We start from the raw sequence: 115,343 nt of genomic DNA, 5'->3' as shown, positions 1-115,343 counted from the left end.
GCCGTGGCGGACGCCGCGGCGGCAGAGCCCGCGGTGACGGAAATTCCACTTGCGGGCTGCGCCGGAGCTGCCTCGACCTGCAGGTTGAAGAGGAATCCGACGGACTCTTCCTTCAATCCGTCGAGCATGCCGATGAACATGTCGTAACCCTCGCGCTGGTACTCGACCAGCGGATCGCGCTGGGCCATCGCGCGCAGACCGATTCCCTCCTTGAGGTAATCCATCTCGTAGAGATGCTCACGCCACTTACGGTCCAGGACCGAGAGGAAGACACGACGCTCGAGTTCACGCATACCGTTTTCGCCGGCGATCGCATCGATCTCGGCTTCGCGCTTCTTGTACGCCGCGTGGGCGTCTTCGAGCAAAGCGGTTCGCAGGTCGTCACGGCTCAGGTCACTGTTGATGCCTGCGCCGTCCTCCCCTGCCAACGTCTTGTGATCGATGCCGACCGGGTACAGCGTCTTCAGCGCCGTCCACAGCTGCTCGAGATCCCAGTCCTCGACGTATCCCTCAGCGGTGGCACCGTCGACGTAGGCGGTGACCACGTCAGTGATCATCTGCTCGACCTGGCCTTCCATGTCCTCACCCTCGAGGATCTGGCGGCGCTCCTTGTAGATGACCGTTCGCTGCTGGTTCATGACCTCGTCGTACTTGAGGACATTCTTGCGAATTTCGAAGTTCTGCTGCTCCACCTGGGTCTGAGCGCTCTTGATGGCCTTCGAGACCATTTTGGCTTCGATCGGGACGTCGTCGGGCAGGTTCAGGCGCGTCATGATCGACTCGAGTGCCGAACCGTTGAAGCGGCGCATGAGCTCGTCACCGAGCGAAAGGTAGAACCGCGATTCGCCGGGATCACCCTGACGTCCGGAACGACCACGCAACTGATTGTCGATTCGGCGCGATTCGTGACGCTCGGTGCCCAGGACGTACAGGCCGCCGGCATCGCGGACCTTTTCGGCGTCTGCCTTGACCTCAGCCTTGACCTCGTCCAGGACTGCGTCCCAGGCTGCCTCGTACTCGTCCGGCGTCGTGACCGGGTCGAGGCCCTTCTTGCGCAGCGCGATGTCCGCGATGATGTCCGGGTTACCACCGAGCACGACGTCGGTACCGCGGCCGGCCATGTTGGTCGCGACGGTGACCGCGCCGGAGCGACCGGCCTCGGCGATGATGGTCGCTTCCTTCTCGTGGAACTTGGCGTTGAGGACGTTGTGGGCAACGCCGCGCTTGGTGAACTGCTTGGACAGGTACTCCGAGCGCTCGACGCTGGTGGTACCGATCAGGACGGGCTGGCCGTTCTCGTGGCGCTCGACGACGTCGTCGACCACCGCGTCGAACTTGGCTTCCTCGGTCTTGTAGATGAGGTCACCGTTGTCGACTCGGACCATCGGACGGTTGGTCGGGATCGGGATCACACCGAGCGTGTATGTCTGGTGAAGCTCGGCAGCTTCCGTCTCGGCGGTACCCGTCATGCCCGACAACTTGTCGTACAGACGGAAGTAGTTCTGCAGGGTGATGGTGGCAAGGGTCTGGTTCTCCGCCTTGATCTCCACCTTCTCCTTGGCCTCGATCGCCTGGTGCATGCCCTCGTTGTAGCGGCGGCCGACCAGCACGCGGCCGGTGAACTCGTCGACGATGATGACCTCACCGTCGCGGACGATGTAGTCCTTGTCCTTGGTGTAGAGCTCCTTGGCCTTGATCGCGTTGTTCAAGTAGCTCACCAGCGGCGAATTCGCGGCTTCGTACAGGTTGTCGATACCGAGCTGGTCCTCGACCAGTTCGACGCCCGCCTCGTGCACACCGATGGTGCGCTTGCGGATGTCGACCTCGTAGTGAACGTCCTTCTTCAGCAGCGGCGCGATGCGCGCGAACTCGCTGTACCACTTGCTGGAGCCGTCGGCCGGGCCCGAGATGATGAGGGGGGTTCGGGCTTCGTCGATGAGGATCGAGTCGACCTCGTCCACGATGGCAAACGCATGGCCACGCTGGACCAGGTCGTCCAACGAATGCGTCATGTTGTCGCGCAGGTAGTCGAAGCCGAACTCGTTGTTGGTGCCGTACGTGATGTCGGCTGCGTAGGCGACGCGGCGCTCGGCCGGCGTCATGCCCGAGAGAATCACACTGGTCTCGAGGCCGAGGGCGCGGTGAACGCGGCCCATCCACTCGGAGTCACGCTTGGCGAGGTAGTCGTTGACCGTCACCACGTGGACGCCGTCACCCGCGATCGCGTTCAGGTATGCCGGAAGAACACAGGTCAGGGTCTTGCCCTCACCGGTCTTCATCTCGGCGACGTTGCCGAAGTGCAGGGCCGCGCCGCCCATGATCTGCACGTGGAAGTGCTTCTGGTCGATCACGCGCCACGACGCCTCGCGGGCAACCGAGAATGCCTCGGGCAGCAACTCGTCGAGAGTTTCCCCGGCGGCATAGCGCTCACGGAACTCGGTGGTCTTGGCTTTGAGTTGCTCGTCTGTCAGGCCTTCGACATCGGGCGACAGAGATTCCACATGCTCGGCGATGTGCTTGAGCCGCTTGACCATGCGACCTTCACCAACACGGAGCAGCTTCGATAGCGACAGCGACGGCACAGTCTTCTTCGTCCTCAATCTTCGGCGACAGGGGGTCACACACTGAAAATCCGGCCGGGGTCCGAAAACTCCGGCCGGATTCCATGGTAGGCGCTACCGGCGGCGAGCGAGCAAACCCACCACCGATTGGGTCATGTCAGGCGGATCAATCCGTAGTCGAAAGCGTGACGACGGTAGACGACGGACGGCTTGTCCGACTCCTTGTCATGGAAGAGAAAGAAGTCGTGTCCGACCAGTTCCATCTCGTAGAGAGCGTCGTCGATGGTCATCGGCTCGGCCGGGTGATCCTTCGTGCGGACCACGCGTCCCGGGCCGTCGTACTCGTCCGGCTCTTGACCGTTCAGCGAAATGTCCGGTGTGACTCCGAGTGAGTCTGCGTCGACGAGGGAGGCGGTTGCCTCCGCGACGGACACCGGTCGCTTGTCGCCGTAATGGACCTTCTTGCGGTCCTTGGTTCGACGGAGGCGACTCTCGAGCTTGTCGATCACCGATTCGAAGGCGGCGTAGAAGCTGTCTGCGGACGCTTCGGCTCGGGCCACCGGGCCTTTACCTCGAGCGGTGATCTCGACGCGCTGGCAACTCTTGGCCTGTCGTCGGTTGCGTTCATGTTGGAGTTCCACGTCGAAGTGGAATATGGAGGGGTCGAAGTGTTCGAGTCGCGCCAGCTTTTCCGAAACGTAGATTCGGAAGTGATCGGGGATCTCGACATTTCGTCCCTTGACTACGACGTCGGATCTCGGAGCTGCGGCATTCTCGGAACGCTCGATGGTGGCGTCCTCGATGAAAAACGAGGCTTGCGAAGGGGTCGTCACTCGTACCTCCCAATTACGGCCCCGCCCCACGGTGGGCGGCGGCAAATTCTGCAAGTACCGAGAGGGGATCCGCCCGGCACCAGTATCGAAGTACCACCTCCTACCAGTATTTTCGGGTGTGCCGCCGACGCTAGTACGTAACGCGCGCGAGTGCCACTGTTCCAACGAAATTCATCTAAGCCCCTGCAAGGACAAGCACGAGAGTTGTCCGAATCCCACTGAGCGAGAGGGCCCGAACCGACTCTGCCGCAGTCGCTCCCGTGGTGAGGACGTCGTCGAGCAGGACGATGTCACTGTCCCCGGCAATCGAAGAGATCGCAGTGGTGTCGAGAGACACATGACCGTTCACGTTGGTCACCCGGTCGGCCGCGGACAGTCCCACCGAGTCACGTACACCTCGCGTCATCCGGAGAATCGGACAGACACGTACCGGACGACCCGCGACAGAACCAATTTCCCGCTTTCCGCGCATACTTTCGGCTATCCGGCGAACCGGATCACCCCCGCGAGATCGCGCCGCTCGGGCGCGCGTGGGAGCCGGCACCAGCACGATCGGCGGACGACCCCCGCTGCCGAGCTCGCCCCACCGTTCCAGAGTGGCCAACGCGTCGGCCACAGCGATCCCCAGAGGCATCGCGAGGTCCCGACGACCCCGTTCCTTCATCTCGATCACACTGCGTCGCCTGGGGCCGTCGTAGCGGCCGAGTGCCCAGACGGGCACGCCCGGATCCACGCGCGGACTCAGTTGAAGCGGATGATCGCGCAGCAGTTCCGCGCACTCACCGCACCACAGAGTCCCCGAGCGGCCACACCCACCACACTCGCGTGGCAACAGCAGGTCGAGCAGACCGGCACCGAATTTCTTGTCCCCCATGGCCGAATCATGAACCTGAGCACCGACATGCATCAGAGCGCAGACATTCACCAGAGCGCAGAGACGTCAGCCAGGCAGAACCGGAATCGCCTTCTGTCCGGTCAGCACGGTCACCTCACGCCAGCGGCGATCCCCGGCGGGGTCGTTGTTGTTCAGTTGGAACACCGCACGCGCGTCGGCGACGTACTCGGTGGTCGGCGATGCATCCACGGAGGTGACGGGAGCGGTCAGGTTTCCACTCGGCAGCGCGTCCATTCGTGAGCCGTCGATCGCGACCTGGACGACCGGTATGTCGGCTCCACTGCGCGCGATTACGATGGTGTCGCTGTTGCTCCAGTCGAGTGAGAGCGCGGTACTGCCCAAGCCGGACGCCACTGCGCGTGGACTCGTCAGGGCGTAGACCCCGCTGGCGGTGCGCACGACCACAGCCAGGTAGACCTTGCCGTCGATGATCATCGCCGCTCGCACGCCGTCCCGCGACAGACGCAGTTCCGAGATCGTCGAACCGACCGACGTCAGGGCCCCGACGTCGACGTTGGTGACCGACACCCGGCCGGTGCCTGGTTCACGGACGACCCGAACGACGGTATTGCCGTTCACAGCCGTCCAGACCGCGTTGTTGTCCAGCTCCCACGAAGGCCTGGTGATGGCGCTGCCTTCGAGTACCGGAACGGACCCTTCGCCGTATGTCCCGAGCGACAAGTCGAATCTTGTGCCGGGATCCGGCCGAGCGGTGTCCGCGACGGCTGCCACCAACTTGCCGTCCCGTGAGAGAGCAGCCGCCGTGAGGTTGCCCGCATTGCCCGCGAAACCGGGCACCGGAGTCGCCTCTTGCTCGGTGACACTCACCAGTGAACCGTTGCGCAGTGCGTGCAGTCCGACGGTTGCACTCGTGGTGGCCAGTGGGTTGGTGGATGCGACGTCGGCGGTGGTCCAGCCGTCGGCATGAGCCGCGTCCAGCGGTTCGCCGTCGATCTCCAGAACGTAAGGCCCTGCCACATCGGCGTTGGCGAGCGTCCAAATGACCTGTGCTGCAAACAAACCGCGAGTAGCAGCATCCATCGGGTTGTCAAGGCGGAAGTTGATGCGCACACCACCGAGACCGACTCCGACCTGTCCCGGCTTACCGTCGGCCTTGGTGATCGGACCGATCACCGACACGCCATTGCCCAGTTCGTTTCGCACAGCCGGCGCCAGCGCTGCCTTCGGTCCGTCGATCATCAGACCGATCAGCTGAGCCGCCACCTGGTCCTGCCCGCCGGAGATCCAGCGAAGATCGGGGACGACCGTCTGGCTGGTGGGGTCGAGGAAGAACAACGACTTCCGCTGGTAAGCGCCGAGGAACTGCGGACGCTCCATGATCACGCCGGGAGGCAGATCACTGATCCGCCATTCGCCGTCGGTCAACGCCAGGGTCATCCTCGCTTCGAAGCTGCCCTCTTCGGGAACGTACAGTCCTCCCGGGTCGAGGCGACCGACCTTGTTCACACGAATCGTGTAGACGGCTTCGGTGCTGGTTCGAGAAACCGAGAGCACATCGACCTTGTCGACGATGACAGCACTTGCCGCGTCGTCCCAACGCGCCGAAGCGTCCTTGGTCAGGTACTGACGGGCTGCGGCGTGCCGGTTGGACGGATCGGTACTCGCCTTGACGAAGTCACGTACCAGCAGGTCCGGCTCTCGCCCCGAGGCCGGTGATTCGACGGAGGTTCCGGGCACAGCGGTTGCCAGAGTTCCGATTGCCTGCGGCGAGGAGGATTCCGGCAAACTCGCGCACGCGCCGGTCAGCAACAGCACGCTGAGCGTTGTTGCGAGAAGTGCCAGACGGCGGCGGGTTCCGATCATGATCGATCCCCACCGTTGGACTCGTTCCGCGAGTCCGATTCGCGCGGAGTCGGCAGGGACGACGTGACCTCGCCGACGGTATCGGCGACGATGTCGGCTTCGCTCGGCGTGCGGACGAACTTTGTGGTCGTCGGCTTGAGAGGCAGTGGGCTCGACACGACTTTCTTGCCACGGGTGCGCGAGAGCGTCAGCCGGAAGCAGGCGCCGACTCCCGGTTCGCCCCAGGCCTCGAGCTTGCCGTCGTGCAGATTCGCGTCTTCGACGCTGATCGCGAGGCCGAGTCCGGTGCCGCCACTGCGGCGCACGCGGGACGGGTCCGATCGCCAGAACCGGTTGAAGACCAACTTCTCCTCGCCCGGACGCAACCCGACGCCACTGTCGCGGACGATGAAGGCGAGGGCATTGTCGTCGGCGCGAAGGCGAAGCAGAATCGGCTTCCCCTCACCGTGGTCGATGGCGTTGGCCAGGAGATTTCGCAGGATGCGTTCGACGCGGCGCGGATCGACATCTGCCATGACCGGCTCGTCGGGCATGTCCACGATCAGTTCGGTGCCGGATTCGCGGGCGAGATGGCGAACCGTGGAAACGGCCGCTCGCGCACACATACGGACGTCGAGTTGTTCGGACGCAAGTTCCGCGACACCGGCGTCGTGGCGGGAGATCTCGAGGAGGTCCGCCAGAAGCCCTTCGAACCTGTCCAGTTCGGCGACAAGCAGTTCCGACGACCGACGCAGCATGGGGTCGAGGTTCTCGCTGCCGTCGTAGATCAGGTCGGCGGCCATCCGGACCGTGGTCAGTGGTGTGCGCAGTTCATGGCTGACATCGGAGGTGAAGCGTTTCTGGAGGCTGCCGAACTCCTCCAACTGGGTGATCTGCTTGGACAGACTCTCGGCCATCTCGTTGAAGGACATGGCCAGGCGCGCCATGTCGTCCTCGCCGCGGACCGGCATTCGTTCCTTGAGTCGGCCGTCTGCGAAACGCACTGCGATTCGCGAGGCCGATCGGATGGGAAGCACGACCTGTCTGGCAACCAACAGCGAAATCGCCGCCAAGAGCACCAGCAACACGGCTCCACCGATCAGCAGGGTGCTTCGAACAAGAGACAGACTTCGGTCTTCGCTGGCGAGCGGGAAGATCAGATACAGCTCGAGTCCCGATATCGACGACGCGGTGGGGCTACCGATGATCAGCGCGGGTCCGGAGTAACCGTTCGGGTTGGACACCGTCGCGAATTGGTAACTGATCTGGCCGCGTTTGACGAACTCGCGAAGGTTGTCGGGGATCTGATCGACCGGTCCCGAACTCGTCGGCTGGCGCGGCCCGTCCCCCGGCACGATGAGCACCGGGTCGAAGGTGCCGGCTGACCCGGAGGCCTGGCCCGAGGTCTGGTTTCGACGGCTCGTCAGTCCGGATGCAGCGCTTTCCAATTGAACGTTGAGCGCCGTCGAATCGTCGACGCCCGCGAGTTGGTCTTCGACGATGCCGCGGGCTCGGTCCATTTCCTCGGTCGCCGCGGTGATCTTCGTTTCCAACAGCCGATCGGTGATCTGGCTGGTCAGCACGACACCGAGAATGACGATGACGATCAAGGACAACGTCAAAGTCGAGACGACCACTCGCAATTGGAGCGAGCGTCGCCACGTGTGCGCGAGGGTGTTGCTCATCGAGTGACACCACCGCAGAAATGGCGTCAGCCGTCGGTTGAGACGACGACGCCACCTGGAAACTCCGCTCACGGCGGTCCGGCCTTGTAGCCGACCCCCCTGACCGTCAGAACCACTTCGGGATTCTCGGGATCAGTTTCTACCTTGGCGCGCAAACGCTGAACGTGCACGTTCACCAGGCGGGTGTCGGCGGCGTGGCGGTATCCCCACACCTGCTCGAGGAGGACTTCACGGGTGAACACCTGGCGCGGCTTGCGCGCCAATGCGACCAGCAGGTCGAATTCGAGTGGTGTGAGCGAGATCTGCTCGCTGCCGCGGCTGACCTTGTGTGCCGGAACGTCGATCACGATGTCGGCGATGCTCAGCAGCTCGGCCGGCTCCTCTTCCGTACGGCGCAGGCGAGCACGCACCCGCGCCACCAGCTCCTTCGGCTTGAACGGCTTCATGATGTAGTCGTCCGCACCGGATTCGAGGCCGAGCACGACGTCGACGGTGTCGGTCTTGGCCGTCAACATCACGATGGGCACGCCGGAATCCGCACGCAGAACCCGGCATACGTCGATCCCGTTCATTCCGGGAAGCATGAGATCGAGCAGGACGAGGTCGGGCCGGGTCTCACGCACTGCCGCGAGCGCCAGGGTTCCGTCGCCTACCACGTAGGGATCGAAACCCTCACCACGCAGCACGATCGTGAGCATCTCGGCGAGTGCCGTGTCGTCGTCGACAACCAGAATCCTTGGTTTCATATCCCTATCGTTGCATCTCGGAGCGATGAATCAGACCGTTACGAGGCCGTGCGGCGTGCCGCGTCTTTCCCTCTACTGTGCCGGAAAGTTCGAATCCCGGCCGCAAGGGTGACCGATCACGCGAAATCCGCGAGCCTGCGCGCCAGTTCGCCCGGGTCCGTCTCCGGCCCCACGATCCACCAGGGCGAGACCCAGTCCGTCGCTGCCAACTGCTTGTAGAGCTCACCGGTTCTGGCCTGCAGGCCGCCGTCGCGCTCGTAGGCGTCGAGCTGACGCGACGCGTCCTCGGCCTCACGCGAGCGGGCACGCTGCTCGGCCAGAGCTACCGGCACGTCGAGGTACAACTGCAGATCGGGAGCGGGAAGAGCGAGTCGACCCAACTCCAATTCACGGACCCAGGCGACCATCTCGCCGTCCACGCCCTGATGCGCGCGCGCCGCGTTGTAGGCGGCGTTGGACGCCACGTAGCGGTCGAGGAGAACAATGTCGTTGGCGGACAACAGGTCCGAGATCCGATCCGCCGCACCCGCGCGGTCCAGGGCGAACAGGACTGCCATCGCGTTCACGGATTCAGCCAGGTCTCCGTGCGATCCTTTGAGTGCCTCGGCAGCAAGATCTGCGTGGATCGACTTCCCGTACCGCGGAAAATCCAGAGTCGCGATCGACGTGCCGCCGCGGCGGAGTTCGCTCTCCACTTTGCCGATCAACGTTCGCTTTCCAGCGCCGTCGAGGCCTTCCAATGCCACCAGTGTTCCCACGGCGGACAAGCCTATCCCCCGGCCTGCTTGCGCAGACCGGGGGACGGCGGACGCTACATCCTCAGCGACGAATCACCGGGTCAGTAGCGGTAGTGCTCGGGCTTGTACGGGCCTTCGACGTCGACGCCGATGTACTCTGCCTGATCCTTCGTGAGCTTGGTCAGCGTGCCACCGAGTGCCTCGACGTGGATCTTGGCGACCTTCTCGTCGAGGTGCTTCGGGAGGCGGTAGACCTCGTTGTCGTACTCGTCCGGCTTCGTCCACAGTTCGATCTGCGCGATGACCTGGTTGGAGAAGCTGTTGCTCATCACGAACGACGGGTGGCCCGTCGCGTTGCCGAGGTTGAGCAGGCGGCCTTCGGACAGCACGATGATCGAGTGGCCGTCGGCGAACGTGAACTCGTCGACCTGCGGCTTGATGTTGATCCGCGTGACGTCGCCGGACTTCTCGAGGCCGGCCATGTCGATCTCGTTGTCGAAGTGACCGATGTTGCCCAGGATGGCCTGATGCTTCATGGCCTTCATGTGCTCGAACGTGATGATGTCCTTGTTACCGGTGGACGTGATCACGATGTCGGCCCAGCCGATGGCCTGCTCGACTGTCTTGACCTCGAAGCCGTCCATGAGCGCCTGCAGGGCGTTGATGGGGTCGACCTCGGTGACCGCGACGCGAGCGCCCTGGCCGCGAAGTGCCTCGGCACAACCCTTGCCGACGTCTCCGTAACCGCAGACCAGCGCAGCCTTGCCGCCGATCAGAACGTCGGTGCCGCGGTTGATGCCGTCGAGCAGCGAGTGGCGCGTGCCGTACTTGTTGTCGAACTTGCTCTTGGTGACCGAGTCGTTGACGTTGATAGCGGGGAACGTGAGTTCACCGGCAGCGGCAACCTGGTACAGGCGCAGAACGCCCGTGGTGGTCTCCTCGGTGACGCCCTGGACGGACTCGGCGATTGCCGTCCACTTGCCCTTGTCGGACTCGAGGGACTGACGCAGAAGTGCAAGGAAGACCTTGTACTCGTCGGAATCCTGGTCGTCGTCCGTCGGCGGGACGACGCCGGCCTTCTCGAACTGTGCGCCCTTGAGCACCAGCATGGTGGCGTCGCCGCCATCGTCGAGAATCATGTTGGCAGGCTCACCCGGCCAGGTCAGCATCTGCTCGGCTGCCCACCAGTACTCTTCGAGGGTTTCACCCTTCCAGGCGAAAACCGGAACGCCCTTGGGCTCTTCCGGGGTGCCGTGCGGACCGACGACGATGGCGGCGGCAGCGTGATCCTGCGTGGAGAAGATGTTGCATGAAGCCCAGCGGACCTCGGCGCCGAGCGCGGTCAGCGTCTCGATCAGCACCGCGGTCTGAATGGTCATGTGCAGCGAGCCGGAAACGCGAGCGCCCTTGAGCGGCAACACCTCTGCGTATTCGCGACGAAGCGCCATGAGGCCGGGCATCTCGTGCTCTGCCAGACGGATTTCCTTGCGACCGAACTCCGCGAGCGAAAGATCTGCAACTTTGAAGTCGATGCCGTTACGGCTCTCGGCCACGGGCGTTGTTGAAACTGAGGTCGTCATCTGCCTCTCCTGGTTGACGTGCATACTCTGCACAAGCCTATCGGTGTACCAGGCTATCGGTTAGACGCCCTCTCCCGCCCGCCCCTCTACTGCGCGGCCCTCGCGCGCCACGTCGATGAACGGCCCGAGCAGTATGCCCAGATCCTCCGCCACCGAAGCCTCGGACTCCGGCGGCATCGAAATGTAGCTCAGCCCGAGACGCGCAATCGCCCTGGCCAGAATTCCGGCGTCGGCGGGTGACGCCTGAATCCACCCTCGCTGGAAACTCTCCGCAAGCCGCGACGACGCGCGCTCGATGATGACCGCACTGTCGGTGGTGATCAGGCGAAGCAGGTCCGGCTTGGCCTCACCGGTGAGCAGAGAGATCACCAACGGGTCGGTTGCACTGGAGGCGAAAAACGATCCGAAACCCGCCGTCAATGCCTCGACTGCACGTCCGTCGTTCGCCACCATGGCCTCGTCCACCGCGTCGACGAAGCCGTCAGCAAGGCGAAGCGCGTACGCCTCGGCAAGCCCTTGCCTCGAGCCGAACTCGTTGTAGAGCGTCTGACGACTCACACCGGCATGCTTGGCCAGAACCGTCAGCGTCACCTCGGACCAGTCGCGCTCGGTCAACAACTCACGCATCGAATCGAGCACCGACGTACGCAGCAGCAGGCGCGACGCTTCTTTCTGCGGCAGACGAGTGGGCGTCGAAGTCATGGTGACGACACTACCGCCGCACCTAGGTCCGTTCGTCGCCGACGCATCTCACCGTCGTTCGACCTCAACCATGAAGAAGTCGCTCTTCGCCGCCCCGCAGTCCGGGCAACTCCAGTCTTCGGGAATGTCATCCCAGCGAGTGCCCGGTTCGATACCGTCCTCCGGCCAGCCGACTGCCTCGTCGTACTCGAAGCCGCATTGCGCGCACTGATACAGCTTGTAGTCGTTCATGATTCACTCCCCGCCGTTGCCGGCATCGGCTCGAAGTCCAGCTTTTCCCTCACGCCGCAGTCCGGACAGCACCAGTCGTCCGGCACGGCATCCCATGGCGTGCCCGCCGGAAACCCTTCTCGTGGTGCACCCTTCGATTCGTCGTAGACGTATTCACACACCGGGCATCGATAGCTGCTCATCACGCTGCTCCGTACCGAGCAAGGATGCGATCACGCTTGGACGGCTGAACGTTGACGCGGGTGATGTCGCCGCCGTAGTGCGCAAGGACTTTGGGATCCATCACTTTTCGCCACAGCGGTGGAACGTAGGCGAGGATGATCATGCTCGCGTACCCACTGGGCAGGTTGGGCGCACCGTCCATGCTTCGAAGCGTCTGATAACGACGCGTCGGGTTCGCGTGATGATCGCTGTGACGCTGGAGGTGATACAGGAAGATGTTGGTGCAGATGTGATCACTGTTCCAACTGTGCTCCGGTGCTGCACGCTCGTACCGCCCGCTGTCCAGACGACGACGCTTCAGTCCGTAATGTTCGAGGTAGTTGACGGTTTCGAGCAGACAGAATCCGAACACGGCCTGCAGCACCAGGAACGGCAGTACCGAGAGGCCGAAGACGGCGACGAGGACACCGAACAGTACGACGGACATCAACCACGAATGCAGGACGTCGTTGCGAATTGTCCACGGCTTCTTACCCAGTCGATCGAGTCTGGCCTTTTCCAAGGACCACGACGAGCGCAGAGATCCCCACACACTGCGCGGCAGGAAGGTCCAGAAGCTCTCACCGAAGCGAGACGACGCCGGATCCTCGGGCGTGGCGACGCGCACGTGGTGTCCACGATTGTGCTCGATGTAGAAGTGGCCGTAAAACGACTGCGCCAGAGTGATCTTCGACAACCAGCGTTCGAGATCGTCCTTCTTGTGACCGAGCTCGTGTGCGGTGTTGATCCCGATTCCTGCGACACAACCGATACTGATCGCCAGACCGATCTTGGAGATCAGCCCAAGTCCCCCGTCGATTCCGAGCCAGGACAGATCGGTCGCCGACCAGAGGTAGCAGGCCAGGACCAGGCTGACCAACTGGAACGGTATGTAGATGTAGGTGCAATACCGGTAGTACTTGTCGTTCTCGAGGCGCTCCATCACTTCGTCCGGCGGATTCTCGCCGTCCGGGCCGAAGAAGATGTCGAGGATCGGGAGCAGGATGTAGACGAGAAGCGGCCCGATCCACCACCACACCGGCGAGACCGCATTCCATCCGAGACTGTTGAACAACGCGACCAATCCGACGGCGATGAAGACCGCCGTCGGCGGCACGAGGCCGAGCAGCCAGAGGTATCTCTTCTTGTCACGCCACTGCTCGGGCGGGAGCGTCTGGCCGGATTGCGAGTCCACGTGCGTCGACACGGTCTACCTCCTCGATTCGGACCGACCCGAAAACTGTGAGTCAGTTCACTATGAGGTAGACAGTACTACTGATTTTGTACAAGTGATAGACAAATCATAAACTTTGTACATCTACTCGATTTCGCCGCGTTCACGCTTCCCGATCATCGAATGCTGCCTGCTGTAGGCAAAATAGATGACAACGCCGAGGGCCATCCAGACCACGAACCTCATCCAGGTCTCCACCGACAGGTTGAACATCAGCCACAGACACGCGAGGACGGCCAGAATCGGGACCAGCGGGACCAGCGGCACCCTGAATCCGCGAGGTAGGTCGGGACGCGTCCGACGGAGCACGAGAACCCCGATCGAGACGAGAACAAAAGCGAACAGTGTGCCGATGTTGACCATTTCCTCGAGGGTGCCGATCGGAAAAACGCCGGCGAGCACCGCGACCACGACGCCGACCAAGATCGTGATCCGCACAGGGGTTCCGTGCTTGCCGGTCGGTGCCAGGCGTCGTGGCATCAGACCGTCGCGTGCCATCGCGAAGAGCACCCTGGTCTGCCCGAGCATCAGCACCATCACCACTGTCGTGAGACCGGCCAAAGCGCCGAACGAGATGACGTTTTTCGCCCACGTGATGTCGTGGAAAGCGAATGCCGTTGCCAGGTTGGAGGTATCGCCCTCGAGCTCGGTGTATTTCACCATCCCCGTCAGCACCAGTGTCACCGCCACGTACAGAACCGTGACGATCAGGAGAGAACCCAGGATGCCGCGTGGCAGCGCCTTCTGCGGCTCCTTCGCCTCCTCCGCCGTCGTGGCGACGACGTCGAAGCCGATGAACGCGAAGAACACCAGACTGGCTGCCGCGAGCAATCCGTACCACCCGAACGTGCTGCCACCGGCCCCGGTCACGTACGAGAACAACGACTGGTGGATGCCCTCTCCCGTCGAGCCCGGCTCCGACGGCGGAATGTACGGCGAGTAGTTGTCGGTGTCGATGTAGAACAGACCGACGATGATCACCAGCAACACCACCGCGACCTTGATCGCCGTGATCACCAGTGACACCCTCGACGAGAGTTTTGTGCCGGTCGCGAGCAGGATCGTGATGACAGCGATCACCAGCACCGCACCCCAGTCGAAGGATATCGGCCCCAACTCGACGATCGGGCTGCGTGAGCCCATCACTTCGCCGAGGTACAGCGACCAGCCTTTGGCGACCACCGAAGACGCCAAGGCGAATTCGAGGATGAGATCCCAGCCGATGATCCAGGCGACGAATTCGCCGAACGTCGCGTACGAGAACGTGTACGCGCTACCGGCAACCGGGACCGTCGACGCGAATTCGGCGTAACACAGCGCTGCCAGTCCGCAGGCGATGGCGGCAATGACGAACGCGAGCGAGACCGACGGCCCGGCGACATTTCCCGCCGTCCGAGCCGTGAGTGTGAAGATGCCCGCACCGATGACGACTGCGACACCGAACACCGTGAGATCCCACGAGTTCAGTTCTTTCCGGAGTTTGGTTTCCGGCTCGTCGGTGTCCTTGATGGACTGCTCGATCGATTTGGTTCGAAACAGCTTCGACCGTCCAGATCCGGCCTGCTCGTCCTTGACAGCCATTGCCGCCTCCTTGCTGGGGACCAGCAGGTCCCACCATGGGCAAGTAGAGAGATGGCATCAGCCTAAGCCCGCAGGCGCAGCTTTGTTCAGGGTTTGTCGGGAGCCTGTAGATCTGTTTCAGGGCGATCTCCTGCGCTGAGACGATCCAGGTCCGGCTCGAGGTAGATCACCCGCGCCGCAGGCACTGCAGCGCGCACGCGAGACTCGGCCTCGTCGATCGCCGTCGCCACGTCCGAGATCGTCGATCCGATCGGCACCGCAACCTTGGCAGCAACAAGGATCTCCTCGGGACCGAGGTACTGCGTCTTGCAATGAATGACGCGTTCGATACGAGTTCCGTCGACCAGGGCGTTGAGGATCAGTTCGGTCTCCACCGCCGTTGCGCCCTCACCGATCAGCAGCGACTGCATTTCGATGATCAGAATGATCGCGATGATGCCGAGCAGGACACCGATGCACAGAGTTCCGATGCCGTCGAAGACCGGATTTCCGGTCACCATCGTGAGGCCGACGCCGCCGAGTGCAAGGACGAGACCGATCAATGCGCCGGTGTCCTCGAGCAGCACAACCGGGAGTTCCGGGCTACGAGAGGTTCGGATGAAGTTCCACCACGACGCATTTCCCTTGAGCGGTCGTGATTCCTTCGCTGCGGTCCGGAAGCTGTAGCCCTCCAGACAAATCGCTATGACAAGAATCGCGATTGCCACGAAAGCCGAATTGAGTTCTTCCGGATGTTGAATCTTGTGAATACCCTCGTAAATCGCGAACAGCGAACCGAGGGTGAAGAGCACCAGTGCAACGACGAACGAATAGAAGTATCGGTTGCGCCCGTAGCCGAACGGGTGCAGTTGATCCGCGTCACGTTCTGCCTTCTTCTGCCCCAGGAGCAGCAAACCCTGATTGGACGTGTCGGCCACCGAGTGCACCGATTCGGCGAGCATCGACGACGATCCGGTGATCAAGAATCCGGCGAACTTGGCTACGGCAATTCCGGCATTGGCTCCGAGGGCCGCCAGAATTGCCTTCTTGCCACCATGAGCCGACACAATGTCTCCTAGTTTCCGACTACGGCACTGAAAACCTGCGCAGTCGGGGTCCGTGTGCTCAGGTGTATCGCGGGCTCGTCGGCAGCGATCCACGCCGCTCGGCCTCGATCGAGGTCGAGAGTGTCAGTGCCGCACGTCGCAGTGACCGCGCCGTCGGTGCAGATCAGAATCCGCGGGCCTGAAGCGTCGACGACGATGTCCGTGGAATTCGCGTCGAACTCCAGACGCGTCAAACGAAATTCGGGCGCCGGCGTGACGTACTCGTATCTACCTGATCCTGACTGACCTGATCCAGATGACGGGGCCGGATCGAGCACTTCGATATCGGCCCCGACGAAGTCCAGAACCCTCAGCAATTCGGGCACGTCGACGTGCTTCGGTGTCAGCCCACCGCGCAGCACGTTGTCGGAGTTGGCCATGATCTCGACCGCGAGTCCATGGAGATACGCGTGGAGATTGCCGGCAGCGAGAAACAGTCCTTGGCCGGGCTCGAGGGTGACGCGGTTGAGCAGCAGTGCCGCCAGAACACCGGCGTCGCCGGGGTACGCCTCGCTCAATTCCAGCGCGGTGCGGATCTCGGTCACGAATTCGGCGTCGTGGTGTGCGACGTAGGTGATGCACCCGGCAAGTACGGCAGGGAGCAAGGTCCCGAGCACCGTAGACGGCAGCGTGATCCATGTCGTGAACAACGCCCGCAGTCCGTCGGAATCGGGTTGCCCTTCGAGCAGACCGATGTACGGCTCCAACTCGTCGACGGCCAGAGCGCGCAGCAGTTTGACAGTCCGCGTCGGCTCGCGGAATCCGGCAAGCGCTTCGAATCTGCTCAGTGCGACAACGAGTTCGGGCTTGTGGCTGCCGTCCTTGTAGTTGCGAATCGGCGATTCCATGGGAACGCCGAGTGCGTTCTCACGACGAAAACCCTCGTCGGCTTGAACGGCGCTGGGGTGCGCTTGAAGTGACAGCGGTTCTTCCGCCGCAAGCAGCTTGAGCAGGAATGGGAGTCGCTCACCGAATGCCTCGAGGTTCTCACGGCCGAGTTCGCGTTCGGGTTCGCGGTGCAGGACCTCGAGCAACGACTCGCTTCCGGATTCGGTGATCACGCGCGCCGGGTCACCCGGGTGCGCGCCCAACCACAATTCCGCTTCGGGATGATTCGACGGAGTCGAAAGACCGCGTAGTTCGGCAATTGCCGTTCGCGAGCCCCACGCGTAAGAACGAAGTGCACCTTCGAGTTCACGCACTTACTTCGCACCGCCCGTCAACTGCACGTACGCCGCGGCCATGTCTACTCGAGACGCCAACACGAATACCTGCTCCATCTCCGATATGACCACGTTGGTCTGGTCTTCGTCTGCCGCGACCACCAGGTCGGCGTCGGCCAGTGCGTCCATCCGGCGCCTCGCCTCCCCGCGCGTGGATTCGGTCGCGAAGACGAACGCCCGCGCCGGCGGGGTCGGCAGCGCGCCGTCGAGTTGCGGATCGTGAAAGAAGGGGTCGTGGAACACCGAATCACGTGAAGCTGCGTCCGGCGCGAACAGTGCCCGCGCCGAACGAATCACCTCGGACATCTCGGCGGCAGCGGCGTTCAGGCCGGAGCTCATCAGCGCAACGCTCGAGAACTCTGCGAGTGCTGTTGTCACGGAACCACTTCCACACAGAACGACTCGCCGGCCGCTCATCCTGGTGGCCAACGACTTGGCCGGGTTGTGGAATACCTCGTTGGCCGGTCCGTCCCGCAGCGCCTCCGCATCAACTGCGTCGGCGATTCGACCGAGCACCGCCGAACGGTCCTCGATCGATCCCTTGCCCTCGATTTCGGCGGCAACCGCGAGGAAGACGGCGAGGAACCGCGTCATCGTGTGCCGGGGCGAGGCGTAGAGCCGCGGTGGCAAGGGCATGGTGCGCCCGGCCGCCACGGCTCGCATGGGCCCCTCGTCGGGAACGGCGACAACAACCTCGGCGCCGCGGCGTACGGCACTGTCAACGGATTCGACGAGGCGTGGATCACCGGCATCGTCACCGGCGACGACGATCACGTCCAATGGCCCGGCCCACGACGGCGTCCGGTCGAGAACGAGGAGCGGGCAACCGACCGAATCTCCGACGAGAGCAAGCGCGATCCTGGCTCCGTGCCGGGCGCCACCCGCGCCGGCGATCAGTACGACGCTGCGCGGACGCAGACCGGCCAATCGGGAGATCACACCCTCACCGACGGCCGACGCGGTGGCCCGAATCTGTGCGCCGCCCATGGCTACAGACCGCAGTAGCCCTTCCGAATCGGCAGCTGACAAACCCTCGCTGTCGTCGAGGTCGAGAAGCGGCATCGGCGCTGTCATCTCACCGCACCCCCTTCTCCGTTAGCAGTTCCCGCACCATCCAGCATTCCAGCTCCACGCGGTCCGTGGTGGCAAAGCCCTCGTTCCCGAGGCCGTCGTTCCTGAGATAGTCCCCCAACTATCCCAGGGCTTCGGCTCACCGACAAACCGATCAGACTCGGATTCAAGCCCGGACGATCGCCAGAATTTCGTTCACCAATGCGTCGACATCGGCGGACGTGGGTGCTTCGACGTTGAGTCGCAGCAGTGGTTCGGTGTTGGACGCGCGCAAGTTGAACCAGGCATTTCCCTCGAGACTGACCGTGACACCGTCGAGGCGATCCACCGACTCGGTGCGGTCGGCAAATGCCGCCAGTACAGCGGCCGTACGATCTGCCGCGTCAGCCACGGTGGAGTTGATCTCGCCCGAGGCCGCGTAGCGGGTGTACTCCGCCATCAACTCGGAGAGCGGACGATCCTGCTCGCCCAGTGCGGCGAGTACGTGCAGCGCCGCGAGCATGCCGGAGTCGGCGCCCCAGAAGTCGCGGAAGTAGTAGTGAGCGGAGTGCTCGCCGCCGAACACCGCACCGGTCTCGGCCATCTCCTGCTTGATGAACGAGTGGCCGACTCGGGTACGAATAGCGACGCCGCCGAGTTCTTCGACCAGTTCGGGCACTGCCCGTGACGTGATCAGGTTGTGGATGATCGACGCGCCCGGTTCCTTCGCGAGTTCGCGCTTGGCGACAAGTGCCGTCACCGCGGACGGCGAGACCGGGTCGCCCTTCTCGTCTACGACGAAGCAACGGTCCGCGTCACCGTCGAATGCCAAGCCGATGTCCGCTCCGGTTTCGCGCACGTAGGCCTGCAGGTCGACGAGGTTGGCCGGATCGAGCGGATTGGCTTCGTGGTTGGGGAACGTGCCGTCGAGCTCGAAGTACAGCGGCAGGACGTCGAGGGGCATCGGCCCGAATACGGCCGGCGCGGTATGGCCGCCCATACCGTTGCCTGCATCGACTGCGACCTTCAGCGGGCGCAACGCAGCCAGGTCGACCAATCCGCGGAGGTAGCTCGCGTATTCCTCGAGGACGTCCTTGGTGCTGGCGGTGCCTGCCGGTCCGTCGTACGCGGGAACACCCGAGACGACCTCGGCGGAGATGACTGCGAGGCCGGTGTCCTGACCGACCGGCTTGGCGCCGGCCCGACACATCTTGATGCCGTTGTACTTGGCGGGATTGTGGCTCGCCGTGAACATCGCGCCCGGGCAGTTCAGCAAACCGGATGCAAAGTAGAGCTCGTCGGTCGACGCCAATCCGATGTAGACGACGTCGAGCCCTTGAGCAAGCACGCCGTCACCGAAAGCCGAAGACAGTGTGGGCGACGATGCGCGCATGTCGTAGCCGATCACAACCGTCGTGGCGGCGCCGGCCTCGTCGCGGACCAGGCGGGCGAACGACGCACCGACGTCGCGGACAAAATCTTCGTCGATCTGCTCACCGACCACACCGCGTACGTCGTACGCCTTGATGATTGCAGCAACCGACTCGGCTGTTCGCCCCACTGAAAACTCTCCTTGTGCATGCACCCTCACAGACGGGAACGTCCGGGCGCATGGCGTCCGGAGATTCGCAGTACTCGGGTGTGGAAGTACTCGGTCGAGCCTAGCGTCTACGGCGACGAATCTCGCGTCAGTTGGACGGGTCGGGCAGAACGCGTAGGTGTCCACGACGCCCTGTACGGGCAGTACTCGGAGCTGCGGGACGTATGTCCTCATCTGCATCGACGTTGGACTTGCTGCGATCTCCGAGACCGGCCTCACGTACAGCTTCAGCCAAAGCGGTCAGATCGTCTTCGTCGGGAGTACTCGACGCGAATCCGCCTTCGTGGCGGACGAGTTCCCACCCCTTGGGGGCGGTGATTCGAGAGCCGTGAGTGTCACACAAATCCCATGAATGGGGCTCGGCGACGGTTGCCAGCGGCCCGACAACCGCAGTGGAGTCCGAGTAGACATACGTAAGCGTCGCGACGGCGGGGTTCTTGCACCCGGGGCGGCAGCAGCGACGCAGAGATCTCACAGGTACGGAGCCTAGCCCTCCCCACGTCCGGAACCTACTCGGACACACCGAGCAGTTTCTCCTGTCGTAATCTGGCGCCATGCCACAAGCCCGCCGCCGACGCTCGGTCACCACTCGTTCCATCGAGCGACACGGCCGTGGCCTGCGCGGACCGCTACTTCCCCCGGAGGTGCCCGCCAGGCGTACCCGCGCGGAGAAGTTCGATCTCCTGGTGCTCGACGCCTTCTCTCCCGTCGACCTCGCATGGCACGACCGGCTGACGAAACTCGACATCGCAGTGGACGAAGTTCCGAAGATTCACGCGCACGATCCGGAGTCCGTCACATGGCCGCCGGAGGTCATCGCGGACGGCCCGGTTCCACTGTCACGACTGATTCCGGCCGGAATCGACCGTCACGGAAATACGACTCGCGCAAGAATTGTGCTGTTTCGCCGCCCATTGGAGCAGCGAGCGAAGGATCCGGAAGAACTCACGGATCTGGTGCACGACGTGTTGGTCCATCAAGTCGGCACGTATCTGGGCGTCGACCCACAGGTCATCGACCCCACGCTGCCCGACGAGGACTGATACTGCCCGACGAGGACTGACGCACTGTCAGACGAAAAAACTGATGTCACACGAAGAAGTAAATCCACACGAAGAACAAAACAGTCGTTGCTTGACCTGCAATTCCCCGTTGCAGGTCAGACTTTCGAAGACCGCCCGTCAGCCCCGACGCTGACAGAACCGATTCAGCAGCAGATCAGATGATCCCCCGCTTGAGTCGCCGACGCTCGCGCTCGGACAACCCTCCCCAGATTCCGAACCGTTCGTCGTTCGCGAGCGCGTACTCGAGGCACTCGTCACGAACTTCACAACCGAGGCAGATCCGTTTTGCTTCCCTCGTCGATCCTCCCTTTTCAGGAAAGAACGCTTCGGGATCGGTCTGCGCGCAGAGAGCACGCTCCTGCCACTGATCCTCGATGGTGTCGAACAATTCTTCGAAGCCGGTGACGAGACTCAGCACTGGCCGAGTACTCATACCGTCGAACTCACTGCTGCAGGCACCTTCTGCTGCGCCTGCTCGGGAATCGGTCTGCGGTTCGTCGCTTACTGTCATTGCGAGAGAACTGATCTCGACATTTTCATTGGGCATCGTTCCGCCTCCTCACCTGTAATAGCGCAGAATTTTCACTCCATCTTCAACCCCACCCCGTCGACCGTTCGAAACTGTGTTCGAAACCGGCCCCGCTGCAAGTGAACTCACAAGTAGCGGTTGGAATGACACATTTGAGATTACACACGTCCAGCGTGTCGCGGTCAAGCTAAACGAGATGAATCCATTAGTATTCCGGCCCTCAATTGACGGGACCTTCTGCCCGCCAGACACGACGACGCGCCGACCGCCTAGGCTCTGTTGTCGTGAACGTGACTGTATTGGTTGGCGGCGTCGGCGGGGCCCGTTTCCTTCAAGGTGTTCAAAACGCGCTCGGAATCGCCGGTGGTGAATCCCTCGAGAAATACGAAGGCCCACATCGCATCACGGCCGTCGTCAACGTCGGGGACGACGTGTGGATGCACGGTCTGCGCATCTGCCCCGATCTGGACACTTGTATGTACACACTCGGCGGCGGTATCGACACCGAACGCGGGTGGGGGCACGCCGGCGAAACCTGGAATGCGAAAGAAGAACTCGCCGCATACGGCGCGAAGCCGGACTGGTTCGGCCTCGGAGATCGCGATATCGCAACGCATTTGATTCGCAGCCAGATGCTCCGCACGGGATATCCGTTGTCCGCGATCACCGAAGCGTTGTGCAATCGCTGGAATCCCGGTGTCGCACTGCTTCCCGTGAGCGACGACCGCAGCGAAACACACGTCGTGATCACCGATCCGGAAGACGGTGAGCAGAAGGCGATTCATTTCCAGGAGTGGTGGGTACGCCATCGGGCACAGGTGGAAACGCACAGCTTCGCTCACGTCGGCGCCGAGCAGGCCAAGCCCGCGCCAGGGGTGGTCGAGGCGATCGACGGTGCCGACATCGTGCTGATCGCACCGTCCAATCCCGTCGTGAGCGTCGGCGCGATCCTCGCGGTGCCCGGCATTCGCGGTGCCCTGCGAACAACCGCGGCCAAGGTTGTCGGCCTCTCCCCCGTCATCGGCGGAAAACCGTTGCGCGGCATGGCTGACGAGTGCCTCGAGGTGATCGGGGTCGAGACGACTTCGGAGGCGATCGGTCGCCACTACGGAGCTCGTTCGATCAACGGTATTCTCGACGGCTGGCTCGTCGACGAAGGTGACACGGCCGACATCGACGGGGTGGACGTGCGAAGCATCCCACTTTTGATGACGTCCCCCGAAGAGACCGCGAAAATGGTTCGCACGGCTTTCGAGATCGCCGGAGTCGAACTGTGACCGAGCCCGGAACCGAAGCAAGCCGCGACAGAAATCACTCTCCCGGTGATCACTCCCCCGGCGCCGCAATCGAAGTCATTCCCGTGCTCGGGCTTCCCGAGTTCCGGCCCGGAGACGACTTGGCCACCGCTGTCGTCGACGCGACGCCGTGGCTCGAGAGCGGCGACGTCGTTGTCGTCACGAGCAAGGTGTTCTCCAAAGTCGAGGGTCGCATCGTTTCCTCACCGACCGATCCGGAAGAGCGCGACGCGGCACGACGCCTCCTGGTGGATCAGGAAGCCGTCCGCGTCGTGGCACGCAAGGGCCGCACTCTGATCACCGAGAACAAACTCGGAATCGTGCAGGCCGCATCGGGCATCGACGGCTCCAACGTCGACGGTGCCGAATTGGCGCTACTCCCCGTGGATCCGGATGCGAGCGCTGCGGGTCTGCGCGCCCGAATTCTCGAGAGCACGGGCAAGTCCGTCGCCGTCGTCGTCACCGACACGATGGGTCGTGCGTGGCGCAACGGGCAGACCGACGCCGCAATCGGTTCCTCCGGCATTCCGGTCCTGCACGGCTACCTCGGAGCACAGGACAGTCAGGGCAACGATCTGATCGTCACCGAGATCGCGATCGCGGACGAAATCGCCGCTGCGGGCGACTTGGTCAAGGGCAAGCTGGGCGGCGTTCCCGTCGCCGTCGTTCGTGGGCTTCGGTTCGAGGACGACGGTTCGAGTGGCCAGGATCTGATTCGCCGCGGCCCGGACGATCTGTTCTGGCTGGGCACCGAGGAAGCTACGGCGATGGGTCGCGGCCAGGCGCTGCTGTTGCGTCGATCGGTCCGACAGTTCGCAAGTGATCCCGTCGACGCGGAGATCATTCGCAGCTCGATCGCCGAGGCACTCACCGCTCCCGCACCGCACCACACGAGACCGGTTCGATTCGTGTGGCTACGCACGGAGTCGGTCCGCACGGCTCTTCTCGAGCAGATGCGCGAGAAGTGGGCCGCCGATCTTCGCGCCGACGGTCGCAGTGACGAATCCGTCGAGGCCCGGGTTGCCCGCGGAAACATCCTGTTCGACGCCCCCGAGGTCGTCATTCCCTTCTGCGTGCCCGATGGCGCACACAGTTATCCGGATGCCAGACGAACCGCGGCGGAGTCGACGATGTTCACGGTCGCCGCCGGCGCGGCAGTGCAGGGACTGCTGGTCTCGTTGGCCACCCGCGGCGTGGGAAGCTGCTGGATCGGATCGACGATCTTCGCCGCCGATCTCGTACGCGAACAACTCGATCTCCCGGCGGATTGGCAGCCACTCGGTGCCATCGCAATCGGGCACCCCCTCGAACCACTGACTCCGCGCTCTGTCTCCGCCCCCGGGGACGCGTTGGTGGAGCTGTAGGTCCCATGTCAGCCGAATCGCTGCACGCCTCCGCCAAGGGCGTCCTGGAGGGCTGGGAGACGTCCTCCGAAGCGGACGAATCATTGCGGCACACGATGCTCGCGTTCCTCGATTCGGCTCCGGACGGCTGCCTTCGTCGCCACGCACCGGGACACATCACCGCGTCGTCTCTCGTTCTCGACGAGAGTGGCTGCCACGTCTTGCTGACCCTGCATCCCAAGGTGGGCAGGTGGATTCAGCTCGGCGGCCACTGCGAGCCCGACGACGAGACGGTGGTAGTTGCGGCATTGCGGGAAGCTCGCGAGGAGTCCGGAATTCACGACGTTCGGATAGACGCGGACCTACTCTCCGCCCACACGCATCCGATCACGTGCTCACTCGGAGTACCGACTCGCCATCTCGATCTACGGTTTCTTGTTGTGGCGCCGAACAATTCACATATCGTCCGCAGCGCAGAGTCCACCGACCTCAGATGGTGGCCGGTGGACGCGCTCCCACCTACAGCGGAACGCGAGACCATCGACCACCTGGTCGCGCTCGCCCGTCAGCGCAAGAATCAGGACTGAATCGGAGAAAGCTGGGGCTGCTTGGCGCTCACGCCGTCGCCCGAAGATGTTCCCTTCACGCGCCGAGCTACCCACGGCACCAAGAACTCTCGCGCCCATTGACGATCCTCGCGACGAGTTTCGGCTTTCGTGAGAACCGGCGCAGGCCCGAGATCGGGCGGGGTCAATCCGTGTTCGACGCCGAGCACGTCGAGCACACGCGTCGCCATGTTCTCGTGCCCGGAGGGCGACATGTGGAGGCGATCCCAGTCCCACATCCGAAGGTCCTGATATTCGGAGAATCGCCAGAAGTCGACGAGGGTCGCGTCGTGGCGGTCCGCCACCTCGCGAACAAGCTCGTTGTAGATCGCCAGACGTCCGCGGAGCTTGCCGAAGAAGGCGGACCATCCGGTGTCGTACGCGGTGAACATCAGAACCCGAGCGCCGGATGCAGTGAGCTGACCGATTGCCGAATCGTAGCGGGCGACCATCGCATCGATGTCGATCTTCGGACGCATCATGTCGTTTCCGCCGGCGTAGATGGTCACCAGATCGGGCTTCAACGCCAGAGCGGGTTCCAACTGCTCGTCGATGATCGGTCCGAGTAGGCGACCACGAATCGCCAGGTTGGCGTAGCGGAAGTCGGGATTGTTCACCGCCAGCTGCTCGGCCACTCGGTCTGCCCACCCGCGCAGACCGTTGGGGAATCGTTCGTCGGCGTCGCCGACGCCCTCGGTGAACGAGTCACCGAGGGCAACGTAACGGCTCGGAAGAGAAGTCATACCCGCCAGTATTCCAGTAGGTCAGCTAACGATCACACATCTGTGCTGAAGCGCACGCCACCGTCCGGCAGCGTCACCCCCGGCCACACGCGTGCGCCTCGCAACAATTCACACCGCGCACCGATGTCCGCGCCGTCTCCGATGACAGCGTCGCGGACCAGCGCTCGGGGTCCGATACGGACGCCGAATCCGAGGATCGATCGTTCGACCACCGCCCCGGCTTCCACAACGGCGCCGTCGAAGAGAATTGCACCGTCGAGGCGAGCGCCTGCACCAACTTCTGCGCCTCGACCGACAACCGTGCCGCCGATCAGGACAGCGCCCGGCGCGATTCCGGCTCCGGGGTGAACCAGCGACTCGCCGCGCGGACCTTCGAGAGCCGGCGAAGGTGCGATACCTCGCACCAGGTCGGCGGAACCGCGAACGAAGTCCTCGGGGGTTCCCATGTCACGCCAGTACGACGAGTCGACGTGGCCGAACACCCGCTTGCCCTCGGCCAGGAGATTCGGGAACACCTCGCGCTCGACCGATACCGGTCGTCCTTCGGGGATCTGTTCGATGATCTCGCGTTTGAAGACGTAGCAGCCGGCGTTGATCTGATCCGTCGGCGGATCCTGGGTCTTCTCCAGGAATGCCGAGACTCGTCCGTCCTCGTCGGTCGGAACACAACCGAATGCTCGCGGGTCTCCCACACGAACCAGATGCAGGGTCACGTCGGCGTCCGTCTTCTCGTGGGTATCGAGAATGCCGTTCAGATCGGTGCCACCGAGCACGTCGCCGTTGAACACCATGACGTTGTCACCGCGCAACTTCGGCAGAACGTTGCGGATTCCGCCACCGGTGCCCAGCGGTTCGGTCTCGAAGACGTAGTCGATCTCGAGGCCCATCTTGGAGCCGTCGCCGAAGTAGTCCTCGAATACCTCTGCCTTGAAGGACGTTCCGAGCACGACGTGCTTGATTCCGGCTGCCTCGATGCGGGCGAGCAGGTGCGTCAGGAACGGCAGGCCGGCGGTCGGAAGCATCGGCTTGGGTGCCGACAGCGTCAGCGGACGCAGCCGAGTGCCTTTGCCGCCTACCAGGATTACGGCGTCGGTCGGATTCGGATCGGACATCATTTTCCCCCGTGGTTCGAAACTGATGGGTTGTCGGTCGAGTTGTCGGTGCGAGCGCGCTCGCGAACTGCAGAAGCTACGGCGATCTTGGATCGCACCGCGAGGCCACCGCGCAAGGCAAGTCGTAGCGGAGCCTGCCACCAGTGCGGATGGCGATCAGCCTGGAACTGGTACGCACTGCGATGATGGGCAGGCAACATCAGTTCCGGATGACGTCCTGCCGCATGGCCTTTGGCATGGGTGACGACGGCCGAGGGGACGAATACGTTGAGCCACCCGGCTTTTCCGAGGCGGTCACCGAAGTCCACGTCCTCCATGTACATGAAGTAACGAGAGTCGAAACCGGAGATGGTGTCGAAGGCGTCGCGTCGCACCAGCAGGCACGACCCGGAAAGCCACCCCACTGCACGCTCGGTGACGGCCTCGTTCTCCTGACGGTAACGAGCAGTCCACGGGTTCTTCGGCCATACGGTACCGAGCAACGCGTGCCCGACGCCCGAGGTGATGTCGGGCACCGTTCGCGCCGACGGATAGACACTGCCGTCCGGTTCGAGGACCTTCGGCCCCAGTGCACCGGCCCTTGGCCACCGATTTGCCGCAGCCACCAATTCGTCGAGTGAACCGGGTGCCCATTGGACGTCCGGGTTGGAAATCACGACGAATTCGATCGACGAATCGATCTCCGCTACGGCCCGATTTATCGCTCCCCCGTACCCGATGTTTCCGCCGGTTCGAAGCAGACGGACATGCTCGTACTTGGCATCGGCGGCCTCGGGGGCACCATCGGTCGACCCATTGTCGGCCATGATGACCTGGGGTTTTTCTGTCGTCGCCACAGCGAGCGTGCTCAAGAAATTCTCGAGATGCTCGCCTGGCGAGTAGGTCACCGTTACCACGGCCAGCTTGGGACTCACGCCGGTCAGCCTAGCCGTCCGCGGCCACTGTCCCGAACAATGCTCACGCCAGAGCGGCGTGCAGAGCCTCTCGCCACGGACGCAGCGGCGTCATTCCCGCGGTAACCCACGCGCGCTCGGACAAGACCGAATATGCCGGGCGCGGGGCAGGGCGTACGAACTCCGCACTACTGCACGGGCGCACCCGAGCAGGGTCTGCTCCGATCTCCTCGAAAACAGCTCGCGCCAACTCGTACCAACTTGCTTGCCCGCCGTTCGTCACGTGGAATGTCGACGCACCCGTGAAGTCCAGCAGCGCGAGTTCGACGATGCCGCCGGCCAGATCGACGCTGTACGTGGGTGACCCGATCTGGTCGTCCACGACGTTCACGAATTCGCGTTCGGCTTCGAGCCTTCTCATCGTGGCGACAAAATCCGTGCCGACACCGGAATACACCCACGCGGTGCGGACAACGGCCGCGTCAGCCCCCGACTCTCGAACAGCGATCTCGCCGTCCAGTTTGGTTCGGCCGTAGACCGTCGCGGGACCGGTCGGTGCATCGACGTCGTATGGCGAGCTTGCATCGCCCGGAAAGACGTAGTCGGTCGAAACGTGGATCAACCGCGAACCCACCCGCGCACAGGCTTGCGCGAGATTCCGCGGTCCGATCTCGTTGACCGCCCTCGCCGCCTCCTGGTCGGTCTCGGCAGCATCGACGGCCGTGTACGCAGCGCAGTTGATCAGCACCGAATCAGGCGAGACGAAGTTGTCAACCGCGCGGCTGTCGGTGATGTCCAGCTCGTCGGATCCGACGGCCGTGACGGGAAGACCCGCCGAGGTAGCGAGGGTTTCGACACGGGTCCCGAGCTGCCCTCGGGCGCCGGTGAGCAGGATATTCGTCACACGGTTCAGTCTGGCACGCCGCGTCGAGGTACCCGCGGCCGAGCATCGGACCAGTAACCTGAAGGAGTGTCCCACCAGCAACCGCAGCGCCGCGCGCGTCCACGACCTGCGCCGATTCGGACCAAGACGAGCCCGGCTCGCATAGCGGTCGCGGTGCTGTCCGTGCTCGTACTGCTGGTCACCGGGTTCGCATGGCGGGGTGTGGACTCGTTGAGAAACAGCCTTGCCACTGCCAGCGGACTCGGCCTCGGTGGCGGCAAGGACGGAGCAATCGACATTCTGATGGTGGGAACGGACAGTCGAACGGACGCGCACGGCAACCCGCTCTCACAAAGCGAGCTCGACTCGTTGCGCGCAGGTGAGGAAGTTGCGTCCAATACCGACACCATCATCTTGATCCGCGTCCCCAACGACGGGAGTTCCGCGACCGCGATCTCGATTCCCCGCGACGCGTACGTCAACGTCCCGGGTATCGGTATGTCGAAGATCAACGCCGCGTTCGGTGCCACCAAGGAAACCGAGCGACTGAAGTTGGTCAACAACGGGTCGTCCGACAGCGATGCAGACAAGAAGTCGACGGAAGCCGGCCGGACCGCGCTCATCGGAGCGGTGGCGAATCTGACCGGCATCACCGTCGATCACTACGCCGAAGTCGGACTACTCGGATTCGTCCTGCTGACCAACGCAGTGGGCGGAGTCGACGTGTGCCTCAACGCGCCGGTCGACGAACCGATGTCCGGAGCCAATTTCGCGGCCGGGAAACAGACACTCGACGGCGCCGACGCGCTGAGCTTCGTGCGACAACGACACGATCTTCCTCGCGGCGACCTGGACCGGATCGTTCGCCAGCAGGTGTTCATGGCTTCTCTCGTCAGCAAGGTACTCAGCGCAAAAACCCTCAGTGACCCCGGCAAGCTCAGTCAGCTGACCTCGGCTGTCCAGCGTTCCGTCGTGATCGACGACGACTGGGACATCATCGAGTTCGCCAAGCAGTTGCAGAATCTGGCCGGCGGCAAGGTGCAATTCGAGACCATTCCCGTTCTCGACATCAACGGCATGACCGATTACGGCGAGTCCATCGTCAAGGTCGATCCCAAGGCCGTCAAGAAGTACATCGCGGGATTGGTCGGCGCCGACAGCGAGGACTCGGAGACCTCCGAAGCACCGACCACGGTGAATGCCTCCTCGATCACGGTCGACGTCGCAAACGCCAGTGACATCGCAGGGTTGGCCAGCGGGGTTTCCGAAGCGTTGAGTGCCCTCGGGTACAAGCAGGGTCAGGTCGGCAACAACACCGGCTCGGACGTCACCGAATCGACGGTGTTCGCAAAGTCCGCGGACGACGACGCAGCACTCGCGGTGGCCGAGGCACTCGGCGGTCTGACGGTCAAGGCGGATTCGTCATTGTCCTCGGGCAAGGTTCGGGTTGTCATTGCCGAGGACTACAGCGGCCCGCAGTCCGCGGACGCGGTATCCCCGTCCGAAGGAGCGACAAGCACGACTGAATCGTCGAGCACCACCGAGACCAGCCCCACTCCCGCCCCTCCCGGTCCGCCGATCGACGCGGCCTCCAACGGCCCGCGCTGTGTGAACTGAAAAACTGTGTGAACTGAAAGCGGTGTGAACTGAACGGCTGCGTAAGCTGACGACGTGCCTTCGCCTGTAGACAACCTGACCGACGCCCTCCTCGGACCGATCCTGGCTGCCGACCCGGCCGGCCCTCGCGTGACCTACTACGACGACGCCACCGGCGAGCGCATCGAATTGTCTGCGAGCACTCTGGCCAACTGGGCGGCAAAGACAGCGAATATGGTCCGCGACGAGTTCGCTCTCGAGCCCGGCGGCAAAGTTGCCGTGCTGCTTCCCGCGCACTGGCAGAGCGTCGCCGTCTTGCTGGGTGTGTGGTGGGCAGGCGGTGAGGTGGTCCTCTCCCCCGACGCCGACGCCGAACTGGCTTTTGTCACTGCGGACCGACTGGACGATGTTGCGGACGTACCGGAGGTAGCCGCACTCTCACTCGACGCGTTCGGCAAAGGTTTGAGCGATCTTCCGCTCGGCGTCGCCGACTACGCAACCTCCATCCGTGTGCACGGCGACCAGTTCCGTAGCGCCGGAGCCGGTTCGGCGCTGGAAGGCCGGTCCGTAGCGGACACGATCGACGCGGCACGGGCATCGGCGAAGAACGTCGAATTGGTGTCGACGGATCGTGTCCTCTCCAGTCGCACGTGGGACACGGCAGACGAATTGATCGACGGGCTTCTGGCAGTTCTCGCCGCGGGTGCCTCACTCGTGCAGGTGGCCCACCCGGACGCGGAAGCTACCGCGCGCCGAGTGGGCACCGAGAAGGTCACGAAACAGTTCTGAACGCTAGCTCGCGAGAGCTGTCACCGGTGACACCAGCCCCGCCCGCCTAGCGGGGAGCAGTGACGCGATCACACCGCAGATTCCGCCGATCAACACGATGGCTACCAACTGCACCCACGGCACTGCGCTGAGGGCGACGTCCTCGATCCCGAATACCGATGCGGTACCGGCTACACCGAACACCATCCCGAACAGCACTCCGATCACCGATGCGACTCCTGCCACGAGCAGCGCTTCCCAGATCAACATGGCTCGAATTCCCTTCTTGGTCAGTCCGAGTGCGCGAAGCAGTCCGGATTCGCGGCGCCGTTCGAGAACGGACAGTGCCATGGTGTTTCCGACGCCGATCAAAGCAATCAACACCGCTACCGACAGCAATCCGGCAACCACCATGAGCATGGTGTCGAGGATCGAATCGAGAGCTGAACGCATCTCGGTCATGCCCTGAACATCGCTGCCCGGCGCTTCCTGGCGTGCCAGTTCGGTGATGCGGTCGGTGGCGGCCAAAGCCTGTTCGTCAGTATCCGTCCCCAGCCTTACCCAGTACGAATCGGTGGTCGGCGCGGTGGCCGCTGCACCGAGATCGCCTCGATCCAGTAGTGCTGGTTGACCTTTCACGCCCTCGACCACGCTGACGTTCACGACGCCGCGATCCCCACGCACCGTCGCCGTATCGCCCGCCGAAAGCTTGTATTCGGTCAGGTCAGCGGGCGAGAGCACCAACTGACCGGCCGCGGGTACCGAGATCTCGGTACGCAGAACATCTTTCACCCGCGCAGCGTCGACGCCGAATCCGGCCAACGAACCGCGCCCGTCGATCGTCAGTTCGGCCTTGTCCAGACCGCTCACCGCGCCGACACCGTTGACCGCGGCGATGTCTGTGCCCAACCCTGCGGGAAGCGGTGCCGAACCGGAACCGCTCACCATGACGTCGACGGGGAATTGACTGTCCATCGCCGCGGGTGCGGCTTCCTTGACCGTCGCGATTCCCACGACGAGCGTGCTCGTCAAGGCCACACCGATCAACAATGCGGTGGCCGTCGCCGACGTGCGGCGTGGGTTCCGACCGGCGTTGCCTGCTGCCAGGCTTCCCACCGGACCGATCAGTCTCGCCAACACTCCGCCGGCCGCATTGATCAGTGCAGGCACGATTCGACCGGACAGTGCCGCGATCCCCAGGAACGAGAACAGTCCACCGGCGGTTGCCGCCGGCACCTGCTGATTCGTCACTCCCAGGACGGTCATCGCGATGCCCGCGAGCAGGGTCACGACGCCGAGAACCCGGCGCACCACCGATACCTGAACGCTCTCAGGCTTGGACTCCATCGGCTGCAGTGCCGCCAGCGGGGAGAGCCTCGTTGCCGCCCGCCCGGGCGCAGATGCAGCGAGCATCGTCATCACGATGCCGACGGCAAGACCGACGAGCACGGTCACCGGGGTGACGCTCAGTGACGAAAGAGGAACCGGCACATCTGCGGCCGTTGCTACCCGACCGATCGCCCACGCAAGTCCGACACCGAGTCCGACGCCGATCACCGAGGCGATCACGCCGACCGCCGCGGCTTCACTGCGAATGCTCCGGCGAACCTGTTTGGCCGTGGCGCCGACGCATCGCAGCAACGCGAGTTCCTGAGTGCGCGCCGCGAGCAGGACGGCAAATGTATTGGCGATCACCAGCGCGGCAACAACAACGGCGATGGCGCCGAAGGCGAGCAACACCGTGCTGAGGATCTTGGTGCCGCCCATGTATTCGGCTGCGGCGTTGTCTGTGGCTTCGTCGCCGGTCAGCACGGTGGAGTCCGCGGGCAACGCGCTCGAGATCGAATCCACGAGTTCTTGCTGAGAGCGTGAACCGTCACCGGCGACACGGAACTCACGTTCGGCACTGTCACCGGCCCACGCGCTCACCTGCTCGGCGGTGGTGAATATCTTGATCCCGCCCAGTCGTTGCGCCGAACCGGAGAGGTCGACCAGTCCGACTACCTCCGCGGTGGGTGCGGCGGCACCGACCGTCGAATCCCGTGCCGTGACTGTGATTCGGGCACCGATCGGTATCCCGGAGTCCGCGCTCACCAACACCTGCCCCAGACCGGCCGGAATCGATCCCTCCGACACCTTCTCCCAACGCAATTCGGGATTGTCGGCAATCGTGAGCGCATCCCCGTAGGACGCGCCCTTTGCCTCGGAGTCGACACGAACATAGGTCGACACGTCGTCGGCCACCGCCGAGACGCCCGGCACCGCGCTCAGCAGTGCTTCTGTCACGCCTGGACCGGACGCGACGACATCTGTGGTTTCGTATTGCGTCGCAAGTGATTTGCTCACACTCGCGTCGACCGTCGAGCTCAAGGTCAAAGTCGCGACGATGTATCCGACGGCGATCACCACCGCGAGTATCGACGCCACATAGCGCCCGGCATGTGCCCGCGCCTGCGCAAAAGCCAGACCTCTCATCGCAGTGCACCCGAAACTGCAGGAACATCGGCCAGGTCGTCGGCACCGAGAGCTCGCATGGCACCGATCACCGAGTCGACGGTGGGATGGTCGATCTCTCCGGCTATACGCCCGTCCGCGATCAACACGACTCGATCCGCGTACGACGCCGCCACCGGATCGTGTGTCACCATCACGACCGTCTGACCGGTCTCCCGGACACTGGTGCGCAAGAGTCCCAGAACCTCTGTCCCGGAACGGGAATCCAGGTTGCCGGTAGGCTCGTCGGCAAAGATCACGTCGGGCTGGGGCAGTAATGCACGGGCGACAGCTACACGTTGCTGCTGACCGCCGGACAACTCGTGCGGCAGGTGGTCGAGGCGCTGCGACAGGCCCAGCTTTCCGATCACCTCGTCCATCCACTCGGGCGAGGGTTCACTACCTGCCAGCTTCATCGGCAGCAGCATGTTCTCCCGAGCAGTGAGCACCGGTAGCAGGTTGAACGCTTGGAAGACGAATCCGATCCGCTCGCGTCGCAGTTCGGTGAGCTCCGTGTCGCCGAGTTTCGTGACTTCGGTGTCGCCCAGGAAAACCTGCCCACCCGAGACCGTGTCGAGTCCGGCCAGGCAGTGCATGAGCGTCGACTTTCCGGAGCCGGACGGGCCCATGATCGCGGTGAACCGCTCGCGACCGAAGTCCACGTCGACTCCGCCGAGCGCGTGAACCGTGGTCTCACCGGTGCCGTACACCTTGGTGACACCGCGGGCAGTGATCGCCGGCACTGCGGCTGGTTCCGTCGTGGTGTGCGCATGCATTTTTTGCCCTCCGTAAAGCTTCTCGCTATGACGGAATCGACGTTATTGCAGCGCAAGTGGTCTCCGCGTCGGAGTGCGGGGCGATCTTGGAGAGCCCGGTGTCATCCCGGGGTAGGACTGGACAGGGCGGCGTGTCAGCCCTCGGTGCCGAGGAGATCTGCGCGCCGGACAAGTCCGATCTGGAAGGCGAAGACGACTGCCTGTACACGATCACGAGAATGAGTCTTTGAAAGAACCCGTCCGACATGGGTTTTCACTGTCGTCTCGGAGACGTGGAATTTCGCAGCGATCTCCGAATTCGACAGCCCGTACGCCATGGCTTCGAGCACCTCGACCTCGCGCGGCGTCAACTCTTCGGGCAACTGCGCTTCGGGCGCCGAGCCTTCCAGGAGTGGCCCGACGTGCTGAAGCAGTCGCCGAGTGGCCCGGGCTTCGATCACCGCGTCCCCGCGGTGCACGGTGCGGATGGCGTCGAGCAACTGCTCCGGTGGCACGTCCTTGAGCAGGAAACCACTGGCGCCCGCCCGGATAGCCGACATCACGTACTCGTCGTTGTCGAAGGTGGTGAGCACCACGACCTTCGGCGCATCGGGGTCGGCCAGGAGCCGACGAGTCGCCTCGATGCCGTCCATCTTCGGCATCTGGACATCCATCAGAACGACGTCGACATGACGGGCGGCCAACTCGGTCAGCGCCTGCTGACCGTCCGAAGCCTCGACAACCACCGACAGATCCGGCTGTGAGTCGATGACCATTCGAAAACCTGCGCGGACCAGCTGCTGATCGTCGATCAGTGCCACTGCGATCGGAGCCACGTGTTCGTCCATGCCACTCACCTTAAGACCTTCGGACGTTTCAAGACCTACCCAGACGTTCGTTCGTACGGCAAGACGGCCCGGACGCTGTATCCGCCGCCTGATTTCGGTCCGGCGGTCACTTTGCCTCCGTGCAGCTTGGCTCGCTCGGCCATTCCGATCAGTCCCTGTCCGCCTGGTGACGATTCGACCAGCGCGGCGCTGCCGCCTCGTCCGTCGTCGGTGATACCGAGAACGAGTTCGGTTTCAGCCCATGTCATCTCGACGCTCGCCTGTGCTCCAGGCCCCGCATGTTTGAGAACGTTCGTCAGCGATTCCTGCACGATGCGATACGCCGTCAACCCCGCACCCGCAGAGAGTTCGCGTGGTTCCCCGGTCACACTGACGGCGATGTCGAGTCCGCTGCTGCGTAACTCGTGGAAGAGACTGTCGATGTCGCCGGCGCCCGGGATCACCGAGAAATCACGGGGCGTGTCCTCACGCAGGACGGACAGCAGCGATCGCATGTCGGTCAACGCTTGGCGGCCGGTGGAGGCAATTGTTTCGAGTGCCTGAATTGCAGCCTGAGGATCCTTGGCCGCGCTGTAGCGTCCACCGTCGGCCTGAGCGATGACAACGGTCAACGAATGCGCGACGATGTCGTGCATCTCGCGCGCAATCCTCGAGCGTTCGCTGATCGTCGCGATTTCCGCTTCCTGCGCACGCTCGAGTTCGAGCAACCGTGCGCGCTCGGTCAGACCTTCCAATTGTTTGGTGCGAACTCGACGCAAATCACCGAACGCCCAGACCGCGAGCATGAAGATCATGACGGCCACGGACTGCATGACCTGCGAGGACACCGGGATTCCGTCGTAGCCGAAGTATCGAACAGTCCCGGCAATCGAGCCGAGCAACGCGAGCACCAGCCCGGTGAGTGAACTCCACCGAGCACCATAGGCGGCCAGCGCGTACAGGGAGATGGGTACGACAACGGCCGATGCGAGCAGTGTGTTGCCGATGAAGATCACGTGTAGAACCGCGAATCCTGCGATCACCATGCCGGAGAGTTCGGGGCGCGAGCGTCGCCACGCCAACGGAACGGTCATACCCAGCGAGATGAACACCGCCAGCGGACTCGCCTCGACCGCCACGACAACGCTGAACAGTGCGGCAACCGTCGCAATGCAGATGTCCACACCGCGAGCATGTTCCGCGCTCCAGCGGACGAAGCGTTCACTAGTCGGAAAACGAGCCATGCCGCCAAGAGTAGCTTTTACTGACGAGCTTTCACTCAGGTGCGGTAACCGCCGTCTTCGAGACCGGCCTCGATTTCGAAGCGGTTGCGCGGCCCGCGATGACGCAGTTCCTCACGCAGGTACAACAACCCGAATATGATTCCGTACCTGGCCCATTGGTCTGCATGAACGGCCTCGTGACGAAGGACGGATCGAGTCGTGTTCCGCCGGGTGAGATATACACCACCGAGAGTTGTTCCGCCTCTGGCGAACCCGCAGCGCAGTCCGGAGGCGACAAAGATTCCGGACTCGTCGTCGAAGCGGATGTCCGCGCCGAGAATCCTGGCGTACAGCAGGGCGACGCGGGTGACGAACGCGGACTGCGCGCTGCCCCGACTCGCTCGGATCAGCGGCAGCCCGCGTCGTGCACACACGAGAAGATCAGCCCAGCAGTTTTTCGCGGAGCGCCTTGTCCTTGTCGAGCACCATCGACTCGAGGCTCTCCTGGAACGCCACCATCCGCCGCTGCAGTGCGGGATCCGAAGCACCGAGAATCCGAGCAGCCAGCAGACCGGCGTTGCGAGCGCCGCCGATCGACACTGTCGCCACCGGGACGCCGGCCGGCATCTGGACGATCGAAAGCAGCGAATCCATACCGTCGAGGTACTTGAGCGGCACCGGAACACCGATGACGGGCAACGGCGTGGCCGAGGCAACCATGCCCGGAAGATGCGCGGCGCCACCGGCACCGGCGATGATGACCTTGATTCCGCGGCCGGAAGCTTCCTTGGCGTAGTCGAGCATCCGCTGAGGCGTGCGGTGCGCCGAGACGACACCGACCTCGAAGCGGATACCGAACTCGGCCAAAGCTTCGGCTGCAGCTTCCATGGTCGGCCAATCCGAATCGCTGCCCATGATCAGGCCGACCTGCGCGCTCTCACTCACCGTGTACATCCCATCCGTCGGTCCAAACTGCGTACGAAAGCCAATGTGCTGCGCGCTCGGCGCGTTCCCGAACTGCGGCAACGTAATTCGGATCGTCGATGGATCCGGCGACGCCCACGATGTTGACGTGTCCGATCTTGCGATCCTTGCGCTCACCCTTGCCGTACAGGTGGATCTTCGCGTCAGGCATCCGCGCGAACAGGTGATGGACGCGCTCGTCCATCGTCATCTCGGGAGCTTCCGGCGCACCGAGAACGTTGGCCATCACGGTGACCGGCGCGATCGGCGACGTATCTCCGAGCGGGTAGTCGAGAACCGCGCGCAGGTGCTGCTCGAACTGAGAGGTGCGGGCGCCGTCCATCGTCCAGTGACCGGAGTTGTGCGGGCGCATCGCCAACTCGTTGACCACGAGAGTGCCGTCGGTCGTCTCGAACAGTTCGACGGCCATGGAGCCGACCACACCGAGCTCCGACGCGATGCGCAGCGCCAACTGTTCAGCTTCCTCGGCAACGGCACTCGAAAGCTCGGGGGCAGGTGCGATCACGACGGCACACTGGCCGTTGCGCTGAACCGTTTCCACGACCGGCCAAGTAGCGCCCTGTCCGAACGGCGACCGCGCCACCATGGCGGACAGCTCCCGACGCATCGAGACCATTTCCTCGACGATCAGCGGAACACCCTTGTTCAGCTGCTCGGTGACGATGGCTTCTGCTTCGTCCTGATCGTCGGTGATCCAGACGCCGCGGCCGTCGTAGCCTCCGCGTGTTGCCTTGATGACAAGCGGCCAACCGTGTTGCGCACCGAAACGCACGACGTCTTCCGCCCACGTCACTTCGGCGTACGCGGGTACGGGTGCGCCCAGTTCGGCAAGTTTGCGACGCATGAGCAGTTTGTCCTGAGCGAAGATCAGAGCCTGCGGCGGCGGCTGAACGTTCACGCCTTCGGCAACAAGAACCTCGAGGTGCTCGGTCGGCACGTGCTCGTGGTCGAAGGTCAGTGCATTGGAACCGACCGCTGCACGGCGGAGAGCATCGAGGTCGGTGTGGCTGCCGAGCACGACGTCGGGGCTGACCTGAGCTGCCGGCTCGTCCGAAGTCCCGGAGAGCACTCGGAGCGTCTGGCCCAGGGCCACCGCCGCCTGGTGAGTCATCCTGGCCAACTGTCCGCCACCGATCATGGTGACGACGGGCATGGATGCTTTTGCCGGTCGAGGGGTGGTCGGGCGGGCGGGGATCTGCGCGGGATCGTTGTTGCCGGTCACGGCTCTCTATGTTGTCATGTGCCGCGTTCGCCCGTTCATTCAGCGTTCCCAATCTGTGATTCTGCTGATGAATCCGCGGCAAATTGGTGGTAACGCGGTTTCGTTTCGTAAACTCATCTGTTGTGCCATTTGTCGACGGGGTCATTGCCCGCATACCCCAACCGTTTCGTGACATCGCTCTGCGTCACAGCGAGCTGATCAAATTCGCGATCGTCGGCGGAACGACCTTCCTCATCGACTCGGGCATCTTCTACACACTCAAGCTGTCGATCCTCGAATCCAAGCCGATCACGGCCAAGATCATCGCCGGCGTCGTCGCGGTGATCGCGTCGTACATTCTCAACCGCGAGTGGTCGTTCAAGAACCGTGGTGGCCGTGAACCAGCGCACGAAGCTGCGCTGTTCTTCATCATCAGCGCCATCGGTGTCGTCATCAGCTTCATCCCGCTGTACATCTCCAGTTACGTCTTCAACCTGCGCGTACCCGAAGTCAGCCTGGCGACGGAGAACATCGCCGACTTCATCAGTGCATATGTCATCGGCAACCTGCTGCAGATGGCGTTCCGATTCTGGGCCTTCCGCAAGTTCGTGTTTCCCGACGAGAATCCGGAACCGCTCGAGCTGTCCGACACCACAGGATTGTCCGAAACCACAGCGTTATCCGAAACCACGGCGCCTGACCCGGTAATTCCTGATGCCGAAGAGGAGCTCGGGCACTCCTGAGTTTTCCGTCTGCGCCGACCTTTCGGTCAGCGCGGTTCGCGGTGCGGAACGACGTCCGCGGTCGGCGCCGTGTTGGCCACCGGCAGGAAGACGGCGAACAAGGCAGGCTTACGCCTCTGCAGTTCCAGGCGGCCCCCGTCGGCTTCGATCAGTGCACGTGCGAGCGCCAACCCGACGCCGGTGGACCCCGCCCCCGAAAATCCTCTGTCGAAGATGTGCGGCGCCAGATCGTTCTCCACACCGGAGCCTTCGTCGGTGACCTCGACGCACACCATCGAGTCACGGCGAGACGAACTGCGACCCGTACCGTCGATCAATCGCACCGACACCGTGCACGTGCCTTCACCGTGTTCGAACGAATTGTCGACCAGAACGGAAACAGCTTCACGCAGACGCGAACCTGTGGTCGCAGCCATCACCGTGCGATCGCCGCGTAGGCGCAGCCTGCGTCCCTCTCCGTCGAACTGAGCCTGCCAGTCGCGAGTCACCTGTTCCAGCTCGCCGACTACCGACACCAGACTCGCCGATGACCCACTGGTGCGCGACGAGCGAATCAGGTCGTCGATTCCGTCGGTGAGCCTGTCCACTTGCGCCATGGCTTCCTCGGCCTCGTTCACGACGTCAGGATCTTCGTGAACGGACAACTCGTCCAGGCGCAGCCGCACTGCAGTCAGTCGACTGCGCAGTTGATGCGAGACGTCCGCAACCAGCGCGCGCTCTCGTTGCAGCCGCACCGAAATCTCCACGGTTGCCGCATCGAGGACGTCGGACACGCGGTCGAGTTCGGGGATGTCGTGCCGACGAGGATCCGGCCGGAAGTCGCCTTCGGCGAGGCGCGCCGCCCGGTCGGCCACATCCTGCAGCGGATCGGCAAGCCGACGCGCAGTGACCACAGCAACCACGGTGCCTGCCGTGATGGACAGAAGCACGAGCACGCCGACAGCCATCACCGCCTGTTTCTGCTGGGTGCGCAGGTTCTCCGACGGCACCTCGAGGCGCAACGAGCCGGACGTTCCCATCGCGAGCGATTCGACGAGTGCGTTCTTGACCGTCGCCTCACCGACGTCGACGCGTGCAGCGCCGTCGACGACAGTCGGATACACGACGACGAGGCGCCCGTCGTTCGGGGTGAGAACCTTGAGCGAATCTGTGTTCAACGCACCTTCGACGAGTCCGTTCGTCCCCTCTTGCGCGATGACCTCAGCGGCCATCCGGTCGAGGCGCACCCGGAGATCACTTCGCGTCACGTCCTCCACCCAGAGCCACGCCGTGTAGATCAGCGGAACCCCCAGCAGCAACGCCGTCATGATCACGACAGCGAGAATCGACTGCAATATGCGACGCCGCATGCCGGCAGTTCCTGATTCTCGAGAAGTTAGTCGGTGTTGATTCGGAAACCGACACCGCGGACGGTGGCAATCCTGCGTTCCACGGCGGGGCCCTCGTCGCCGATCTTGCGGCGCAGCCACGACATGTGCATGTCGAGCGTCTTCGATCCACGAAGCTCGACGTCGCCCCACACCTCACGAAGGATCGTATCGCGCGAGACCACTTCCCCGGCGTGCTCGAGGAGGACCCGCAGAAGCTCGTATTCCTTGTTGGCCAAGGCGATTTCGGAGCCGTTGACGAGTACGCGTCGTGCCGCGGGCTCGAGCCTGATGCCACCGACCTCGACGATCGTGTCCTCGCGGCCACCGTGGCGACGCAGGAGTGCTCGCACACGTGCCATCAACTCGGCGAGACGAAACGGCTTGCTGACGTAGTCGTCGGCGCCCGCGTCCAACCCGACCACGAAGTCGACTTCGTCGGTCCTGGCGGTCAACATCAGCACGGCGAGCGAGGTGCGATGCGCACGAATCTGTCGGCAGACCTCGAGGCCGTCCATGCCCGGAAGGCCGAGATCGAGAATCAACAGGTCGAAATCACCTTCGAGCGCCTGCTGCAACGCAGCGGGTCCGGTCGGTTCGACCGTCACCGAATACCCTTCACGCCCCAAGGCGCGGGAAAGGGGTGCAGCAATGGCCTCGTCGTCTTCGGCTAGCAATACGGCAGTCACACGAACAGACTACGGACAACACGCCTTTGCACGTTGATTACCAGCCATTTCGATCATTCGGGTCGTCGTTTTCACCTGACGGCCACTGCGGTACCTGCGATGGTGGCTGCTGCATGGAATCGAAAACCTGGTGATACAGCAGAGCGTGAACGTGCTCGACGTCAGGAATGTCGTCGAACTCGAGCGGATCGTCACTGGCAGATGCGATGACCAGAGTTCCGGTCTTGAGCATTCGATCGATCAGGCCGTGACGGAACTGAACATTGCTGATCCGTCCCATGGGAATGTCGATACCCGTGTGCGTGAGCACTCCGTGGCGGATGAGCACTCGCCGATCGGTGACGATGAAATGCGTGAACTTCCAAACCGTGAAGGGCGCAACCGACCGCCAGGCCACGACACCGAGCCAGATGATTCCGACGGCAATGGACGACACGGTGCGAGCCGTGCCGTCCAATCTCGTCTGTGCGAGGCCCAGCAAGAACCCGGCGACGGCCGTCGCAAGCACGAACGTCAGCGCCGGAAGCACCAACATCTTCCAATGAGGATGGCGATGCAGTATCAGTTCCTCGTCCTGAGCGAGGGCGTCTTCGGGATATCCCATGACGGGAAGTCTGCCACCCCGCACCGACTTTCAGGCATACCGACTTTCAGGCACACCCGCCTTCAGGGCAACGCTCAGGGCTGCGCGAGCTTTCGCAGCACCAACGGGGTCACGACGATGATGATGCCGTACAGCACCATCCACACGCCGACCACGATGCGGAAGACGTCGAGCGAGAGTTCGGGCTGCAGAAGGACGATTGCACCCGCGACGATGCTGATGACTCCGAGCACGATCGACAGACCGCGATCGACGGTGTGCCCGGACGCCGCGTCGACCAGATCGAGAACGCCACGGAATACCCACCAGGCACCGATCACCAACGCGATCAGAACCACCGTCTGCAAAGGGCTACGGAGAACCAGGAATCCGAGGAGCACTGCCAACGCGCCGGAGATCGCGACGAGCGTGCGAGTTCCACCCGAAGCCGTCACGTCCGCGAACGAACGGATGATCTGGACGATTCCGAATCCGAACAGCTGGATCGCAATGACAACCGCGACCACGAACAGGGTGGCATCCGGCCACGCGAGTACCGCGATACCCAGTCCCAATGTGAGGACACCGAGCAGCACCGTCACGCCGGTGAGTACGCGGCGAGCGCTCTCGGCCGTCTCGGCTTCGGTCGGAACAACGATCGGTGTGGTCATGACGCCCCTAGGCAGCTCGGTAAATCCCGCAGTTGAGTGAAATGAAGGACGGACGGTTGGTTCGAAAACCGGTCCGGGCCAAAAATTAGCACTTTGGTGCCAGAAAATCCGGCAACGTTCACGATTCGGTGACCGGGGCGGCGCGAAGGTGCGTGATATCACCCGCTGCGACCGCAAAGGTCTCCCCATCTGTTCCCTCGATTTCGATGACGACGCGTCCGGAAGTGTCGACGTCGGTCGCGATACCGAACACCTCCTTGTCGCCCGGCAAGACCGCGCGGACTCGTTTGCCCAGCGTCCCGCAGCGCTGCCGGTATTCGGCAGCCAACACAGATGTATCCCATTTCGACGATTCCCAAGCACGGAATTGCGTCGCCAATTCACGGGCGATTGCGCGAACGAGAGTGTCGCGGTCGACAGTCGATGCTTCTTCGATCAGCAGTGACGTAGCGGTCGGGACGGGCAACTCCTCGACGCCGAGGCTCACGTTCAGCCCGATCCCCACCACCACCGCGGGATCGGGCGCCGTCCTCGCCACCTCGGCCAGAATGCCGGCGACCTTCTTGTCACCGATGAGAACGTCGTTCGGCCACTTGAGTTCTGCGGGCACTTCGGCCACGTTGCGCAGCGCGTCGACGACCGCGATTCCCGACAGTAGCGGGAGCCAACCCATGTCCGCGAGATTCATTCCGGGCATCGACAGCAGAACCGACATCGAGATCTGCGCTTGCGGCGGACTCACCCACGTGCGCGAATGACGGCCACGGGCACTCGCCTGATATTCGGCGATCAGAACGTGACGGTCGGCATCCGGATCTGCCGCTCGCGCAAGGAGATCCGCGTTCGTCGAACCGGTCTCCTCGACAACGTCGAGGCGGTTCCAGAAAACGCGCGCGTCGTCGTTGTCACTGCGCACGAGTGCGCGTCGTAGGGCATTGCCGTCGAGGGGCGGTCGGTTCAAGTCGGTCCACATAGCCCCAGCCTATGACGACGGCGAGAATGTACTGGTCAGTAGCTTGAGCCTGCAAGACAGCGACAATCGGACCTGCCTTCGAAGCCCCCCACGCACTCTCGTTAAGCTCACGTCCATGACCACTGTCCAAGAGCCGAACGCGCCGGAGGCGGCGGCCGCACCCGATATCCACACGACCGCGGGAAAGCTCGCGGACCTGCGGAATCGCCAAGCCCAGGCGCAGGCACCGAGCGGCGAAGCCGCCATCGACAAGGTGCACGCCAAAGGCAAGCTGACCGCCCGCGAGCGCATCACCGCCCTCCTCGACGAGGGCTCCTTCGTCGAACTCGACGCACTGGCACGGCACCGAAGTGTGAACTTCGGTCTCGCTGACAACCGCCCGGTCGGCGACGGCGTCGTCACCGGTTACGGCACCATCGACGGCCGCGACGTCTGTGTCTTCTCACAGGACGCCACCGTTTTCGGCGGATCGCTCGGCGAAATCTACGGTGAGAAGATCGTCAAGGTCATGGACCTCGCGATCCGCACCGGACGGCCCCTCGTCGGCATCAACGAAGGTGCAGGCGCGCGCATTCAGGAAGGCGTCGTCTCGCTCGGCCTCTACGGCGAGATCTTCCACCGCAACGTCCAGGCCTCGGGTGTCATCCCCCAGATCTCACTGATCATGGGACCCGCCGCCGGCGGCCACGTCTACTCCCCCGCACTGACCGACTTCGTCGTGATGGTCGACGAGACTTCCCAGATGTTCGTCACCGGCCCCGACGTCATCAAGACAGTCACTGGTGAAGACGTCACGATGGAAGACCTCGGTGGTGCTCGCACCCACATGGTCAAGTCCGGAGTCGCCCACTACGTCGCTTCCGGCGAGCAGGACGCACTCGACTACGTCAAGGACCTGCTCAGCTACCTGCCGTCCAACAACCAGGCAGCGGCTCCCCGCGGCGAGATCACCGACCCCATCGTCGGTTCGATCGAAGACAGCCTGACCGCCGAGGACATCGAACTCGACACCCTCATCCCGGACTCGGCCAACCAGCCGTACGACATGCACGAGGTCATCCGTCGCATCCTCGACGACGACGAGTTCCTCGAGGTCCAGGCCGAGCGCGCGATGAACATCATCGTCGGTTTCGGTCGCGTCGACGGACGCTCGGTCGGCATCGTCGCCAACCAGCCCACCCAGTTCGCGGGCTGCCTCGACATCGACGCCTCGGAGAAGGCCGCTCGCTTCGTGCGTACCTGCGACGCGTTCAACGTCCCGATCATCACCCTCGTCGACGTTCCCGGTTTCCTCCCCGGAACCGAGCAGGAATACAACGGCATCATCCGTCGCGGCGCGAAGCTCCTCTACGCATACGGAGAAGCAACGGTCGGCAAAATCACGGTCATCACCCGCAAGGCTTACGGCGGAGCGTACGACGTCATGGGCTCCAAGCACATGGGCGCCGACGTGAACCTGGCATGGCCGACCGCTCAGATCGCCGTCATGGGTGCATCCGGAGCAGTCGGATTCGTCTACCGCAAGCAGCTTCTCGAAGCCGCGAAGAACGGCGAAGACGTCGATGCATTGCGCCTCAAGCTGCAGAACGAGTACGAGGACACCCTCGTCAACCCGTACGTCGCCGCTGAGCGCGGATACGTCGACGCTGTCATTCCTCCGTCGCACACCCGCGGACAAATCGTTTCCGCATTGCGACTGCTAGAGCGCAAGGCCGTTTCCCTTCCGCCCAAGAAGCATGGGAACATTCCCCTATGACCGCAACCACCGAGGACATTCTCAGCGAAGATGTCGCACTGGCGGAGACTGCACCGACCAACGGTGCGGTCGTCGAGGGAACCGCGACGGATGCTTCGCTCACGGAGCTGACCGAGACGTCGACCTCCGACGCGTCGGTCATCAAGATCGTCAAGGGTTCGCCCACGGACGTCGAGATCGCGGCACTGGTCAGCGTGCTTGCTGCGGCTGCCGGCAGCGGTCAAGCTCCCGAGTCGAACGTTCCCGCGGAGACCTGGGGCGATCCGACTCAGTTCCACCGCACGCGTGCGCCGTTCTCGCCGTACGCGTACCTGAACCCCGCGATCCGTCGCAGCTGACGATCACTCTGCTGACGTGACTCAACTGGTTCTAGCTTCAGCGTCCCCGGCTCGCCTCGCAGTTCTGCGGGCGGCCGGGGTTTCGCCGCTTGTGCGTGTCTCCGGCGTCGACGAGGACAAGATCGCCGACAACCTCGGACCCGACGCCGCCCCCGAAAAAGTCGTGACGGTGCTGGCGGAGGCCAAGGCCGCCGAAATCGTCCCCGGCCTCGCCGCCGACAATCTCACCGACGTAGTCGTCGTCGGGTGCGATTCGATGCTCCTGATCGACGGGCAACTTCAAGGCAAGCCGGGCAGCGTCGATATCGCCCGAAAGCGATGGGCCGCAATGGCCGGACGCAGCGCCACTCTCTTGACCGGGCACTGTGTCCTACGCGTCGCCGACGGCCGCATCGTCCGCATGGCCTCGGATCACAGCGCAACAGTCGTTCATTTCGCGCAACCGTCCACCGAGGATCTCGAGGCATACCTGGCAACGGGCGAGCCGCTCCAAGTTGCCGGAGCATTCACGCTCGACAGTCTCGGCGGCTGGTTCGTGGAGAGAATCGAGGGTGATCCCTCGAGTGTCATCGGTATCGGATTACCTTTGGTACGAACACTTCTCGAGCGTGTCGGGGTTTCCGTCTCGGATCTCTGGCGCACGCAGAGCATCTTCTGACGCGTTTTCTCCAGGCACGTTTTCTCTAAGCACCACTGACCAGCCCCGCATCGGGTCCATGCCGATGCGAAGCTGGTCGTTTTTGTTGTCACCGAAAAGGTTTGACCCTTCAGGTTTTGAAGGTGGTGTTGGCCGGCCGCGGGTGCTGCTGCGGGTCGATCGAGGGCGGCGGAATGAACAACGGCTTGTTGTCGACCCCGATCCGAATCTCCCACTTCCCGACGAACCCGGATTTCCGGTGCATCAACCGATGATGCGAACGGCACAGCAGGACCAGGTTGTTCATCACCGTCGGGCCACCGTTCGCCCAGTGCCGGATATGGTGCGCATCCGTCCACGCGGGCACACACGTGCAGCCGGGGAACGCGCAGCCTTTGTCTCGGGCGATCAACGCCACTCGCTGCTCCGCGGTGACCACCCGTTTCCCGGGTTTCGCATCCAACGGCGCGCCGTGATCGTCGAGCAGCACGGTGGACAGGAAACAATCACACCCGAGAAGCCTGGTCTGCGACACCGACAGCGGCCCCAGCCACGGCATGTGCCCGACATCGAGATCAGACGGAGACTCTTCACCATCGGAGGGTGCGGCGGCGCAGTCCCGATGCTCCGCCAAATCACGAGCATTGATGTGCACATTCACGTGTGGACGCTGACCACCATCGGTACCAGTCTTCGCGCAGTCCAGATAACGCCGGATCAGTTCCGTGAACCCATCCGCGGTCCGCTTCGCCGCCGACCGAGAATCCGGCGTCCCATCCGGTGCCGGGGTCGGCATCGTCAGATTCGACAACGCCGACAACAACATTTCACCGGTCAGGGCATCGAAATCACCACGCACCACCACCCGACCATTCAATGTCGACGCGATCCGCAACTCATTGAGATCGACATCCTCGGCGGGCGGAATCTCATCCGACTCGAACAACCGCTCCAACGTCGCGATCACGTTCCGCACCTTCGTCGTCGTCGCCTCCACACCCGACGCAGCCGCCAACAGTAGGTCGATACAACGAGGGAGCGCGGCGTCCGGCATCCCCTTCGGCGGTGACTCACAGAACGCCACGATCAACACGGCATGATCGAACGAGCAATCCCCGCAATCGAACCGAGCCGCCACCGCCGGAAACGGCCGCAAAGCTGCACCCAGCGCGGCGATCTTCTTCCCGTCCCGAACCTGCAGCATCGTGTTGGCCGCCAACCACGAACCGACCCCGCGGCTGGCGATCACCTGATCATCCGGGCGCATCGAGAGTTCGTCGACCACTGCCACCCGCACAGCCTCGAGACGAAGAATCTCCGCGCTCGCCGACACCGCAGCCGCACGTAACTCCGAAGCAGACAACCGCCACAACCGTCCGCGCAACCCCACCGCAGAACCCGACACCACATCCGACAACAAGACACTCATTGAACCCCCCGATCCCCTGGATACAGGGTACTCGAACACCCGTTCGAGTCAAGGGCAATTTTCAGACCGGCGAATTGACCCGCGGCAGAGCAGTCGACGCCAATCCGATACCGAGCGCAATTGCTGCGATGATCGCGAGCACACGGCGCTGCGCTTCGAGAAATGCTTCGCCGGCCGCCGCGCGAGTCGATGCGTACGCGGCATCAACTGCCACCTGAACGGATTGACCCCCGGCACCGGCGGAGCCGTCCCGGCGACATTCCGGCGCCACCTCCATCGGTGTTCCGGATGCCAATTGGCTTGTTGCGCAATCGACAAAGGCCTTTTCGGCGATGTCGATCAGGCCGGGACCAACGCCGGCAGCTTCAAGGTTCGCAACGTACTCTGGCCGCTCCCCCTGCACTGCTTGCGGAGCTTGCCCCGCGACGAGCGAGAAGAACACCACTCCGATCAAGGCCAGTCCGATGGAGCTGCCAACCTGCTGAACGGTAGGAAGCAGTCCCGACACCGAACCCGCGTGCGCGGGTTCGACCGTCGCAAGGATCGCGGTTTGCAGTGGTGCCACGAACAGTCCGAGACCTGCGCCACCGAGAAGCAGCGGACCGGCGAGCGCGAGCCAGCGTGGATCGGTTCCTTCGCGTTCGAGGATGATCGACAGCGCGATCAGCGAGCCGGCAAAGACGACCATCCCCAGGATCAGAACACGGTTTCCGAGCATCCGGTACACCGCCGATGAGAGAACCGCCGCCACGCCCATTCCGACGGCCCACGGCAGCGTCATGACGCCCGCTCGCAATGCGGAGAACCCGAAGCCGAACTGAAGGGTGAGACTGATGGTGAAGATCAAGGAAGTCAGGGTTCCGAAGAAAACGAACGCAAGAACCGCGCCGATTGTGAAGGCTCGGTCGCGGAAAAGCTCGAGACGAAGGACCGGATCGCCGCCTCGTTTCGCCAAACGCGATTCGTAGAGCACAAACGCCACTGCCACCGGCGCCGACATCGCGAGCATTACGACAAGACCTGTGGGCCATCCGCGCGCCCTTCCCTCGGCCAGGGGAAGGATCAGCAGGAACAGCGCCAGTGATGACAGTGCGGCGCCGATGAGGTCCAGTGAGCGCACATGCTCAGCGCGAGCATCGACGAGATGGAAATATCCGAGAATCAAGGCGGCGATGCCGATCGGGATGTTGACGAAGAAGATCAGGCGCCAGCCCCAGTCGAACAGATTCCACTCGATCAGCAGCCCACCGATCAGAGGCCCGCTGACCGTTGCGAGCCCGATGGTCGCACCGTAGATCCCGAAGACTCGCGGATGCCTGGCCTTCGGAAACAGGCCCGAGATGATGGCAAACGTCTGGGCGGACATCGAACCGGCCGCCAATCCTTGCAGACCCCGGAAGACGATCAACATCGTCGCGCTCTGCGCGAGCCCGCACAGCAACGAGGCAACCACGAATACGGACAGGGCGGTCAGAAAAACAACTCTACGGCCGAACAGGTCCCCCAGCCGCGCTGCAGTGATCAACGAACACGCGAAAGCCAGGATGTACACGCTGACCATGAGCAACTGCGCCGATACGCCTGCTTGAAGATCGACGGCGATACTCGGAAGCGCGACGTTGACGATGGTCGCGTCGAGCAATTGCATGAATGCCGCCGCCAGACTCGTCGCCAACCCGAGCCAGGGCGTCAGAGAACCAGCTCGCCGCCCGCCCTTGTGGTCGGCGCCGACAGCGTCACCTAAAGGGTCCGGAAGCACCGAATGATCCTAATCGAACACAACGCTTCTAGAACCTGTTCTTGTTTAGATTGTAGTATTTCGGACAATTCAGTCCCCCAGATGGGATAGTTCGTCGTCTGCCCATTTTCAGAGCAGGCTTCTCGACGACACACGCAGGAGTTCTACTCGATGGATCTGAACTTGATCACCCATTGGCACCCGCTTCCTGGGCGGGTAATCGAATGGGGCGTCACGCATGCTTCCGCTCAACGAGCCGCCGAAGCCGAGATCGACCGAGAACTACCCCCGACCACGATGCAGGATCGCCACCTGCGACGCGCCCGCGTCACCGCGGAGAAGGGCGATCCGCAGTCTCCGTGGATCGGTATCGCCTTCGATTTTGCAGGAACACTGGACCGCGACGCCATGACGCGAGCCCTTCAGCGCTACATCCGTCGCCACGACACGCTGCACAGCTGGTTCTCGTTCGACGAAGCAACCACCGACGCTGCGGACACCTCGTTCGAGGTCCGTCGACACGTGGTGCCGGTCGAAAGCATCGAACTCGAGTACCGCGTGGGCGACGACGTCTCCGAATCCGAGGCGATCCGCGCGCTCGTCGCGACCAAGTTCGCCACCGAAACCAGCGCGCTGCAGTGGCCGGCCTTCGTGTTCGGTGCCGTCGAGCACCACCATGCCGACCTCGAAGCCGATCCGAGCTTCACCCTGTTCCATGCGGTCGACCACGCCCATTCGGACATGAACTCGATGGTGTTGATGTACGCGGAATTGCGTCAGCTCTACGCAGCGGAAACGACCGGGTCACATCCCGAACTGGGCCCCGCGGGAAGTTACGCACAGTTCGGTCGCGTCGAACGCGAGCGAACAACCGAACTGACGATGCAGTCACCCGAAGTGCACCAGTGGCTCGGTTACCTCATGCGCAGCGGCGGCTCGTTCCCCGGATTTCCGCTCCCGCTCGGGGCCGAAGACGCGCCCAAACCGGCAATCGGTTCACGCTTCGACCTGGCCGATGACATCGAGTGCGAGAAGTTCGGTGCGGTCTGTAAAGCCAACGGCGCCAACTTCATCGGTGGAATATTCACCGCGCTCGCGATTGCGGAATTCGAACTGGCCGGGCGCGACAAGTACATCGCCCTCTCGCCGGTCAGCACACGAACCGAGGCCGACTCGTTTGCACAGGGCTGGTACATCAACCTGATCCCGGTCGGCATCGACGTCGACGACAAGCGACGCTTCACCGAGTTGGCAAAGCTCGGGCAGCAGGGGTACCACGACGGCAAGGCACTCCTCGATGTCTCCGTGCAGCAGGTCATCGATCTGGTTCTGTCGAGCTTGGCCGAGTCGGATTCCGCACCCGGCGGACTGTCGAAGACGCTCACCCCGCCGCCGATCGTCTCGTACATCGACGGCCGACGCATGCCGGATCCATACAGTTACGCCGAGACGAAGGCAACGGGAATCGTCGGCGGCAAAGAGACTCAGATCGCGTCGATGTGGATCAACCGGATGCACACCGGAACCTGGATCGCCGTGTCTCACCCCGACACCCCCATTGCCCACGAATCGGCCACCCGCTTCGCCGAGCATGTCTCGAAGATCATCAAAACTGTTGCAGCTCAAGGCGACTACTCGTTCGTGGCACCAGAGGGAGTGGCCTGATGCATGTCACCTCGATCGATCGATACGGACTCGACCCCGGAATCGTCACCGAATGGTCGCTTCAGCCCGCGGACGGCGCCGTCACCGAGTCGGAAGTACCACCGTCGTACAACCAGCATTTTCACCTCGAGACTGCGCGAACACACGGCATGGGCCGGAGTGTGTGGATGGCAGCCGCATTCGACCTTCCCGGAGAACTGAATCGGCCTGCACTCGATCTCGCGCTGCGCCTGTTCATCAGTCGCCATGACACTCTGCACACAGGATTCGAGGTGGGCGAGTTCACCACCACCCGAATGGGACTCGATCCAGACGGCACACACATCGAGACTTCGGAACCTCTGAAATTCGATTCGACCGAAGACCTCCGAGCGCATCTCAAGAAGCGATTCACGACGGTATGCGATCCACTGACCTTCCCTGCATACACGTTTGCCACGGTCGAACGCGAAGAGCATTACACGGTCCTGAGCGCGTTCGATCACACACTCGTCGACGGCTACTCGTTGGTCATTGCTCTCGGGGAACTGCGACAGATCTACGAGGGACTGATCGCCCTACCCGATCTGACCGACCACGAGGCCGTCGACGCAGTGATGAGCCGACTGGGTGACCCGGGAAGTTTCGTGCGGTACTGCGAACTGGAGGCAGACGCTCTGCTTCCCGTCGACAACGACCCTCGAATCCGAGAGTGGGCAAGGTTCTACGAGATCTGCGGTGGCACATCACCGAGTTTCCCCTTGGATCTCGGCGTCGAGGGCGGAAAGCCCGCGCCGCAGGGCGCCGATGTGCGCGTGCTGCTCGACGAGGAGTTGACGGCGACGTTCGACGAGATCTGCCTATCCGCCGGCGGTAGCGTGTTCACCGGAATCCTCACTGCGATGGGACTTTCCGTCCACTCGTACACCGGGCAGTCGACGCTTCCGCTGCAATTTCCGCTTCACATTCGCAAAGATCCGCGGTGGGCCGACGCGATCGGCTGGCTCACCACCAGCGCGCCGATCACGGTCCAGATCACTCCCGACGCGGATTTCGGTGCATCCCTTGCACATACGCACGCGTCGTTCCGAGTTGCGTTGACGCTCGAGGGCGTCACCATGGCCCAGGTTCGAGATGCTTTGGGCGACAAGATTCGACGCACACGCACCGACGTCTTCATGGTGTCGTACATCGATTACCGCAAACTACCCGGCACAGACGATCATGATCTCCTCAACGCCCATCACATCAGCAATGTGACGGTCGCCGACGATGCCCAGTTCTGGATTTCGCGAACGAACCGTGGTCTCTCGCTGCGTTCACGCTTTCCCGATACCGAGACGGCAAACGAAACCATGGTGAATTTCCTCACCGAACTCGACCGGATTCTGAGAGAAGTCTGCGCCCGGGGCGTGACGCCGATCGGAAGTGTCACCGAACAATTGAGAGATTCGAGCGTCGGAGCAGGAACACCGAGGATTTAGGGTCGGCAACGGGCACGAGCAGGCAGAACCTGCTTCCGGGCGTCTCACCTTGCGCACAGCGCATAGAATCGATCAAGTCCGTGTTCGAACCGAACGATTCGTCTTCAGGAGTACGCCCGTGCCCGTTGCCCCCGATCCCTCAACCGCGTTTGCCGAGTTCGCGCATCCCGACCGGTTGGTCTCGACGGAATGGCTCTCGGCGAATCTCGGTGCGCCGGGCCTCAAGGTTGTCGAATCCGACGAAGACGTGTTGTTGTACGACGTCGGCCACATCCCCGGAGCCGTGAAGATCGACTGGCATCTCGACCTCAACGATCCGGTCACCCGCGACTACATCGACGGTGCGAAGTTCGCAGAGTTGATGAACCGCAAGGGCATCGGCCGCGACGACACCGTGGTCATCTACGGCGACAAGAGCAACTGGTGGGCGGCCTACGCACTGTGGGTCTTCACTCTTTTCGGCCACGAGGACGTCCGTCTTCTCGACGGTGGCCGCGATGCGTGGATCGCCGAGAACCGCGACACCGCTTTCGACGTTCCCGACATCACGTCGACCGATTACCCGGTCGTCGAGCGCAACGACGCTCCCATCCGCGCATTCAAGGACGACGTTCTCGCGCACTTGGGCGACGGGCCGCTCATCGACGTGCGATCTCCGCAGGAGTACACCGGCGAGCGCACCCACATGCCCGACTACCCCGAAGAGGGTGCGTTGCGTGGTGGACACATTCCCAGCGCGCTCAGCATCCCGTGGGCGAAGGCAGCGGCACCGGACAGCCGCTTCCGCACCCGTACCGAACTCGGCGAGATCTACGGCGACCTGTCGGCCGACGACAACATCGTCGCGTACTGCCGCATCGGTGAGCGTTCCAGTCACACCTGGTTCGTGTTGACTCATCTTCTCGGCTACCCGAACGTTCGTAACTACGACGGTTCGTGGACCGAGTGGGGCAATGCCGTGCGCGTCCCGATCGTCCAGGGCGAAGAGCCCGGCGCCGTTCCGTCCTCTGTATCGGCGTCATGAGCGCTCTTCCTTCGGCTCTGGCCGAGATCGTCGACGACTTCGCGGCCGTCGGCGCCTCGGACAAGCTCACCCTTCTTCTCGAGTTCAGCCGAGAGCTGCCGCCGTTGCCGGCGGAGCTCGAGCAGAGCGCGATGGAGCCGGTCCCCGAATGTCAGTCGCCGCTCTTCCTCTCGGTCGACGATTCGGATCGCGACAACGTCCGTCTGTACTTCAGCGCTCCCCCCGAGGCTCCCACGACGCGTGGTTTCGCATCGATCCTCGCGCAGGGGCTCGACGGCCACAGCGCCGACGAGATCCTCGGTGTACCCGACGACTTCTATTCGGCGCTCGGTCTCGCAGAAGCCGTGAGCCCGCTCCGTCTGCGCGGAATGTCGGCCATGCTCGCGCGCATCAAGCGGCACTTGCGGGGCTGAAAACATGGAGTTCACCGAACTGGCCGACTATGCGATTCCGGCCGGCGCACTCGTCGAATGGTTGCCGTGCGCAACCGGGCCCTGGGTTCCGGATCCGCGGCCCGTCTCCTACATTCACGAGGCACATCTCAACCGTTCCGCTGCAGGCGCAGGCGACAAGTCTTGGCTGGGAACAGCTTTCGAGATTTCCGGCCCGCTCGACGTCGATGCGTTCCGAGTCGCTCTCGGCCGGTGGATCGACCGTCACGAAGTTCTGCGCTCGCATACCGTCCTCGAACCCTCGAGCGGCGAGATCACCCGGCACACGGTCCCGCTCGGCGGAATCGACATCGGGGTCGTCAGCCACGGCTACGACGCGTCCAGCCAGGACAACTTCGACCACCTTCACCGCCTGTTCGACGATTACGCGTCCCCGCACAGTTGGCCGTCGTACGTCTTCGCGACGTTGACGCCCCGCGGTGGCGACGGTCCGTTCACCGTGTTCTTCGCGGCGGACCACTCGATCATCGACGGGTTCTCGATCGTGCTGGTCGCTCACGAGATCGCAGCTCTGTACCGCGAGGCCTCGACCGGTAGTGCTGCAAATCTGTTTCCGGTGGGCAGCTACGTCGATTTCGGTGCCGTCGAACGCGAGCAGATGGCCGACATGGAAGCCGAGAAGGCTGCGGTCGAGATCTGGCGAAAGGCTCTCGGCACGGACGGTCTACCCCAGTTCCCGCTACCGATCGGTGACCGTGGAACCGATTCTCAGAACGGCCTGTCGACCTGGCTGCTCGACGCCGACCAGTCCAAGGCCTTCAGTTCGACGTGTGCAGCCACCGGCGTGGGGTACTTCGCCGGACTTCTCGGCGGACTTGCCGCTGTAGGTCGCGAAGTCGCGGGATCCGATCGATTCGAGGTCGTGACGCCAGTTCACACCCGCAGCGCTCAGGAGTGGGCGGGCGCGCTCGGCTGGTTCGTCGGACTGTGCCCGGTCGAGTTCGCCGTTGGATCGGACTGTTCGTTCGGCGACCTCGCGACACGCGCCGCCGAATCCATCGCTTCGGTCAAGCCTGCCGCAGCTGTCCCGTTCGATCGGATCGGTGAGCACCTCGAAACCCCGATCCGACCGCGATTCGTCGTGTCCTACATGGACGTTCGCTTCGTGCCCGAAGCCGCACAATGGCCCGAATGGAACGCCAGAGCACTTCGAAGCAAGGCATATACGCACGACGTCTACATCTGGATCAACCGCACACCCCAGGGACTCAACCTCGCGGTCAGGTACCCAGGCAACGAGACGGCGAACGCCGCGGTTCACGCCTACGTGGCCGCACTGCGCCGGACCATCGAAGAAATCGTCACCGAACCGGACGCCGCCACCTCCGACAGCTACTCATCGGTAGTTTTCGAAACCGTTTCCTAAGCCGGAGTGGGCTTTAGCGATCCGGTTACAACCAGCGCCGAAGCGATGCATACACTCCGAAGTGATGCCAATCCCCCGATGGTGAAATCCCAGAGGAATACACCGCGGAGACAGACTATGCGAACCACAGGAGGCTCAGTGCCCAGTCATGCCAGCGCGCACATTACGAAGGTGCTTGTCGCGAACCGCGGTGAAATCGCGGTACGGGTCATCCGGGCGGCCAAGGATGCCGGCTACGGCAGCGTTGCCGTTTACGCCGAGCCCGATGCAGACGCGCAGTTCGTGAAGCTCGCAGACGAGGCATTTGCCCTCGGTGGACAGACGTCCGCCGAGTCCTACCTCGTGTTCGACAAGATCCTCGACGCAGCCAAGAAGTCCGGCGCCGACGCCATCCACCCCGGCTACGGTTTCCTCTCCGAGAACGCCGACTTCGCCCAGGCCGTCATCGACGCGAACCTCATCTGGATCGGTCCGTCACCGCAGTCCATCCGCGACCTCGGCGACAAGGTCACGGCACGCCATATCGCAGAACGCGCGAAGGCGCCGATGGCAGCAGGCACCAAGGATCCCGTCAAGGGCGCCGACGAGGTCGTCGCATTCGCCAAGGAATACGGCGTCCCGGTTGCGATCAAGGCTGCCTTCGGTGGCGGTGGACGCGGCATGAAGGTCGCCCAGACCATCGAGGAAATCCCCGAGCTGTTCGAGTCGGCCACCCGTGAGGCCATCGCAGCCTTCGGTCGCGGCGAGTGCTTCGTCGAGCAGTACCTGGACAAGGCCCGCCACGTCGAGGCTCAGGTCATCGCCGACCAGCACGGCAACGTCGTCGTCGCCGGTACCCGCGACTGCTCGCTGCAGCGTCGCTTCCAGAAGCTCGTCGAAGAGGCTCCCGCTCCCTTCCTGACGGACGACCAGCGCGCACGCATCCACGCATCCGCCAAGGCCATCTGCAAGGAAGCCGGCTACTACGGCGCCGGAACGGTCGAGTACCTGGTTCAGGGCGACACCATCTCCTTCCTCGAGGTCAACACCCGCCTGCAGGTCGAGCACCCCGTCACGGAAGAGACCGCGGGCATCGACCTCGTGCGTCAGCAGTTCCTCATCGCCAACGGCGAAGAACTCTCCATCAAGGAAGATCCCACCCCGCGTGGACACTCCTTCGAGTTCCGCATCAACGGCGAAGACGCCGGCCGCGGCTTCATGCCTGCCCCCGGCCCGGTCTCCGTCTACCGTGAGCCCACGGGCCCCGGCGTTCGCGTCGATTCCGGTGTCGTTGCCGGCGACGTCATCGGCGGACAATTCGACTCCATGCTCGCCAAGCTCATCGTCACCGGCGCCACCCGCGAAGAAGCCCTCCAGCGGGCATCGCGCGCTCTGGCCGAGTTCGAGATCGACGGCCTCGCGACCGTTCTCCCGTTCCACCGCCACATCGTCGAGAACCCGGCGTTCATCGGTGACGGCGAGAAGTTCGACATCTACACCAAGTGGATCGAAACCGACTGGGTCAACCCCATCGAGCCGTACGCAGGCGCCGGTGCTCCCGTAGACGACGAGGACGAGGCTCTGCCGCGTCAGAACGTCGTCGTCGAGGTCGGTGGACGTCGCGTCGAGGTTTCCCTCCCGGGCCAGTTCTCGCTCGGCAACGGCGGCGGCGCTGCCTCCGGTGCGATCCGCAAGAAGCCGAAGGCGCGCAAGCGCGGCGGCGCCGGCGGAGGTGCAGCATCGGGTGACGCTGTCACGGCTCCGATGCAGGGCACCGTCGTCAAGGTTGCAGTGACCGAAGGCCAGGAAGTCGCAGAAGGCGATCTGATCGCCGTTCTCGAAGCCATGAAGATGGAAAACCCCGTCAACGCGCACAAGGCCGGTGTCGTCACCGGACTGTCCGTCGAGCCGGGTGCAGCAATCACGCAGGGAACGGTTCTCGCAGAACTGAAGTAGGGCCTCCGGCCCCGTGCGCCTTTCCGGTAGTCCCCACTACCGGAAAGGCGCACAGTCGTTTGAGTAGGCTGTAACGATGGCTGACGTCCCCGACATTCGCATCGGCACTGCAGAACGCGAGCAGGCACTCGATCTCCTGAGCGAGCACTTCGCCGCAGGCCGCCTCACCGTCACCGAGTTCGACGAGAGAAGCGGAATCGTCAGTGCCGCAACAACTCGCAGTGAACTCGTTCCGGTGTTCGCCGATCTTCCGGGCAACTACCAAGCCCCCGGCACCGCTCCACTGTCGATGGTGACGCCTCCCGACGCGCCGGCGGAGCGAGGCTTCAACCCCGACTGGTCCGGTCGCGTCATGGCCGTCGTCCCGATTCTCGCGGTGATCCTGTTCTTCGTCACCGGCACCTGGTTGTGGTTCCTCGCGATTCCCCTGGCCGGTGCACTGCTGTTCGGTACCGACCGGGAACGCAAAGCCAAGCGCCGCCGCGAGCGGGACTCCGACTGATGGAGCCGATCGAGATCAACGCAGGCGGCTGGTATCTACGCGCACTACGCGCAGACGAGCGTGTGGACGACCGCCCCGCCCTTGCCGATGGTGGTATCACCGACCCCGATTACGTGAGTCAGCGAAGCGCTCAGTGGCACGAAAACAGCGTCTACTCCTGGGCAGTGTGCCAACCCAACACCGGTGAGCTTCTCGCCGAGGTCGTTCTGACGCCTCTCGACTCCACCGCCCTGCTCACCGGCTGGGCCCGCGACGGGCACACCGAGGCGCTCACGACGGCCGCCGACGCCGTCACCAGATTCGCCGAAGGTGCACTCGGACTCGTCGTCGTCGAGGGGCAGACGAATTGAAGAACAACCGATACTGGCCGTTGGCGATCGCCGTGGTCATTGCCCTGATCATGCTCTTCTCCCCGGGTTCCACCGTGCCCTCGAGCCCGGAGAACACCGACAAGATCACTCACACGCTGATGTTCGCGGTATTGGCGATCACCTCGTTGCACGCGCGGATCCCGGTGTGGCTCACGGCTGTGTGGTTGTTGATCTTTGCCGCGACGTCCGAGGTTCTTCAAGCAGCGCTGCCCATTTCGCGTTCCGGTTCGATCTGGGACGGCAGCGCCGACCTGCTCGGCATCGCCATCGGGATCGGTATCGTCAGCCTCGTGACGAGGCGACGAACTTCCCGCCGAGACGAGCCGAGCAGGTCCTGATCAGCTGAGCAGGTTGCTTCGCAATTGGTCCTGGGTCGACGCGTCGATCTTCAAGCCGTCGGTGAAGTAGGCCTCGATGGATCCGTGTACCTGCGCGAGCTCTGCCATCGACGCCTCCAGGTACTCGCGCCTGACACCGAGGACACCCTCGAGCAGGGTCGGGTCGATCCCCTTGGCCTCGAATCGCTCGAGGAGCGGCGCGAACATCGGCAACAAAATCTTGTTGGTTTCGAGGTAGTCCGCGAAGACCGCGTCCTCGGAGGCACCCAGGAACAGCAGTAACGCGGCCGCTGCCCAACCCGTGCGATCCTTGCCCGTGGTGCAGTGAATGAGTGCCGGCGAGCTGGGCGGCTGCGCCAAGTCGACGAACAGTTGCCGGTACGACGCGACCGCACTCGGCAAGGTCACGAAATCGCGGTAACTTCCCTGAAAGTACTCGAGCGCCTGGCCGCTGCCCAACGCTTCGGCAGCAAACGCCGGGTCGGCGATCATCTGCTGCATCTGAGCCGGAATGGCGCGATACTGCTTGTCCGCCAATACGTCCAGGCCGATTTCTCGGATACCGTCCGGCGTCAGATCCGGTGCCGTCTCGCGTTCGGATTCGGTGCGCAGATCGTAGATCGTGACGATGCCCAGATCGGCGAGGGTCTGTGCGCCGTCCGCACTGAGCGATGCCAGATCGGTGGAACGAAACACGCTCCCGGTGCGGACGGTGCCACCGAAGCTCGATTCGGGGCCACCGATGTCTCGGAGGTTCGCCAGGGACGGTACGACGGAAGACAGCTTCGGAGTATCGGTCATACCTGAGAATGTATCGGTCGCCGAGAAACCGTGATCGGGGAAGAGCAGCCGGAGAAATAAGATCGAGACACATCATCTCCCGTAATTGCTGCGCTACAGATCCGTAACATGCTCAAGTAATCCTGTGGACATGCCTACAACGAATTCCAGTGGTCTCGGAGCCTTCGATGCGCTCGGTGACCACCAGGCAGTCGCGGCGCTGCTCGAGTGTTGCCATTCCGCCGTGTGGGCACAGGAAATCGCCTCGTCTCGCCCGTTCGCCGATCTGGAAGCTCTGTTCGACAAAGCAGATGCGGTGCTGGCCGAGCTTCCCGAGTCCGAGATCGACGACGCTCTCTCCGGCCACCCACGAATCGGTGAGCGAAGCGAGAGCGCGTCCTCTACCCGTGAACAGTCGGGAGTCTCGTCGGCGACAGAAGACGTACTCGCGGAACTTCGACGGAAGAACGCCGAGTACGAAGAGACATTCGGCCATGTTTACCTGGTCTGCGCGTCGGGGAAATCTGGAACGGAGCTCCTCGACATCCTTCGAGGTCGTCTCCGAAACGACCCGGCGACCGAGCGTTCCGTGCTTCGAACCGAATTGGCCGCCATCAATCGGATCAGACTCGCCCGTCTGATCGATGCACTCGCCGGAGGCACAGCATGAGCAAGACCCTCAGCACGCACGTTCTCGACGCGACGACGGGCAACCCCGCGGCGGGGATTCGCGTCGAACTTCGTGATCGAGACGGCGCCTCCGTCACCACTGCGGAGACCGACTCCGACGGCCGCATCCCCGAACTTGCTCCCAGCGGCCTGACCGCCGGTCACTACACCCTGACTTTCGACACCGGAACGTATTTCGAGACCAACGGACAAGAAAACTTCTACCCGGAAGTGACAGTGACCTTCCGGGTGGACGACACGGCACGGGGCTATCACGTCCCACTGTTGCTGTCGCCCTTTGCTTATTCCACCTATCGCGGGAGCTGAACACGTGACTACCGAAAACATCACGACCGGCAACATCACAACCGGCAGTACGAACACCGAACGGTTGAGCGGATCGATCGAACTATCGGGTCACCAGTACGGCAAAGCGGAAAATCGAGTAGTCCGAATCTATCGAGACACCCCCCGTCACGAAATTCACGACATCAACGTCTCCACCTGCCTGCGTGGAGATTTCGCCGACGCGTACCTCACCGGTGATCAATCGAAGGTTCTGCCGACCGACACGCAGAAACAAACGGCCTACTCCTACGCCAAGGAAAAGGGTCTGATCTCGATCGAGACGTACGGACTCGAACTCGCCCGTCATTTCGTCGACGACATCGAACCGGTCAGTGGCGCGCGGATCGAGATCGAGGAATACGCCTGGGAGCGTGCGATTGTCGACGGCAGCGAGCACGACTACACCTGGATTCGGAAGGGTCAGGAAGTTCGGACGGCGTCGATCACCATCGCCGATACCGGGACATGGGTGATCGGCGGTCTGAAGGACCTCGTGATCCTCAAATCGACCGGTAGTGAGTTCTCGGGTTTTCTCGAAGATCCGTACACCGTTCTCGAGCCGACCGACGACCGCGTCATGGCGACGACGTTGGTCGCCCAGTGGCGATTCGTCACCACCGACGTCGACTGGGAATCGGTCTACGCGGGAATCAAGGCACAGATCGTCAAGCAGTTCGCACAGGTACATTCACTTGCCCTGCAGCAGACGCTCTTCCACATCGGCAAGGCAATCCTCGAGGAATTCCCGATCATCGCGGAGGTTCGACTGTCCGCACCCAACAAGCATCATTTCGAATATGCACTCGGCCGCTTCGGAGTGGAGAACGACAACGAGGTGTTCCACGCTGCGGATCGTCCGTACGGCCTGATCCAAGCTGCGGTCAGCCGATCCGACGCACCAGACGCGGGACCGTCGTGGACCACCTACGCCGGTTGGTTGTCGTGACCGAATCAGCTCTCGGGGCAACACTCGTCGTGGCGGGCGCTCATGTGGTCACGATGGACGGCGACCGCTCCGAGTACTCCGACGGCTATGTGGTGATCTCGGGCAACAAGATCGTCGACGTCGGCGCCGGAACGCCACCCGAATACCCGGGTGCGCAAGTGATCGACGGGAGTGGTTGCCTGATCACGCCGGGTCTGGTCAACACACATCATCATCTCTACCAATGGATCACCCGAGGCCTGGCCGCGGACTCGATGCTTTTCGAGTGGCTGACCACCCTGTACCCCGTCTGGGCAGGTATCGACGCCGACGCCGTCCACGTGGCGGCCACCGGCGGCCTCACGTGGTTGGCGAAAACCGGATGTACGACCACCACCGACCACCACTACGTCGTTCCCCGCGACGCCGGCGACGTTTTCGAGGCCGAGATCACCGCTGCTGCGCAGGTCGGCCTTCGATTCCACCCGTGTCGTGGGTCGATGGATCTCGGCCAGAGTTCCGGCGGCCTGCCACCGGATCACGTCGTGGAAAAACTCGATGACATCCTGACCGGCACGCAGTCGGTGATCGACCGTTGGCACGACCCGAATCCCGGATCGATGCTGCAGATCGCGGTAGCTCCCTGCTCACCCTTCTCGGTGACGGAGGCATTGCTCCGCGAGTCCGCGACGCTGGCCCGCGAAAACGGCGTGCGTATGCACACGCATCTGGCCGAGACACTGGACGAGGAGAGATTCTGCCGCGAGCATTTCGGTTGCACGCCGGTCGAATACATGGAACGAGTCGGCTGGGTGGGCCCGGACGTCTGGTACGCCCACGCAGTCCATCTCGACGACGCCGGTATCGAGACGATGGCGCGAACCGGAACTGCGGCGGCGCACTGCCCGACCTCCAACGCGCGCCTGGGAGCCGGTATCGCCCGTGCCGCCGATTTGGTGAACGGCGGGGTCACCGTGGGGCTCGGCGTAGACGGCGCGGCGAGCAATGAAGCTTGCAGCCTGATCGAGGAGTCTCGTCATGCACTTCTGTTTGCTCGCGCGAAGGGCGGACCGCAGACGATGACGGTACGAAAAGCCTTGGAATTGGGAACGATCGGCGGCGCACGAGTTCTGGGCCGCGAGGGCGAAATCGGATCGATCGAGGTCGGAAAACTTGCCGACCTGGCGGTGTGGAAACTCGACACCGTCGCGCATGCCGGCATCACCGATCCGGTGGCGGCGCTCGTACTCGGCTCGACTCCCCCGCTGAAGTTACTGCTCGTCAACGGACGAATCGTAGTTGCCGACGGACGAGTCACCACCGTCGACGAGGACGTCGTGGCCTCGGATGTCGCACGCGCACACCGCGATCTACTCGGAAAGGCTTGAGGTCGCGATGGACCTGCACAGCGTCGACGAAGTTCTGGTGCCGCGGACCCGCGCCGAACTCCCCTGTGCCTCACCCGGCATCGGGTTCATCGGTGGCGGCACCTGGCTGTACTCGGAACCGCAGCCGCACCTGACCACCCTTGTCGACCTTGCGGGCTTCGACTGGGAAGCTGTGGCGGTCGGCGATCTCGGTCTCGAGATCGCGGCCACCTGCACCATCGAGGAACTGTGCCGCGCCGAACTTCCCGCATCCTGGCGCGCCGCAGCGCTGTTCCAACACTGCGCTGACGCACTACTCGCATCGTGGAAGGTGTTGCGATACGCGACAGTCGGCGGCAACATCGCGCTCTCCTTCCCGGCCGGAGCGATGACGACTCTGTGTACCGCTCTCGATGCCGAACTGACGATCTGGCGTCCGGACGGTACCGAATACTCCTTCCCCGTAGTCGATTTCGTTATCGACGATTCTCGAAACGTACTCAGGTCCGGCGATATCATCCGCAGTATCCGGATTCCCGTGCATGCATTGACTGCACGTACCGCGATGCGAAAGCTGGCTCAGACGTCACTCGGGCGATCGGCCGTAGCCGTGGCCGGACGCTGCGGCGCCGACGGTTTCACGCTGGCGATCACCGCCGCGACCCGCCGTCCGTACGCTCTCAAATTCGACGAACTCCCCGACGCCACAGCACTTGCGGATGCGTTGCGCAGCAGGATTCCGGAAGACGCCTACTTCACCGATGTCCATGGAACTGCGCCGTGGCGGAAGGCGATGACCGAGCTTCTTGCCGAAGAAATCCGAGGTGAACTGGAATGAAGTACTCGGTGGACGGAGTTCCGCGCGACGACCAGCCCCGCCCAGGACAGTGCCTGCGAACCTTCCTCCGCGAGCACGGAGCGAACTCCGTCAAGAAGGGGTGCGATGCCGGAGACTGCGGCGCCTGCTCGGTGCTGGTCGACGGACACCCCACCCATTCGTGCATATTTCCCGCCCATCGCATCGACGGCCGCGACGTCGTCACCGCCTCCGGTCTCGGAACACCGGAGAAACTTCACCCCATTCAACAGGCATTCGTGGACGCGGGCGGATTCCAATGTGGTTTCTGTACAGCGGGAATGGTAGTCACCGCATCAGCGTTGTCGGTCGAGCAAAAATCCGATCTCGCGTGCTCGATGAAAGGTAACCTGTGCCGCTGCACCGGTTATCGGTCCATTCGTGACGCTCTCGCCGGTACATCCAATACGGAGACTGCCAAAATAGGCGGGGCACAAGGGCGTTCGATCGCAGCACCGGCGTCCGCGCGCATCGTCGCGGGAACCGAGCAGTACACCATGGACTTCTCCCCGGGTGAGAAGCCGGTCGACCTGCTTCACGTCGCAGTACTCGGCAGTCCGCACGCACACGCACACATAACGCGGATAGACACGGCAGCAGCCGAAGCGGCGCCGGGCGTCGCCGCGGTCCTCACTTTTCATGACAGTCCGGACGTGCTGTTCTCGACCGCCCGGCACGAGGACCGCAACGACGATCCGGACGACACGCGCGTGTTCGACAGCACCCTCCGTTTCCGCGGCCAGCGCGTAGCCGCGGTCATCGCCGAAACCCCGACGCAGGCGGAACGTGCACTCTCGCTGATCGAAGTCGACTACGAGGTACGCGACGCGGTATTCGAACCAGATCTGGCGCGTTCCCCCGGCGCTCCACTCCTGCACGGCGACAAGGACGAGAGCTCGCGGATCGCCGAGGCCCCCCGCAACGTGGTTGCCGCGCTTCACGATGGCGTCGGCGATCTGGACCGTGCGCTCGCGGATGCGACTGCAGTCGTCGAAGGTAAGTGGAAAACTGCGCGAGTCCAGCACGTGGCCTTGGAAACTCACGGCGCAGTGGGGTGGCTCGACGAGGAGGGCCGTCTCGTCATCAGAAGCAGCACACAGGTGCCGTTTCTGGTTCGGGACGAATTGGCCCACATCTTCGATCTCGATCGCAGCCGAATCCGGGTGTTCGCAAAACGGGTAGGCGGGGGTTTCGGCGGGAAGCAGGAACTACTCACCGAGGATCTGGTCGCACTGGCCGTCTTGAAGACCGGCAAGCCCGTAGCCTACGAGTTCAGCCGAAGCGATCAGTTCACCATCGCACCGTCACGGCATCCGATGCGAGTATCGGTGCGTGCGGGCGCCGACGCCGACGGAACTCTCACTGCGCTCGCTATCGACGTCCTTTCCGACGCGGGGGCGTACGGGAACCATTCGATCGGAGTCATGTTCCATGGGTGCGCCGAATCCATGGCGGTCTATCGCGCTGCGACCAAACGCGTAGACGCCGAAGCGGTCTACACGAACAACGTTCCCTCCGGGGCCTTTCGTGGTTACGGGCTCGGCCAGATCATCTTCGCCGTCGAGTCGGCCATGGATCAGCTCGCGGATCGTCTCGGCATGGACCCCTTCGAGTTTCGGCGGCGCAACGTCGTCGTTCCCGGAGACGATTTTGTCGACTGGCACGTCGAAGACGGTGATCTCGAATTCGGCAGCTACGGACTGGACCAGTGCATCGACCTCGTCGACAGTGCACTGTCGAGCGGGCGCGGAGAGGCTGCACCGGCTGGGTCGCGTTGGCAGATCGGTCGGGGCATGGCAATTGCCATGATCGCGACGATCCCGCCGCGTGGTCACTTCTCCGACACCACCGTCGCACTCGAGGCCGACGGTCGGTACGTCGTGAACATCGGCACCGCTGAGTTCGGCAACGGAACCACTACGATTCACCAACAGATCGCGGCCACCGAATTGCGGACGACAGTCGATCGCATCACGATTGTTCAATCCGACACCGATGCCGGCGGATACGACACCGGAGCGTTCGGGTCGACGGGAACGGTGGTCGCCGGAAAGGCGCTCCTGATCGCCTGCGAGCGCCTTCGCGAGCGGATACTGACCCGTGCGGTGCGATCGAGCGGTCGCGGCGCGCAGATCGACGACCTTTCGCCGGACGGTGTCGAAACGTCCCACGGTTGCCTCGATTTCGCGACGCTACTCGAAGGTGGCCCGCTCGCCGCTGACGGTCGCCACGACGGGACACCGCGCTCGGTCTCGTTCAACGTTCACGGTTTTCGCGTTGCCGTCGACACGAACACCGGCCGGGTGAAGATCCTGCAGTCGGTTCAGGCCGCCGATGCCGGCACCGTCATGAACCCGGCACAACTGCGCGGGCAGGTGGAAGGCGGTGTGGGACAAGCGCTCGGCGCTGCGCTGTCGGAGGAGATCGTCATCGAAGAAGGTCGGGTGATCAATCCGCAGTTGCGCAATTATCACGTTCCCCAGATCGGGGATCTGCCGATCACCGAAGTACTGTTTGCCGACACGTACGACAAGCTCGGGCCTTTCGGCGCGAAATCGATGAGTGAGGCCCCCTTCAATCCTGTAGCACCGGCGTTGGCAAACGCGATTGCCAACGCGTGTGGAGTGCGTATGTACTCCACACCGATGACACCGGATCGAGTGTGGGAACAGCTACAGAGGCCCTAGGTCTCGCGTGCGAGCACGCGCTCGACCGCGTCGACCGCGTCGTCCAGCTCACTGGTGGTCACCGTCAGCGCGGGCCGGAATCTGATTCCCCTCTTCCCGGTAGGCAGTATCATCACGTGCTCGTCTTCACGCAGTCGCTGTACGACGCGATCGCGAAGGTCACTGTCTTCCAGAGTGATCGCGCACATGAGGCCACGACCGCGCGGCTCGGTTGCCGCCGCGTGCCGCCCGCAGACTTCGGTCAACCGGGCAAGGAGATGCGCACCCGTGAATCGCACGCGGTCGATCAGTCGGTCCTGCTCGACGACTTCGAGTATCCGCCGGGCACGAACCATGTCGGTGAGGTTGCCACCCCACGTCGAATTGATCCGAGAACTGACGTGAAACACGTTGTCATGCACTTCATCCACGCGCCCGCCGGCCATGATTCCGCACACCTGCGTTTTCTTGCCGAACGCCACCACATCCGGACTCAGACCCAATTGTTGGTAGGCCCAGGCAGTTCCGGTGATTCCGCAACCGGTCTGTACTTCGTCGAGAATGAAGAGGGCGTCGTTTTCGTGGCACAACTCCTGCATCGCCTGCAGAAATTCCGGCCTGAGGTGATGGTCGCCGCCCTCGCCCTGGATCGGCTCGGCGATGAAACAGGCAATGTCGTCGGGGTTGTCGGCGAAAGCTCGGCGCGCTTGATCGAGAGCTTGCCTCTCCGCAGCTTCGACATCGCGGCCGTCTGCCAGGTACGGCGAGTCGATACGTGGCCAGTCGAACTTGGGGAATCGCGCGACCTTGCCCGGTTCGGTGTTGGTGAGCGACATCGTGTAGCCACTGCGGCCGTGAAAAGCCTCGGTCAGGTGCAGGACCTTTGTCCCCAGATCTGCTGACAACCCACGGCTTTCGTTCCACCGACTCTTCCAGTCGAAGGCAACCTTGAGTGCATTTTCCACCGCCAGGGCTCCGCCGTCGACGAAGAACAAGTGTGGGAGTGCCGAATCCCCCAGTACCCGAGCGAAAGCCGCAACGAAGCGCGCCATGGGTTCGGTGTAGATGTCGGAGTTACTCGGCTTGTTGGAGGCCACGACAGCCAACTCCTGTTGAAACTCCTCGTCGCCTGTGATCGCAGGGTGATTCATACCCAGGGCCGAAGAGCCGAAGAAACCGAACATGTCCAGATACTCGGTTCCGTCTCGCAGGTCACGGAGATAGGAACCCCGCGACCCTTCGACGTCGAGAATCAGATCGAATCCGTCGACGAGGATGCTGGCCTTCAACACGTCGTAGACCGGAAAGAGCGCACTGTCACCGAAGTCTCGCATCGCAGTACTCATACGCGAAGGCTATGTCAATTTTCCGGGAGTGTCGATAGAGGACCGTAAAAGTTATTGAACAAGCGTCATTCGTCGTAAAAAGTTTGTAGGATGATGGTGCTTCGTGTGTTGACGTTGGCTGCCGTACGGATCTCCTGCAGCAATCGCTCCAACGCCCGAGGTGACGCCACCCGGACCAGGAGGACGTAGCTTTCGCTCCCGGCTACCGAGTGACACGAGACGACCGCCGGCAGATGACGCAAGCGGGCAGGCGCATCGTCGGGCTGCGAGGGATCGAGAGGAGTGATGGCGACAAATGCGGACAGATTGTGACCGAGTGCCTCCGGATCGATCTTCGCGGAGTACCCACGGATCACCTTGCGAGATTCCAAACGACGCACTCGCGACTGGACTGCGGAGATCGAGAGTCCAGCCTTTTCAGCAAGACTCGCGAGAGTGGCACGGCCGTCCAAGACCAATTCACGCATCAAGAGTCGATCGGTTTCGTCGACCGGAACACCGGCAACGTCACTGGTTTCTGTTTCTCGCACCTGCGCAGGCTAACGCAATCGGACATTCGTATGGTTGAAACCTGGGAGCTACGTGCACGGTTCGCAGCGGCCCTCGCCAAGATGTATGGCGACGAGGTCCCCGCTTACAACACCTTGGTAGATGTAACGATGCAGGTGAACCGTGATTTTGCCGCCGAACATCCGGATTCTGCGGAGCGCCTGGGCAGCCTGGCGAGAGTCAGCGCCGAGCGTCACGGCGCCATCAGACTGGGGACTCTCGACGAACTACGTGACGTAGCCACCGTCTTCGGCGGATTCGGTATGTTTCCGGTCGGCTATTACGACCTCCGGCTCACCGACTCCCCCATTCCCGTTGTCTCGACGGCATTTCGCCCCACCGATCCCGCCGAACTCGCCCGGAACCCGTTCCGCGTTTTCACCTCGGTGCTGACCAGTTCCGATTCCAGGTTCTTCGACACCGACCTCGAGCGTCGGATCACCGGGTTTCTGCGTCGCCGGACCCTGTTCTCTCCCGAACTTCTGCAGTGGGCACGTCAATCGAGTCGCGAGGGCGGCCTGACGGAGCCCGAGGCGACACAGTTCGTCGATGCAGCGACCTCGGCGTTTCGGCTCGGCACCGATCCCATCGACGCGGGCTGGTACCGCGAACTCGCCGCAATCTCGCCTGTCGCTGCAGACATTGCGGGGCAGGGCTCGACCCACGTCAATCACCTCACCCCGCGAGTGCTCGACATCGACGAGTTGTACCGCCGCATGACCGAGCGCGGTATCACCATGATCGACCGCATCCAAGGCCCGCCGAGATGGAGCGGACCACCACTACTTCTGCGGCAGACGTCGTTTCGTGCATTGGCCGAAGACAGACTCTTCCGTCAGCACGACGGATCGGTCACCACTGAGCCCGTCCGCGTCAGATTCGGCGAGGTGGAGGCACGCGGAATCGCGTTGACCCGCAGCGGGCGAGTGATCTACGACCGACTGATCGCCACGCCCGAGGACGCCGATTGGGACAGCGAATTTCCGCACTCCGAAAGCGAACTCGATGCCGCGGGGTTGGCGTACTTCACGTACCGAAACGAAGGAACTGTTGTCGTCCGCGACCCGATCGTCTACGAGGACTTCCTACCTGCCTCCGCGGCCGGGATCTTCGCATCCAATCTCGATTCCGTGACCGGATTCGTTTCCGATGCGCCCGGCGCCGAATACGGGCAGGATCGATTGGAGGGCGCCATCGACCGCACCATCGAAGATCCGTTCGAGCTGTACCGCGCACAACAAGAGGCGTCACGTGCCGTGCTGCCTCCCGCCCACAACAACAGAGGACTCCCCAGTGAACCTGCCTGATTCTTCGAGCCTCGCCGATCGCGCCGAAAGCGCCCTTGCCGCGTGCGGTGTCGAGTGGCCCGCCGGCGACCTGAGCGCACGAACCCCCATCACCGGTACGCAACTGCGTACCGTTCGGCAGCACTCCGGTAGAGAAGTCGACGACGCCGTCGACGCGGCGCATCGCGCGTTCCTCACCTGGCGCACCGTCCCCGCTCCGGCGCGCGGCGCGGTCGTACGCCGGCTGGGCAGCCTACTGACCGAGCACAAGGATGACCTCGCGGAAATCGTGACGTTGGAGGCCGGGAAGGTCACCTCGGAGGCTCTCGGCGAGGTACAGGAGATGATCGACATCTGCGAGTTCGCCGTCGGTCTCTCCCGGCAGCTCTACGGACGCACCATGCCGTCCGAGCGTCCCGGACACCGGTTGACGGAAACGTGGCACCCTCTCGGCGTTGTCGGAGTCATCTCCGCGTTCAACTTTCCCGTCGCGGTGTGGTCGTGGAATACCGCCATTGCTCTCGTGTGCGGCGACGCCGTCGTCTGGAAGCCTTCGGAAACCACTCCGTTGACCGCGCTGGCATGTGACGCGCTCCTGCGACGTGCGCTCGCGGATTGTCAAGCACCGATCGACGTTCACCAGTTGGTCGTCGGCGGACGTGACGTCGGTGAGGCTCTCGTGGACAACCCACTCGTGGCCTTGGTCAGCGCCACCGGTTCCGTGAGGATGGGCCGCGCCGTGGCTCCGCGGGTCGCCGAGCGCTTCGGACGAAGTCTCCTGGAGCTGGGTGGAAACAACGCCGCAGTCGTCACGCCGTCGGCGGATCTCGAGCTTGCCGTGCGCGGAATTGTCTTCTCCGCCGCTGGAACTGCCGGGCAGCGCTGCACCTCACTGCGCCGGCTCATCGTTCACGAGTCGATCGCCGACAACGTCGTCGACCGCGTTGCGTCCGCGTACGCGCAACTCCAGGTCGGTAGTCCCTTCGATTCCGGTGTTCTGGTCGGGCCGCTGATCAACGAAGCCGCGTTCGAGACGATGCAGAAATCGCTCTCGGCCGCACGCGCGGATGGCGGAACTGTGGTGTGTGGCGGGGACCGCGTCGGCGATTCCGGGTTCTACGTGACGCCCGCTCTCGTTCGTATGCCAGCACAGACCGAGGTGGTACGAGCGGAGACTTTTGCACCCATCCTCTATGTCTTGACCTACACCGATTTCGACGACGCCATTGCGCTGCACAACGGCGTACCTCAAGGACTTTCGTCCTCGATCTTTACACTCGACCAGCGAGAAGCAGAGCGCTTCCTCGCCGCCGACGGCTCCGATTGCGGCATCGCGAACGTGAACATCGGAACGTCCGGTGCGGAGATCGGCGGCGCATTCGGCGGGGAGAAGGAGACTGGCGGCGGACGCGAGTCGGGTTCGGATTCGTGGAAGGCATACATGCGCCGAGCCACCAATACCGTCAATTACTCGGACCAGCTTCCGCTGGCTCAAGGGGTCGAGTTCGGCTGAACACCTGCCGGGCGAAATCGGTGATCGCGTCGATCAACTCCGGGAGCGCCGACAACTGCGGTGCATGGTCGGTGCCCAGGCTGACCACCTGGGCACCGGGGACAAGTCTCTGCATGGCGCGTTGAGCCTCGATCGGCACGGTTCGATCCAGCGTGCATTCGACATACAACCTCGGCACGGTTCCGAATCGCTCTTCCGTCCAGACAGGTGCCATCAGGCGGGCTGACTCCAGTTGTGGAACGAGCATGCGCGCGGCGAAGATCGCATCAGCCTCCGGCGCTTCGTGGAAGAACACAGCGGCACCGGCTTCGGGCGGTACCACCGTCGCATCCCCGTCGGCGGTGGGGACCAACCAACGTGAGATCCCGACCGGACTTTCCAGACCGAGTTCGACGCAGAGCATCCCGAAGTCCGTCTGCGATGGAAGCATCATCCCTGCGACGTACACAAGACCCGTTACCCGCGAAGGCAGCAACTCAGCCACCTGTGAGGCCACGATGCCACCGCCGGAGTGACCGACGAGGGCGCACTGCCCGTCCAAGGACTCGACAACTGCCACAACATGTTCGGCAACGACATCGAGATCGATCACGTCGTCTGAGTTCCAACTTCCCGAGCCGGGAAGCTCCACCACAACAGGATTGAAGCCGGCCGATTTCAGTGGGCCACACACACGATCCCAGACCCAACCGCCGGCCCATGCTCCGTGGATCAGGACGATGTTCCGTGCACTCACTGCTTGACCTCGAGCTCTGCAGCCGAAAGTACCCGAGCCGCCTCACGACCTGCGGCGGCGTTGGACTTCCCCTGCCTCGACCCGGCCAATTTGGCCTTGATGTGATCGCGAACGGTAATGGGTTCGTACTCCAAGCCGGAGTCGTCCTGAAAACTCGGCAAGGTCGCAATCACCGCGTCGACGTTTCCGTCATGGAAGAAGGCCGCCGATCGCCGGCGCTTGATGGTGCCGTTCACCACCGGAGGCGCAACTCGGTGCAGCGTGGACATCCACCTGTCGTTGGTCAGTCGCGCGGTGAGATCCCCGAGGTTGACCAGTAGCGCGCCGTCGTGCGGCCAGACATCGTGCCAGCGTCGGTCGCTCCCGAGTACTTGCAAACCTTCGACCTGATCCGCCCACAGCACGGTGACCAGCCCGAAATCGGTATGTTCGCCCATCCCCTTCAACTCACCGTCCAACGTCACCGTCCCTTCGGGTAACGCGTAGTTGTTCATCCGCAGTACGTCGATGGAGTGGTCGGTGATCGACTCGAAGAATCCTGGGGTCAGCCCGAGCGCGTCTTCGAAAATGGTGGTCAGTGTGCGTGCCACCCGCTCGCCATGGGCGTAGTAATTCTCCACCCGCTCCGTGAAACCAGACACTGCGGGCCACAGGTTGATTCCGTAATCGTCCTCCGACAGTTCGAGTTCGGTGAATGATCGGGCTTCGGTTCCGACGTTGAAGGCCTCGAAAAAGTCGTTCATTCTGGTCGCGGATTCGACGCCGAGGCTCAGGCTCAGCGACTCGCTCTTGGGCGGGCTGTACCCACGATTCGCGCCCTCGATTCGGTAGCCCGACTTCGTCTCCATCGGCAGCCCGAAGAAGTCGTCCATCGCTTCGGCGAGGCCGGAAGAAACAGCGGCCGGAACACCGTGGCCCCGAATCTGCATGAAACCTACAGTCCGACAAGCATGGTCGACTTCGGCAGCCACTCGCGCCTTGTCCTGGTCGGCACCACCGAGCACGTAAGGCGAGATGTCGACGACGGGCACTTCGAAGGGATCAGACTGGGACTGTGACACTGGCGTCTCCTGCAGAGCTGGTGGCGGGTTCAGATTTTGCAGTGGCATGGAGGCTCTCTCGCGATCGCCTCGCGAGTTCACCGAGTCGGGTGTGATTGAACAGCAGATTGAGCGAAAAGGCCGAGGCCGCAGCCAAGGTGATGCCGCTACCGAGGAGGATCTGAGCCGAGGAGGGGAATCGCTCGAACATCCCCTCCGCAAATTCCGGAAGAATACCGATCCCCACCGATACAGCGGCGATCGTGGTGTTGATCGGGTCGCTGAGATCGACCTTGCGCAGCGTGTTGATTCCGACCACGGCGACAGTGGAGAACAAGATGATTCCGACACCGCCGACCACCGGATCAGGCAGGGCTGCAACCACTTCACCCATTCGCGGGATGAGGCCGAGGACGATCAGAATGGCACCGCTGGTAGCGGTCACGTACCGGCTGTACACCCGGGTCGTGGCAACGGCGCCGACATTCTGCGAGAAAACGGTGTCGACAAAGGCATTGAAGATTCCGCCCAGAACTCCCGACATCCCGTCGGCCACCAGCCCTCGTGCGAGATCTGCTTTCTTCAAAGGCTTTCCGGTGATCTCGCTGACCGCCAGCATGCTCGCCGTCGACTCTGCGAAGACGACTGCCATGACGATACTCATCGCCACCACGGCGGTGACGGGAAACTCCGGAGCGCCGAAGTGGAACGGCATCGGGAAGCCCACCCAGGCCGAGCCGCCGACGCCACTCAGATCGATCAGGCCCATCGGGATGGCGATCACGGTGCCGATCACAAGCGCCATCAGTACACCGAGCTGCGTCCACATCCCGCGGCCGAGGCAGATGAAGGCCACCGCGACCACAACGACTGCGGCAGCCAGCGCCAGATTCTTCGGGTCGGCGAACGACGGGGAGGTGGGGTCGTTTCCGACGATCAGTCCTCCTGCGACACCGATCAACGAGATGCCGATCACTGTGAGGACGACGCCGGTAACCAGGGGTGGGAAGTATCGGACGATCTTGGCGAACGGCACGGCCAAGGCAATGCCGACTACGCCACCGACCAGCATGGACCCGTACACCGCCTGCAGGCCGTACTCCTTGGCGATCAGAATCATCGGCGTCAGCCCGGCGAAGGTCGCCCCGCAGACGATCGGCAGCCGGACACCGGCGACCTTCCCGACGCCCAGGCTCTGAATGATCGTGATGATGCCTGCAACGAGCAAGTCCGCGCTGATCAGCATCGCGACTGTGCTGCGGTCCAGCCCTACGGCGGCACCGAAAACCAGCGGAACCGTGATGCAGCCGGTGTACATGATGAGGACGTGCTGAAGAGCAAAAGCAGACTGGCGGGCAAATGGGAGCCGCTGGTCGACAGGATGGATGGCCATGCGCCGATCTCCGTCCGAAGCTGGAAGTGTTTCGTGTACGGGACTATTCAGCACGTCGATAATTTCTTACCGTGGTCGAATTTGTTTCGTCTGTGTAATCAAAACTTTCACCAGAGCACTGCTATCTTCGGCACATGGACGACGACCAGAAGGCGATAGCGACCGCAATCGGGGCTGCCGTGCGGACGGCGCGAAAAGAAGCCGGACTGACGTTGCGCGAGGTTGCCGTGAAGTCGGGCTTGTCCCAGCCCTTCCTGAGCCAGACCGAAAACGGCCACGCAGTACCCAGTGTCATGAACCTTCATCGCCTCGCGCAATCGCTCGGCACCACGGCGCACGCACTCTTGGCACAGGGTGAGCGAACTCCGTCCAGCCTCGTCCGCGCCGGCGAGGGGCGAACCTTCGAACTGGCACACGATTCGGTGATTCGATTCTGCTCCACCGGCTCACGGACCATGGAACCCAACGAGATCACGGCAGCACCTCATTCCGAGGCAGGTGAGCACACCGAGCACGCCGGCGAAGAGTTCATTCATGTTCTCGAAGGATCTGTCGAGGTCGAGGTGGGACTGGGCGAGCATCACGTTCTTCACGTAGGCGACACCCTCCTCTACACCTCGACCATCCCGCACCGGTGGTTCAATCGCACCGATGCGGTCGCGAGGTTCCTCATCGTGAGTTCGCCGCCCTCGTTCTAGATGCGCGGCTGTAGTTCCACACCACAACCCCCCGCTCACGGCTTACCCTGACAGCGTGACCATGTGGCCGGAACTTGCGCGCGAAATCGCCGATACCGTTCTGTTTCCCGTCGCCGACAGCGTCGACGCCGACGGAGAAATCCCCAGCAGCCATTTCGACGCGCTCGCCGCCGACGGCTTCTACGGCATCGCCGCCCTCGGTGAGGGTGGCCCCAGCAGCGAAGAACTGGTCGAGGTCCTCGAAACCTTGTGCGGCGGTTGCCTCGCGACGACGTTCACCTGGATGCAGCATCACGGCGTCGTCGGAGCCCTGGCGGCGAGTCCCAATGCACCTCTGCGCGAACAATACTGGGACGGTCTGGTTTCCGGCATGATTCGCGGTGGGGTTGCCTATGCCGGCGCCATCCCCCGCCCACCGCTCCTGTGGGCGAAGCGGGTGAACGACGGCTACGTCCTCGACGGGATCGCCCCCTTCGTCACCGGTTGGGGCATCGTCGATGTTCTCTTGGTGTCGGCGCGCGACGAGTTCGACAATTCCATCGTTCATTCCGTCGTACCGGTGGGCGAGGCCCCGGGTCTGACGATCGAGGAGCTTCCACTGATCGCGGCGCGCGGGAGCAACACCGTCCGAATCGTGTTCGACGCTTTCGAAATTCCCGATATCGACGTCTGTGCTGTCGTCAGCGACGAACAATTCCAGAGCACCCAGCTCCCCGGCTTGTGGCTCAACGGCGCGATGGCCATGGGCATCACCCGCCGCGCTGTCACCGAACTTGCGGATCTGGGAGTCGACACCGACGCGTTCGAGGAACAAGCCACCCGGGCGCGCGCCGATCTCGATGCAGCACTGCGCGACGGCGGCGACATGTCGGCCGCCCGCGCCCGAGCGTCGGAACTTGCGATACGCGCGTCGGCCGCACTCGTGACTGCGACCGGAAGCCGCGCTCTGGTCGGCAGCAACACCCCCGAGCGGCTCATGCGTGAAGCCACCTTCACTCTTGTCGCGGCTGGTCGCCCGGAGATCAAAACAGCTCTCGTGGAACGACTCAGCGGATACTGAGTACGCACGGATGTACTCGATTACGCTGGGGCTCATGACCAGTGGAGAACCAGTACTCATCCCGGCCGGAACCGTGTTCACGCCGGAGGACCTGACGTTCTATGCCGATCGCGACTCCCGCAGTCTCGACGACGCCATCGCCGAAGCCGACCTTCTTGTCAGTTGCCCACACTCGGGTTCCGCGATTCCAGCAGAACTCTCACGTTTTCTCGCACCCGAGTTCACACAGCGGCTGCAGTTCGACTTCACCGACATGTCCACCAGTCCCATCGTGCGCCGTTGGGCCGAAATCGATTCGCGCATCGTGTACGTGGAGAATCCGCACCCTCGCATGATTCGCGATCCCAACCGTGCGAAGCCCGAAAACCTGGAAGCGTCACTGCGCGAGGCCTTCGCCCGCGTCCACGAGGCCGGTGCCGGCAACAAAGCGGACCTCACCGGTGTCGACGCAGTTCGCCCTGTCACCTTCTCGTTCTACCCCCTGCTGCTCGAGCCGACCGACGACGCGGGTTGGAAGGACCTCGCCGAGACCTTCACCGAGACAGCTGAACACGGTTTGGGCGTCTACGAGAGAACTCGCGACGCACTGATCGAAGCCATGGTGGCGAAGAGCTTCGAACTCGGTCGATCGTTCACGACCTTGTCGTTCCACGACACGATGAACCACACCACCCGGCAGGACGGCGCCGTCAATGTCGAACGGCCGGAAGCAGATCGGCTCCCCGACGTCGTCGCGCTCTCCAATCGTGGCGACCACGACGGCAATCGACGCGGCGACAATCCCGTGACGATGGATCCGGAGCTCATTCGCACACTTGCGATCTCACATCGCAAGGGATTTCAGGTCGACGATCCGGATGCCGTCGCTCTCAATCAGCCGTACCTCGGCAGTTTCGAAATCATTCGAGCCGGAGCCAGATTCGCCGAATTGAGCGCCCGCGCCGCCGAAGCCGGGATCACGTTGAGCGCGGTTCAGGCCGAATTCAAACGAGAATTCCTACTGGGAGACGAACTGGCCGCCTACATCATGGAACCCGGCGTCGACTGGCCTACACCCGACGCCGAACGGGTGGACCAGCTCGCCCACGCGTGCAAGGCGAGCTGGGACCACTACCGCAACAGCTGACTCAGCGCTGTCACTCAGGGCTGACTCAGTCGCAATACTCAACCGAGCACCACTCCGAACAACGCGCCGGCCGCAATCGTCGTGACGGCCAAGATGATGGTCGGCAGGAAGAACGAGTGGTCGACGAGCTTGGAACCGAGCTTCGTGCTGCCCGAGAGGTCGAAGTTCGCAGCCGCGATCTGCGAACCGTTTGTCGGCAACAGGTAGACGCCGGCAAACGCTCCGGCCCACATTCCGCTCACCAGACCGGGTGCAATCCCGGCAGCGAGACCGATCGGCACGATGGTCCTCGTAGCGGTCGACTGACTGGTCGTCAGTACACAGACCAGGAAGACACCGAGCGCGAAGATCCACGGCGCGGCGTTGACCCAGTCGCCGACGGTGCTCGTGATCAGCTCGGAATGGGCGCTGATGAACGTGTCCGTCAGCCATGCCAGACCGAACAGCGCGATGGCCGAGACCATACCGGCACGGAACACCGTCGACGACGGCACGTCGGCGACATTCGGGCGGCACACCAGCAGGATCAACGTACCCACGACGAACATCAGCATTTCGATGATCGGTGTCATCCCCATCGGAGTACCGTCGGCAGCTTCGGGACGAATCCCCTTGAACAGGCCGAAGATCACGATAGCCAGGACGCCGGCCAGGAAGATCAGTGCCGCGTTTCGTCCGGTCTTCGTCGAGACGAGTTCGGTCTTGGAGGCTGCACCAGGTCCGGCCAATTCGCCCGACTTCATCTTCGCCTGTATCTCCGGGTCGTCGTCGAGATCTTTGCCGAGTCGGTTGACCGCGATTGAGGAAAGGACGATGCCGACAACAGCAGCCGGGAAGGTGATCTTGATGATGTCGATGAGTTCGAAATCGTAGGGCGGCACGTCGGTCAGCGTGACCATTGCCGCCATTGCCGCGGACACCGGACTACACGCGAGCGCTACACCGGTCGAGACAACTGACAGCGACAGCGGTCGTGACGGCCGCACACCGTTCTTGTACGAGACGTCGTAGATGACGGGGAGCAGCGGGTAGAGGATGTTGGACGTGCCGGCACCGACCGAGAACAGGAATGACACCAACGGCGCGATCAGCGTGATCTGTTTCGGGCGAGATTCGATCAACTTGGCCGCGATGGTGACCATCCAGTCGATACCACCGGCCGCCTGCATCATCGACGACGCAAGGACGACGGACAGGACGATGAGGAGAGCGTCGACCGGCGGACTGCCGACGTCCTCTCCGAAGACGAACACGAGGACGGCAACACCTGCGCCGCCCCACAGACCGAGAGCGACACCGCTCGATCTGGTACCCATGACAATCGCCCCGAGCACTACCGCCAGCTCGAGGACAATCTTGACTGCTTCCATCAGGCACTCGCCTTCTCGATAACAAGAGAATCGCTATAACAGGGCAAATAGTATGCTCTGCGCTTCGGCTGCAGGCACGAACACGCTGTCGGTGGGAAGGGGCAATATGGTGGTCGTGACCAACGTCCTCGGTAGGTTCTCGCCCGCCACACGCGAGTGGTTCGGCGGCGCTTTCAGCGCTCCGACTGCTGCGCAGCTCGGCGCCTGGGAATCCATCGCGAGTGGCTCTCACACACTTGTCGTCGCGCCCACCGGCTCCGGCAAGACATTGTCGGCGTTCCTGTGGGCGCTCGATCAACTCGCCGCCAAGGACGAAGGCGAACGCGCCACCAAAGTCCTCTACATTTCGCCGCTCAAAGCGCTGGGTGTGGACGTCGAGCGGAACCTTCGCGCGCCGCTGGTCGGCATCACGCAGACGGCGAAGCGTCTAGGCCTCACTCCGCCCGAGATCACCGTCGGTGTCCGTTCCGGTGATACGTCCCAGGCCGATCGGCGCTCGTTGATCAAACGACCCCCGGACATCCTGATCACCACGCCTGAGTCGTTGTTCCTGATGCTCACCTCCGCTGCCCGGGAAACACTGGTCGGTGTCGACACCGTGATCGTCGACGAGGTTCACGCGGTGGCGGGCACCAAGCGCGGCTCTCACCTCGCGCTCTCACTGGAACGCCTGGACGGCTTGCTCGAGCGTCCGGCGCAACGCATCGGATTGTCGGCCACTGTCCGTCCGCACGAGGAGATCGGGCGGTTCCTCGCCGGTTCGGCACCCATCCGGATCGTGGCATCGCCTGCCGCCAAGACCTTCGACCTCACGGTCCGTGTTCCCGTCGAGGACATGACCGAACTGGGGATCGCGACGCCGGACGACGGTTCCGAATCTCCCACCCCGCAAGCCGGTTCGATCTGGCCCCACGTCGAGGAACAGATCGTCGACCTCGTTCTCGACCACCGATCGTCCATCGTGTTCGCCAACTCTCGCCGCCTCGCCGAACGATTGACAGCCAGGCTCAACGAGATTCATGCAGAACGCATCGGTCTGGCCGTCGAGAAAACATCTCGCCCGCCCGCGCAGATCGGGGCTCCCACCGAGGTCAACTACGGCGCCGAACCCCTCCTTGCTCGCGCCCACCACGGATCGGTCAGCAAAGACCAGCGAGCCCTCATCGAAGACGACCTCAAATCGGGTCGATTGCGATGCGTCGTCGCCACCAGCAGCCTCGAACTCGGAATCGACATGGGCGCCGTCGACTTGGTCATCCAGGTGGAGGCACCGCCTTCTGTTGCCAGCGGCCTGCAACGTGTCGGTCGCGCCGGCCACCAGGTCGGCGAGATATCGCGAGGCGTCGTCTTCCCCAAGCATCGCACCGACCTGATTCATTGCGCGGTGACCGTCGAGCGCATGGTCGAAGGCAAGATCGAAGCGATGGCCGTTCCGGCCAATCCCCTCGACATCCTCGCTCAGCAAACTGTTGCGGCCACCGCTCTCGAACCGATCGACGTCGACGACTGGTTCGAGACGGTGCGCCGAAGCGGTTCCTTTGCAACGCTTCCCCGTTCGGCGTACGAATCGACTCTGGACTTGCTGGCGGGGCGGTACCCCTCGGACGAGTTCGCCGAATTACGTCCTCGCCTTGTCTGGGATCGTGAGTCCAACACGCTCACGGGCCGCCCGGGTTCGCAGCGTTTGGCCGTCACTTCCGGCGGCGCAATCCCCGACCGCGGCCTCTTCACCGTCTACATGGTTGGCGAGAAAGCGTCCCGCGTCGGCGAACTCGACGAGGAAATGGTCTACGAATCCCGGGTCGGCGACGTCTTTGCGCTCGGCGCCACCAGTTGGCGGATCGAGGAGATCACCTTCGATCGGGTTCTGGTCAGCCCCGCCTACGGCATGCCGGGTCGTTTGCCCTTCTGGCACGGCGACGGACTCGGTCGCCCCGCCGAACTCGGACAGGCGTTGGGACAATTCGTTCGAGAGACCGCGCTGGGTAACGAAGCCGACGTCGTCGAGCGTTGTCGCGTGGGCGGGCTCGATCACAACGCCACAACCAATCTGATCCAACTCGTCGGTGAGCAGAAGAATGCCACCGGGCAGGTGCCGTCAGATCGAACCCTGGTGGTCGAACGCTTCCGCGACGAACTCGGTGACTGGCGTCTGGTGCTGCATTCCCCGTACGGCCAACGGGTTCACGCACCGTGGGCCCTCGCCATCGGGGCGCGCCTGCAGGAACGATACGGCGTCGATTCCAGTCCGACGGCCTCCGACGACGGCATCATCATCCGTCTCCCCGACACCGAGAACGAACCTCCCGGCGCCGAACTGTTCACCTTCGACGTCGAGGACATCGAAGATCTGGTCACCCAAGAGGTGGGCGGCTCCGCGCTCTTCGCTTCCCGATTCCGCGAATGTGCCGCCCGCGCACTGCTTCTCCCCCGCCGCAATCCCGGAAAACGTGCACCACTGTGGCAGCAGCGTCAGCGGTCGGCGCAACTGCTGGACGTCGCCCGCAAGTTCCCGACCTTCCCGATCCTGCTCGAGACCGTACGCGAGTGCTTGCAGGACGTTTACGACCTGCCTGCACTGAAGGAATTGTTCGGCAAGATCGAGAAAAGGCAGATTCGAATCGTCGAGGTGGAGACGGCCTCTCCGTCTCCGTTCGCCAGTGCGCTCCTGTTCAACTACGTGGGTGCGTTCATGTACGAGGGCGACAGCCCCCTCGCCGAGCGACGCGCCGCCGCTTTGTCCTTGGACTCCACGCTGTTGGCCGAACTCCTCGGCCGCGTCGAACTGCGCGAGCTCCTCGACGCCGGAGTGATCGAGCAGGCCGAACGTGAACTGCAACGGCTCGTCCCTGACCGAAAGGCCAAAGACCTCGAGGGTGTTGCCGACCTCCTCCGCATGCTCGGCCCGCTGACCACCGAAGAAGTCACCGAACGCTGTCTCGAGGACCCGGTCTCATGGCTCGAGAAGTTGGTTACGGACAAACGCGCCCTCCACGTCTCGTATGCGGGCGAGAGCTGGTGGACCGTCGTCGAAGATGCAGCGCGGCTTCGCGATGGACTCGGCGTTCCCCTACCCATCGGCGTTCCGGCCGCGTTCATCGAGCCGGTCGATCAACCACTCGACGACCTCCTGAGCCGGTACGCCCGCACCCACGGTCCCTTCACTCTCGCCGACGCGGCTGCACGCTTCGGTCTCGGAGTATCAGTCGCGCGTGACGTTCTCGGTCGGCTCGCGCTCGAAAAGCGGGTCCTGGAAGGTGAATTCCGCCCGTCTGCAACCGGAAGCGAATGGTGCGACGCCGAGGTCCTGCGTCGCTTGCGGCGTCGCTCGCTCGCCGCGGCACGGCAGGAGGTCGAGCCGGTCAGCACCGCGACCCTCGGGCGATTCCTTCCCAGTTGGCAGCACGTGGGCGGCACGCTGCGAGGAATCGACGGTGTTGCAACGGTGGTCGATCAACTTGCCGGCGTCCCGATTCCGGCGTCCGCTCTCGAATCGTTGATCCTGCCGAGCCGAGTTGCCGACTACTCTCCCGCGATGTTGGACGAACTCACGTCGACGGGTGAAGTCCTGTGGTCCGGATCGGGAGCTATCTCGGGCAAGGACGGGTGGGTAGTGCTGCACCCCGCCGACCTGGCACCGATCACGCTCAATTCGCCCGCCGACACCGACGTCTCGGAATTGCAGAAGCGCATCCTCGACCTGCTGTCCGGCGGCGGTGCCTACTTCTTCCGCCAGTTGGTCGACGCGTTGCGAACTACGGAGTCGGCTGCGGACACGGTCGACAGTGCGGTGACGACGGCACTGTGGGAGTTGGTGTGGCTCGGACACATCGGTAACGACACCGTTGCACCGCTGCGCGCACTTCTCTCCGACACCACCAGAACAACAACCAGTCACCGATCGCCTCGCCGTGTTCCGCGGGCCCGTCCGTACCGCGGAATGGCCCGCGCTTCCACGCCCGCGCGCACGGGACCGGCAACTGCCTCCGGTCGGTGGTTCCAGCTGCCAGGTATCGAACCTGACCCCACTATCCGGGCGCACGCCACGGCTGATCTGCTGCTCGAACGATACGGCGTCGTCACCCGCGGTTCGGTGATGAGCGAGAACGTGCCGGGCGGTTTCGCGTTGATCTACAAGGTACTGAGCACGTTCGAGGACAACGGGCGCGCTCGACGCGGATACTTCGTGGACACCCTGGGCGGCGCTCAATTCTCCACGCCTCCCGTGGTGGACCGCTTGCGGACGTTCGGTGATTCCATCGAGGGGCGCCACACCTCCTCGGCTGCAGTCACTCTCGCGGCGTGCGACCCGGCAAACCCGTACGGCGCGGCGCTGCCGTGGCCGGCGTCGGGGGGCGAAGAGTCACCAGGACACCGACCCGGACGAAAAGCCGGCGCACTGGTAGTTCTGGTGGAGGGTGAGTTGGTTCTGTTCGTCGAGCGCGGCGGTCGCACGATCCTGACATTCACCGACGACGGCGGAACGTTGCGCCTGGCAGCACTGTCACTTGCTCAGAAGGTGACTTCTCGCGCCATCGACAAGTTGGTAGTGGAGAAGGTCGACGGAGAGACCATCCACGGCAACGATTTTGCTCCGGTCCTGGTCGAAGCCGGCTTCGCGGCCACCCCTCGCGGATTCCGGTTGCGGTCATGAGGATTGGGGTCATGATGATTGAGATCGTGGAAGTTGAGATCCTGAAGTGTGGGTGCGGCGACCATGCCTGAGGGCGATACCGTGTGGCGGGCCGCCAATGAACTGCGCGCTGCCCTGGCCGAGAAGGTACTCACCACCTGCGACGTCCGCGTTCCTCGTTACGCCACGGTTGATCTCTCGGGCCACCGCGTGGATTCCGTCGCCAGCCGCGGAAAACATCTCCTGATCCGAGTGGGCGAAGCGTCCATTCACACGCATCTGAAGATGGAAGGTCAGTGGCAGATTTATCGCCCCGGCGAGCGCTGGCGCCGACCCGCCCATCAAGCGCGCATCATCTTGGCCACCGAAGACTCTGTAGCAGTTGGCTTTTCACTGGGAATCACCGAGATCCTCGAACTCGGGCAGGAACAGGAGGCCGTCGGACATCTCGGACCGGATCTGCTCGGGACCGATTGGGACAGTTCCGTGGCCGCCCGAAATCTACGGGCCGCCGACTCCGTACCGATCGGAATCGCGCTCCTGGATCAGCGGGTGATGGCCGGACTGGGCAACGTGTACCGAAACGAGATCTGCTTCCTACGAGGTATTCACCCGAAAACGCCGACACATCTCGCGGGGAATCTCGACGCGATAGTGGATCTGTCTTTTCGCACCATCAACGTCAACAAGTCACGTCGCATCCGGGTCACCACCGGCGACACCCGCCCCGGTAGGCAGACATGGGTGTACGGCAGACGCGGAAAACCATGCCGCCGTTGCGGAACTCGCATCAGAGAAGACACCCTCGGACCGGATCAGCTCACCGAGCGAAATATCTTCTTCTGCCCGGCCTGCCAGCCCTTCACGCCTGGTTAGCGTTGATCAGCAGCCTGACGCAGTGGCGGACAAATCGATCACGGTCCACGGCGATCGTGCCGTCCAGATAACCGATGAACAGTGTGAACAACGCCCCGACCAGTCCGACTGCCACCAGTTGCTTGTCCACGGGATCAGCGATCTCGGACAACTGGTCGTACACCAGGTCGACGAACGCCGGCATCGATTCGATACCGCGGCCGCTCAGGACGGGTTCCGACAGCGGGGCGATCAGGAGCACTCTCCCCATCGCCGGATCGTCGACCATGAGCTTGACGAAAGCGTCGACCGCAGCGGTGGCGACGGCCTCGGATGTCGTCTCCGACTCCACTGCCGACGCAAGCGCCGACTGCGCGCGCTCGGCGACAAACGTGTGGACCGCGACAACGTACTGATCGCGATCGGTGAAGCTTTCGTAGAAGTACCGCTCGGTCAGACCGGCAGCCTTGCAGACCGCACGCACGTTGACGGCCGGACCGTCGACCGCACCGAGCAGTGTCACTCCGACGTCGAACAACGTCGCCTTTCGAGTGGCCCTGCGTTCTTCGATGCTCACAACTTCCCCACTTCGCCGACACTTGATCTTCAATGCACCCGGCATTCGATCCTTGACTACCGCTGTTGTCGATCCTAATCTGACAACATGCGTAGTCAACTTGACGACAGCAGCACCCCGGTTCCCCTCGGTCCGGATTCCCTGACGTGGAAGTATTTCGGCGACTGGCGCGGGATGCTGCAAGGCGTCTGGGCCGGTTCGATGCAGAACATGCACCCCGGCCTCGGCGCCGGAGTCGAGGAGCATTCGCAATTCTTCGACGAGCGGTGGGAACGGCTGTACCGCTCGCTGTATCCCATTGCAGGCGTGGTCTTCGACGGCGATCGCGCGCAGCAGACAGCCGAAGAAGTCCGCGGCTATCACACACGAATCAAGGGCGTCGACAAGCTGGGACGCCGGTACCACGCACTTGATCCCGACACCTTCTACTGGGCGCACGCAACATTCTTCATGGGCACCATCGTCACTGCCGAGAACTTCTCCGGTGGCTTGACCGAGGCCCAGAAACGTCAGCTCTTCACCGAGCACATTCAGTGGTACCGCCTGTACGGGATGAGCATGCGCCCTGTTCCCGAGACCTGGGAAGCATTTCAGGAGTACTGGGACCACATGTGCCGCAACGTACTCGAAGACAACAAGGCGACCCGCGACGTCCTCGACCTGTCGGGACTCGGCAAGCCCCCGTACATGACGTGGCTACCCGATCCGTTGTGGCGGCTCGCCCGAATCCCCCTCGCCCGCGGATTCGTGTGGCTGACGGTCGGAATGTACGACCAACCGGTTCGAGACCTACTCGGCTACTCGTGGACCAGTCGCGATCAGAAAATTCACAACGCTGTCGGCCGCACCGTCAACGCCGTCTTCCGTCTGGTGCCGTGGCGATACCGGTATCAGCCACGTGCTCGCGCGGGATGGGATCGAGCTGACGGCCGAATCCCCGCCGATGCACCACTGGTCCACACACCGGCGCGCAACCTGCCCCCGCTCGAGCAGCGAGATAACCCGATGCACTACAGCCCCAGGGTCTGATCTGCCATGCTCTGAACATGGAGTGGGACCTGCGAACCCTGCTGAACCGTCCGATCACGTCTCACGGTGCGCCGCTGGGACAAGAACGTGTGGCGGCGAGGACCACCGCGTACATCTACGGCAACATTCTTGTCCTCGCCGCACTCATACCGGTGACGAAATCTCAGGAATCGCTCGGCGCCGCGATTGTGGTCGGCACGGCATTGTCGACATACATCGCCCACACATTTGCCGAGGGCGTCGGCGAGAGCATTCGCAACGATCGCCGACTGACGACCGCGGAGAGAATCGACTCTCTTCGCGATTCCGTCCCGATCCTCACCTCTGCGGTTGTTCCTGTCGTCATTCTCGCGACGGCGTGGTTCAACTTCCTGGAACCACGGACGGCGCAGTTGATCGCGGAAATCGTCTTGATCCTGCGGATCGGTTCCACCAGTTACGTGATCAGCCGACTGCACGGCGAGAAAGTCAGTACGAACACACATCTGGCAGCCTTCGGCCTCGCTGCCGTCGCCACCCTCATAGTCGGGTTGAAGATAGTGCTCACTCATTGACGAGCCACAAGTGCAAAAGAAGTCAGACCGGTCGTATATAACTAAGACGGGCAATTCGCAGAAACCTAACAATCGGTAATTTCGATGTGCGGTGATCGACGACTAACTCGGCCCACTTCTATCAAGTAGGCAGAGGAGCAGCCCGCAATGACAACACCACAGTCGCCGTATCCCTGGAACAACGACCCCAACCACACGACGCCTCTCCCTCCGCCCCTCCTCCGCCGCCGGGCATCACACCCGGTCAGGCTCCGTACTCGGGACATCAGCCTGCTTACACCCCGCCCCGGCCCCCATACGGTCAAGGCACTGGATATTCGCCGATGCCTCCCCGCCCGCCGAAATCGTATGCATGGCTGTGGGTCCTACTGGGAGTTGTCACAGTCGCACTCGTCGCCGTCGTGGTCTACGTATGGGTTCTCCCTCTCGTCTTGAACGACAATTCCGACGAGAACACCGCACGCACGGAAACCGTGGTGATCACCTCACCTGCGGCCGCGCCGCAGAACGGCGTCGTCACACCCGCGCCCAACGAGTCGGTCCCTGCCAGCGCAGCGCGTTGTGGATCGGTGTTCTCGAACAACGAATTCACGACGTCCGCCGTCGGCACCAGCGTGACGTCTTGTGAGTTCGCCGAAGAAGTGCGCTACCAGTACGTGAGCCAGGGTCGACGCGGCGGCCCTGGCTCCATCAGCGCGGTCAGTCCGGTCACGGGAACTCGGTACTCGATGAACTGCGCCGGCAACAAAGTCGTCACGTGTACCGGCGGAAACAACGCGGTGGTCTATGTCTATTGAGCAGTGCGTCGAGGCTCGTAGCGGGACGCGCCGACGACTCCTGGCGGTTGCACTCGCCACTGCTTCTGCAGCAGCCCTCGCGGGCTGCACGATTCCGACGCGAGACGAGTCGTCGGAGAAGGTCGAGACGATCACCGAGATCGTCGTCGTTCCACCGGAGCCGACAGAGACTCCTGCCGCCCCGGGCAACGGTGTCGGCCCGCTCGCCGGATTCGAGGCCCTGGGCAACACCCTCGGCGGCGCCGTGGGTGTCGCACTCGTGCCCGTCGGCGGAGGTCAGTCACTCGTTGCCGGCGAGTGGCAGAACGGAGTCGCCTGGTCCACCATCAAAGTCCCACTGTCCATCGCAGCCCTCCACGAAACCGACAACACAGAACTCACAACGGTCAAGCAGGCGATCACCACCTCCGACAACGAATCAGCCGAAGAACTGTGGCGAGGCCTCGGCGATCCGACCACTGCCGCAGCGAAGGTCGAGTCAGTCCTCGTGGCCTCCGGCGATATGTCCACCACCGTGGAATCACGCACGCTACGACCAGAATTCAGCTCGTTCGGTCAAACACAATGGCCACTTGCCGTCCAAGCGCAATTCGCCGCCACCCTGCCATGCCGGAGCGACGCCACCGAAGTCTTCGGGCTCATGGGCAGCATCAGCCCCGACCAACAGTGGGGCCTGGGAGTGATCCCAGCCGCTCGATTCAAAGGTGGGTGGGGGCCGGACGACGACGGCGGCTATCTGGTCCGCCAATTCGGGATCATCAGCAGCGGCACCGGACAACTCGCTGTCGCCATCGCAGCCAAGCCGGACTCGGGCACTTTCGCCGACGGTACTGCGATGCTCAGCGACATCGGCCGCTGGGTAGGCGAACGAGCGCTGGCTTTACCCATCGGCGGCACCTGCCAACCGAGCTGAAGTACTGCCGGTCGAGGGAGGTACTGCCGTTACCCGGCTGAGCAGTCACTCCCGCCGAACCCCCGGCCGCCGCTACCGTGGACGACATGAGCATCCCGAGTCTGAAACTGAACAACGGCGTCGACATCCCCGCGCTGGGTTTCGGCGTGTACCAGACGCCGCCGGACGAAACAGTCGCCGCCGTCGAGTCCGCGCTGTCGACGGGTTATCGCCATATCGACACTGCGGCGGCCTACGGCAACGAGAAGGGCGTCGGTGAGGCGATCCGGCGATCCGGACTCGATCGCGCGGACATCTTCGTCGAGTCGAAGGTCTGGATCACCGACTACGGATACGACGAGACTCTGCATGCCTTCGACAAGAGCGCAGGCAAACTCGGTGTCGAACAACTCGACCTCCTGATCCTCCACCAGGCGTTGCCGAGCGAGTTCGAGCGCACGATCGACGCGTACAGGGCGTTGGAAACGCTTCTGGCCGACGGCAAGGTCCGCGCCATCGGAGTCAGTAACTTCATGCCGGATCACCTCACCCGACTCCTGGACGCAACGTCCGTGGTGCCGGCGGTCAACCAGATCGAGGTTCATCCGTACTTCAGGCAGTCGACTTTGCTCGAGGCCGACGCCGATCACGGGATTCTGTCTCAGGCATGGTCACCGATCGGCGGAATCACGTTCTACCGCGACGGCTCCCACGGCTCGACCCTCGAGGACGCCACCATCGGCGCCATCGCGACCGCTCACGGCAAGTCGCCTGCACAGGTGATGCTGCGCTGGCACCTCCAGCAGGGCCGCCAGGTGATCCCCAAGTCGGTGACTCCCTCGCGGATCGCGGAGAACTTCGACGTGTTCGACTTCGAACTCACCGCCGAAGAACTCTCCGCAATCGACGCACTCGACACCGGAGTTCGCGGCGGTCCCGAACCCGAGGTCATCACCCGCGAGAGGTTCGGAATCGAGATTCCCGAAGCCTGAACCCGGCAGCTTGAACAACAAAGCAGCCCCAGTGATCTAGCTGGCGCTCCACCCGCCGTCGATGGTGTACGAAGCCCCCGTCACCATCGACGCCTCGGTCGATGCCAGCCACCCCACCAGCGATGCCACTTCTGCGGGCTCGACCATCCGTTTGATCGCGCTCTCAGTGAGCATCACCTTCTCGACAACCTCGGATTCACTGATTCCGTGAACCTTTGCCTGGTCGGAGATCTGGGATCGCACGAGTGGTGTCAGGACGTAGCCCGGATTGACACAGTTACTGGTGACACCGTGTGGGGCACCCTCGAGCGCAACAACTTTCGACAGGCCTTCGAGTCCGTGCTTTGCCGTGACGTACGCACTCTTGAATGCCGAAGCGCGGAGCCCGTGGACCGAGGAAATGTTGACGATGCGCCCGAATCCTTTGCGGTACATGTACGGCAGGGCCGCTCTGACCAGGAGGAACGGCGCTTCGACCATGAGGCGTTGAATCTTCCGGAAGTCCTCGACGTCGAAATCCTCGATGGGACTGACCCGTTGAATGCCGGCGTTGTTGACAAGTACGTCCGTCTCGAGTGCCAGATCCACGAGTTGGTCGGTGTCGAGGAGATCGACGGCCCACGCAGTGCCGTCGATCTCGTCGGCCAGCGCCTTCGCAGCGACGTCGTCGAGATCAGCGACGGTGACGTGGGCGCCGCGGGCGGCAAGGAGTCGAGCACACGCCTCGCCGATACCGCTGGCACCACCGGTGACCAGTGCCGTTTTGCCGGAGAGCGTCATGCGGAAACACCGGCCCGCTCGTCGGCGAGCACTCGTGCGTCGGCAGCATCGACGGACTCGAGCGAGATTCCCTTGGTCTCCCGCGCGAAAACGACTGCGACGATAGTGACCAGGGATGCCAGCAGGAGATAGATCGCGATGGGGACCGAGGAGTCGAACTTGCTCAGCAGTCCGGTCGCGATGATCGGAGCAAGTGAACCTGCCACGATCGACGTGACCTGATATCCCAGGGAGACACCGGAATAGCGCATCCGGGTCGGGAACATCTCGGCCATGATCGCGGGTTGGCCGGCGTACATGAACGCGTGGAACACAAGCCCGATGATGATTGCCGACAAGATGACTGCATTGTGCCCGCTGTTCATCATCGGAAAGGCGAAAAATCCCCATGTTCCAGCGGTGACGGCGCCGATCATGTACACCGGGCGTCGACCGATCGTGTCGGACAGTTTGCCTACCAACGGAATCACTGCGAAGTGCACGGCATGTGCCATCAGCATCCACCAGAGGATGTGCGCCGTGTCCGCATGAACGACGACCTTGAGGTAGGTGATAGAGAAGGTCACCACGAGGTAGTACATGACGTTTTCGGCGAAACGCAGGCCCATCGCGGTCAACACTCCGCGCGGGTAACGCTTGACCACCTCGAAAACGCTGTACGAGGTTGCCTTGACCAGTTCTGCTTCCTTCTGCGCCGCAATGAAAATGGGAGCGTCGGTGACCTTGGTCCGAACGTAGTACCCGACCAGAACGATCACCGCGGAGAGCCAGAAGGCAACGCGCCAGCCCCAACTCATGAAGGATTCGTCCGAGAGCGTCGACGTCAGGATCAACAGCACGACAGTGGCCACCAGGTTGCCCATCGGCACGCCGGCCTGAGGCCAGGACGACCAGAACCCGCGAGATCGATTCGGGCTGTGCTCGGCGACAAGGAGTACCGCCCCACCCCATTCGCCGCCGACAGCAAATCCTTGGATGAAGCGCAGCGTGACCAGCAGTGCCGGCGCCCAGTAGCCGATCTGACCGTATGTCGGTAGACAGCCCATCAGGAAGGTCGCGGCACCGACCAGCAGCAAACTGAACTGCAACAACTGCTTCCGGCCGAACTTGTCTCCGAAATATCCGAAGACGATTCCGCCGAGTGGCCGGGCGGCGAATCCGACGGCGTAGGTGATGAAAGCCGCGATGATCGCATCCAGCTCGTTGCCGCCGCCAGGAAAGAAGACTTTGCTGAAGACCAGAGTGGCCGCCGTGCCGTACAGAAAGAACTCGTACCACTCGACCACGGTGCCCGCCATCGAGGCGCCGACCACCTTCTTCAGCCCCGATGGTGGGGCTTGGCTCTCGGGTTTCGGCATGTTGTCGACGCTCATCGTGGACTCCCTCGTCTTCAGTTCGCGATTCGCCTGCTCTTCACGATCAGGAATGTGACCGCTCGCACATTTTTTGTGACTCGATGAGTATCGGTGCAGATTCTTGGCACGACAATGACAAATCTCGCACCATACAGGTGCAAAAATGCAGATATGACACTCGGACTGAGCCCGGACGACCTACTGGTGCTTCTCGCGGTCGGCCGCACCGGCCGCTTCAACACCGCCGCCGACGACCTGGGCCTCAACCACACCACCATTTCGCGCCGCATCGCCTCGCTCGAGAAGAGCCTCGGCGGCCGTGTACTGGTCCGCTCGTCCGGCGGCTGGGAGTTGACCGACCTGGGCAGACAAGCCCTCAGCGCGGCCGAGCGCATCGAGGCCGCGGTGAACGAACTGGCACTCGACTCCACCGGTCAGCAGCAACTCGACGGCGTCGTGCGGGTCTCGGCCACCGACGGCTTCAGCGCATACATCGCGGCCCCCGCCGGCGCAGCGGTTCGCAGACGCCATCCTCGCGTGAGCGTGGAGATAGTCGTCGCGACCAGAAAGGCGTCGCAGATACGCTCGGGGCTCGACATCGAGGTTGTTGTCGGCAAACCTCAAGTTCACCGCGCCGAGGCCGTCCATCTGGCCGACTACGCGCTGGGTTTGTACGCCTCCCGAGAGTATCTACGTCAGAATGCAGTGCCCGAAAGTGCCGAAGAGCTGGCCGAACACTCGCTCGTGTATTTCATCGACTCGATGCTGCAGGTCGACGAACTCGATCTGGCCCGCAAGCTCACGGTTTCCATGCGCGAGGCCGTCACGTCCACCAACGTGTTCGTCCACATCGAGGCAACGCGCGCGGGTGCCGGCATCGGCCTGCTCCCCTGCTTCATGGCCGAGCAGCACGACGATCTGATTCGCGTGCTGCCGGCTCACATCGAAGTCAGACTTTCGTACTGGTTGGTGGCTCGTTCTGAATCCTTGCGCCGACCGGAAGTCGCAGCGGTGGTGACGGCACTTCGAGAGACGGTGGATCGCAAGCGATCTCAACTCCTCGGCTCTCCCGGGGCGAACGAAGCGCTCAGTCCAGAGTCGAACGATGCTGGACGATGACCTTGCGCGCCAACTCGGCGATCTTGACGTTCATGTTCTGCGAGGTTCGCACCAGAATGTCGAAGGCCTCGTCGTCGGACACCCGATGCAATGCCATCAGCAGACCGACGGCCTGACCGATTTCGCGACTGCTCGCCAGACCTCGCCGCAGCGAGTCGGCATCCTCTCCTCGGTTCAGCGCGGTGACGGCCACGGATGCAAACGATGCCAACATGATCGCGTGGTCGGCAACAGTTTCCGTGAATGCTCCCGGAGTGTCGGAGAAGAGGTTGAGGGCACCGAACTTCTGACGATCGACCATCAGTCGGAACCCCATCGAGCCACGAATGGGTGTCTCTGCCACTACTTTCCGAGCGAACTCGGGCCACTGATTCGGAGTGCGAAGATCTGACTCGAGCTGCGGCGCCTCCGTGTCGAGGGCGTCGATGCACGGCCCCTCACCAGTCGCACGTTCGAGATCGTCTGCATGCTCGGCGATCTCATCGCTTGCCGCTACCGTGACGTTGGTGTTTCCCCGTCGCAGCATCAGGCTTGCGTGATCGCAACCGGGAATCAACTCGACAGCCGCCGAACAGATCGCGGAGTACACCTCGGCGCTGTCTGCGGCGGAGTAGAGGATCTCCGCCAACGCCGCGAACACTGCCGTGGGTTCTGTCAGTGCTTGGTCGCGCTCAGCCATCTCCATACACCTCGGGGTCTACCGTTCATCGAATTCTTCACCGAACGGTACAAACCTTACTTACTCGAGCGGATGGGGTCGCCGCCGCTCGCCGATTCCCGCCCGTCCGTCCCCTGAAAAGCTTCCGTAGCCGCGCGGTGATGCAGAGCCGTGACGGTGGTGATCTGCTTGGACACCAGGTCGTTGAGCTCGCGGTACTGCTCCTCCGTCTCCCCGGCCGGAATGTCTCTCAGGACCTCCCACATCGCACTCTTGCCGCACAGAGCCGTCCGCATGATCTCGAGAGTTGCCAGCTTCACGAGACGGTTGCGCCAGATGGCGTCGACATGGACGAGGCGCCTGATCCGATTGACCGTCGCGTCGATCTTGGAGTACCGCGGCAGAGATATGCCCTGGGTGTCCTCGATCAGTTGCAGCAGCTGCTCGATCTCGTACTCGAGCTCACCCGGCAACGAGTCCAGCTCACCGTCGGCCCACGCGCCGTACGAGTCCGAGAGTGACCGCGAGAGTTGCAGCCCTACCATCGCTCCGCACAGGTGAGTGACCAGATAAGCGGTGGCTATGTGTTCCTCAGCAGATCTCGACCGACTACCGAACATTGGGATCCTCCTGGGCGACGCTCGACCGGTCTGTGCTGACACGGGTGGTGATTCGACATCCGCCTACCCGCGACAGACCGAGAACAAACGACGGGCGACTCAGACCCGATCCGGCACCACGACGACGGGTTCGAGGATCTCGGCCCGAGACTCCGGCGCTGCGGCGCGCAAGGCGTCGGCCGACTCGTCGTCCGGCTGGGTCTGCGACTCGATCTCCGCTTCGACGCGCGCTCGGTACGTGTCGACCTCGCGCTCGACGGTGGCGGCATCCCAACCGAGAATCGGAGCAACCAATCCGGCGACCTGTTGCGCACAGTTGACACCACGATGCGGGTACTCGATTGCGATGCGCATGCGACGAGCCAGGATGTCGTCGAGGTGCAATGCACCCTCGGCCGCGGCGGCGTACACAGCCTCGACCTGAAGGTAATCGGGGGCATCTGTGATGGGCTGCAACAACTCCGGCGTCTGTCGGCCGAGTTCGAGGACCTCCGTGATGAGTGAACCGTAGCGGTCGAGCAAGTGCTTGACGCGATACGGATGCAAGCCGTACTGCTCGCCCAGTTGCACAGTCTGATTGATCAACGCGAAGTATCCGTCGGCGCCGACGAGCGGCACCTTCTCCGTGATCGACGACGCCACTCGCGCCGGAATGTCTTCTGCTGCGACATCGACGGCGTCTTCCGCCATGACCCGATACGTCGTGTACTTTCCACCGGCGATGGCGACCAGGCCTGGAGCCACACGGGCAACGGCGTGCTCGCGCGAGAGCTTCGACGTCTCGTCGCTCTCACCGGCAAGCAGCGGACGCAGGCCTGCGTAGACACCGTCGATGTCGGCGTGCGTCAGCGGCGTGACCAGAACGGAGTTCACGTGGCCGAGGATGTAGTCGATATCTGCTTTGGTTGCCGCTGGGTGAGCGAGATCCAAGTTCCAGTCGGTGTCCGTGGTCCCGATGATCCAGTGACTGCCCCACGGAATGACGAACAGCACCGACTTCTCGGTACGCAGGATGATGGCGGCTTCACTGACGATGCGATCGCGCGGGACGACGATGTGTACGCCCTTCGACGCTCGCACCCGGAACCGTCCGCGCTGACGTGAGAGGGCCTGGATTTCGTCCGTCCAGACACCGGTTGCATTGATGACGACGTGACCCTTGACCTCCGCGGTACGGCCGTCTTCGCAGTCGCGAACACGAACTCCCGAGACCCGGTCCGCTTCACGCAGAAATCCCACGACCTGCGTCGATGTTCGGACGACCGCGCCGTAGTGCGCGGCGGTCCGTGCAACGGTCATGGTGTGCCGAGCGTCGTCGACGACGGTGTCGTAGTACTGGATGCCACCGGTCAGTGAACTGCGCTTGAGGCTCGGCGACATGCGCAGTGCGCCCGCCCGCGTCAAGTGCTTCTGGGAGGGGACCGATTTGGCGCCGCCCATCCGGTCGTAGAGGAAGATTCCCGCGGCCATGTACGGGCGTTCCCACACTCGGTGAGCCAAGGGGAACAGAAACTTCAGCGGCTTGACCAGGTGCGGAGCGAGCGTGGTCAGCGAGAGTTCGCGCTCACGCAACGCCTCACGAACGAGGCCGAATTCGAGTTGCTCGAGATAGCGGAGACCGCCGTGGAACATCTTCGACGAACGACTGGACGTGCCGGATGCGTAGTCACGGGCCTCGACCAACGCAACCTTGAGCCCGCGGGTGGCCGCATCGAGGGCCGCTCCGACACCGACAACACCGCCGCCCACCACGACGACGTCGAATTGCTCGGTCTGAAGTTGTTCCCAAGCAGCTTCGCGCTGCTGCGGGCCGAGAAACTGCGCACCTTGCTGCTTACTCAACCCGGTCTCCTGTAAGTCGACGACGAATCCGTTTACAGGCTAGTAGCTTGATCCACATACTGCGACAGCGCACGGATTACTGCGAACACGCCCGAACCTAGGAGCACAGTGAATCAATACATCGCCGCCATCGACCAAGGCACGACGTCGAGCCGCTGCATGATCTTCGATCACGACGGCGCCGTGGTGAGCGTTGCGCAGAAAGAACACGAGCAGATTTTCCCGCGAGCAGGTTGGGTCGAGCACGATCCGGTGGCGCTGTGGATCAACACTCGGGAGGTGGTGGCCGGCGCTCTCGCGAAGGTCGATCTCACTCGGGCCGACATCGCTGCCGTCGGAATCACGAATCAGCGTGAGACGACCGTCGTTTGGGAGCGTTCGACGGGTAAGCCGATCTACAACGCGATCGTGTGGCAGGACACGCGCACGGATCAACTGTGTGTCGAACTGGGCGGCGACGAGGGTCCGGACAAGTATCGAGACAAGACCGGACTACCACTCTCGACCTACTTCGCTGGGCCGAAGATCCGCTGGATTCTCGACAACGTCGACGGTGCGAAAGCAAAAGCGGAGGCCGGCGAATTGTGCTTCGGCACTGTCGACACGTGGATCGTGTGGAACCTGACCGAGGGCGTCCACGTGACAGATGTCACCAATGCGTCACGCACGATGCTGATGGATCTCGAGACCCTCCAGTGGGACGAATCGATCTGTGCGGACTTCGGAATCCCGATGTCGATGCTCCCGGAAATCCGTAGTTCCTCAGAGGTCTACGGCACAGGACGTCCACGCGGCAATCTCGCCGGTGTGCCGGTCGCCGGAATCCTCGGTGACCAGCAGGCAGCCACATTCGGCCAGGCCTGCCTCTCCGAGGGTGAAGCCAAGAACACCTACGGCACCGGCAATTTCATGCTTCTCAATACTGGCACGAAGCCGGTGCACAGCAAGCACGGACTACTGACGACCGTCTGCTACAAACTCGGCGAAGCCCCTGCCGTCTACGCACTCGAAGGTTCCGTCGCCGTGACGGGTTCCTTGGTCCAGTGGCTTCGAGACAATCTCGGAATCATTCAGAACGCCAAGGACATCGAGCCGCTCGCCGCAAGTGTCGATGACAACGGCGGCGCCTACTTCGTGCCCGCGTTCTCCGGGCTGTTCGCACCTCGGTGGCGACCGGATGCCCGGGGTGTCATCGTCGGTCTGACGCGCTTCGTCAACAAGGGACACCTGGCCCGCGCAGCGCTCGAGGCGACGGCATACCAGACCCGCGAGGTCATCGACGCCATGCGAGCGGATTCGGGAGTCGAACTGTCCGCACTGAAGGTCGACGGCGGCATGGTGGTCAACGAAACCCTGATGCAGTTCCAGTCGGACATCCTCGGAGTTCCCGTCATCCGCCCGGTGGTCAACGAAACGACAGCTCTCGGTGCTGCATACGCAGCGGGCCTCGCCATCGGTTATTGGGCCGACACCGAAGACATCCGCAACAACTGGGCCGTCGGCCAAACCTGGGAACCGGCGATGGACGAGTCCGAAAGGTCACGGCTGTACGCGGAGTGGAACAAGGCCGTCGAGCGGACGTACAACTGGTCCGAGTAATCACCCCGATCCTTCCATACCGGAAGAGCTGATCATGGTCGCCTATTGATACTCCTGAGGTATCAATAGGCGACCAAGTTGGTATTGGACGTGACCTACACCACTCTGCGAATCTCATTCAGGCACGCCACGTTTCGGCGCCGCGAATGTTGCAGAGAAAGGTCGCCACGCATGAGTTCACCCACTCGCAGTTCCGAGGAGATCAACGCCAAGGCGCGAAGAGCCGGTATCGCTTCGTTCATCGGAACCACTATCGAGTGGTACGACTTCTACATCTACGGCACTGCCGCTGCCCTGGTATTCGGCGACATCTTCTTCTCCGACACTCTCCCGAACGGAGTCGGCACTCTCCTCGCCTTCATCACACTCTGGGCAGGCTTCCTCGCCAGGCCGATCGGCGGGATCATCTTCGGTCACCTCGGCGACCGGATCGGACGCAAGAACACTCTCGTCATCACCTTGATGATGATGGGTGTCGCCACGGTAGGCATCGGGCTCCTCCCCACCTACGCACAGGTCGGGATCTGGGCGCCGATCGGTCTGGTCACCCTTCGCGTCATCCAAGGAGTCGCGGTCGGTGGCGAGTGGGGCGGCGCAGTGCTCATTGCCAGCGAGAATGCACCGAAGGGCAAGAGCATCCTCTACTCCGCGTTCGCCCAACAGGGCTCACCCGCCGGAAATCTGTTGGCCACCATCGCGTTCTTCCTTCTGTCCTCGATGCCGACGCCGTCGTTCCTCCTGTACGGATGGCGCATCCCGTTCATCATCTCGGCGGTGCTGGTCATTCTCGGGATGATCATTCGCCTCAAACTCGAAGAGTCGGACGAGATGAAGGCCGTTCTCGCACGCAAGAAGGTCGTCAAGCTTCCGCTCGCCGAAGTCTTGCGCAAGCACTGGGTACTGGTTCTCCTCGGCGCCGGCGCACTCCCCCTCGCCCAGGTCACCTATTTCAAGAACACCTTCGCATTGTCCTGGGCTACAAAAGAACTCGGATACGATCGAGGAACGTTCCTGGCCGCCATCGCGATCGCGCTCGTCGTGCAGTTCATCGTCCAACCTTTCGGTGCCGTCCTGGTCTCCAAGATCGACATGCGAAAAGCCATGTGTCTGATGGTGATACCGGAGTTCGTTCTCATGCCCGCGATGTTCTTCGCCATCAGAACCGGGAACTTCACCATTGCAGTCGTCGCAATGTGTCTGGCCACGATCCCGCACTCGATGTTCTACGGCGCCATCGCCGGCGTTCTCGCTCGGGCCTTCCCCGCCAACATCCGTTACACCGGTCTGTCGACGGCGTACCAGCTGTGTTCCCTTGTCGTCGGCGGCGGAACTCCCGTACTGGCGCAGTGGATGCTCAACACGTCAGGCAATATCGTCGGGGTCGCGATCGTATCCGGGCTGTACGCCCTTGTCTCACTGATCTGCACCCTGCTCCTGCTCCGACGTACCGGCTACAACGCGGGCGAACTCTCGACGGCCGAACAAGCGGACTACGACGAACTCGAACTCGAAAACACTCTTGTCGATATTGCGAACTCGCAGAAGTCCGAAGCGGGTGAGATTCCTACCGGTCGGGCAACCGTCTAGGCCAGGGACGGCAGCGCCTGCTCGGACAATTTCAACACTTCGAGAAGAGCAGGTCTGTCGTCTCCCTCTCGCCAGGCGATACGCAGTTGAAGAGGAGGAGGTGGGTCCATGACCGGAACAAAGACAACATCAGGATTCACGATGCTCTGGGCCACCGAGGAAATGGTCAACGAGCATCCGATTTCCGCGGACACCAGCGCGATCAACGACATCGAATCCGGTGCCGTCTGCACGATTCGAGCCAAGAACCCTGCGTTCTTCGAGGCAGTGAGCAGAGACTCCCGCAGAATCGAACCTGGCTCCGCCGGAAGCGTCACCCAATTCTCGGACTCCAATTCGATCAACCGAACCGAGTCCCTCGACGCCAACGGGTGGTCTTTGGACATGGCCACCAGAAAGTTCTCCTCGGCGATCAATCTCGACGTGATCCCGAGCGGCGGTACGGTCCACCGCACCATCCCGATGTCGAGTCGTCGATCGAGCAGCATCAACAACGCCTCGTTCGCGAAAGCAGAACTGTCGAGCACGAATTCGATACCGGGATTCGTCTTTCTCACCAATTTCGCCCACCGCCCGACGAGCAGATGCGAAGAAGTCCCCGCGAAACCCAGGCGAACGCGACCTGTCGTTCCCTTGCCTGCCGCAGACACCGCGATCTCGGCCATCCGGCACGCGTCCAGAATCTCGCGCGCCGGAAGCAGCAGCGCTTCACCGGCAGCAGTGAGCCGCACAGTTCGAGTGCTCCGATCGAACAACGGCGAACCGAGCTGTTTCTCGAATTGCCTGATCGTTCGACTCAGCGGCGGTTGCGCAATCCGAAGCCGCTGCGCCGCACGGCCGAAATGTAGCTCCTCAGCCACCGCGAGAAAAGCGTTGATCTGATGAATTTCCACCCGACATTGTTGCGCCACACCGGCCGAACATGTCAAGTTCCGAAACCGACCGAGTGCGCGAAAGAACAAGAAGAGGTACACACGTGGACAAGACCCTCTCGATGAAAGAGGCCGTCGGCCGATACGTCGAAGACGGGATGACCGTTGCGCTGGAGGGATTTTCGCATCTCATTCCTTTTGCCGCGGCACACGAGATCATCCGGCAGGGCAGAAAGGACCTCACCCTCTGCCGGATGACGCCGGACATCGTTTCCGATCAACTCGTCGCCGCCGGCTGCGTCCGAAAGCTGGTTGCCTCGTTCTTCGCCAGCGGCTCCGCAGGTTCTCTGTACGAGTTACGCAGACGCATCGAGAACCAGGACCCGCTCCCCCTCGAAGTCGAGGAATACAGCCATTACGGCATGGTGTGCCGGTATCAGGCGGGAGCGGCCAGACTTCCCTTCTTCCCGCTGCGGTCGTACGCCGGTAGTGATCTACCCGCACTCAACCCACAACTGAGACTCGTCGAGGATCCGTACGGAGGCGGGAGCGTCTACGTTGTGCCGCCGTTGAATCCGGATGTGACGATCATCGGCGCACAGCGAGCGGACACGTCCGGGAACGCACAGATCTGGGGCATCGCCGGGGTGCAGCAAGAAGCCGTTTACGCCGCGAAGAAGGCGATCGTCGTTGTGGAAGAGCTTGTCGACGACGAGGTCATCAGGTCAGATCCGAGCCGAACTCTGATTCCCTCGCACGCCGTCGACGCGGTTGTCGTCTGCCCGCGCGGCGCGCACCCGTCGTACGCACAGGGATACTACGACCGCGATTGCGGCTTCTACCGACGCTGGACCGAGATTTCCAAAGACCCTTCGTTGCTGAGAAATTGGCTCGACGAATGGGTGTACGCACTCGGCGATCACGACGAATATCTCGCCAAGCTCGGAGCTGACTACTGGTCGGATCTCGAGGTCGGATCAAAACTCTCCACACCTGTCGACTACGGGAGCAGACTGTGACCACCACGATTGTCAGCGGTAACACCACCTCCACCGAAACGATCGTCGCCGTCGCGGCACGCGAGTTGGCGGGTAAGCGCCGGGTCTTCGCCGGAGTCGGGCTCCCCACGCTCGCAGTCGATCTCGCGCGCCACACGTCGAATCCGGACGTAGAACTGATCTACGAATCCGGAGTGTGCGGCGCGCATCCGTCGGCGATGGCCGAAGGTATCGCCGACTCCGTCGTGGTCTCCGGCGCCGAATCCGTGCTCAGTATGGCCGCACTCTTCGGTTATGTCCTGCAAGGTGGCAACGTCGACGTCGGTTTTCTCGGGGCCGCTCAAATCGATCGAACGGGAAGCCTGAACACAAGTTTCATCGGTGACTGGAAGAACCCGACGGTCAGACTGCCCGGAGCAGGCGGGGCCGTCGAGATCATCGCGAACGCCGCCGAGATCTTCGTCGTGATGCGTCGCCACGACCTCAGTTCCTTTCCGGCCGCGCTCGACTTCTGCACCTCACCCAGCCCCGCCCGCGCCCACGCCAGCGGAAAGGGCATCATGCCCGCAGGTGCAGGAGTGACAAAGGTGTTCACCAACCTCGGTGTCCTGACACACCAGGGCCCCGGCGGCGAGTTGGAGCTGACCAGTGTCCACGAAGGCATCTCGGTCGATCAGGTGCGAGAGGCGACGGGATGGGATCTGGCCGTCGCCGACCACGTCACCGTCACCACCCCGCCGTCCGGTACGGAGATCGATCTGCTCCGCAACACTATCGACAGAGTCAGGCTGTACCTGCGGTGACACTGTCCCGGAGCCTGCCGACGGCGTCGACCAGCACCGCTTCGGGATACGTCGCGAAACACAGTCGAGCGCTTCGACCAAGGTCCGCTTCGACCGCGAAGGCCGAACCTGGGACAAATGCCACGCCATGCGCGAGCGCGGCACCCAGGAGTTCGGTGGTGTCGACGTCGTCGAGGAAATCCATCCAACAGAACATCCCGCCGCGGACCTCGGAAAAGCGTGCACGCCCACTCAATTCCGTCTCGGCGGCCGTGACCAACGCCTTCGCCCTCGCGCCGTACCCCGCTCGAAGCACGTCGAGATGCGCGTCGAACCATTCGACGTCGGAGAAGAGGTCTGCGGCGATCTGCTGGGTGAGCGAAGACCCGCACAGGTCAGCGCCTTGCTTGATCAGTTCGACCGCCTCGCAGACCTTTCGGTCGCCGTGCAGCCAGCCGACACGCAGGGCAGGTGCCAGCACCTTGGACGCACTGGACAGCCGAATCACCCTGTCCGACAACGCCGCCAGCGGTGCGGGCGGTTTCTCGCCGAAGTACAGTTCGCCGTACGGGTCGTCCTCGAGAACCCAGAACCCGTATCGGTCCGCCAGTGCCGCCAAGTGCGCTCGCCGCTGCGCCGAAAGCACCGCGCCGCGCGGGTTGTGGAAATTGCTCACGGTGTGAACAACTTTGGGCCGAAGACCGGCGGCGAGTTTCGTCTCGAGCGCGTCGGTATCCATTCCGTCCTCGTCCAGCTGGACGGGAACGAGACGGGCCAGCGCCGTTCGAAAGACCTGCAGCGCACCGGTATATGCCGGTTCCTCCACGACCACGACGTCACCGGCGTCGAGGAGGACCTGCGCGAGCAAGCTCAAACCTTGCTGAGAACCGTGTGTGATCACAACTTCGGACACGTCGAGTGTCCGCCCGATCTTGGATGATTCGCGCTCGGCGATCACCTCACGGAGGCGCCGCAGGCCGGAGGTCTCGCCGTATTGGACGGACGAGGGGTCACCGAGTGCGTCGTGGGCTGCCTTCGAGATTCGCTCCCGCGGAATGAAATCGGGATCGGGCAGTCCGCCGGCCAAGCTGATGACGTCGGGTCGGGCAGTCAGGGTGAGCAGATCGCGAATTGCAGAACTACGGAGTCCGTCCATACGAGCGGACAGCGCGGCGTGTGTCATATGAAGCTCCCAGGCACGCAGAATGAAGGTTCAGAGGAAAAACACCCTGAGCCGTCCTGGGTCAACGGGGCGGGAGAGCGCCGAGATACCGACCTTGATTCGGTCGGTATCTCGACTATCCCACCAATGCTTCAGTATGTGAAACAGAGTTCCCACATTGTAAGAACACTCTGGTCGGTTGTCAGTCCAGGTCGTCGTGACGCATGAGCTGACGAGCAGCCTCGGTGATCGATCCGGTCAGCGACGGGTACACCGAGAACGTCTGCGCCAGGTCGTTGACCGTCAGGTTGTTCTGTACGGCGATCGCGATCGGCAGGATCAGTTCCGAAGCAGTGGGTGCGACCACAACACCGCCGATGACCACGCCGGTAGCCGGGCGGCAGAAAATCTTCACGAATCCGCGACGCAAACCGGACATCTTGGCGCGCGGGTTGGTGTTGAGCGGCAACATGACGGTGCGCGCAGGCACCTCTCCGTTGTCGATCGCTGCCTGCGAAACACCCACCGTTGCAATTTCGGGGCGTGTGAAAACGGCCGACGCGACGGTCTTCAACTTGATCGGGCTGACGCCTTCACCCAGTGCGTGGTACATCGCGATACGTCCCTGCATCGCAGCCACCGACGCGAGCGGGAGCAGTCCGGTGCAGTCACCGGCGGCGTAGATACCGGAAACCGTGGTGCGCGAGACCCGGTCGACACGCAGGTATCCACCCTTGTCCAACTCGATGCCGACCCGCTCCAGGCCGAGACCGTTGGTGTTGGGGACGGAACCGACGGTCATCAGAGCGTGGCTTCCTTCGACCGTGCGGCCGTCGGAGAGCTTGACGACGATGCCCTTCTCGGTGCGCTCGACGGCGTCCGCGCGGGCGTGCTTGACGAGGGTGACACCGCGCTCGGCGAGGGCGTCCTCGAGCACGAGCGCCGCATCGGCATCCTCGCCGGGCAGAACACGGTCGCGACTGGACACGAGCGTGACCTTGACGCCCATCTCGGTGTACGCGGAGACGAACTCGGCACCGGTGACACCGGAACCGACCACGACCAGGTGCTCGGGAAGCTCGTCCAAGTCGTAGAGCTGGCGCCACGTCATGATTCGCTCACCGTCGGGCTCGGCTCCCGGGATGATGCGGGGGCTGGCGCCGGTGGCGATCAACACGACGTCTGCGTCGATGGTCTTCTGCTCGCCGCTTCCGAGCGTCGCGCGAACCTGGTGTGCTGCCATGCCGAGGAGTGGATCGGTCAGTTCGGCGGTGCCGGAGAGAACCTCGACGCCTACCGTCTGCAACCGTGCGCGAATGTCCGAGGACTGGGACAACGCGAGACTCTTGACTCGGGAGTGGATCTTCGGCAGTGACACCGAAGCCTGCTCCGGATCCAGAGTAATGCCGAGGTCGGATGCACGACGCATGTCGGTGCGGATTCCGGTGGACGCGATGAACGTCTTCGACGGGACACAGTCGAACAGCACACACGCACCGCCGACGCCGTCCGAATCGACCAGGGTGACCGTGGCCCCGTGCTGCGCGGCTACCAGTGCCGCCTCGTAGCCGGCGGGTCCGCCACCGATGATCACGATCCGGGTCATGTGTCCTCCAAGTCCTCGCGTGGCCGGCAGGGGTCTCCCGTCGACCAGTGTCACGCTATTCGAGCACCACGTGTCGCGCAGTGCTTGTACCAGATTACTTGCGTCCGGTGGTCCGCTTCGCCACACCCTCGGACCACGGTTTAGGCTTGCGCCCGTGTCGATTTATGCCGCCTACGGTTCCAACATGCATCCCGAGCAGATGTTGTTGCGCTGCCCACACTCCCCCATGTCCGGGACAGGGTGGCTGCGAGGCTGGCGCCTGACCTTCAGCGGCGAGGACCTCGGCTGGGAGGGTGCTCTCGCCACCGTGGTCGAAGATCCCGATTCCAGTGTTTTCGTGGTGCTCTACGACGTCCCGGAAGAGGACGAAGTGAGTCTGGACCGCTGGGAAGGTGCCGAACTGGGTCTGCACCGCAAGATCAGAGTGCGGGTCGACACCGCCGGCGACGCGGTACTTGCGTGGCTCTACGTCATGGATGCGTACGAAGGCGGACTGCCGTCGGCCCGCTACATCGGCGTGATGGCCGACGCCGCCGAGATTGCCGGAGCGCCGGCCGAGTACGTACGAGAGTTGCGGACGAGAAACAGCCGCAATGTCGGTCCGGGTAACGGTGTTACCGATTAGATAGCTGTCCTGCTCAAAGCAGCAGGAAATACGCGAGCACTGCCAATGCTGCGAGCACCACCACAACCGTCACGCCGATGAGCACACGCTTGGAACCGCGCGACTCCGATTCGCCTGCGACAACTGCAGTTTCCGGCTCGGCGGTCGCCACCCCGGCAGCGGTTTCTGCCGCCACCTTCTCGCGTCCCAGGGTGTCGAACACCTCGGTCACGTCGTGTGAAGGCGGCAATCCGATCGGCACGATAGTGTGCGACGTCGAGGTGAATCCGGCAGCCAGAATTGCGGCTCCCAGCGCAGCCGACTGCTCAGGCCCGGGACCGAGTTCACATCTGACACCGAGCTTTTCGGCAATCCCGGCCGCTATGGACATCATGGCCGCTTTGTCTGTCGCCGGTTCGCCGTCACCGGTGACGACTACGGCGTCCAAGTTCTCCGGCATCCAACCGAACGCACCCAGAGCCGTCGCGAGGCGTGAACTCGGCGAACTCCCGTCGCCGGCAAAGCCGAATGCACGGCCGGCCGCGACACCAGAACGCACGAGGGTGACCGCTGCCCCGGTGTCGTCCACGTGATAGATGCCGATGAGCGTGCCGGCGAGTGCCGCGATTTCCGACTCGAACCACGCCGACACGGCCTCGGCATCCGAGACGAGTGTGACCCGTTCGAGGCCCGCGTAGACCAGCGAATCCTGCATGAGGGCCGCTGTCGACGAGTCCCAGCGTGACGGGTAGGTCGCGACGATGTCGGGCGCTCCCCCGCTTCGACCACCACGATCGGGCAGCGGCTCGCATTCCTGCAACAGACAGCGAATCGAGGTCGCCACCAAATCCTCGGCGCGGTAACGAGTATCGGCCGTTCCCGCGACGCCACTCGGGTCCCCGACGCGACCGACAAAGCCCGACCAGCTCTCGGCGAACTCACGGCCGGCACCCAGTTGCTCGGTGCCACCGAGCACCGTCGTTCCGTCCTTGCGTTGATTGAGGATCGTGTCCCGAACCAATACCACCGGATCGGCCGAACCCGGATCGTTCGACGCAACGACAGCCGTCGACACCAATGTGCCGATTCGCACTCCCACACCTATGGACATGCCCGTACCTTCACTCGAACGACACGAAAAACGGTACCCCCGACGGGAACCGGAACTATCCCAGAACCAGGCTCGTCAGAACCTTCACACCGACGCCGAGTGCTCGCTCGTCGAGATCGAAAGTGGGTTGGTGGATGTCGAGCTGATCGCCCTCACCCGACCACACGCCGAGCCGCGCCATGGCACCCGGCACGGTTTCCAGGTACCACGAAAAGTCTTCGCCACCACCGGATTGCGGGGTGTCCGCCAAAGCATCTTGTCCGACGGTCGCGATGGCGTCCTCGAACATCCGAGTGGACACCTCGTCGTTGACGACCGGAGGCACTCCGCGACGATAGTTGAGTTGGTAGCGAACTCCGGTGGGTGCGAGCAGTCCGTGGACGATTTCTTCCACGAGCGGTTCGAGCAACTCCCAGGTGTCGTGATCGCCGGTACGTACCGTGCCCGTCATCATGCCGGTCTGCGGAATCGCGTTGGGCGCCTGACCTGCGCTGACCGCGCCCCACACCATGACGGTTCCGGTACGCGGATCGATACGACGGCTGAGCATTCCCGGCAGCCCGGTCACGACGGTGCCGAGCGCGTAGATCAGATCCGTGGTCAAATGCGGCCGCGACGTGTGCCCACCCGGAGAGTCGAGGACGACCTCGATCGTGTCGGCAGCAGAGGTGATCGCACCCAGGCGCATTCCGACCTGGCCTGCCTCGAGTCGCGGATCGCAGTGCAGAGCAAAGATTCTGGACACACCGTCGAGCGCGCCCGCGGCGATGACGTCGAGTGCTCCGCCAGGCATGACTTCCTCGGCGGGCTGGAATATCAGCCGAACCCCGACGGGAAGTTCGGGCAGCGTGGCCAGAGCCAGTCCGGCGCCGAGCAAGATGGTGGTGTGGGCGTCGTGGCCGCACGCATGGGACACACCGGGGACTGTGGACGAGTACGTCGCTCCGGTCGCCTCCTGCATCGGCAAAGCGTCCATGTCGGCGCGCAGTGCGATTCGTGGACCCTCCGGTCCGATATCGCACGTGAGACCGGTGCCACCGGGAAGGATCTTCGGCGACAATCCAGCGGCAGTGAGGCGGGTGGCGACGAATTCGGTGGTCGCGTATTCGCGGCGAGCCAACTCCGGGTTGGCATGGATGTGTCGACGCCACGCGACGAGGTCGTCGGTGTGCGCGTGAATCCACGTGTCGATTGCCGCGTTCACCGGCGATCTACCCCTTCCAACAGACGGGCGCGTTGTTCTGGATCGGACGCTACCCGGACAGCAGTGCGGGCCAACGCAATTGCACCGTCGACTACCGCTCGATCTGCGGAGATGGTGATACACGCGGCCGCGAACTCCGGCTGATGTGTCACTGCCCCCGATGAATCCAAGCCTATGACCGGGTGAATTCCCGGAATCACATTGGTCACATTACCCATATCCGTACTACCCAGTGGACGGGAGCGCTCCCATTCCGCTGCCAGTGGCACCCGCCCGAGATCGACGATCTGTTCACGGTACGCCGCCGCCAGCCACGGATCGGGGGTCAACTCGGTGTAAGTAGGCGATACCGTGCGGATTTCGTGGGTGCACCCGGTGCCGAGTGCACCCGAGGCGAAGCACGCGTCGGCACGCTCGGACAGATTGGCCAACGACGCGGCCGTTTCGGCACGCAGGTAGTAGAGCAATTCGGACCGAGCCGGAACGATGTTGGGAGCCGTGCCGCCGTCACTGACGATTCCGTGAATCTGCTGACCTGGCTGCAGGTGCTGACGCAACAGTCCGACCGCCACCTGAGCGAGAGTCGCTGCGTCGGCGGCGTTACGCCCGAATTCCGGCGCAGCAGACGCATGCGCCTCGCGACCGTGATAGCTCACGGCGATGTCCGCCAAGGCCAGCGAGGTCGCACCGATGATGTCGATCGGCCCTGGATGAACCATCATGGCGGCACCGACGCCGTCGAAGGCACCACGCTCGAGCATCAGGACCTTGCCGCCACCGGTTTCCTCAGCCGGAGTACCGATCACTCGGACGGTGATCCCCAGTTCGTCGGCCACGGTAGCCAACGCGATGCCGGCCCCGACCGCGGCGGCGGCAATGATGTTGTGCCCACAGGCATGACCGATCTCGGGCAGCGCGTCGTACTCGGCGCAGATCGCGATGACCAACTCTCCGCTGCCGTAGGTGGCATCGAAAGCCGTCGGCAGATCGACGATCCCGCGAGTCACCGCGAAACCGTGCTGCGCCAGCAGGTCCGACACTTTGGCAGCGCTGCGGAACTCCTCGAAGGCGAGTTCCGGGTCGCTGTGAATCGAATGCGACAGCGCAATCAGATCGGCCTCTACGGACCTGACTGCGCTGTCGACATTCTGGTTCACGCGATCATTGTCTCACCCGAAGGAGAAGTTGCTCTTGTCAGTCACCTGAGCGAGGTCTGCAAGAGCATCGCGATGGATGCCTGCCTTGATTCCCGCCAAGTTCTTGCCGTGAGTCGACGTCAGTGCCGACGCCTTGGCCACAGCAGCGGCGAGTACTCCGTCGCCGTCGACCGTTTCCTGCACGATGCCGGCAGCGAGTGCGTCGGCGCCGCCGAAGCGACGCCCCGTCGTCATGGCATCGACTGCCGTCTGCTTGGGCAGACGACTGTTCAGCAGTGCAGACATCCCGACAGTGAACGGCATGTTCAGTCCCACCTCGGGCAGGCAGTAGAAGCCGCGGTCCGCGCGCATGATCTGGAAATCGTGCGAGGACGCGAGCATGGCGCCGGCGCCGAACGCGTGCCCCTGCACGGCCGCGACCGTGGCCATCGGGAAGGTCAGCAAACGGCTGTAGATGGTGTGGACCTTGTCCAGGTAGCCGGGGAGACCGTCGAGATTGCCGAAGATCCACGTCGTGTCCAGGCCGTTCGTGTAGAACTTGCCCGTCGCCGTCGTCACCAGGGCTGCGGGCCCCTCGTGCGCTTCGACCTCGTCCAACTTGCTGTGAACAGCGTCGATCCACTCAGGGCCGAAGCGGTTCTCGTTGTCCGTTTCGCCCTCGTTGCCGAGGTACAGGATGAATACGTCGCCGTCGCGTTCGAGATAAGGCATGGATGGGAGAGTAACGCCCGCCAACTCACCCGGCGAACCGACCCGACTCCTCAGTAGGGTTGCTCACATGGGAACGATCGCCGAGGCCGCCGCCGCTGCTCTGTCCGCCATGACTGGCTCTTCGTCACCGTCAGTCGCCATCGTGCTCGGGTCGGGGTGGACCGATGCCGCAGACGTGTTCGGCGACGCCGGTGCGGACGTGACAGCCGAAGTCTCGATGGCGGATCTTCCTGGCTTCGCCCCACCGTCCGCTCTCGGCCATGCGGGCACCATTCGTTCGGTGCGCGTCGGAAACACCGAAGTCCTGCTGCTGCTCGGGCGCGCGCACGCATACGAGGGCCACGATCTCGGTACCGTCGTCCACCCGGTCCGGACAGCCATTGCTGCCGGTGCCCAAACGGTCATCCTCACCAATGCGGCCGGCGGTATTGCTGAAAACTACACAGTCGGTCAACCGGTGCTGATCAGTGACCACCTGAACCTGACGGCCCGCTCTCCCCTCGTCGGCGCAGAGTTCGTCGACCTGGTCGACGCCTACTCGCCGGAACTGCGTGCGCTGGCTCGCTCGATCGACCCGGACCTTGCCGAGGGTGTTTACGCCGGGCTTCCCGGTCCGCACTACGAGACTCCAGCCGAGATTCGAATGCTTCGTACACTCGGCGCCGATCTGGTCGGCATGTCGACAGTTCACGAGACCATCGCGGCTCGCGCGCTCGGCGCTCGCGTTCTCGGCATCTCCATGGTCACCAATCTGGCCTCCGGAATCACGGGCGCCCCGCTCGACCATCAGGAAGTGCTGGCGGCAGGCAAAGCCTCGGCGGCCCGGATGGGAGTGCTGCTGCGTCAACTGGTCGAGCAGCTGTGACACCACTGAACGTCACCGAGTGGATCGACGCCGATCCGGACCCGGTTACCCGCGCAGAATTAGCCGCCCTTTCCGAACATGAACTGACCGAACGCTTTTCCGCACCACTGACGTTCGGCACTGCTGGGCTTCGCGGGCCGGTGCGCGGTGGACCCAACGGCATGAACCTCGCGGTCGTCATCCGGACCACCGCCGGTCTGGCGGCCTGGCTGACAGCTCGCTGCCAGGGCGGGTCCCGCGTTGTGGTCGGCCGCGACGCCCGGCTCGGTTCAGAGGCATTTGCTCTCGCCGCCGCCGAGGTCATGGCAGCGGCCGGGTTCGAGGTGGCCCTGCTCCCCCGCCCACTGCCGACACCGCTGGTGGCGTTCGCGGTGCGCAGGCTCGGGGCAGCGGCAGGTATCCAGATCACCGCCTCCCACAATCCTGCCGCCGACAACGGTTACAAGGTGTATCTCTCGGGCGGAGCGCAACTCGTCTCCCCCGCCGATCGTGAAATCGAGAGCGAGATCGCTCGCATCGGTAGTGCCGCCGACGTCGCGCGAGCATCGGTGATTCCGGCCGACGATTCTCTGGTCGAGGAGTACATCGCCCGCATCGCGACCCTCCCGCACGGCGACGCCCGCTCGATCCGGATTGCGCTCACGGCAATGCACGGCGTCGGGGGTGAGACTGCGACCGCGGCTCTGCGAGCAGCAGGATTCGAAGACCTGCACGTCGTGGCGGAGCAGTTCGATCCCGACCCCACGTTTCCGACCGTCGAGTTCCCCAATCCCGAAGAGCCCGGCGCCGCAGACCGCCTGCTCGCCCTTGCCCGAAGTGTCGACGCGGATCTGGCGATCGCACTCGACCCGGATGCCGACCGCTGCGCCGTCGGAGTTCGCGACGGTGATCAGTGGCGCATGTTGCGCGGCGACGAAACCGGGGTGCTCCTGGCCGACCACGTACTGAGCACGGCGCCCGAAGATTCGTTGGTGGCGACGACGATCGTCTCCTCGACCCTGCTCTCGAAGTTGGCGAGAGCCCGCGGAGCCAGGTTTGCGCAGACACTCACCGGATTCAAGTGGCTCACGCGTGCCGGCGACGGACTCGTCTACGCCTACGAGGAAGCGATCGGGCACTGCGTCGATCCGGATGTGGTGCGGGACAAGGACGGAATCTCAGCTGCCGTTCTGGTGGCCGACTTGGCTGCCACCCTCGCGGTCAGCAACAGAACCCTGCTGGACGTTCTGGGCGACTATGCCGTCGAATTCGGACTGCATCGTGGGGACCAAGTATCCCGCCGCGTCGAGGACTCGAGTGACATCGCGGAAATGATGAAACGGCTACGCGCCGATCCGCCTGGCCAACTCGCGGGTGAGCCGGTCACGACCGAGGACTTGTCCCTGGTTCGCGGTGGTATGCGCACTGACGCAGTGATATTCGACGGGCCGTCGATCCGCGTGGTTGTTCGACCGTCCGGAACCGAGCCCAAGCTCAAGTGCTATCTCGAAGTTGTCGTCCCGGTGGCGAACCGCGCCGACCTCGCGAACGCAGTAGAGCAGGCGAAGGCCCGGCTGGCCGAACTCCGAACCTTCGCCTTTTCGCTCTAGCGGGGTCCGAACTGCCGATCGCCGGCGTCACCGAGACCGGGGACGATGAAAGCGTTCTCGTCGAGTCCGTCGTCGATGCTCGCGATGACCAGACGAACCGGGTGGCCGGACGCTGCCAGCGCGTCGACGCCGGCCGGAGCGGCCACGACGCACACTGCCGTGACATCCGTCGCGCCACGCGCAACCAGCAAGTCGATGGTGTGCACCATCGAACCACCGGTGGCGAGCATCGGATCGAGCACGAACACCGGGATCCCGGACAGATCCGCCGGCAGGGATTCGAGGTACGGAACCGGCTGATGAGTCTCTTCGTCACGTGCCATTCCGACAAAGCCGACGCCGGCCGACGGAATCAGCGCACTCGCCTGTTCGACCATGCCCAGACCGGCCCGCAGCACGGGTACCAACAACGGCGGCTTCGCGAGCCGGATGCCCGTCGTCGCTGCCACCGGGGTGTCGACCGGGAACTCCTCGACCTCCGCGTCACGCATGGCCTCGTAGACCAGCATGTGCGTGAGCCTGCGAAGTGCGGAACGAAAAGTTGCGTTCTCACTGCGTGCATCACGCATTGTCGTCAAGAGGGCCGCCGCGAGCGGATGGTCGACTACGTGCGTTTGCATGACCATCAGAATAGTTCCTCGGGAACCGGAGCACCCCGCGCGGCGTCCAAGAAGGAGTAAGCGCAACGGGGGGAAGACAAAGTTGACAAATCTGGATCTGGACACTGAAAGCATCGCGGAGTTCGCCACGCGGTTGGGCACTGTTGCCGACAACGTCGCGCAAGCTCGACAGGACGCGGCGGGTGGCGATCACTTAGCTCTGTCCACTGTGCTGGGGCTGATCGGCGGCGACTTCGTCGATGTCGCGAGCCGAGCACAGCAAGCGCACATCGACGACATCGATCGACTGTCCGCTGTGATCTCCAGCGTCCAGTCAGCCACCCGCGACGCTCACGCCGTCTATCTCGACTCCGAGGAATCGGTAAGAAGGACTCTCGCTGAAGCCGCACGCTCATGATCGACGTCGACGCACTCGCACGACCGATCATCGACCTGGTCGACACTGTCGGGACTGGTGTCCCCAGCACAAATGGACCCGACGTCGGCATCCGAATCGCCACGGACGCCCTCGAGATCGCCTACCAACTGGGAAGCGCGGCACTGAGCGAACTGGCGTCCTCTCAGAGCTCGTCCACGGCACTCACCGCTGCGGTGACCAAAACCGAGCAGACGCAGACGTCGACGCGAAACCTCGCCGATCGTGGGACCGACATCGCCGGCGTCGTGGACGAAGCGACAACGTCCGTGTACGCGGGAATGACCGAACTCGGTGAGATTCTCCAGTCGTTTCTGACACTCGCGATCAAGGCCGGGCCGACGCTGATGACACCGACGGGCCAATTGATGTTGTTGTCGGCCGCGTTGGAGCACCTCGGACGCGCGGTATCGGTTATCGAGCGGGTACGCGGTGAGTTGGCCGGGTCGACCGACAAGATGTCCGCACTCGTCCCGTCCGTCCCGATACCCGATCCCGCACCTGGGGTCTCCGAGTCGGCGGGTGGTTCCGGTTCCGCAAGTGGTTCCGGTTCCGTCGGTGGTTCCGGTTCCGCAAGTGGTTCCGGTTCCGTCGGTGGCGTTGAGGTCGAACTTCCCGACGGCTCGATTGCCACCGCACCGAACGCCGAGGCCGCTGCTGCCGTACGCAACGCGCTCACTCAACAGGGTGTCCCGTACGCCTGGGGAGGCACGACACCCGGAGTCGGTCTGGACTGCAGTGGTCTGACGCAATGGGCGTACGGCCAGGCCGGAGTCGATATTCCGAGGTTGGCGCAGGAACAGGGAATCGGGAACCAGGTCGATCAGAACAATCTGATGCCGGGCGACCTCGCGGTCTGGGACGGCCACGTCGCGATGGTGATCGGCGGCGGCCAGATGATCGAAGCCCGGTGTTGATACCGGTACCAATAGCGTTGCGAATCCTCTGACCAGGAAGATTTCGTCCGACCGGTCTGGTATGCATTGCTGATGAAGAAGATTCTTGCCGCCTCAATCCTTGCTGGAGCGCTATTGGTTTCGGCCTGCAACTCCTCTTCGGGAGGTGCCCCTGTGGCAACTGGCGAATCAGTAACCAGCGGTCCGCTGCAGTCGAGCTTCGGCACACCTGTCGACGTGATGGCGGCGGGCGGCGAGAAGTTGGGCACTGTCACGTTCCTTGAAATCGAGAATGACCCCAAGTGCACAAAACGCTACGGCCCGATCACTGACCCCAAAGGCATGTTCGTCGCCGTGAAGATGCAGGTTTCAACCACCCCGAGCCATGATGAGTACAAATTCATGCGCACAACGGGGCGAGACTTCTCTGAGATCACACCTGCCGGCATCACCAAGAGCGCAGACTCAAATGAATACAACTGCCTTGAAGACAGGGATGATTTCGGCAGTCCATTTCAGGCGTCAAGCACGTATGAGGGCTGGGTTCTGCTGGATGTCTCAGATCCCGGATCTAAACTCTCATACCTTCCGCAGTATGCGCCCCTGGGAACGTCGGCAATTCTGCTACCGCCTCGCTAGATGCGCCAGTACATAGAGTCCCCCGGGGACGACGAAAAGCCCCCAACCTCGCGATGAGGTTGGGGGCTTTACTGCTTGAAGCGGGAGTGGTCCAGGGAAGTAGTGGTGGCCGCTACCAGCTCAGCGCCGTGAAGTTATCTATGGTCGGCAGCGTAGCTCCGTTCGACACGACACGAACTCCCGCGCCCGTCGCGGCAGCCAGGGCCGGCTCCACATGCACTGTCGGAGTGACCGCCGCCACGCCATCGACATAGGCAGTGAAGGTGTCGTCGATCGCTTCGAGCATCAGGGTTGCCCCGTCAGTCCACTTACCGTCCACTCCGATAATGCTTGACGTGGTCCCGGCGACGATCTTGTAGATCAGGATGTGCCCAAGGTTGTTGACGCGGCAGCCGATCAGATTACTGTCGTCGATGCGCCTCACGACCAGCCCCACTGCGGTTGATGTTCCTCGGGTTATTACCGCCGAAACGCGGACGTTAGGAGTCATAGACTGAGCCAGGCGCAGCACAGCCTGATCGGTAGCCGAAGCATTTCTCGACAGTTTCCCTCCGATTACCTGAAAGGATGGGCTCGACGTCCATAGCGGGCCGACATTCGTTACCGCATCGGCTCTGGCGAAGTCGTCATTGATCTTGATGATGGCACCGGCGGTAACCTTAGGCACGTAACCGGGATCGACCAAGTCGGTACGGAGCAGTTGCCAACCCTGATCGGCGATCCGATACCCCGACGAGGATGCATTCTTGCCGGTGCTCTTGAAGCGAATCCACAGTGGCCCGTCGAACTCCGGCCCGAGAGTGAAGCTCACCGAGAGTGAGTTGTTGAGTTGACGGGTGGTCGAGTAGAGATCGAACATGACGGACTTGATCGCAGAGTCATTGACGACGCCTGGGATGACGTCGACCGTCATCTGCCCCATGTCGGGTCCGGTCTCCGCCAGGATTCGGAGAGAGTATGACCCGCCGGATACGCGCCGCTGAAAGCCGATCCAGTCGTCTACCTTGCCGAGCACGTTCTGTCGCACTCCACCGCCGAGTGCGGACGCATCAGGGAGTACTCCCCACTGACCCTTACAGGCAGTGCCGGTGGGACTCAGGAACGCGGTGTCCTGATAGACCATCGCCGGAACAGCACTGGCAGGCTGCTGACCATCTGTGGGTGCGACAGCTCGTCTCCAGGTGCCGGAGAGCTTCTGGGTGAGTCCCGGATATAGCCGGGAGGCCATCACCCAGAATGTGCCTGTAGTCGCGGTGTTGCGGTTCTGGTTGCCTGAGTGGAACTCGTACAGCTCCCCGCCCGGTCCGTCGCACACCACAGGGTCTACAGCCTGGTCAACCTCACACTCGTGGGCGCGTCGTATGAACGGCCGGCCGTTGTCGACGATCTCCCATGTGTCAGCGGTGATCGAGCCCTTGTTTACGGCTCGGTAGATGTCATTAGGCAGTGAGACGAGTGGGGAGGCCGCGCCGTGGAAGACGGTGACCCACCTGTCTTCTTCGCGGTACACGCTCATACCTGACACCTGACCTACTCCACGAGGCCGAAGCGAGGTGAGCAGGGTTGCACCCGTGAAAGGGCCAATGGGAGACGGGGCGGTCATCACATAGGTCTGCCACGTCATCCCGGTAACGCCGCCGAGTGTGCCGATCCAGCGCGCCTCGGCGAACATGACGTACGTCGAACCATTCTTGACGACGTACGTGTTGCCGGATGTCTTGGAGGCGAGGTTCCCGATCGGGGGCGACACAGGCTCGGTCTGCTTGGTGAGTAACTTCCAGTCCGCCGTGGTGCCGGTAGCGACGCAGAAGTTTTCGTTCGTGACATCGACGTAGTAGAGGTAGAGATTGTCACCCTCGATGAAGAGTGAGTGATGCGATCCACCTGCCAGCACGGCAGTAGGTGCGGACCAGTTTGCAGTCACCCTCGGGTCGTCGGACTCGACGCATTCCCGATATTGGACGCCCTGTCCGGGTAGTCCGTAGTACATGCGGTACTTGCCGCCCCAGCGGACGACGGACGGTTCCTGTCCGCTGAAAAGCTGGTAGCGCGAGGACGGCGAAGCCCCGGCGGTTGCCAGTGAAAGTTTCGAAGAGAACTGGGTTCGACTCGCCGGAGTATCGGATGCCACATAGGTGACGTCGAGCGCCGCTTTTGTTGCAGTATCTGCGGCGACTAGATCGGCTACTGCAACATCGGACACCTCAGCTTCAGGGAGAACTAAGCGGCCGACTTCTGTCGCCGAGTCGTCGTCGAGCTTGAACACCAGCTCGTCAGTCGCGACGTCGGTGACGATCTCCCCGATACCAAACCCGCGAGGACCTCGAGACAGTTGGACTGCCAACGATGACGGCGCAACATTCACATTGTCGGCGAGGTTGATCTCGGCGCCAG

At 63.1% G+C, this 115,343-nt stretch carries 107 protein-coding genes (1 of these 107 running past the window's edge); 48 read left to right on the top strand and 59 right to left on the bottom strand.

Features of this window, described 5'->3' with window-relative positions:
- The 18 genes from secA to M1L53_RS17650 form a co-directional block, all read right to left on the bottom strand.
- Positions 1 to 2,582 carry the 5' portion of a preprotein translocase subunit SecA gene (gene secA, locus M1L53_RS17735; protein ID WP_007731191.1) on the bottom strand. The gene continues 262 nt to the left of window position 1, outside the view, so the window shows 2,582 of its 2,844 coding nt (coding positions 1–2,582); its start codon is at positions 2,580 to 2,582; the stop codon falls past the left edge of the window.
- A 131-nt stretch (positions 2,583 to 2,713) separates the two neighbouring features.
- The gene (gene hpf / locus M1L53_RS17730) at positions 2,714 to 3,394 is read right to left on the bottom strand and encodes a ribosome hibernation-promoting factor, HPF/YfiA family (protein ID WP_003940893.1); all 681 of its coding nucleotides are present in this window, start codon (positions 3,392 to 3,394) and stop codon (positions 2,714 to 2,716) included.
- 175 nt (positions 3,395 to 3,569) lie between these two features.
- Positions 3,570 to 4,301 carry a ComF family protein gene (locus M1L53_RS17725; protein ID WP_003940811.1) on the bottom strand — a complete coding sequence of 244 codons (732 nt, stop codon included), beginning with the start codon at positions 4,299 to 4,301 and terminating at the stop codon, positions 3,570 to 3,572.
- 33 nt (positions 4,302 to 4,334) lie between these two features.
- Positions 4,335 to 6,113: an MtrAB system accessory lipoprotein LpqB gene (lpqB, locus tag M1L53_RS17720; RefSeq protein WP_003940768.1), complete on the bottom strand. Its 1,779-nt coding sequence runs from the start codon at positions 6,111 to 6,113 to the stop codon at positions 4,335 to 4,337.
- On the bottom strand, positions 6,110 to 7,849 hold the full coding sequence (mtrB, locus tag M1L53_RS17715; RefSeq protein ID WP_019747781.1) for an MtrAB system histidine kinase MtrB: 1,740 nt from the start codon (positions 7,847 to 7,849) through the stop codon (positions 6,110 to 6,112). The genes lpqB and mtrB overlap by 4 nt, the downstream gene beginning before the upstream one ends.
- Positions 7,846 to 8,523: an MtrAB system response regulator MtrA gene (mtrA, locus tag M1L53_RS17710; protein ID WP_003941013.1), complete on the bottom strand. Its 678-nt coding sequence runs from the start codon at positions 8,521 to 8,523 to the stop codon at positions 7,846 to 7,848. Before mtrA ends, mtrB begins: the two co-directional genes overlap by 4 nt.
- 116 nt (positions 8,524 to 8,639) lie before the next feature.
- Entirely contained in the window at positions 8,640 to 9,281 is a 642-nt protein-coding gene (locus M1L53_RS17705; protein ID WP_007731190.1) for a dTMP kinase, read from the bottom strand.
- An 80-nt stretch (positions 9,282 to 9,361) separates the two neighbouring features.
- Entirely contained in the window at positions 9,362 to 10,840 is a 1,479-nt protein-coding gene (gene ahcY / locus M1L53_RS17700; protein ID WP_003940766.1) for an adenosylhomocysteinase, read from the bottom strand.
- Between the two features lie 60 nt (positions 10,841 to 10,900).
- A complete protein-coding gene (locus M1L53_RS17695) occupies positions 10,901 to 11,542 on the bottom strand; it encodes a TetR family transcriptional regulator (RefSeq protein ID WP_003941024.1) in 642 nt (213 codons plus the stop codon).
- A gap of 48 nt (positions 11,543 to 11,590) precedes the next feature.
- Entirely contained in the window at positions 11,591 to 11,773 is a 183-nt protein-coding gene (locus M1L53_RS17690; protein WP_003940894.1) for a rubredoxin, read from the bottom strand.
- A complete protein-coding gene (locus M1L53_RS17685; protein WP_003940827.1) occupies positions 11,770 to 11,955 on the bottom strand; it encodes a rubredoxin in 186 nt (61 codons plus the stop codon). The genes M1L53_RS17690 and M1L53_RS17685 overlap by 4 nt, the downstream gene beginning before the upstream one ends.
- Entirely contained in the window at positions 11,955 to 13,181 is a 1,227-nt protein-coding gene (locus tag M1L53_RS17680; protein WP_030535014.1) for an alkane 1-monooxygenase, read from the bottom strand. The genes M1L53_RS17685 and M1L53_RS17680 overlap by 1 nt, the downstream gene beginning before the upstream one ends.
- Positions 13,182 to 13,292: 111 nt before the next feature.
- On the bottom strand, positions 13,293 to 14,789 hold the full coding sequence (locus M1L53_RS17675) for an amino acid permease (RefSeq protein WP_030535015.1): 1,497 nt from the start codon (positions 14,787 to 14,789) through the stop codon (positions 13,293 to 13,295).
- Positions 14,790 to 14,875: 86 nt separating this feature from the next.
- Positions 14,876 to 15,835 (bottom strand): cation diffusion facilitator family transporter, encoded by a 960-nt coding sequence (locus tag M1L53_RS17670; RefSeq protein ID WP_042450115.1) that lies wholly within the window; start codon positions 15,833 to 15,835, stop codon positions 14,876 to 14,878.
- Between the two features lie 8 nt (positions 15,836 to 15,843).
- On the bottom strand, positions 15,844 to 17,076 hold the full coding sequence (manA, locus tag M1L53_RS17665; protein ID WP_042922158.1) for a mannose-6-phosphate isomerase, class I: 1,233 nt from the start codon (positions 17,074 to 17,076) through the stop codon (positions 15,844 to 15,846).
- A complete protein-coding gene (locus M1L53_RS17660) occupies positions 17,077 to 18,171 on the bottom strand; it encodes a hypothetical protein (protein WP_030535017.1) in 1,095 nt (364 codons plus the stop codon).
- Positions 18,172 to 18,334: 163 nt separating this feature from the next.
- Positions 18,335 to 19,708: a phosphomannomutase/phosphoglucomutase gene (locus tag M1L53_RS17655; RefSeq protein ID WP_003941022.1), complete on the bottom strand. Its 1,374-nt coding sequence runs from the start codon at positions 19,706 to 19,708 to the stop codon at positions 18,335 to 18,337.
- A 127-nt stretch (positions 19,709 to 19,835) separates the two neighbouring features.
- Positions 19,836 to 20,222 (bottom strand): DUF3499 domain-containing protein, encoded by a 387-nt coding sequence (locus M1L53_RS17650; protein ID WP_007731177.1) that lies wholly within the window; start codon positions 20,220 to 20,222, stop codon positions 19,836 to 19,838.
- A 79-nt stretch (positions 20,223 to 20,301) separates the two neighbouring features.
- On the opposite strand from M1L53_RS17650, the gene M1L53_RS17645 reads away from it, so the two are divergent.
- The gene (locus M1L53_RS17645) at positions 20,302 to 20,790 is read left to right on the top strand and encodes a metallopeptidase family protein (RefSeq protein WP_003940797.1); all 489 of its coding nucleotides are present in this window, start codon (positions 20,302 to 20,304) and stop codon (positions 20,788 to 20,790) included.
- A gap of 175 nt (positions 20,791 to 20,965) precedes the next feature.
- On the opposite strand, the gene M1L53_RS17640 is transcribed toward M1L53_RS17645, so the two are convergent.
- Positions 20,966 to 21,244, bottom strand: coding sequence for a WhiB family transcriptional regulator (locus tag M1L53_RS17640; RefSeq protein WP_020907098.1), 279 nt, complete (start codon positions 21,242 to 21,244; stop codon positions 20,966 to 20,968).
- Positions 21,245 to 21,624: 380 nt separating this feature from the next.
- Here M1L53_RS17640 and cofD point away from each other — a divergent pair, with 380 nt between their 5' ends.
- The 3 genes from cofD to M1L53_RS17625 are packed head-to-tail and all read left to right on the top strand — an operon-like array spanning position 21,625 to position 24,565.
- Positions 21,625 to 22,617, top strand: a complete 993-nt coding sequence (gene cofD, locus M1L53_RS17635; RefSeq protein WP_003940958.1) for a 2-phospho-L-lactate transferase — start codon at positions 21,625 to 21,627, stop codon at positions 22,615 to 22,617.
- Positions 22,614 to 23,999 (top strand): coenzyme F420-0:L-glutamate ligase, encoded by a 1,386-nt coding sequence (locus M1L53_RS17630; protein ID WP_054187629.1) that lies wholly within the window; start codon positions 22,614 to 22,616, stop codon positions 23,997 to 23,999. The genes cofD and M1L53_RS17630 overlap by 4 nt, the downstream gene beginning before the upstream one ends.
- Before the next feature lie 5 nt (positions 24,000 to 24,004).
- Complete coding sequence (locus M1L53_RS17625) at positions 24,005 to 24,565, top strand: NUDIX hydrolase (protein ID WP_054187630.1); 561 nt, start codon at positions 24,005 to 24,007, stop codon at positions 24,563 to 24,565.
- Here the strand turns inward: M1L53_RS17625 and M1L53_RS17620 are convergent.
- The 4 genes from M1L53_RS17620 to rfbD are packed head-to-tail and all read right to left on the bottom strand — an operon-like array spanning position 24,556 to position 28,235.
- Positions 24,556 to 25,326 carry an SGNH/GDSL hydrolase family protein gene (locus M1L53_RS17620; protein ID WP_054187631.1) on the bottom strand — a complete coding sequence of 257 codons (771 nt, stop codon included), beginning with the start codon at positions 25,324 to 25,326 and terminating at the stop codon, positions 24,556 to 24,558. The two genes, M1L53_RS17625 and M1L53_RS17620, sit on opposite strands and share 10 nt — an antisense overlap.
- Positions 25,327 to 25,358: 32 nt before the next feature.
- A complete protein-coding gene (locus M1L53_RS17615) occupies positions 25,359 to 26,441 on the bottom strand; it encodes a sugar phosphate nucleotidyltransferase (RefSeq protein ID WP_054187632.1) in 1,083 nt (360 codons plus the stop codon).
- On the bottom strand, positions 26,438 to 27,352 hold the full coding sequence (locus M1L53_RS17610; protein WP_003940999.1) for a glycosyltransferase family 2 protein: 915 nt from the start codon (positions 27,350 to 27,352) through the stop codon (positions 26,438 to 26,440). The genes M1L53_RS17615 and M1L53_RS17610 overlap by 4 nt, the downstream gene beginning before the upstream one ends.
- 43 nt (positions 27,353 to 27,395) lie before the next feature.
- Positions 27,396 to 28,235, bottom strand: coding sequence for a dTDP-4-dehydrorhamnose reductase (gene rfbD, locus M1L53_RS17605; RefSeq protein ID WP_054187633.1), 840 nt, complete (start codon positions 28,233 to 28,235; stop codon positions 27,396 to 27,398).
- A 114-nt stretch (positions 28,236 to 28,349) separates the two neighbouring features.
- On the opposite strand from rfbD, the gene M1L53_RS17600 reads away from it, so the two are divergent.
- Positions 28,350 to 29,831 (top strand): LCP family protein, encoded by a 1,482-nt coding sequence (locus tag M1L53_RS17600; protein ID WP_054187643.1) that lies wholly within the window; start codon positions 28,350 to 28,352, stop codon positions 29,829 to 29,831.
- Positions 29,832 to 29,885: 54 nt separating this feature from the next.
- Positions 29,886 to 30,599 (top strand): TIGR03089 family protein, encoded by a 714-nt coding sequence (locus M1L53_RS17595; protein ID WP_003940786.1) that lies wholly within the window; start codon positions 29,886 to 29,888, stop codon positions 30,597 to 30,599.
- 3 nt (positions 30,600 to 30,602) lie between these two features.
- Here M1L53_RS17595 and M1L53_RS17590 read toward each other — a convergent pair whose 3' ends face one another.
- The 7 genes from M1L53_RS17590 to M1L53_RS17560 all read right to left on the bottom strand — a co-directional run bounded on the left by M1L53_RS17590 (position 30,603) and on the right by M1L53_RS17560 (position 38,013).
- Positions 30,603 to 33,053 carry an ABC transporter permease gene (locus M1L53_RS17590; RefSeq protein ID WP_054187634.1) on the bottom strand — a complete coding sequence of 817 codons (2,451 nt, stop codon included), beginning with the start codon at positions 33,051 to 33,053 and terminating at the stop codon, positions 30,603 to 30,605.
- On the bottom strand, positions 33,050 to 33,847 hold the full coding sequence (locus tag M1L53_RS17585) for an ABC transporter ATP-binding protein (RefSeq protein WP_042450120.1): 798 nt from the start codon (positions 33,845 to 33,847) through the stop codon (positions 33,050 to 33,052). Before M1L53_RS17585 ends, M1L53_RS17590 begins: the two co-directional genes overlap by 4 nt.
- Positions 33,848 to 33,981: 134 nt before the next feature.
- Positions 33,982 to 34,674 (bottom strand): response regulator transcription factor, encoded by a 693-nt coding sequence (locus M1L53_RS17580; RefSeq protein ID WP_003940960.1) that lies wholly within the window; start codon positions 34,672 to 34,674, stop codon positions 33,982 to 33,984.
- A gap of 35 nt (positions 34,675 to 34,709) precedes the next feature.
- The gene (locus M1L53_RS17575; protein WP_030535022.1) at positions 34,710 to 35,897 is read right to left on the bottom strand and encodes a sensor histidine kinase; all 1,188 of its coding nucleotides are present in this window, start codon (positions 35,895 to 35,897) and stop codon (positions 34,710 to 34,712) included.
- Positions 35,898 to 35,932: 35 nt separating this feature from the next.
- A complete protein-coding gene (locus tag M1L53_RS17570) occupies positions 35,933 to 36,310 on the bottom strand; it encodes a hypothetical protein (protein ID WP_054187635.1) in 378 nt (125 codons plus the stop codon).
- A 7-nt stretch (positions 36,311 to 36,317) separates the two neighbouring features.
- Positions 36,318 to 36,830 carry a 5-(carboxyamino)imidazole ribonucleotide mutase gene (gene purE, locus M1L53_RS17565; protein WP_054187636.1) on the bottom strand — a complete coding sequence of 171 codons (513 nt, stop codon included), beginning with the start codon at positions 36,828 to 36,830 and terminating at the stop codon, positions 36,318 to 36,320.
- Positions 36,814 to 38,013 carry a 5-(carboxyamino)imidazole ribonucleotide synthase gene (locus M1L53_RS17560; RefSeq protein ID WP_397517563.1) on the bottom strand — a complete coding sequence of 400 codons (1,200 nt, stop codon included), beginning with the start codon at positions 38,011 to 38,013 and terminating at the stop codon, positions 36,814 to 36,816. The genes purE and M1L53_RS17560 overlap by 17 nt, the downstream gene beginning before the upstream one ends.
- A 191-nt stretch (positions 38,014 to 38,204) precedes the next feature.
- Here M1L53_RS17560 and M1L53_RS17555 point away from each other — a divergent pair, with 191 nt between their 5' ends.
- Positions 38,205 to 38,804 (top strand): GtrA family protein, encoded by a 600-nt coding sequence (locus tag M1L53_RS17555; RefSeq protein WP_007731156.1) that lies wholly within the window; start codon positions 38,205 to 38,207, stop codon positions 38,802 to 38,804.
- Positions 38,805 to 38,830: 26 nt separating this feature from the next.
- Here the strand turns inward: M1L53_RS17555 and M1L53_RS17550 are convergent, their stop codons facing one another.
- The 5 genes from M1L53_RS17550 to M1L53_RS17530 all read right to left on the bottom strand — a co-directional run bounded on the left by M1L53_RS17550 (position 38,831) and on the right by M1L53_RS17530 (position 43,087).
- Entirely contained in the window at positions 38,831 to 40,153 is a 1,323-nt protein-coding gene (locus M1L53_RS17550; RefSeq protein WP_007731154.1) for a HAMP domain-containing sensor histidine kinase, read from the bottom strand.
- A 26-nt stretch (positions 40,154 to 40,179) separates the two neighbouring features.
- Positions 40,180 to 40,860, bottom strand: coding sequence for a response regulator transcription factor (locus M1L53_RS17545; protein ID WP_003940916.1), 681 nt, complete (start codon positions 40,858 to 40,860; stop codon positions 40,180 to 40,182).
- Positions 40,861 to 40,897: 37 nt separating this feature from the next.
- Positions 40,898 to 41,464, bottom strand: a complete 567-nt coding sequence (locus M1L53_RS17540) for a PH domain-containing protein (RefSeq protein WP_054187638.1) — start codon at positions 41,462 to 41,464, stop codon at positions 40,898 to 40,900.
- Between the two features lie 74 nt (positions 41,465 to 41,538).
- Positions 41,539 to 42,114, bottom strand: coding sequence for an HdeD family acid-resistance protein (locus M1L53_RS17535; protein WP_007731150.1), 576 nt, complete (start codon positions 42,112 to 42,114; stop codon positions 41,539 to 41,541).
- 118 nt (positions 42,115 to 42,232) lie between these two features.
- Positions 42,233 to 43,087, bottom strand: coding sequence for a biotin--[acetyl-CoA-carboxylase] ligase (locus tag M1L53_RS17530; protein WP_003940755.1), 855 nt, complete (start codon positions 43,085 to 43,087; stop codon positions 42,233 to 42,235).
- 115 nt (positions 43,088 to 43,202) lie between these two features.
- Between M1L53_RS17530 and M1L53_RS17525 the strand changes: the two genes are divergently transcribed.
- From M1L53_RS17525 to M1L53_RS17515, 3 genes are read left to right on the top strand one after another with little or no spacing between them, the layout of a single operon-like run.
- Positions 43,203 to 44,843, top strand: coding sequence for an acyl-CoA carboxylase subunit beta (locus M1L53_RS17525; protein WP_003940853.1), 1,641 nt, complete (start codon positions 43,203 to 43,205; stop codon positions 44,841 to 44,843).
- Complete coding sequence (locus M1L53_RS17520; protein ID WP_007731147.1) at positions 44,840 to 45,181, top strand: acyl-CoA carboxylase subunit epsilon; 342 nt, start codon at positions 44,840 to 44,842, stop codon at positions 45,179 to 45,181. The genes M1L53_RS17525 and M1L53_RS17520 overlap by 4 nt, the downstream gene beginning before the upstream one ends.
- A 16-nt stretch (positions 45,182 to 45,197) precedes the next feature.
- Positions 45,198 to 45,839, top strand: a complete 642-nt coding sequence (locus tag M1L53_RS17515; protein WP_007731146.1) for a nucleoside triphosphate pyrophosphatase — start codon at positions 45,198 to 45,200, stop codon at positions 45,837 to 45,839.
- A 109-nt stretch (positions 45,840 to 45,948) separates the two neighbouring features.
- Here M1L53_RS17515 and M1L53_RS17510 read toward each other — a convergent pair whose 3' ends face one another.
- Positions 45,949 to 47,247: an HNH endonuclease signature motif containing protein gene (locus M1L53_RS17510; RefSeq protein WP_142006190.1), complete on the bottom strand. Its 1,299-nt coding sequence runs from the start codon at positions 47,245 to 47,247 to the stop codon at positions 45,949 to 45,951.
- Positions 47,248 to 47,308: 61 nt separating this feature from the next.
- Entirely contained in the window at positions 47,309 to 49,006 is a 1,698-nt protein-coding gene (locus M1L53_RS17505) for an MFS transporter (protein WP_042922151.1), read from the bottom strand.
- 150 nt (positions 49,007 to 49,156) lie between these two features.
- Here M1L53_RS17505 and M1L53_RS17500 point away from each other — a divergent pair, with 150 nt between their 5' ends.
- The 9 genes from M1L53_RS17500 to M1L53_RS17460 all read left to right on the top strand — a co-directional run bounded on the left by M1L53_RS17500 (position 49,157) and on the right by M1L53_RS17460 (position 58,101).
- On the top strand, positions 49,157 to 50,650 hold the full coding sequence (locus M1L53_RS17500; protein ID WP_054188168.1) for a condensation domain-containing protein: 1,494 nt from the start codon (positions 49,157 to 49,159) through the stop codon (positions 50,648 to 50,650).
- The gene (locus M1L53_RS17495; RefSeq protein WP_042449587.1) at positions 50,650 to 52,113 is read left to right on the top strand and encodes a condensation domain-containing protein; all 1,464 of its coding nucleotides are present in this window, start codon (positions 50,650 to 50,652) and stop codon (positions 52,111 to 52,113) included. Before M1L53_RS17500 ends, M1L53_RS17495 begins: the two co-directional genes overlap by 1 nt.
- 118 nt (positions 52,114 to 52,231) lie before the next feature.
- Entirely contained in the window at positions 52,232 to 53,137 is a 906-nt protein-coding gene (locus tag M1L53_RS17490) for a sulfurtransferase (protein WP_003940962.1), read from the top strand.
- Entirely contained in the window at positions 53,134 to 53,550 is a 417-nt protein-coding gene (locus tag M1L53_RS17485; RefSeq protein WP_003940804.1) for a SufE family protein, read from the top strand. Before M1L53_RS17490 ends, M1L53_RS17485 begins: the two co-directional genes overlap by 4 nt.
- 4 nt (positions 53,551 to 53,554) lie before the next feature.
- Complete coding sequence (locus M1L53_RS17480; protein WP_003940858.1) at positions 53,555 to 54,955, top strand: condensation domain-containing protein; 1,401 nt, start codon at positions 53,555 to 53,557, stop codon at positions 54,953 to 54,955.
- 138 nt (positions 54,956 to 55,093) lie between these two features.
- A complete protein-coding gene (locus tag M1L53_RS17475; RefSeq protein WP_030535031.1) occupies positions 55,094 to 56,890 on the top strand; it encodes an acetyl/propionyl/methylcrotonyl-CoA carboxylase subunit alpha in 1,797 nt (598 codons plus the stop codon).
- 76 nt (positions 56,891 to 56,966) lie between these two features.
- Positions 56,967 to 57,392, top strand: coding sequence for a DUF1707 domain-containing protein (locus tag M1L53_RS17470; protein ID WP_003940708.1), 426 nt, complete (start codon positions 56,967 to 56,969; stop codon positions 57,390 to 57,392).
- Positions 57,392 to 57,742, top strand: coding sequence for a hypothetical protein (locus M1L53_RS17465; RefSeq protein ID WP_003940792.1), 351 nt, complete (start codon positions 57,392 to 57,394; stop codon positions 57,740 to 57,742). The genes M1L53_RS17470 and M1L53_RS17465 overlap by 1 nt, the downstream gene beginning before the upstream one ends.
- Positions 57,739 to 58,101, top strand: coding sequence for a VanZ family protein (locus tag M1L53_RS17460; RefSeq protein WP_042922147.1), 363 nt, complete (start codon positions 57,739 to 57,741; stop codon positions 58,099 to 58,101). Before M1L53_RS17465 ends, M1L53_RS17460 begins: the two co-directional genes overlap by 4 nt.
- On the opposite strand, the gene M1L53_RS17455 is transcribed toward M1L53_RS17460, so the two are convergent.
- The gene (locus M1L53_RS17455) at positions 58,102 to 58,902 is read right to left on the bottom strand and encodes a tyrosine-protein phosphatase (RefSeq protein WP_007727222.1); all 801 of its coding nucleotides are present in this window, start codon (positions 58,900 to 58,902) and stop codon (positions 58,102 to 58,104) included. It lies immediately after the preceding gene.
- Positions 58,903 to 59,032: 130 nt separating this feature from the next.
- Here M1L53_RS17455 and uraD point away from each other — a divergent pair, with 130 nt between their 5' ends.
- The 6 genes from uraD (at position 59,033) to M1L53_RS17425 (ending at position 65,733) form a co-directional block, all read left to right on the top strand.
- Positions 59,033 to 59,551, top strand: a complete 519-nt coding sequence (gene uraD, locus M1L53_RS17450; RefSeq protein WP_042922194.1) for a 2-oxo-4-hydroxy-4-carboxy-5-ureidoimidazoline decarboxylase — start codon at positions 59,033 to 59,035, stop codon at positions 59,549 to 59,551.
- Entirely contained in the window at positions 59,548 to 59,877 is a 330-nt protein-coding gene (gene uraH, locus M1L53_RS17445) for a hydroxyisourate hydrolase (protein WP_003940720.1), read from the top strand. The genes uraD and uraH overlap by 4 nt, the downstream gene beginning before the upstream one ends.
- Before the next feature lie 64 nt (positions 59,878 to 59,941).
- Complete coding sequence (gene pucL / locus M1L53_RS17440; RefSeq protein ID WP_030535035.1) at positions 59,942 to 60,844, top strand: factor-independent urate hydroxylase; 903 nt, start codon at positions 59,942 to 59,944, stop codon at positions 60,842 to 60,844.
- 53 nt (positions 60,845 to 60,897) lie between these two features.
- On the top strand, positions 60,898 to 62,211 hold the full coding sequence (locus M1L53_RS17435; RefSeq protein ID WP_232319072.1) for an 8-oxoguanine deaminase: 1,314 nt from the start codon (positions 60,898 to 60,900) through the stop codon (positions 62,209 to 62,211).
- Between the two features lie 7 nt (positions 62,212 to 62,218).
- Positions 62,219 to 63,028 (top strand): FAD binding domain-containing protein, encoded by an 810-nt coding sequence (locus tag M1L53_RS17430; protein ID WP_054188188.1) that lies wholly within the window; start codon positions 62,219 to 62,221, stop codon positions 63,026 to 63,028.
- Entirely contained in the window at positions 63,025 to 65,733 is a 2,709-nt protein-coding gene (locus M1L53_RS17425; RefSeq protein WP_054188167.1) for a molybdopterin-dependent oxidoreductase, read from the top strand. The genes M1L53_RS17430 and M1L53_RS17425 overlap by 4 nt, the downstream gene beginning before the upstream one ends.
- Here the strand turns inward: M1L53_RS17425 and lat are convergent.
- Both lat and M1L53_RS17415 read right to left on the bottom strand, forming a co-directional pair.
- On the bottom strand, positions 65,730 to 67,058 hold the full coding sequence (gene lat, locus M1L53_RS17420; RefSeq protein ID WP_054188166.1) for an L-lysine 6-transaminase: 1,329 nt from the start codon (positions 67,056 to 67,058) through the stop codon (positions 65,730 to 65,732). The genes M1L53_RS17425 and lat overlap by 4 nt on opposite strands.
- A gap of 65 nt (positions 67,059 to 67,123) precedes the next feature.
- Positions 67,124 to 67,588 (bottom strand): Lrp/AsnC family transcriptional regulator, encoded by a 465-nt coding sequence (locus M1L53_RS17415; protein ID WP_003940830.1) that lies wholly within the window; start codon positions 67,586 to 67,588, stop codon positions 67,124 to 67,126.
- Between the two features lie 30 nt (positions 67,589 to 67,618).
- Between M1L53_RS17415 and M1L53_RS17410 the strand changes: the two genes are divergently transcribed.
- Both M1L53_RS17410 and M1L53_RS17405 read left to right on the top strand, forming a co-directional pair.
- On the top strand, positions 67,619 to 68,914 hold the full coding sequence (locus tag M1L53_RS17410; protein ID WP_042922144.1) for a VOC family protein: 1,296 nt from the start codon (positions 67,619 to 67,621) through the stop codon (positions 68,912 to 68,914).
- The gene (locus tag M1L53_RS17405) at positions 68,901 to 70,406 is read left to right on the top strand and encodes an aldehyde dehydrogenase family protein (RefSeq protein WP_042922141.1); all 1,506 of its coding nucleotides are present in this window, start codon (positions 68,901 to 68,903) and stop codon (positions 70,404 to 70,406) included. Before M1L53_RS17410 ends, M1L53_RS17405 begins: the two co-directional genes overlap by 14 nt.
- Here the strand turns inward: M1L53_RS17405 and M1L53_RS17400 are convergent.
- The 3 genes from M1L53_RS17400 to M1L53_RS17390 are packed head-to-tail and all read right to left on the bottom strand — an operon-like array spanning position 70,357 to position 73,575.
- A complete protein-coding gene (locus M1L53_RS17400; protein ID WP_042922140.1) occupies positions 70,357 to 71,142 on the bottom strand; it encodes an alpha/beta fold hydrolase in 786 nt (261 codons plus the stop codon). The genes M1L53_RS17405 and M1L53_RS17400 overlap by 50 nt on opposite strands.
- Entirely contained in the window at positions 71,139 to 72,203 is a 1,065-nt protein-coding gene (locus tag M1L53_RS17395) for an isopenicillin N synthase family oxygenase (RefSeq protein WP_042449601.1), read from the bottom strand. Before M1L53_RS17395 ends, M1L53_RS17400 begins: the two co-directional genes overlap by 4 nt.
- Positions 72,184 to 73,575 (bottom strand): uracil-xanthine permease family protein, encoded by a 1,392-nt coding sequence (locus tag M1L53_RS17390; protein ID WP_007727244.1) that lies wholly within the window; start codon positions 73,573 to 73,575, stop codon positions 72,184 to 72,186. The genes M1L53_RS17395 and M1L53_RS17390 overlap by 20 nt, the downstream gene beginning before the upstream one ends.
- 134 nt (positions 73,576 to 73,709) lie before the next feature.
- Here M1L53_RS17390 and M1L53_RS17385 point away from each other — a divergent pair, with 134 nt between their 5' ends.
- Genes M1L53_RS17385 through M1L53_RS17375 form a run of 3 tightly spaced genes read left to right on the top strand, consistent with a single transcriptional unit; the run spans position 73,710 to position 76,459 of the window.
- Positions 73,710 to 74,273: a helix-turn-helix domain-containing protein gene (locus M1L53_RS17385; protein WP_054188165.1), complete on the top strand. Its 564-nt coding sequence runs from the start codon at positions 73,710 to 73,712 to the stop codon at positions 74,271 to 74,273.
- 55 nt (positions 74,274 to 74,328) lie between these two features.
- Complete coding sequence (locus M1L53_RS17380) at positions 74,329 to 75,333, top strand: acyl-CoA dehydrogenase family protein (protein WP_083471219.1); 1,005 nt, start codon at positions 74,329 to 74,331, stop codon at positions 75,331 to 75,333.
- A gap of 34 nt (positions 75,334 to 75,367) precedes the next feature.
- Positions 75,368 to 76,459: an N-formylglutamate amidohydrolase gene (locus tag M1L53_RS17375; RefSeq protein WP_042922139.1), complete on the top strand. Its 1,092-nt coding sequence runs from the start codon at positions 75,368 to 75,370 to the stop codon at positions 76,457 to 76,459.
- A 38-nt stretch (positions 76,460 to 76,497) separates the two neighbouring features.
- Here M1L53_RS17375 and M1L53_RS17370 read toward each other — a convergent pair whose 3' ends face one another.
- Positions 76,498 to 77,829: an anaerobic C4-dicarboxylate transporter family protein gene (locus M1L53_RS17370; protein ID WP_003940851.1), complete on the bottom strand. Its 1,332-nt coding sequence runs from the start codon at positions 77,827 to 77,829 to the stop codon at positions 76,498 to 76,500.
- 106 nt (positions 77,830 to 77,935) lie between these two features.
- Here M1L53_RS17370 and M1L53_RS17365 point away from each other — a divergent pair, with 106 nt between their 5' ends.
- Together M1L53_RS17365 and M1L53_RS17360 are read left to right on the top strand one after the other, a co-directional pair.
- Positions 77,936 to 82,483 (top strand): ATP-dependent helicase, encoded by a 4,548-nt coding sequence (locus tag M1L53_RS17365; protein ID WP_054188186.1) that lies wholly within the window; start codon positions 77,936 to 77,938, stop codon positions 82,481 to 82,483.
- Between the two features lie 63 nt (positions 82,484 to 82,546).
- Positions 82,547 to 83,338, top strand: coding sequence for a DNA-formamidopyrimidine glycosylase family protein (locus M1L53_RS17360; protein WP_030535047.1), 792 nt, complete (start codon positions 82,547 to 82,549; stop codon positions 83,336 to 83,338).
- Here M1L53_RS17360 and M1L53_RS17355 read toward each other — a convergent pair.
- Positions 83,325 to 83,894 (bottom strand): TetR/AcrR family transcriptional regulator, encoded by a 570-nt coding sequence (locus M1L53_RS17355; RefSeq protein WP_054188185.1) that lies wholly within the window; start codon positions 83,892 to 83,894, stop codon positions 83,325 to 83,327. The two genes, M1L53_RS17360 and M1L53_RS17355, sit on opposite strands and share 14 nt — an antisense overlap.
- A gap of 87 nt (positions 83,895 to 83,981) precedes the next feature.
- Here M1L53_RS17355 and M1L53_RS17350 point away from each other — a divergent pair, with 87 nt between their 5' ends.
- The 5 genes from M1L53_RS17350 to M1L53_RS17330 all read left to right on the top strand — a co-directional run bounded on the left by M1L53_RS17350 (position 83,982) and on the right by M1L53_RS17330 (position 88,158).
- Positions 83,982 to 84,923, top strand: a complete 942-nt coding sequence (locus M1L53_RS17350; protein ID WP_042449607.1) for an oxygenase MpaB family protein — start codon at positions 83,982 to 83,984, stop codon at positions 84,921 to 84,923.
- Positions 84,924 to 84,940: 17 nt separating this feature from the next.
- Positions 84,941 to 85,477, top strand: a complete 537-nt coding sequence (locus M1L53_RS17345) for a hypothetical protein (RefSeq protein ID WP_003940745.1) — start codon at positions 84,941 to 84,943, stop codon at positions 85,475 to 85,477.
- A 323-nt stretch (positions 85,478 to 85,800) separates the two neighbouring features.
- Positions 85,801 to 86,274, top strand: a complete 474-nt coding sequence (locus tag M1L53_RS17340; RefSeq protein WP_042922136.1) for a hypothetical protein — start codon at positions 85,801 to 85,803, stop codon at positions 86,272 to 86,274.
- The gene (locus tag M1L53_RS17335; protein WP_042449609.1) at positions 86,264 to 87,187 is read left to right on the top strand and encodes a hypothetical protein; all 924 of its coding nucleotides are present in this window, start codon (positions 86,264 to 86,266) and stop codon (positions 87,185 to 87,187) included. Before M1L53_RS17340 ends, M1L53_RS17335 begins: the two co-directional genes overlap by 11 nt.
- A gap of 86 nt (positions 87,188 to 87,273) precedes the next feature.
- Positions 87,274 to 88,158 carry an aldo/keto reductase gene (locus M1L53_RS17330; protein WP_054188184.1) on the top strand — a complete coding sequence of 295 codons (885 nt, stop codon included), beginning with the start codon at positions 87,274 to 87,276 and terminating at the stop codon, positions 88,156 to 88,158.
- Positions 88,159 to 88,194: 36 nt separating this feature from the next.
- Here the strand turns inward: M1L53_RS17330 and M1L53_RS17325 are convergent, their stop codons facing one another.
- Both M1L53_RS17325 and M1L53_RS17320 read right to left on the bottom strand, forming a co-directional pair.
- Positions 88,195 to 88,938: a 3-hydroxybutyrate dehydrogenase gene (locus M1L53_RS17325; RefSeq protein WP_054188164.1), complete on the bottom strand. Its 744-nt coding sequence runs from the start codon at positions 88,936 to 88,938 to the stop codon at positions 88,195 to 88,197.
- A complete protein-coding gene (locus tag M1L53_RS17320) occupies positions 88,935 to 90,311 on the bottom strand; it encodes an MFS transporter (protein WP_003940819.1) in 1,377 nt (458 codons plus the stop codon). Before M1L53_RS17320 ends, M1L53_RS17325 begins: the two co-directional genes overlap by 4 nt.
- A gap of 153 nt (positions 90,312 to 90,464) precedes the next feature.
- On the opposite strand from M1L53_RS17320, the gene M1L53_RS17315 reads away from it, so the two are divergent.
- Positions 90,465 to 91,412 carry a LysR family transcriptional regulator gene (locus M1L53_RS17315; protein ID WP_042922131.1) on the top strand — a complete coding sequence of 316 codons (948 nt, stop codon included), beginning with the start codon at positions 90,465 to 90,467 and terminating at the stop codon, positions 91,410 to 91,412.
- On the opposite strand, the gene M1L53_RS17310 is transcribed toward M1L53_RS17315, so the two are convergent.
- The 3 genes from M1L53_RS17310 to M1L53_RS17300 all read right to left on the bottom strand — a co-directional run bounded on the left by M1L53_RS17310 (position 91,381) and on the right by M1L53_RS17300 (position 94,532).
- Complete coding sequence (locus tag M1L53_RS17310; protein ID WP_003940742.1) at positions 91,381 to 92,097, bottom strand: GAF and ANTAR domain-containing protein; 717 nt, start codon at positions 92,095 to 92,097, stop codon at positions 91,381 to 91,383. The two genes, M1L53_RS17315 and M1L53_RS17310, sit on opposite strands and share 32 nt — an antisense overlap.
- A gap of 50 nt (positions 92,098 to 92,147) precedes the next feature.
- Entirely contained in the window at positions 92,148 to 92,690 is a 543-nt protein-coding gene (locus tag M1L53_RS17305; RefSeq protein ID WP_003940921.1) for a hypothetical protein, read from the bottom strand.
- Between the two features lie 99 nt (positions 92,691 to 92,789).
- Positions 92,790 to 94,532 (bottom strand): glycerol-3-phosphate dehydrogenase/oxidase, encoded by a 1,743-nt coding sequence (locus M1L53_RS17300; protein WP_003940825.1) that lies wholly within the window; start codon positions 94,530 to 94,532, stop codon positions 92,790 to 92,792.
- A 108-nt stretch (positions 94,533 to 94,640) separates the two neighbouring features.
- On the opposite strand from M1L53_RS17300, the gene glpK reads away from it, so the two are divergent.
- Together glpK and M1L53_RS17290 are read left to right on the top strand one after the other, a co-directional pair.
- Entirely contained in the window at positions 94,641 to 96,131 is a 1,491-nt protein-coding gene (glpK, locus tag M1L53_RS17295) for a glycerol kinase GlpK (RefSeq protein WP_042449616.1), read from the top strand.
- A gap of 171 nt (positions 96,132 to 96,302) precedes the next feature.
- Positions 96,303 to 97,718 carry an MFS transporter gene (locus M1L53_RS17290; protein WP_054188163.1) on the top strand — a complete coding sequence of 472 codons (1,416 nt, stop codon included), beginning with the start codon at positions 96,303 to 96,305 and terminating at the stop codon, positions 97,716 to 97,718.
- On the opposite strand, the gene M1L53_RS17285 is transcribed toward M1L53_RS17290, so the two are convergent.
- On the bottom strand, positions 97,715 to 98,611 hold the full coding sequence (locus tag M1L53_RS17285) for a LysR substrate-binding domain-containing protein (RefSeq protein WP_030535055.1): 897 nt from the start codon (positions 98,609 to 98,611) through the stop codon (positions 97,715 to 97,717). The two genes, M1L53_RS17290 and M1L53_RS17285, sit on opposite strands and share 4 nt — an antisense overlap.
- Before the next feature lie 83 nt (positions 98,612 to 98,694).
- Here M1L53_RS17285 and M1L53_RS17280 point away from each other — a divergent pair, with 83 nt between their 5' ends.
- Together M1L53_RS17280 and M1L53_RS17275 are read left to right on the top strand one after the other, a co-directional pair.
- Positions 98,695 to 99,609, top strand: a complete 915-nt coding sequence (locus M1L53_RS17280) for a CoA transferase subunit A (protein WP_142006188.1) — start codon at positions 98,695 to 98,697, stop codon at positions 99,607 to 99,609.
- On the top strand, positions 99,606 to 100,391 hold the full coding sequence (locus M1L53_RS17275) for a CoA-transferase subunit beta (RefSeq protein WP_054188161.1): 786 nt from the start codon (positions 99,606 to 99,608) through the stop codon (positions 100,389 to 100,391). The genes M1L53_RS17280 and M1L53_RS17275 overlap by 4 nt, the downstream gene beginning before the upstream one ends.
- On the opposite strand, the gene M1L53_RS17270 is transcribed toward M1L53_RS17275, so the two are convergent.
- Both M1L53_RS17270 and M1L53_RS17265 read right to left on the bottom strand, forming a co-directional pair.
- Positions 100,372 to 101,553: a PLP-dependent aminotransferase family protein gene (locus tag M1L53_RS17270; RefSeq protein WP_054188160.1), complete on the bottom strand. Its 1,182-nt coding sequence runs from the start codon at positions 101,551 to 101,553 to the stop codon at positions 100,372 to 100,374. The genes M1L53_RS17275 and M1L53_RS17270 overlap by 20 nt on opposite strands.
- Positions 101,554 to 101,734: 181 nt before the next feature.
- The gene (locus M1L53_RS17265) at positions 101,735 to 103,138 is read right to left on the bottom strand and encodes an NAD(P)H-quinone dehydrogenase (RefSeq protein ID WP_003940987.1); all 1,404 of its coding nucleotides are present in this window, start codon (positions 103,136 to 103,138) and stop codon (positions 101,735 to 101,737) included.
- A gap of 154 nt (positions 103,139 to 103,292) precedes the next feature.
- Here M1L53_RS17265 and M1L53_RS17260 point away from each other — a divergent pair, with 154 nt between their 5' ends.
- Positions 103,293 to 103,763, top strand: coding sequence for a gamma-glutamylcyclotransferase (locus tag M1L53_RS17260; RefSeq protein ID WP_003940753.1), 471 nt, complete (start codon positions 103,293 to 103,295; stop codon positions 103,761 to 103,763).
- Between the two features lie 13 nt (positions 103,764 to 103,776).
- Here the strand turns inward: M1L53_RS17260 and M1L53_RS17255 are convergent, their stop codons facing one another.
- Genes M1L53_RS17255 through M1L53_RS17240 form a run of 4 tightly spaced genes read right to left on the bottom strand, consistent with a single transcriptional unit; the run spans position 103,777 to position 107,925 of the window.
- Positions 103,777 to 104,853, bottom strand: a complete 1,077-nt coding sequence (locus M1L53_RS17255; protein ID WP_030535059.1) for a hypothetical protein — start codon at positions 104,851 to 104,853, stop codon at positions 103,777 to 103,779.
- A 55-nt stretch (positions 104,854 to 104,908) separates the two neighbouring features.
- Positions 104,909 to 106,057, bottom strand: coding sequence for a M20 family metallopeptidase (locus M1L53_RS17250; RefSeq protein ID WP_003940741.1), 1,149 nt, complete (start codon positions 106,055 to 106,057; stop codon positions 104,909 to 104,911).
- Positions 106,054 to 107,214, bottom strand: a complete 1,161-nt coding sequence (locus M1L53_RS17245) for a M20 family metallopeptidase (RefSeq protein WP_054188159.1) — start codon at positions 107,212 to 107,214, stop codon at positions 106,054 to 106,056. The genes M1L53_RS17250 and M1L53_RS17245 overlap by 4 nt, the downstream gene beginning before the upstream one ends.
- Positions 107,215 to 107,226: 12 nt before the next feature.
- Positions 107,227 to 107,925, bottom strand: coding sequence for an enoyl-CoA hydratase-related protein (locus M1L53_RS17240; protein WP_003940710.1), 699 nt, complete (start codon positions 107,923 to 107,925; stop codon positions 107,227 to 107,229).
- Between the two features lie 67 nt (positions 107,926 to 107,992).
- Here M1L53_RS17240 and M1L53_RS17235 point away from each other — a divergent pair, with 67 nt between their 5' ends.
- Together M1L53_RS17235 and M1L53_RS17230 are read left to right on the top strand one after the other, a co-directional pair.
- On the top strand, positions 107,993 to 108,790 hold the full coding sequence (locus tag M1L53_RS17235) for a purine-nucleoside phosphorylase (protein ID WP_261949248.1): 798 nt from the start codon (positions 107,993 to 107,995) through the stop codon (positions 108,788 to 108,790).
- A complete protein-coding gene (locus M1L53_RS17230; RefSeq protein WP_054188158.1) occupies positions 108,787 to 110,379 on the top strand; it encodes a phospho-sugar mutase in 1,593 nt (530 codons plus the stop codon). Before M1L53_RS17235 ends, M1L53_RS17230 begins: the two co-directional genes overlap by 4 nt.
- Here M1L53_RS17230 and upp read toward each other — a convergent pair.
- Positions 110,376 to 110,999, bottom strand: coding sequence for a uracil phosphoribosyltransferase (upp, locus tag M1L53_RS17225; RefSeq protein ID WP_007727319.1), 624 nt, complete (start codon positions 110,997 to 110,999; stop codon positions 110,376 to 110,378). The two genes, M1L53_RS17230 and upp, sit on opposite strands and share 4 nt — an antisense overlap.
- An 82-nt stretch (positions 111,000 to 111,081) precedes the next feature.
- On the opposite strand from upp, the gene M1L53_RS17220 reads away from it, so the two are divergent.
- From M1L53_RS17220 to M1L53_RS17210, 3 genes are all read left to right on the top strand, one after another.
- A complete protein-coding gene (locus M1L53_RS17220; RefSeq protein ID WP_007727320.1) occupies positions 111,082 to 111,396 on the top strand; it encodes a type VII secretion target in 315 nt (104 codons plus the stop codon).
- Entirely contained in the window at positions 111,393 to 112,331 is a 939-nt protein-coding gene (locus tag M1L53_RS17215; protein WP_261949247.1) for a C40 family peptidase, read from the top strand. The genes M1L53_RS17220 and M1L53_RS17215 overlap by 4 nt, the downstream gene beginning before the upstream one ends.
- 72 nt (positions 112,332 to 112,403) lie before the next feature.
- Complete coding sequence (locus M1L53_RS17210) at positions 112,404 to 112,949, top strand: hypothetical protein (RefSeq protein WP_261949246.1); 546 nt, start codon at positions 112,404 to 112,406, stop codon at positions 112,947 to 112,949.
- Between the two features lie 112 nt (positions 112,950 to 113,061).
- Here M1L53_RS17210 and M1L53_RS17205 read toward each other — a convergent pair.
- On the bottom strand, positions 113,062 to 115,343 hold a 2,282-nt coding region (locus tag M1L53_RS17205), incomplete at its 5' end, for a hypothetical protein (protein WP_261949245.1).

This window comes from Rhodococcus sp. T9N (assembly GCF_024436645.1).
GTDB classification, from domain to species: Bacteria; Actinomycetota; Actinomycetes; order Mycobacteriales; family Mycobacteriaceae; genus Rhodococcus_F; species Rhodococcus_F qingshengii.
This window is presented reverse-complemented; position numbering and strand designations above follow the sequence as displayed.

Excerpts from the sequence above, each read along its gene's own strand:
- lat (WP_054188166.1), bottom strand. The coding sequence starts at position 67,058 with ATGAGTACTGCGATGCGAGACTTCGGTGACAGTGCGCTCTTTCCGGTC.
- mtrA (WP_003941013.1), bottom strand. The coding sequence starts at position 8,523 with ATGAAACCAAGGATTCTGGTTGTCGACGACGACACGGCACTCGCCGAG.
- M1L53_RS17290 (WP_054188163.1), top strand. The coding sequence starts at position 96,303 with ATGAGTTCACCCACTCGCAGTTCCGAGGAGATCAACGCCAAGGCGCGA.
- M1L53_RS17675 (WP_030535015.1), bottom strand. The coding sequence starts at position 14,789 with ATGGCTGTCAAGGACGAGCAGGCCGGATCTGGACGGTCGAAGCTGTTT.
- M1L53_RS17210 (WP_261949246.1), top strand. The coding sequence starts at position 112,404 with ATGAAGAAGATTCTTGCCGCCTCAATCCTTGCTGGAGCGCTATTGGTT.
- M1L53_RS17535 (WP_007731150.1), bottom strand. The coding sequence starts at position 42,114 with ATGACCACACCGATCGTTGTTCCGACCGAAGCCGAGACGGCCGAGAGC.
- upp (WP_007727319.1), bottom strand. The coding sequence starts at position 110,999 with ATGCAAACGCACGTAGTCGACCATCCGCTCGCGGCGGCCCTCTTGACG.
- M1L53_RS17425 (WP_054188167.1), top strand. The coding sequence starts at position 63,025 with ATGAAGTACTCGGTGGACGGAGTTCCGCGCGACGACCAGCCCCGCCCA.
- M1L53_RS17265 (WP_003940987.1), bottom strand. The coding sequence starts at position 103,138 with ATGACCCGGATCGTGATCATCGGTGGCGGACCCGCCGGCTACGAGGCG.
- M1L53_RS17370 (WP_003940851.1), bottom strand. The coding sequence starts at position 77,829 with ATGGAAGCAGTCAAGATTGTCCTCGAGCTGGCGGTAGTGCTCGGGGCG.
- M1L53_RS17345 (WP_003940745.1), top strand. The coding sequence starts at position 84,941 with ATGGAGTGGGACCTGCGAACCCTGCTGAACCGTCCGATCACGTCTCAC.
- M1L53_RS17410 (WP_042922144.1), top strand. The coding sequence starts at position 67,619 with ATGGTTGAAACCTGGGAGCTACGTGCACGGTTCGCAGCGGCCCTCGCC.
- M1L53_RS17560 (WP_397517563.1), bottom strand. The coding sequence starts at position 38,013 with ATGCCCGTCGTCACCATGATCGGTGGCGGACAGTTGGCCAGGATGACT.
- M1L53_RS17340 (WP_042922136.1), top strand. The coding sequence starts at position 85,801 with ATGCCTCCCCGCCCGCCGAAATCGTATGCATGGCTGTGGGTCCTACTG.
- M1L53_RS17685 (WP_003940827.1), bottom strand. The coding sequence starts at position 11,955 with ATGAGCAGCTATCGATGCCCGGTGTGTGAATACGTCTACGACGAATCG.
- M1L53_RS17240 (WP_003940710.1), bottom strand. The coding sequence starts at position 107,925 with ATGCCTTATCTCGAACGCGACGGCGACGTATTCATCCTGTACCTCGGC.
- M1L53_RS17645 (WP_003940797.1), top strand. The coding sequence starts at position 20,302 with ATGCCACAAGCCCGCCGCCGACGCTCGGTCACCACTCGTTCCATCGAG.
- M1L53_RS17350 (WP_042449607.1), top strand. The coding sequence starts at position 83,982 with ATGCGTAGTCAACTTGACGACAGCAGCACCCCGGTTCCCCTCGGTCCG.
- lpqB (WP_003940768.1), bottom strand. The coding sequence starts at position 6,113 with ATGATCGGAACCCGCCGCCGTCTGGCACTTCTCGCAACAACGCTCAGC.
- M1L53_RS17335 (WP_042449609.1), top strand. The coding sequence starts at position 86,264 with ATGTCTATTGAGCAGTGCGTCGAGGCTCGTAGCGGGACGCGCCGACGA.
- M1L53_RS17465 (WP_003940792.1), top strand. The coding sequence starts at position 57,392 with ATGGAGCCGATCGAGATCAACGCAGGCGGCTGGTATCTACGCGCACTA.
- M1L53_RS17325 (WP_054188164.1), bottom strand. The coding sequence starts at position 88,938 with ATGACGCTCTCCGGCAAAACGGCACTGGTCACCGGTGGTGCCAGCGGT.
- M1L53_RS17480 (WP_003940858.1), top strand. The coding sequence starts at position 53,555 with ATGGAGTTCACCGAACTGGCCGACTATGCGATTCCGGCCGGCGCACTC.
- M1L53_RS17495 (WP_042449587.1), top strand. The coding sequence starts at position 50,650 with ATGCATGTCACCTCGATCGATCGATACGGACTCGACCCCGGAATCGTC.
- M1L53_RS17320 (WP_003940819.1), bottom strand. The coding sequence starts at position 90,311 with ATGAGCGTCGACAACATGCCGAAACCCGAGAGCCAAGCCCCACCATCG.
- M1L53_RS17315 (WP_042922131.1), top strand. The coding sequence starts at position 90,465 with ATGACACTCGGACTGAGCCCGGACGACCTACTGGTGCTTCTCGCGGTC.
- M1L53_RS17510 (WP_142006190.1), bottom strand. The coding sequence starts at position 47,247 with ATGAGTGTCTTGTTGTCGGATGTGGTGTCGGGTTCTGCGGTGGGGTTG.
- M1L53_RS17520 (WP_007731147.1), top strand. The coding sequence starts at position 44,840 with ATGACCGCAACCACCGAGGACATTCTCAGCGAAGATGTCGCACTGGCG.
- M1L53_RS17695 (WP_003941024.1), bottom strand. The coding sequence starts at position 11,542 with ATGACTTCGACGCCCACTCGTCTGCCGCAGAAAGAAGCGTCGCGCCTG.
- M1L53_RS17365 (WP_054188186.1), top strand. The coding sequence starts at position 77,936 with ATGGTGGTCGTGACCAACGTCCTCGGTAGGTTCTCGCCCGCCACACGC.
- M1L53_RS17435 (WP_232319072.1), top strand. The coding sequence starts at position 60,898 with ATGGACGGCGACCGCTCCGAGTACTCCGACGGCTATGTGGTGATCTCG.
- M1L53_RS17550 (WP_007731154.1), bottom strand. The coding sequence starts at position 40,153 with ATGCGGCGTCGCATATTGCAGTCGATTCTCGCTGTCGTGATCATGACG.
- M1L53_RS17530 (WP_003940755.1), bottom strand. The coding sequence starts at position 43,087 with ATGTGGACCGACTTGAACCGACCGCCCCTCGACGGCAATGCCCTACGA.
- M1L53_RS17455 (WP_007727222.1), bottom strand. The coding sequence starts at position 58,902 with ATGACCGATACTCCGAAGCTGTCTTCCGTCGTACCGTCCCTGGCGAAC.
- M1L53_RS17580 (WP_003940960.1), bottom strand. The coding sequence starts at position 34,674 with ATGGACGAACACGTGGCTCCGATCGCAGTGGCACTGATCGACGATCAG.
- M1L53_RS17500 (WP_054188168.1), top strand. The coding sequence starts at position 49,157 with ATGGATCTGAACTTGATCACCCATTGGCACCCGCTTCCTGGGCGGGTA.
- M1L53_RS17615 (WP_054187632.1), bottom strand. The coding sequence starts at position 26,441 with ATGATGTCCGATCCGAATCCGACCGACGCCGTAATCCTGGTAGGCGGC.
- M1L53_RS17430 (WP_054188188.1), top strand. The coding sequence starts at position 62,219 with ATGGACCTGCACAGCGTCGACGAAGTTCTGGTGCCGCGGACCCGCGCC.
- M1L53_RS17660 (WP_030535017.1), bottom strand. The coding sequence starts at position 18,171 with ATGACAGCGCCGATGCCGCTTCTCGACCTCGACGACAGCGAGGGTTTG.
- M1L53_RS17690 (WP_003940894.1), bottom strand. The coding sequence starts at position 11,773 with ATGAACGACTACAAGCTGTATCAGTGCGCGCAATGCGGCTTCGAGTAC.
- M1L53_RS17375 (WP_042922139.1), top strand. The coding sequence starts at position 75,368 with ATGACCAGTGGAGAACCAGTACTCATCCCGGCCGGAACCGTGTTCACG.
- uraH (WP_003940720.1), top strand. The coding sequence starts at position 59,548 with ATGAGCAAGACCCTCAGCACGCACGTTCTCGACGCGACGACGGGCAAC.
- M1L53_RS17575 (WP_030535022.1), bottom strand. The coding sequence starts at position 35,897 with ATGGCTCGTTTTCCGACTAGTGAACGCTTCGTCCGCTGGAGCGCGGAA.
- M1L53_RS17385 (WP_054188165.1), top strand. The coding sequence starts at position 73,710 with ATGGACGACGACCAGAAGGCGATAGCGACCGCAATCGGGGCTGCCGTG.
- M1L53_RS17330 (WP_054188184.1), top strand. The coding sequence starts at position 87,274 with ATGAGCATCCCGAGTCTGAAACTGAACAACGGCGTCGACATCCCCGCG.
- M1L53_RS17725 (WP_003940811.1), bottom strand. The coding sequence starts at position 4,301 with ATGCATGTCGGTGCTCAGGTTCATGATTCGGCCATGGGGGACAAGAAA.
- purE (WP_054187636.1), bottom strand. The coding sequence starts at position 36,830 with ATGTACACGGTGAGTGAGAGCGCGCAGGTCGGCCTGATCATGGGCAGC.
- uraD (WP_042922194.1), top strand. The coding sequence starts at position 59,033 with ATGCCTACAACGAATTCCAGTGGTCTCGGAGCCTTCGATGCGCTCGGT.
- M1L53_RS17640 (WP_020907098.1), bottom strand. The coding sequence starts at position 21,244 with ATGAGTACTCGGCCAGTGCTGAGTCTCGTCACCGGCTTCGAAGAATTG.
- M1L53_RS17215 (WP_261949247.1), top strand. The coding sequence starts at position 111,393 with ATGATCGACGTCGACGCACTCGCACGACCGATCATCGACCTGGTCGAC.
- M1L53_RS17235 (WP_261949248.1), top strand. The coding sequence starts at position 107,993 with ATGGGAACGATCGCCGAGGCCGCCGCCGCTGCTCTGTCCGCCATGACT.
- M1L53_RS17620 (WP_054187631.1), bottom strand. The coding sequence starts at position 25,326 with ATGACTTCTCTTCCGAGCCGTTACGTTGCCCTCGGTGACTCGTTCACC.
- ahcY (WP_003940766.1), bottom strand. The coding sequence starts at position 10,840 with ATGACGACCTCAGTTTCAACAACGCCCGTGGCCGAGAGCCGTAACGGC.
- M1L53_RS17485 (WP_003940804.1), top strand. The coding sequence starts at position 53,134 with ATGAGCGCTCTTCCTTCGGCTCTGGCCGAGATCGTCGACGACTTCGCG.
- M1L53_RS17310 (WP_003940742.1), bottom strand. The coding sequence starts at position 92,097 with ATGGAGATGGCTGAGCGCGACCAAGCACTGACAGAACCCACGGCAGTG.
- M1L53_RS17255 (WP_030535059.1), bottom strand. The coding sequence starts at position 104,853 with ATGTCCATAGGTGTGGGAGTGCGAATCGGCACATTGGTGTCGACGGCT.
- M1L53_RS17625 (WP_054187630.1), top strand. The coding sequence starts at position 24,005 with ATGTCAGCCGAATCGCTGCACGCCTCCGCCAAGGGCGTCCTGGAGGGC.
- M1L53_RS17360 (WP_030535047.1), top strand. The coding sequence starts at position 82,547 with ATGCCTGAGGGCGATACCGTGTGGCGGGCCGCCAATGAACTGCGCGCT.
- M1L53_RS17305 (WP_003940921.1), bottom strand. The coding sequence starts at position 92,690 with ATGTTCGGTAGTCGGTCGAGATCTGCTGAGGAACACATAGCCACCGCT.
- M1L53_RS17470 (WP_003940708.1), top strand. The coding sequence starts at position 56,967 with ATGGCTGACGTCCCCGACATTCGCATCGGCACTGCAGAACGCGAGCAG.
- M1L53_RS17590 (WP_054187634.1), bottom strand. The coding sequence starts at position 33,053 with ATGAGAGGTCTGGCTTTTGCGCAGGCGCGGGCACATGCCGGGCGCTAT.
- M1L53_RS17540 (WP_054187638.1), bottom strand. The coding sequence starts at position 41,464 with ATGGGATATCCCGAAGACGCCCTCGCTCAGGACGAGGAACTGATACTG.
- M1L53_RS17525 (WP_003940853.1), top strand. The coding sequence starts at position 43,203 with ATGACCACTGTCCAAGAGCCGAACGCGCCGGAGGCGGCGGCCGCACCC.
- M1L53_RS17585 (WP_042450120.1), bottom strand. The coding sequence starts at position 33,847 with ATGCATGCGCACACCACGACGGAACCAGCCGCAGTGCCGGCGATCACT.
- M1L53_RS17390 (WP_007727244.1), bottom strand. The coding sequence starts at position 73,575 with ATGGCCATCCATCCTGTCGACCAGCGGCTCCCATTTGCCCGCCAGTCT.
- M1L53_RS17270 (WP_054188160.1), bottom strand. The coding sequence starts at position 101,553 with ATGACACACGCCGCGCTGTCCGCTCGTATGGACGGACTCCGTAGTTCT.